Origin of the sequence: Bacteroides sp. D20 (genome assembly GCF_003436255.1) — a bacterium.
GTDB classification, from domain to species: Bacteria; Bacteroidota; Bacteroidia; order Bacteroidales; family Bacteroidaceae; genus Bacteroides; species Bacteroides uniformis.
The window spans coordinates 173,014-288,356 of record NZ_QSOO01000003.1; the positions used below are offsets into that span (position 1 = coordinate 173,014).

83 protein-coding genes (2 of these 83 only partly in view) are annotated in these 115,343 nt (G+C 46.8%); 39 read left to right on the forward strand and 44 right to left on the reverse strand.

Annotated features, from left to right (window positions below):
• The 10 genes from DXD78_RS04205 to DXD78_RS04250 all read right to left on the reverse strand — a co-directional run.
• Positions 1-391, reverse strand: partial view of an SDR family oxidoreductase gene (locus DXD78_RS04205; RefSeq protein WP_005833879.1) — the beginning only. 422 nt of this gene lie to the left of the window's left edge; the window shows 391 of its 813 coding nt (coding positions 1-391); the start codon lies at positions 389-391; its stop codon lies beyond the left edge, outside the window.
• Between the two features lie 93 nt (positions 392-484).
• Positions 485-2,929, reverse strand: a complete 2,445-nt coding sequence (locus tag DXD78_RS04210) for a glycoside hydrolase family 2 protein (RefSeq protein ID WP_009037431.1) — start codon at positions 2,927-2,929, stop codon at positions 485-487.
• A gap of 208 nt (positions 2,930-3,137) precedes the next feature.
• Positions 3,138-5,501: an alginate lyase family protein gene (locus DXD78_RS04215; RefSeq protein WP_005833875.1), complete on the reverse strand. Its 2,364-nt coding sequence runs from the start codon at positions 5,499-5,501 to the stop codon at positions 3,138-3,140.
• An 18-nt stretch (positions 5,502-5,519) separates the two neighbouring features.
• Complete coding sequence (locus tag DXD78_RS04220) at positions 5,520-8,180, reverse strand: glycoside hydrolase family 2 TIM barrel-domain containing protein (RefSeq protein WP_034529179.1); 2,661 nt, start codon at positions 8,178-8,180, stop codon at positions 5,520-5,522.
• A 194-nt stretch (positions 8,181-8,374) separates the two neighbouring features.
• Positions 8,375-11,350: a glycosyl hydrolase family 28-related protein gene (locus tag DXD78_RS04225; protein ID WP_009037428.1), complete on the reverse strand. Its 2,976-nt coding sequence runs from the start codon at positions 11,348-11,350 to the stop codon at positions 8,375-8,377.
• Positions 11,351-11,368: 18 nt separating this feature from the next.
• Positions 11,369-12,418, reverse strand: a complete 1,050-nt coding sequence (locus DXD78_RS04230) for a DUF4466 family protein (RefSeq protein ID WP_009037427.1) — start codon at positions 12,416-12,418, stop codon at positions 11,369-11,371.
• 37 nt (positions 12,419-12,455) lie between these two features.
• Positions 12,456-12,848, reverse strand: coding sequence for a hypothetical protein (locus tag DXD78_RS04235; RefSeq protein WP_005833867.1), 393 nt, complete (start codon positions 12,846-12,848; stop codon positions 12,456-12,458).
• Between the two features lie 39 nt (positions 12,849-12,887).
• Positions 12,888-14,642 (reverse strand): RagB/SusD family nutrient uptake outer membrane protein, encoded by a 1,755-nt coding sequence (locus DXD78_RS04240; RefSeq protein WP_005833865.1) that lies wholly within the window; start codon positions 14,640-14,642, stop codon positions 12,888-12,890.
• A 23-nt stretch (positions 14,643-14,665) separates the two neighbouring features.
• Positions 14,666-17,704, reverse strand: coding sequence for a TonB-dependent receptor (locus DXD78_RS04245; RefSeq protein WP_009037426.1), 3,039 nt, complete (start codon positions 17,702-17,704; stop codon positions 14,666-14,668).
• Between the two features lie 183 nt (positions 17,705-17,887).
• Complete coding sequence (locus DXD78_RS04250; RefSeq protein WP_034529174.1) at positions 17,888-19,699, reverse strand: glycoside hydrolase family 2 protein; 1,812 nt, start codon at positions 19,697-19,699, stop codon at positions 17,888-17,890.
• Between the two features lie 285 nt (positions 19,700-19,984).
• Here DXD78_RS04250 and DXD78_RS04255 point away from each other — a divergent pair, with 285 nt between their 5' ends.
• Positions 19,985-22,870 (forward strand): hypothetical protein, encoded by a 2,886-nt coding sequence (locus DXD78_RS04255; RefSeq protein ID WP_009037424.1) that lies wholly within the window; start codon positions 19,985-19,987, stop codon positions 22,868-22,870.
• Positions 22,871-23,309: 439 nt separating this feature from the next.
• Here DXD78_RS04255 and DXD78_RS04260 read toward each other — a convergent pair whose 3' ends face one another.
• The 4 genes from DXD78_RS04260 to dapB form a co-directional block, all read right to left on the reverse strand.
• The gene (locus tag DXD78_RS04260; protein ID WP_009037423.1) at positions 23,310-23,930 is read right to left on the reverse strand and encodes a WbqC family protein; all 621 of its coding nucleotides are present in this window, start codon (positions 23,928-23,930) and stop codon (positions 23,310-23,312) included.
• Positions 23,931-24,019: 89 nt separating this feature from the next.
• Positions 24,020-24,955 carry a signal peptidase I gene (lepB, locus tag DXD78_RS04265; RefSeq protein ID WP_009037422.1) on the reverse strand — a complete coding sequence of 312 codons (936 nt, stop codon included), beginning with the start codon at positions 24,953-24,955 and terminating at the stop codon, positions 24,020-24,022.
• The gene (lepB, locus tag DXD78_RS04270) at positions 24,952-26,445 is read right to left on the reverse strand and encodes a signal peptidase I (RefSeq protein WP_009037421.1); all 1,494 of its coding nucleotides are present in this window, start codon (positions 26,443-26,445) and stop codon (positions 24,952-24,954) included. Before lepB (DXD78_RS04270) ends, lepB (DXD78_RS04265) begins: the two co-directional genes overlap by 4 nt.
• A gap of 6 nt (positions 26,446-26,451) precedes the next feature.
• Positions 26,452-27,216 (reverse strand): 4-hydroxy-tetrahydrodipicolinate reductase, encoded by a 765-nt coding sequence (gene dapB / locus DXD78_RS04275; RefSeq protein ID WP_005833852.1) that lies wholly within the window; start codon positions 27,214-27,216, stop codon positions 26,452-26,454.
• Positions 27,217-27,312: 96 nt separating this feature from the next.
• On the opposite strand from dapB, the gene DXD78_RS04280 reads away from it, so the two are divergent.
• The 4 genes from DXD78_RS04280 (at position 27,313) to DXD78_RS04295 (ending at position 33,074) form a co-directional block, all read left to right on the forward strand.
• Positions 27,313-28,587 carry a DUF2851 family protein gene (locus DXD78_RS04280; RefSeq protein ID WP_005826054.1) on the forward strand — a complete coding sequence of 425 codons (1,275 nt, stop codon included), beginning with the start codon at positions 27,313-27,315 and terminating at the stop codon, positions 28,585-28,587.
• Between the two features lie 77 nt (positions 28,588-28,664).
• Positions 28,665-29,177: a hypothetical protein gene (locus DXD78_RS04285; RefSeq protein ID WP_005826053.1), complete on the forward strand. Its 513-nt coding sequence runs from the start codon at positions 28,665-28,667 to the stop codon at positions 29,175-29,177.
• A 114-nt stretch (positions 29,178-29,291) separates the two neighbouring features.
• Positions 29,292-29,981 (forward strand): DUF6250 domain-containing protein, encoded by a 690-nt coding sequence (locus DXD78_RS04290; RefSeq protein WP_005826049.1) that lies wholly within the window; start codon positions 29,292-29,294, stop codon positions 29,979-29,981.
• Positions 29,982-29,987: 6 nt separating this feature from the next.
• Positions 29,988-33,074, forward strand: a complete 3,087-nt coding sequence (locus tag DXD78_RS04295; RefSeq protein WP_009037420.1) for a chondroitinase family polysaccharide lyase — start codon at positions 29,988-29,990, stop codon at positions 33,072-33,074.
• A gap of 185 nt (positions 33,075-33,259) precedes the next feature.
• On the opposite strand, the gene DXD78_RS04300 is transcribed toward DXD78_RS04295, so the two are convergent.
• Positions 33,260-34,228: a tRNA-dihydrouridine synthase family protein gene (locus tag DXD78_RS04300; protein ID WP_009037419.1), complete on the reverse strand. Its 969-nt coding sequence runs from the start codon at positions 34,226-34,228 to the stop codon at positions 33,260-33,262.
• Positions 34,229-34,230: 2 nt separating this feature from the next.
• Positions 34,231-35,364, reverse strand: a complete 1,134-nt coding sequence (locus DXD78_RS04305; RefSeq protein WP_009037418.1) for a glycoside hydrolase family protein — start codon at positions 35,362-35,364, stop codon at positions 34,231-34,233.
• Between the two features lie 194 nt (positions 35,365-35,558).
• Here DXD78_RS04305 and DXD78_RS04310 point away from each other — a divergent pair, with 194 nt between their 5' ends.
• Positions 35,559-38,039 (forward strand): polysaccharide lyase family 8 super-sandwich domain-containing protein, encoded by a 2,481-nt coding sequence (locus DXD78_RS04310; protein ID WP_009037416.1) that lies wholly within the window; start codon positions 35,559-35,561, stop codon positions 38,037-38,039.
• 319 nt (positions 38,040-38,358) lie between these two features.
• On the opposite strand, the gene DXD78_RS04315 is transcribed toward DXD78_RS04310, so the two are convergent.
• The 4 genes from DXD78_RS04315 to DXD78_RS04330 form a co-directional block, all read right to left on the reverse strand.
• The gene (locus DXD78_RS04315; protein WP_009037415.1) at positions 38,359-39,843 is read right to left on the reverse strand and encodes a RagB/SusD family nutrient uptake outer membrane protein; all 1,485 of its coding nucleotides are present in this window, start codon (positions 39,841-39,843) and stop codon (positions 38,359-38,361) included.
• Between the two features lie 29 nt (positions 39,844-39,872).
• Positions 39,873-42,950: a TonB-dependent receptor gene (locus tag DXD78_RS04320; protein ID WP_008662101.1), complete on the reverse strand. Its 3,078-nt coding sequence runs from the start codon at positions 42,948-42,950 to the stop codon at positions 39,873-39,875.
• 170 nt (positions 42,951-43,120) lie between these two features.
• On the reverse strand, positions 43,121-44,680 hold the full coding sequence (locus DXD78_RS04325) for an arylsulfatase (protein WP_008662099.1): 1,560 nt from the start codon (positions 44,678-44,680) through the stop codon (positions 43,121-43,123).
• A 129-nt stretch (positions 44,681-44,809) separates the two neighbouring features.
• Positions 44,810-48,883, reverse strand: a complete 4,074-nt coding sequence (locus DXD78_RS04330; protein WP_009037414.1) for a hybrid sensor histidine kinase/response regulator transcription factor — start codon at positions 48,881-48,883, stop codon at positions 44,810-44,812.
• Between the two features lie 189 nt (positions 48,884-49,072).
• Between DXD78_RS04330 and DXD78_RS04335 the strand changes: the two genes are divergently transcribed.
• Positions 49,073-50,155, forward strand: coding sequence for a phosphotransferase enzyme family protein (locus DXD78_RS04335; RefSeq protein WP_009037413.1), 1,083 nt, complete (start codon positions 49,073-49,075; stop codon positions 50,153-50,155).
• On the forward strand, positions 50,146-50,880 hold the full coding sequence (locus tag DXD78_RS04340) for a carbohydrate-binding family 9-like protein (protein ID WP_009037412.1): 735 nt from the start codon (positions 50,146-50,148) through the stop codon (positions 50,878-50,880). The genes DXD78_RS04335 and DXD78_RS04340 overlap by 10 nt, the downstream gene beginning before the upstream one ends.
• A 563-nt stretch (positions 50,881-51,443) precedes the next feature.
• Here DXD78_RS04340 and lpxA read toward each other — a convergent pair.
• The 4 genes from lpxA to DXD78_RS04370 form a co-directional block, all read right to left on the reverse strand.
• Positions 51,444-52,211 (reverse strand): acyl-ACP--UDP-N-acetylglucosamine O-acyltransferase, encoded by a 768-nt coding sequence (gene lpxA, locus DXD78_RS04355; RefSeq protein ID WP_009037409.1) that lies wholly within the window; start codon positions 52,209-52,211, stop codon positions 51,444-51,446.
• 99 nt (positions 52,212-52,310) lie between these two features.
• On the reverse strand, positions 52,311-53,696 hold the full coding sequence (locus DXD78_RS04360) for a TolC family protein (protein WP_009037408.1): 1,386 nt from the start codon (positions 53,694-53,696) through the stop codon (positions 52,311-52,313).
• A 19-nt stretch (positions 53,697-53,715) separates the two neighbouring features.
• Positions 53,716-57,135, reverse strand: a complete 3,420-nt coding sequence (locus DXD78_RS04365) for an efflux RND transporter permease subunit (RefSeq protein ID WP_005833831.1) — start codon at positions 57,133-57,135, stop codon at positions 53,716-53,718.
• Between the two features lie 54 nt (positions 57,136-57,189).
• Positions 57,190-58,365 carry an efflux RND transporter periplasmic adaptor subunit gene (locus DXD78_RS04370; RefSeq protein WP_005833830.1) on the reverse strand — a complete coding sequence of 392 codons (1,176 nt, stop codon included), beginning with the start codon at positions 58,363-58,365 and terminating at the stop codon, positions 57,190-57,192.
• Positions 58,366-58,673: 308 nt separating this feature from the next.
• Here DXD78_RS04370 and DXD78_RS04375 point away from each other — a divergent pair, with 308 nt between their 5' ends.
• Positions 58,674-60,623, forward strand: coding sequence for an Ig-like domain-containing domain (locus tag DXD78_RS04375; protein WP_034529170.1), 1,950 nt, complete (start codon positions 58,674-58,676; stop codon positions 60,621-60,623).
• A complete protein-coding gene (locus tag DXD78_RS04380) occupies positions 60,538-61,452 on the forward strand; it encodes a DUF3108 domain-containing protein (protein WP_080545834.1) in 915 nt (304 codons plus the stop codon). Before DXD78_RS04375 ends, DXD78_RS04380 begins: the two co-directional genes overlap by 86 nt.
• Here the strand turns inward: DXD78_RS04380 and DXD78_RS04385 are convergent.
• Positions 61,397-61,840 carry a PaaI family thioesterase gene (locus DXD78_RS04385; RefSeq protein ID WP_005826009.1) on the reverse strand — a complete coding sequence of 148 codons (444 nt, stop codon included), beginning with the start codon at positions 61,838-61,840 and terminating at the stop codon, positions 61,397-61,399. The two genes, DXD78_RS04380 and DXD78_RS04385, sit on opposite strands and share 56 nt — an antisense overlap.
• Before the next feature lie 178 nt (positions 61,841-62,018).
• On the opposite strand from DXD78_RS04385, the gene DXD78_RS04390 reads away from it, so the two are divergent.
• From DXD78_RS04390 to DXD78_RS04400, 3 genes are all read left to right on the forward strand, one after another.
• A complete protein-coding gene (locus DXD78_RS04390; protein ID WP_005833826.1) occupies positions 62,019-63,218 on the forward strand; it encodes a glycoside hydrolase family 88 protein in 1,200 nt (399 codons plus the stop codon).
• Entirely contained in the window at positions 63,215-64,759 is a 1,545-nt protein-coding gene (locus DXD78_RS04395; protein ID WP_009037406.1) for a sulfatase, read from the forward strand. Before DXD78_RS04390 ends, DXD78_RS04395 begins: the two co-directional genes overlap by 4 nt.
• Positions 64,760-64,904: 145 nt before the next feature.
• Positions 64,905-66,935 carry a patatin-like phospholipase family protein gene (locus DXD78_RS04400; RefSeq protein ID WP_034529333.1) on the forward strand — a complete coding sequence of 677 codons (2,031 nt, stop codon included), beginning with the start codon at positions 64,905-64,907 and terminating at the stop codon, positions 66,933-66,935.
• A gap of 158 nt (positions 66,936-67,093) precedes the next feature.
• On the opposite strand, the gene cysS is transcribed toward DXD78_RS04400, so the two are convergent.
• Entirely contained in the window at positions 67,094-68,569 is a 1,476-nt protein-coding gene (gene cysS / locus DXD78_RS04405; RefSeq protein WP_008662079.1) for a cysteine--tRNA ligase, read from the reverse strand.
• Positions 68,570-68,694: 125 nt separating this feature from the next.
• Between cysS and mnmA the strand changes: the two genes are divergently transcribed.
• Together mnmA and DXD78_RS04415 are read left to right on the forward strand one after the other, a co-directional pair.
• Positions 68,695-69,747 (forward strand): tRNA 2-thiouridine(34) synthase MnmA, encoded by a 1,053-nt coding sequence (gene mnmA, locus DXD78_RS04410; protein WP_009037404.1) that lies wholly within the window; start codon positions 68,695-68,697, stop codon positions 69,745-69,747.
• 99 nt (positions 69,748-69,846) lie between these two features.
• Entirely contained in the window at positions 69,847-70,728 is an 882-nt protein-coding gene (locus DXD78_RS04415; protein ID WP_005825995.1) for a DUF3078 domain-containing protein, read from the forward strand.
• A 145-nt stretch (positions 70,729-70,873) separates the two neighbouring features.
• Here DXD78_RS04415 and DXD78_RS04420 read toward each other — a convergent pair whose 3' ends face one another.
• Positions 70,874-72,385 (reverse strand): GH3 auxin-responsive promoter family protein, encoded by a 1,512-nt coding sequence (locus DXD78_RS04420; RefSeq protein ID WP_005833815.1) that lies wholly within the window; start codon positions 72,383-72,385, stop codon positions 70,874-70,876.
• Positions 72,386-72,507: 122 nt separating this feature from the next.
• Between DXD78_RS04420 and DXD78_RS04425 the strand changes: the two genes are divergently transcribed.
• A complete protein-coding gene (locus tag DXD78_RS04425) occupies positions 72,508-73,518 on the forward strand; it encodes an ATP-dependent 6-phosphofructokinase (RefSeq protein ID WP_005833813.1) in 1,011 nt (336 codons plus the stop codon).
• On the opposite strand, the gene rnc is transcribed toward DXD78_RS04425, so the two are convergent.
• Genes rnc through DXD78_RS04440 form a run of 3 tightly spaced genes read right to left on the reverse strand, consistent with a single transcriptional unit; the run spans position 73,477 to position 75,886 of the window.
• Positions 73,477-74,355, reverse strand: coding sequence for a ribonuclease III (gene rnc / locus DXD78_RS04430; RefSeq protein ID WP_172679983.1), 879 nt, complete (start codon positions 74,353-74,355; stop codon positions 73,477-73,479). The genes DXD78_RS04425 and rnc overlap by 42 nt on opposite strands.
• A gap of 7 nt (positions 74,356-74,362) precedes the next feature.
• The gene (fabF, locus tag DXD78_RS04435) at positions 74,363-75,628 is read right to left on the reverse strand and encodes a beta-ketoacyl-ACP synthase II (RefSeq protein WP_005825984.1); all 1,266 of its coding nucleotides are present in this window, start codon (positions 75,626-75,628) and stop codon (positions 74,363-74,365) included.
• Positions 75,629-75,649: 21 nt separating this feature from the next.
• A complete protein-coding gene (locus tag DXD78_RS04440) occupies positions 75,650-75,886 on the reverse strand; it encodes an acyl carrier protein (RefSeq protein ID WP_004291965.1) in 237 nt (78 codons plus the stop codon).
• 149 nt (positions 75,887-76,035) lie between these two features.
• Here DXD78_RS04440 and purN point away from each other — a divergent pair, with 149 nt between their 5' ends.
• Complete coding sequence (gene purN / locus DXD78_RS04445) at positions 76,036-76,623, forward strand: phosphoribosylglycinamide formyltransferase (RefSeq protein WP_034529165.1); 588 nt, start codon at positions 76,036-76,038, stop codon at positions 76,621-76,623.
• Here the strand turns inward: purN and DXD78_RS04450 are convergent.
• The 3 genes from DXD78_RS04450 to DXD78_RS04460 form a co-directional block, all read right to left on the reverse strand.
• On the reverse strand, positions 76,614-78,467 hold the full coding sequence (locus tag DXD78_RS04450; protein ID WP_008662067.1) for a sulfatase-like hydrolase/transferase: 1,854 nt from the start codon (positions 78,465-78,467) through the stop codon (positions 76,614-76,616). The genes purN and DXD78_RS04450 overlap by 10 nt on opposite strands.
• 116 nt (positions 78,468-78,583) lie before the next feature.
• The gene (gene pdxB / locus DXD78_RS04455) at positions 78,584-79,627 is read right to left on the reverse strand and encodes a 4-phosphoerythronate dehydrogenase PdxB (RefSeq protein WP_005825977.1); all 1,044 of its coding nucleotides are present in this window, start codon (positions 79,625-79,627) and stop codon (positions 78,584-78,586) included.
• Between the two features lie 46 nt (positions 79,628-79,673).
• On the reverse strand, positions 79,674-79,889 hold the full coding sequence (locus DXD78_RS04460) for a hypothetical protein (RefSeq protein ID WP_044467390.1): 216 nt from the start codon (positions 79,887-79,889) through the stop codon (positions 79,674-79,676).
• Between the two features lie 367 nt (positions 79,890-80,256).
• Here DXD78_RS04460 and DXD78_RS04470 point away from each other — a divergent pair, with 367 nt between their 5' ends.
• From DXD78_RS04470 to DXD78_RS04485, 4 genes are read left to right on the forward strand one after another with little or no spacing between them, the layout of a single operon-like run.
• Complete coding sequence (locus DXD78_RS04470; RefSeq protein WP_009037402.1) at positions 80,257-81,402, forward strand: glycosyltransferase family 1 protein; 1,146 nt, start codon at positions 80,257-80,259, stop codon at positions 81,400-81,402.
• Positions 81,403-81,405: 3 nt separating this feature from the next.
• Positions 81,406-82,443 (forward strand): histidinol-phosphate transaminase, encoded by a 1,038-nt coding sequence (locus DXD78_RS04475; protein ID WP_009037401.1) that lies wholly within the window; start codon positions 81,406-81,408, stop codon positions 82,441-82,443.
• The gene (locus DXD78_RS04480) at positions 82,440-83,171 is read left to right on the forward strand and encodes an NTP transferase domain-containing protein (protein WP_005825963.1); all 732 of its coding nucleotides are present in this window, start codon (positions 82,440-82,442) and stop codon (positions 83,169-83,171) included. The genes DXD78_RS04475 and DXD78_RS04480 overlap by 4 nt, the downstream gene beginning before the upstream one ends.
• Before the next feature lie 17 nt (positions 83,172-83,188).
• Entirely contained in the window at positions 83,189-84,016 is an 828-nt protein-coding gene (locus DXD78_RS04485; protein WP_005825961.1) for a phosphorylcholine transferase LicD, read from the forward strand.
• 21 nt (positions 84,017-84,037) lie between these two features.
• On the opposite strand, the gene DXD78_RS04490 is transcribed toward DXD78_RS04485, so the two are convergent.
• Positions 84,038-84,955 carry a glycosyltransferase family 2 protein gene (locus DXD78_RS04490; RefSeq protein ID WP_005825959.1) on the reverse strand — a complete coding sequence of 306 codons (918 nt, stop codon included), beginning with the start codon at positions 84,953-84,955 and terminating at the stop codon, positions 84,038-84,040.
• 308 nt (positions 84,956-85,263) lie between these two features.
• Between DXD78_RS04490 and DXD78_RS04495 the strand changes: the two genes are divergently transcribed.
• A complete protein-coding gene (locus tag DXD78_RS04495) occupies positions 85,264-86,262 on the forward strand; it encodes a glycosyltransferase family 9 protein (RefSeq protein WP_009037400.1) in 999 nt (332 codons plus the stop codon).
• Here the strand turns inward: DXD78_RS04495 and hldE are convergent.
• The 5 genes from hldE to DXD78_RS04520 all read right to left on the reverse strand — a co-directional run bounded on the left by hldE (position 86,243) and on the right by DXD78_RS04520 (position 91,416).
• Positions 86,243-87,673: a bifunctional D-glycero-beta-D-manno-heptose-7-phosphate kinase/D-glycero-beta-D-manno-heptose 1-phosphate adenylyltransferase HldE gene (gene hldE / locus DXD78_RS04500; protein WP_008662058.1), complete on the reverse strand. Its 1,431-nt coding sequence runs from the start codon at positions 87,671-87,673 to the stop codon at positions 86,243-86,245. The two genes, DXD78_RS04495 and hldE, sit on opposite strands and share 20 nt — an antisense overlap.
• The gene (locus DXD78_RS04505; protein ID WP_008662057.1) at positions 87,670-88,158 is read right to left on the reverse strand and encodes a D-glycero-beta-D-manno-heptose 1,7-bisphosphate 7-phosphatase; all 489 of its coding nucleotides are present in this window, start codon (positions 88,156-88,158) and stop codon (positions 87,670-87,672) included. Before DXD78_RS04505 ends, hldE begins: the two co-directional genes overlap by 4 nt.
• Entirely contained in the window at positions 88,151-88,732 is a 582-nt protein-coding gene (gene gmhA / locus DXD78_RS04510) for a D-sedoheptulose 7-phosphate isomerase (protein WP_009037399.1), read from the reverse strand. Before gmhA ends, DXD78_RS04505 begins: the two co-directional genes overlap by 8 nt.
• Positions 88,733-88,768: 36 nt before the next feature.
• Complete coding sequence (locus DXD78_RS04515) at positions 88,769-89,518, reverse strand: lipopolysaccharide kinase InaA family protein (RefSeq protein ID WP_009037398.1); 750 nt, start codon at positions 89,516-89,518, stop codon at positions 88,769-88,771.
• A gap of 83 nt (positions 89,519-89,601) precedes the next feature.
• Positions 89,602-91,416 carry an LTA synthase family protein gene (locus DXD78_RS04520; RefSeq protein WP_009037397.1) on the reverse strand — a complete coding sequence of 605 codons (1,815 nt, stop codon included), beginning with the start codon at positions 91,414-91,416 and terminating at the stop codon, positions 89,602-89,604.
• Between the two features lie 261 nt (positions 91,417-91,677).
• On the opposite strand from DXD78_RS04520, the gene DXD78_RS04525 reads away from it, so the two are divergent.
• Genes DXD78_RS04525 through DXD78_RS04565 form a run of 9 tightly spaced genes read left to right on the forward strand, consistent with a single transcriptional unit; the run spans position 91,678 to position 101,030 of the window.
• Positions 91,678-92,742, forward strand: coding sequence for a CDP-glycerol glycerophosphotransferase family protein (locus tag DXD78_RS04525; protein ID WP_009037396.1), 1,065 nt, complete (start codon positions 91,678-91,680; stop codon positions 92,740-92,742).
• A 12-nt stretch (positions 92,743-92,754) separates the two neighbouring features.
• Positions 92,755-93,765: a glycosyltransferase gene (locus tag DXD78_RS04530; RefSeq protein WP_009037395.1), complete on the forward strand. Its 1,011-nt coding sequence runs from the start codon at positions 92,755-92,757 to the stop codon at positions 93,763-93,765.
• Between the two features lie 19 nt (positions 93,766-93,784).
• Positions 93,785-94,861, forward strand: coding sequence for a glycoside hydrolase family 99-like domain-containing protein (locus DXD78_RS04535; protein WP_009037394.1), 1,077 nt, complete (start codon positions 93,785-93,787; stop codon positions 94,859-94,861).
• A complete protein-coding gene (locus DXD78_RS04540) occupies positions 94,858-95,802 on the forward strand; it encodes a glycosyltransferase family 2 protein (protein WP_050756848.1) in 945 nt (314 codons plus the stop codon). Before DXD78_RS04535 ends, DXD78_RS04540 begins: the two co-directional genes overlap by 4 nt.
• Positions 95,802-97,085: a glycosyltransferase family 4 protein gene (locus DXD78_RS04545; RefSeq protein ID WP_009037392.1), complete on the forward strand. Its 1,284-nt coding sequence runs from the start codon at positions 95,802-95,804 to the stop codon at positions 97,083-97,085. Before DXD78_RS04540 ends, DXD78_RS04545 begins: the two co-directional genes overlap by 1 nt.
• Positions 97,086-97,097: 12 nt before the next feature.
• Complete coding sequence (locus tag DXD78_RS04550; protein WP_005825931.1) at positions 97,098-97,973, forward strand: glycosyltransferase; 876 nt, start codon at positions 97,098-97,100, stop codon at positions 97,971-97,973.
• Between the two features lie 11 nt (positions 97,974-97,984).
• Positions 97,985-99,124: a glycosyltransferase gene (locus DXD78_RS04555; protein ID WP_005825928.1), complete on the forward strand. Its 1,140-nt coding sequence runs from the start codon at positions 97,985-97,987 to the stop codon at positions 99,122-99,124.
• Positions 99,125-99,139: 15 nt separating this feature from the next.
• Positions 99,140-100,114, forward strand: a complete 975-nt coding sequence (locus DXD78_RS04560) for a glycosyltransferase (protein ID WP_005825925.1) — start codon at positions 99,140-99,142, stop codon at positions 100,112-100,114.
• A gap of 4 nt (positions 100,115-100,118) precedes the next feature.
• Positions 100,119-101,030 carry an alpha-1,2-fucosyltransferase gene (locus tag DXD78_RS04565; protein ID WP_008662048.1) on the forward strand — a complete coding sequence of 304 codons (912 nt, stop codon included), beginning with the start codon at positions 100,119-100,121 and terminating at the stop codon, positions 101,028-101,030.
• Positions 101,031-101,160: 130 nt separating this feature from the next.
• On the opposite strand, the gene DXD78_RS04570 is transcribed toward DXD78_RS04565, so the two are convergent.
• From DXD78_RS04570 to DXD78_RS04585, 4 genes are all read right to left on the reverse strand, one after another.
• Positions 101,161-101,784 carry a porin family protein gene (locus tag DXD78_RS04570; RefSeq protein ID WP_009037391.1) on the reverse strand — a complete coding sequence of 208 codons (624 nt, stop codon included), beginning with the start codon at positions 101,782-101,784 and terminating at the stop codon, positions 101,161-101,163.
• A gap of 121 nt (positions 101,785-101,905) precedes the next feature.
• Positions 101,906-103,882 (reverse strand): MAC/perforin domain-containing protein, encoded by a 1,977-nt coding sequence (locus DXD78_RS04575; RefSeq protein WP_008662046.1) that lies wholly within the window; start codon positions 103,880-103,882, stop codon positions 101,906-101,908.
• Between the two features lie 44 nt (positions 103,883-103,926).
• Positions 103,927-104,325 (reverse strand): DUF3244 domain-containing protein, encoded by a 399-nt coding sequence (locus tag DXD78_RS04580; RefSeq protein WP_005825909.1) that lies wholly within the window; start codon positions 104,323-104,325, stop codon positions 103,927-103,929.
• A gap of 128 nt (positions 104,326-104,453) precedes the next feature.
• Positions 104,454-106,034 (reverse strand): lipopolysaccharide assembly protein LapB, encoded by a 1,581-nt coding sequence (locus tag DXD78_RS04585; RefSeq protein WP_008662045.1) that lies wholly within the window; start codon positions 106,032-106,034, stop codon positions 104,454-104,456.
• Between the two features lie 308 nt (positions 106,035-106,342).
• Between DXD78_RS04585 and DXD78_RS04590 the strand changes: the two genes are divergently transcribed.
• The 5 genes from DXD78_RS04590 to DXD78_RS04610 all read left to right on the forward strand — a co-directional run bounded on the left by DXD78_RS04590 (position 106,343) and on the right by DXD78_RS04610 (position 113,110).
• On the forward strand, positions 106,343-108,181 hold the full coding sequence (locus DXD78_RS04590; RefSeq protein WP_009037389.1) for an ABC transporter ATP-binding protein: 1,839 nt from the start codon (positions 106,343-106,345) through the stop codon (positions 108,179-108,181).
• Positions 108,182-108,604: 423 nt separating this feature from the next.
• Complete coding sequence (locus DXD78_RS04595) at positions 108,605-109,684, forward strand: Gfo/Idh/MocA family protein (RefSeq protein WP_009037388.1); 1,080 nt, start codon at positions 108,605-108,607, stop codon at positions 109,682-109,684.
• A 66-nt stretch (positions 109,685-109,750) separates the two neighbouring features.
• A complete protein-coding gene (locus tag DXD78_RS04600) occupies positions 109,751-111,238 on the forward strand; it encodes a Gfo/Idh/MocA family protein (protein ID WP_005825899.1) in 1,488 nt (495 codons plus the stop codon).
• A 71-nt stretch (positions 111,239-111,309) separates the two neighbouring features.
• Positions 111,310-112,185: a DUF1080 domain-containing protein gene (locus DXD78_RS04605; RefSeq protein ID WP_005825897.1), complete on the forward strand. Its 876-nt coding sequence runs from the start codon at positions 111,310-111,312 to the stop codon at positions 112,183-112,185.
• A gap of 22 nt (positions 112,186-112,207) precedes the next feature.
• Positions 112,208-113,110, forward strand: coding sequence for a sugar phosphate isomerase/epimerase (locus tag DXD78_RS04610; protein ID WP_005825894.1), 903 nt, complete (start codon positions 112,208-112,210; stop codon positions 113,108-113,110).
• Positions 113,111-113,203: 93 nt separating this feature from the next.
• Here DXD78_RS04610 and DXD78_RS04615 read toward each other — a convergent pair whose 3' ends face one another.
• The gene (locus DXD78_RS04615; protein ID WP_034529164.1) at positions 113,204-113,839 is read right to left on the reverse strand and encodes a viroplasmin family protein; all 636 of its coding nucleotides are present in this window, start codon (positions 113,837-113,839) and stop codon (positions 113,204-113,206) included.
• A 117-nt stretch (positions 113,840-113,956) separates the two neighbouring features.
• Here DXD78_RS04615 and DXD78_RS04620 point away from each other — a divergent pair, with 117 nt between their 5' ends.
• The 3 genes from DXD78_RS04620 to speA form a co-directional block, all read left to right on the forward strand.
• Positions 113,957-114,559, forward strand: coding sequence for a nitroreductase family protein (locus DXD78_RS04620; RefSeq protein WP_009037386.1), 603 nt, complete (start codon positions 113,957-113,959; stop codon positions 114,557-114,559).
• A gap of 62 nt (positions 114,560-114,621) precedes the next feature.
• Positions 114,622-115,149 carry a shikimate kinase gene (locus tag DXD78_RS04625; RefSeq protein ID WP_005825881.1) on the forward strand — a complete coding sequence of 176 codons (528 nt, stop codon included), beginning with the start codon at positions 114,622-114,624 and terminating at the stop codon, positions 115,147-115,149.
• A 135-nt stretch (positions 115,150-115,284) separates the two neighbouring features.
• Positions 115,285-115,343: the start of a biosynthetic arginine decarboxylase gene (gene speA / locus DXD78_RS04630; RefSeq protein WP_005825878.1), read on the forward strand. Its footprint extends 1,834 nt past the window's final position; the window shows 59 of its 1,893 coding nt (coding positions 1-59); it begins with the start codon at positions 115,285-115,287; the stop codon falls past the right edge of the window.

The window sequence follows — 115,343 nt, forward strand, 5'->3', positions numbered from 1 at the left end:
GCAGTACGGTACCCGTCAGGTTTAATTCAAGCACCCGTTGGAACTCTTCTATCTTCAAATCGAAGAAAGTGCCCGTGGGCGCGATGGTGGCACCCGGCATATTTCCGCCGGCTGCATTCAGCAGGGCATCTATGCGGCCATAGGCTTTCAGTATATCTGCCAGGTTCTGTTCCAGTATCTCCCGGTTCATCACGTCTGTAGTAAGGAACAAGGCCTCTCCGCCATTTGTCTTTATTTCGTTGACGATGGCGTTTCCTACCTCTGCTTTGCGACCTAAGATTACTACTTTCGCTCCTTCTTCCGCCAGATGAAGAGCGATAGCCTTTCCTAATACTCCTGTTCCGCCGGTTATTACTACTACTTTGTCTTTGATGTTGAATAAGTTCTTCATAATGTTATGTATTAGTTTATAAAATGAATCTTTTTCGCAAAGTTAGGGATTAAATCATTTTCAGTGCTTAAATAGAGTGCTAAAATACTTATCTTACTGGCCGGAAACGGAAATTAGTGCGGTTTTTAAGATTCGTTTGCTATCAGATGCACTCACCACGACGGGTGCGTGCTGCTTGTTTACGCGGATACTTGCCCGCCCGTTAGCAGCTTGTATGCGGAGTGAGCCTTGCGCGGTGCCTTGGTTGCGGAGCAACGCTTCACTGTCCGTGCAGCCGAATTCTATGAACTGGCAGGCATCCAGGCAGCGTATGCCGTTTTCGTCTATCAGTTCAGCCTGCACAAGTATGGTTTCCGCATCCTGGGCGGTCTGCGTCAGAAGTATTCTTGACGGTTTGCCCCAGGTTCGGGTTTGATACTCCTGCTGAATTTCATCGTCGAGGCGCAGCTTGCCGTCATAGCCCGTGGCGGTAATCTTGTTGTTTCCTTCTCGTAATGGCACATTCCAGCGCAGCCCTGCTGCCGGAAAGTCCTGGCTGTTGCGCTTCTTCCGTCCTTGCGACACACCGTTGACAAACAGCTCCACTTCGGGGCAGTTGGAATAGACCAGAATTTCCTTGGGCTCGCCCGGCTTACCCCAGCGCACCGGCCAGGAGTGTCCATAGATGTGCAGCATCGGTTTGCTGCTCCAATAGGATTGAAAGACGTAATAGCTCTCTTTCGGGGTGCCGTCGCGTTGCACCACCCCCTTCTGATTGACGTAAGGGATGGGATTGTCCGGGCGCAGCGGAGTGGAAAAGTCCTTGAAAGTCCAGAAGAGGCTTCCCGTAAGCCGGGGCATGGTCTCTTGTTCTTTCAGGTGCCAGTCGAAGAGGCGGATGATATAACTTTCGCTCCAGTCGCCGTTGCGGTCTGCGGCTTCGATGTCGAAGTTATCTATTCCTTTTCCGCCCGTCTCCTTGTTCACTTCCATATGGCGCCCGGCATGGCTGTCGCCTCCCCATTCGGCATGGAGGAAACGGGTGGTGGCGTTTATTCCGGCCGTCTCCATCTCGCGGTAGTTGCGGAAGCGGCGGCCATACCAGCCCGCCCAGATGGTGGGGGAGTAAACGTCCACAATGTCTTTGCAGAACTCGCAGCGGCGAATGGCTGTGGAGCGCGTCGGGTCGAGGCGATGGGCAAGGTCGTGCAGCTCGCCCATAAAGGCGCGTATGCTGTCTTTTTCGAACGTTTGGAAATCGCCCGGCCAGTCGTTCTCATTGCCCAGCCCCCACAGGATGACGGAAGGATGGTTGCGATGTTGCTCAATCATATTGGTGAGCATCCGGCGCGCCTGGTTCTTGTAGCTCTCTCCGCCCAGACCGCCGCGGCACCAGGGTATTTCTTCCCAGACGAGAAGTCCCAGCTCGTCGCAGAGCCGCAGAATGATGCCGGACTGCTGATAGTGCCCCAGGCGGATAAAGTTGGCACCCATCTCTTTTATTTGTTGCATTTCGGTGCGCATCATCTCTTCGGTCAAGGCAGCGCCTACTCCGGCATGGTCTTCATGGCGGTGGGTGCCGCGCAGCAGCAGCCGTTCGCCGTTCAGGTAGAAAGGCCCTTTCTCTTCGAAGCGGAAATGGCGGAAGCCGAAGTGCTGGGTGGTGCGCAGGGTATCTCCGTTGTCGATAAGTTCTGCCACGCAGGTGTAGAGAGCGGGAGAGTGGGGGCTCCACAGCTGCGGGCGTTTCAGGGAGATCTGGTACGAGGATATTTCCGTAAGCTCGGATGATATGGAATTAACCTCCTTGCCTTCGGGTGAGAAGACGCGGAGAGAGAACTCTTTTGCCTTCTTCTCCTTGCCGGATAGTCCGCCGAAAGCAATGTCTATCGAGATACTGCCTTGCTTCCCTTTCTCATCGGTTGTTGCTTCTATCCGTATCTGCTCAAAATGGACGGCAGGCGTATAGACGAGGTTGACATATCGGTAGAGTCCGCCGTAGAGGTTGAAGTCGGACATATCGGAAGGAATAAGCTCCGTGTCGCGGCTGTTGTCGCAGCGAATGGCAATAGGAATCTTTCCGCCGAAACGCTCCCGGCAGAGCGGCGTGCGATGGAATGCTTCCACGGCTTCGGTGATGTCTGCCTTCCACTCGTCGTAACCACCCACGTGCGAAGCGATTCGGGTGGTATAGACATATACCTCTGTCTTCTGTCCCGCGCCTTCAAACTCCAGGCAGGTACGTCCGTTGGTATAGGGATTCTCTATGTTGAGCATGGTGCGATACCAGCCGGGGCCTTGATAATAGTTCACATCAGGGTCAACGGCGTCTTCCGCATTGAAGCAGTGGGGCAGGGTGACTTTCTGCCAGAGGGGAACGGTTTCGGGCTTTCCTGCTCCGGTGATAGGGCGCATCACTTCCCAAATGCTTCCCATATCCTGGCGGATAAACTCCCAATGCTCCGTAAGACGTTGCTTGCGGTCGGTAGGAATCAGTGCGTGTGCCTGCAACAACAGGCTGCTGAACAATAGACTAAGTAGGATTCGGGGTGCTTTCATGGTATGTTATAAAAATGATACATATATACGTCCTGCGGGGTATATATATAAAAGTTGTTAGGTATTAAGGACAAAGTTCTGAGGTATAGGGAGAAAAGTTCTTTTCTCTTAAGACAATTCTCTGTTCGCAGCTTGCGGATAAACATTCGCAGTGCGCGGATAAGCGTTCGCAAGCCCCGGATACATATCCGCAGCTTGCGAATAAACTTTATTTCATGTCCAGCGCCTCTTTCCTTGCCAACGCTTCCAGATAGAAGTAATCGGCATAGTTCAGCGGCACATCTATTTCGCTTCCTCCCGGATGATGTCCCGTGGAATGCAGCAGCAGGAAGCCGTAGTGAGTGCCCGGTTCTGCCCGGTAATGCTTGTTGAGGCTATCGACAATCTTGTCGGCAACGGCGCGATACTGTTTACCCTTCTCCGGAGCTACGTAGGTGCAGAGTTCATATAAACCCGAAGCGATGAGTGCGGCGGCAGAAGCATCGCGTGGTACGTCGGGGTTGATGTTATCGGGGGTGCAGTCCTTAATGACATCCATCTTCATATCCCAGTAGGGCACGCCGTCTGCCGGCATGTTGGGCAGGTTGAGGAAGAAGTCGGCAATGCCTTCCGATTGTTTCAGATAGGCGGGGTCTTTGGTGAAGCGGTAACACATGGCAAAGCCGTACATCCCCCAGGCTTGTCCGCGGCTCCAGAAGGAGTCGTCCGAGTTTCCCTGGTGTGTACACTTCAGGCGGACTTCACCTGTTTCCGGATGGTAGTCCACTACGTGATAAGAGGAGTAGTCCGGACGGAAATGATTCTTCAGTGTAGTGTTGGCATGGTTCACGGCGACATTCCAGTAAATGGAATCGCCCGTCAACTGCGTGGCGCGGAACAGCATTTCTAGGTTCATCATATTGTCGATGATGACCGGATATTTCCATCGGTCGCGATTGTGGTCCCATGAGCGGATGCTTTTCACCTTCGGGCTGTAGCGGGTAATCAAAGTCTTGGCACTTTGCAGCACCACATCCTTGTAAGAGCGTTCACCCGTCAGTTCATACGCCTTTCCAAAGCTGTCGTACATCATAAAGCCGAGGTCGTGCGTGCCCTTGTGCCACTTGGCTTCTTCAATAGGCCAGGTCCACGAGATGGCAGCCCGGCGCCAGTAATCATCATGCGTATAGGCATATACCTGCCACAACGAGCCGGGGAAGAAACCCGAGCACCAATCGTGGGGATGTATCATAGCCAGCGAACCGTCTTTATGGATGCTGCGCGGCATGACGCGACGCCGGGCAGCATTCTTCTCCTCTTTCTTTGCTTTGTCGGCGCACTGCATGGCAAATTCCAGTTGTTTGCAGGCAAAGGCATAGGCGTTATCCACTTCGGAGGGTTGCACATAGAGCAAGTTGAAGCGGTCTTTCCACTGAATGACTCTGTGGGCTTTGGATAGTCTCAGATAGTCTTTGCGTGCAGGGTTGAGCAAGCCGGCACGGTATAGGTCTTTACAGAATTCCTGTTGTTTGTAGTCCCATTCGCTAATCTGTTGGTAAGGCCATTCCTCTGTACCCTTTCCTGCATATTGCGCCAGGAAATCCATTGCCCGGTAGAAGTTGCGTCCGTCGGGAGAGGTGGCGTTATCAATCCTGATTCCTATTTTCTCTGCCATGCAGAAGATGTCGAGTAGATGGGTCAGATTGTATTGGGAATAACCGAAGGCAAGCGTGCGGCGCAATTCATGCGGCTGCCGTCCGTCCGGTTCTATCTGGGTGAAGATGCGCTTGGCAGGAACGGCGTTGATAACTTCCCGGGCTACTTTAAGGTTGCCGGTGTAGAGGGCAATGGCTATCACCTGCGCATCGTAGGCCGTACTGTGGTTGTTGGCCTGGCGGGATTCTTCTTGTCCCTGCGGGCTGGTCAATATCCAGTTCAGCAACTTGCCGAACCATGCTTGCAGCTGCTTGGAATCTTTGGCCGTAAAAGACTTCGATTGCTCCAACAACTTCACGGCATCCAGCATCTCTACAAAGGAGTAACTATCCAGCACGCCGTAGCAACGGCCTTTGCCGCCGTTGTGTCCGGGTATCATCTGCGCATACTCCAGGTTGGGATTCATGCGTGTATCCTTGTCGAAGAACCATACGCGGATAAGCTCCGTTGCCTTTTGGGCATACTTCTCTTCTCCGCTGAAGTACCAGGCCAATGCCAGCGTGGTGACGCGGCTGGCGGTTGCTCCCAGGCGGTTGCGGTCGAGCTTGTTCAATTCGGGGTTCGATTCGCCGTCGCGGCTCACGTAAGGCAGTCCGTCGGGCTTTGTGGGGTCCGGCCAATAATAGCGGGCCTGGCTCATGTAGTCGTGCTTGTTGCCACTGGCAGGCACCTTCTCTTTCATCATAACGGAAAGAGGCTGTACATCCAATAGTTTATCGGCCTCCGCTTGCAATGCTTGGTAGGCGGTTGCGTAGAAAGGTTCATGGATGGACTGTTTTACGTTGGCAAGGTGCGTGGCATCCCAGATGGATTGTGCTTGTGTGCAAGGCGCCAGAAGCAATAAAGCAAGCACCCATTGTACTACTTTTAGTTTCATGGTTTTCTATTTTATTGATTAATAAATGTTTCTGAGTTTAATACCGTTCAGGAAGCAAGTACCGCTTGTTGAATGGAAGCGTATATCGATGTATTCTTTGTCATTCGTAATGTAGTACTTCTTTCGCAAAGCACGGAAGTACCCGCTTTCTTTGCAGGGAGAGAGGCTCTCTTCCACCACTTCCCCGTTTATGGAAATGCCGAATGTGTTTTCCCGGTTCTCTTGTTGCCCGTTCCGGTCCAGTTGGTAGGCAATGCCCGCATTCCGGCGGAAGATATCGGTAAAGAGAAGCTCTATTTCATATACACCTTGGGGAGCATCGAAGCGATAACCTTCTATCTCATTCCGGAGGGTTTGGAACAAGGGGTCGTCTGCCGTGTTTTGGATTTCGGTTTGTGCAGTTCCCTCCTTACCGCCGATGTATCCCCAACTGCCTGCGGCATAAGGCTGGTCGGGTAGCCAGGTCAGTTGGCTTTCGTCCGAGGTGAAGAAGCATTGGCTTCCTACATTAACGGCCAGTTCCAACCCTTTCAGGTTGTTTGCATCCAGGCATGCCGGTATGGGAGTGAAGTTTATTCTCAGCCCGTCTTGCACTGTCTTTCCTTGATAGTTTCCTTGTGCGAATAGGAAAGGATTTCTGTTAGAAAATGGAACTTCGAAGGTGCCCGTGTAGTTCTCTGTTTTCTGCTTTCCCAATGAAATACCGTCGATAAACAGCTCTACTTCAGAAAGGTTGGTGTATATCTTGACCGGCAGATATACGGGAGCATTGCCTTGCTGCACGCCGGCACGGTCTGTCCAGTCGCGGCTGGCAATATGCAGCACCGGAATGTCCTTGCGCCAAGCTGCCTGATAGTAGTGATATACATCTTTCGGGGTACGGTCGGCATAAACCAACCCTTTATTGTTGATGCGTGGCATGGATTCGTCTCGCAGGGCAGAAGAGAAGTCGATAAAGTTCCAGTGCGTGCCGCCGCAGATATAAGGTGTATCTTCCAATACCGGCAAATAGTGTTCGAGGTACTTCTGCTGGTATTCGATGCTGAAGTCAAAAGCACGCGGATGCAGCGAATGTAATCGCTTGTCCGAACCTGCACCATATTCGCTTACAATCATCGGGTGAGTGGGATGGTTTTGGTGTTGTTGTGCCAGGAACTTCTCAAAGCCCGTGAGGTCACCCCCATACCATCCCTGGTATAAGTTCCAGCCTACAATATCGGTGATTTTGCTTAATCCGGTTTCGTTGTAGCTGTTGCTGCCGTGGAATGCCATGGTGCTTATGCGGGTGCTATCTTCTTCTTTCAGTACCTGTTCCAGCCTGTTGGCCAGTGCCAGTGTGCGTTCCAGTACCGGCTTCAGTTCCGCTTCGGTTTTGTACTTCCGTTGGGTTACGAGCAATATTTCGTTCATATATCCCCAGGTGATGATAGAAGGGTGGTTGTAGTGCTGGCGAATCATTTCCCGCAAGTTTCGTTCACAGTTATCTCCATAACCCGGCGTATCGGGCACAATGTCTATAATGGGAATCTCTTCCCATGCCAGCATACCCAGCTTGTCGCACATCTCCAGCAGGGCATCGTCTTGCGGATAGTGGGAGATACGGATAAAATTGGCCCCCATCTCTTTCATCAGCAGGAAATCTCTCCGGTGCATCTCGTCTGTCAGCGCGGGACCTATGGGTTTCTGGTCTTGATGGCGACAGATGCCGCGCAGTTTATAGGGCTTTCCGTTGAGGAAGAAACCCTCATCTCCGTCGAACCGGAACCAGCGGAAAGCGGTGTAATGATTGCTTTGGTCCAGCAAGGTTTTGGTCTTACGGTTGCGCAGGGTTGTTTCTACGCGGTAGAGGCGGGGCGTTTCAGGAGTCCACAATTCAGGTTTCAACACCGGGGTTGTCTCGTTGCTGAAAGCGTAGGTTTCTCCGGCTTTTAGCTGTATATTCTTCTTGAGTGTTTGTAGCAGGGTACCATCCGGGCGGTAGATGGTGTGCGTCAGTTCCAACGTCGCTTTTTCCGGTGCATCGTTCTTTACTTCACCGCGTATGGAGAGGGTTGCCTGCTCCTCGGAAACCTGCGGGGTGCTGATGAACAGACCGTCCGAGCCGTGGTTCGTTAGGTTGAAGTGCTGGTTGGGAACCGCCGTAAGCCAAACATCCCGGTAGATGCCGCCAAAGAAAGTGAAGTCTCCGGAGATGGGAGCAATATCCTGGCGGGCATTATCCACGCATACGGCCAGCGTGTTGGGTGTGTCGAAAGAGAGGAACGGCGTGATGTTGAATGAACAGGCGGTATATCCTCCGGCATGCTCACCTACGTTTTTGCCATTGATATAGATAGTGGCTGATTTGCCGGCAGCATCCAGTCTCAGGATAATCTGTTTCTCCTTCCAGCCCTGCGGCAAGGTCAGTTGCCGGCGATACCAGCCCGTGCCGCGGTAGTAATCCTTTTCGGTATAAGCATCGGTATTCCAGGTATGGGGCAGATGGATGGATGTCCATTTGCTGTCGTCAAAGGCACTGTCGGCTGCTGCGGTGCATTCTCCTTTGAGGAACTTCCAGCTGTCGTTGATGGTTTGGGTTTGGCGTTGGGCGTGGACAGGGGGCAGGACAAATAAGGATATAATAACGGCAGCCATCCAATGGCAGGCCTTTTGCTGGAGTGTATTTTTCTCTCTTTCCATGGTGATATGTTATAAATGATATTACTGCCAAAACTACTAAAAAAGAGGCGGATGTAAAAAAAAACAAGTAGTTATCCGCCTCTTTAACTTAAACCTGAATCGCAACCTTAGTTACAAACTTAAAAATCTAACCTATGAAAATATCACTTTGTCATGATTGATAATCCTAATCTCTTATTATGATAATCCTATTGTTAAAGCTCTATTTGATAGAGCGAAGAAAGAGCTGTGATATAGAGCTTGTTTCCTGATATCAGTAGAGACGTGGGACGTTCCGGCACCTCTAACGTACCTATGGATTCACCTGACGGGGAGAATATGGAAATGTCTCCGTTGGCTACATATACGTTGCCTTTAGAGTCCGTAACTACGCTCCGGTCGCCTCCGTCGGCAAATATGCGACAGTTTTGCAAGAAGCCTTGGGCATCTACATCCGCATGGATTACGCGTTGGTGATATTCATCCAATGTATAGACTGTTTTGCCCGGTACTGCCTTAACCAGAGATGAACAACGGAATAAATCTTCGTAATTCGGAATGATGGTTACACCGTCGGGAGCAACAAAACATTGTTCCGGCTTTCTTCCGTTGTAATACTCGCTTTGAGTGATGGTTCTATTACCCGGATAATAAATTTGTTGCGGTGCAGCAAATTGCTTCATATCCACTAACGGTAAAACTTGGAAACTTTCATCCGGATTATCGGGACGTATTGCGTAAAGCTTAGGAACATAATTGAAGCCCCACAGCCCTCCCGAACCTTTCCAGCCGAATAGAGGACGGTTGCCGTTACGGGTATCGTCATTATTATAGCCGGGTTGGGAGATGTATTTGGTAACGACAATCAAGTTGTCTTGTGTATCGCATGCCAGTGCTACTGCGTTCCAGGGGAAATCGGCAATAGAAGTTACCTGCCCGCTTCGGGCATCCAATTTATAGATGCGGCGCATGCGATGCTCGCAGAAATATATATTTCCCCGGCTGTCTTGTGCCAGTCCGTCAATGAACTCAAATCCGGTGACTACAAGTTCGGCTTTTCCTTTTTCCTGGCTCAATGGGTATTTACGGCTTTCCTTGCCGGTCAATGAAAGGCGTGCCAGTTCCCAACGGCGTGCTTCCCGGTGGGTATTGACATCGTAAAGGCTGGCATTGGAAGTGAACTTTACGCGGGCATGTGCATAGTTGTGAACATTCAGAAACTCAATATCCTTGCAATTCCAGGTGCGTATAGCCGACGGATAGGATTTCAACATGCGCGATACGCGATAGGAATAGAAATTGGCAAAAGTCAGGTTCTTGCAGTCTATCAGGTCCAAAGGTTGCGTATCGATGCCTTCTGCTTCCACTTCAAACTGGAAGTCGTAGATTTTCCAGTTGGCAACATTGCGGAAGATGGCTTCATTGCGTAAATGATGCTCTAAAGACATTCCGTAAATACGTCCCGGGGTATCTGTATGACTGATGTACAGTCCTGCCGAACTATATTCGTTGGCTGTCCATATATCCCGGAATGAGCCTCCTCCTCCGTTTGTAATCCATAGGCTCCAATGCTGGTTGTCCCAAGCACGGGTAATGAGGTCGTGAGTTTCCGGAGTGATGGACATAGGTTTCTCCAAAGGGTTGGCAGCACTTTGTCCGTTGTGGAAGAAACGGGCTTTATCGTGCCCGCTGAATTTGACATCATACATATAAGAGCCTTCGCCTGCCATCCATTTGCAATTGACAGCCCGGTAATTGTAGGCATCGGCATTCAGGAAGATACCGCATACGATGTTCTTTCCACCTTGGGGAGTAGTCAACTGTGCTTGCGGGGCACCGAAGCCGCTGAATGCGGGATTGCCGCCCAAGCTTAATAGGATAGTAGTGCCGGGGTGCAGGCCTATCAGATTCGTGTTTTGTTTCAGAGTCAACGGCTCTTTTACAACGTACCATCCTTGGGGAATATAGATATTGGCATACTTTTGTACTGCTTCCTGGAAAATGTGTGTATCATCACTGAAACCGTCTCCTTTGGCACCCAAGTCGCGGATGTTTATCCATTGTTCCGTAGCAGGAAGCATCGGGGTGTCACCGGTATCCAAAGGAGTAATGCTCTTAATAGGTTCTGTTTCTGTCCGGCGCACTATTTGAGGAGTGTCTTCCAGACTGTCGGCATTAAAACCGAAAGTGAAACGGGTTACCCGGTATGTTTTTTCTTTACCGGGTATTTGTTGGTTTGTAAAGCGCTCCAACGCAAACATAGGAACGTTTTTACATTGAATATTTCTAAGGTTGATTTGTGTTGCTGCATTTCCTGCATCTGTCAGAATAACCCCGGTGCGGTGTACATTCTCGAAAATGCAATCTTCCATAAATAGCCTGTCGGGAGCATTCTCTTTAATCTCTACGGCTACGGGTACATTCTTTGCCCGCATACGAACGATGGTCAATCCTCCTTCATTAGTAAGGATGGCACTCTTACGTTGTCCTTCAAAATAGGAGTTAAGTAGCATAATAGGCCATCCGGGAGCTGACTTGTCTGTGTCAATTCCATACTCTCCTCCGTAAATGGCTATATTCTCCAAATGGTTTCCGGCATCGACAATACCCGCACGGCCTTTTCCCACATGAATGGTTACATTGGAAATAGAGCAGTGCTGTGCAAAATGTGCGCGAATGGCAGAGGCATTGGGATTTCCGCCTTCAATGCGAATATCTACGTTCATCATTGAACTATAAAAAGTCCCTGCATTGGCATCGCCTATACGGCCTCCCGGGCGGTAGCCGCCGCCGATAAACCAAAAAAGGTATTTCCCTTTTGCAGTTTCCCGGGTAACTTCCTGAAAACCGGGTGCTTGCTTGGCAAGGACAAAAACCGGGCGTTTGCCACCATAACCAATGATACGAACACCTGAGGGGATGTAAATCGTCTTGCTGAGTTTATACACTCCTTCGGGGATAAAGAGGATACCGCAACCATTTTCTTTCTGTTTGGTTCGGTTCAATGCTTCTTGCAAGGCTTCGGAAACATCCATACGCCCGTCAGCCTTCACTTTAAAATTCTCGGGAGTGAAATATATAGCTGCCTCATCCACCGGTCGGTCGGTAAAGGCCGACCGGGGATTTTGAGCAGATATTCCTACTGAGAGGATAATCATGAGAAGAAGAGTCAATGTTTTTATTCGGTTCATGTTGTGTAAGGGGTTAGATTACAAAGGATAACGTTTGATACTTACTGTCATCTTACCGCTACCGTCAACGCTGTTCACGTAGATGTATGCAGCCCATTTACCGTCGGCAGTCTTCATAAATGCACTATCGTCCTTTTTCAGGTTCAGTACATAGTTCATGGCTCCGCCTAAATCCAGCGTCTCGAAGTCTATATCGTCCACGTAAACAGCCGGATTGCTTCCTTTCAACTGGGCATCATGCACATTGGCACGTTGTTCCATGGGGGTGCTGTTGGTGGCACCCGAGGGGACAATACCACTGATGGCGATGAATTTCGGGTCCGTTGCAGGAGATACGAAAGAGTGTGCATAGTCAAAATCATTCAGTTTGGCCTGGTAGTTATAGATGAAATCAATCTTGCCGGACAAGTTCAGAGCGTTTACTTCCTCTTTGGTATAAGCCTTCATGTCTTCGATAGAGAAGTAGCAGGCACCTTCGTTCTCCAATTCGATAAGACGTTTCATGTCCATCTTGGAGATTTTGTAATTAGGGGTTTTGTAAGACACTCGGTCGCCTGTACTGGAAACGGCAGTAAAGGTAATGCTGAATGTTTTGCCTTTTGCATCTTCGGGCACTACGAAGTTATAGCGTAGTGTGGCGGCAATGAGGTCTGTCTGGGTGGTTCCAATGGCAATGGTCGGGTTGATGTAATGCGCATCGACTTTCTCCATCAGGTTGGCTGTAGAAATGCTACCGTCGGTAGATGCGTCTTTAACGGTTTGGATAGGCACATCTTCACCGGCACCATAATGTACACCGTTAACATCCATTCCGGTCTGTGCTGTGAACCAGGAGTGCAGCTCAAATCCCGTACCGGTTGCTCCGGTAATGGAGGCAACTGCTTCAGCCTTATTTATTCTTCCATTAGTGGTTCCCATGGCATAGGCAAACTCTATTTTTTCTCCGGCTATGGCAGGAGAAACCGTCTTCTTTATCATGTCATTTTTAATGGCAGATTCATCGTCATCGCTACATGCGAAGCAAGAGAGAGCGATGAAGGGCAGCATTGCATATTTCAATAGTTTCATAACAATATTCTGTTTCTTAGAAGTTTATACTGATTGATTATTCTCCTTGCAAAGTGATAGTGACCGTATAGGTCTTCTTCACTTGACGATTACCGGAAATTACAGTGTACTGGCGGGGTTGGCTGAAATCAGTCCACACTCCCATAGTCGGAGTTACGATACAATCTTTGGCAGTACCACATTCTGGCTTCAGTTTCTTGATGTTGGTACCAAATTTAGCTATCCCCGTAATGGTGTTGTTTTCGTCATCGATGGTAACACCGCTTATCAATACGTCCCTATCATCCGGTCCTCTCAATATGAGGGAAGAGATGTAACATTCTTCACTGTCAGTAACCAGCAAACCATTATCATCTACCGGATAATCATTGCATGATTGGGACAAAAGACATACTATGACAAGAGTCAATATTTTATATAGGTTTTTCATACGATTCTTTTTGTATTTAATGAACTTTATGGTAATTGCTTATCTCCACGGAGTATTCTGAGTCAGATTCGGGTTGCGGTTTCTTTCGTTTTCTGGAATCTGGTAGATATAATTCTTTTGGAAATTGAGTTCGGGTGCATTCTTGAATTCATCACGTATGCGTGTGCCATTTGTATCATACAAGGTTAAACCGTCACTGTTTGCCTCTCCCCATATGTCATGGATTTTTCTCCAGCGGCGAATATCGAATGGACGCATACCTTCAGTGGCCAGTTCCACAATACGTTCTTGCTCAATGGCATTGAAGAATGCTTCGGAATTGGCATACTTGTCGGGTGTTAAAGCCGGCAGGTTGCCACGGCTGCGAATCTTATTCAGCAAGGCTACACATTCGCTGGTAGGACCGGACGTTTCGTTGACAGCTTCGGCATACATCAGATACACATCGGCCAAACGCATCAGATAGAAATCCTGCGGACCATCTGTACGCTCCCAACCGGCTTCCTGGCGTATCCATTTACGGAAGATATAACCGGTTTGATTGCTGGCATCATTATTGATGAAACCGTTGGCCTCATTTCTTTCACCGAACATCCAGGTATATTCGTCACCCATTGTCAGGCCGTCCGTTGTAATTTTCTTGTAAGACTCACCATCCCACATGATGGTCGATTTCATACGCCAGTCACGATTCTCATAGCTGGCACGGTTACGTGCTCCATTAGGGAGTGCAGCATCTTTAGACAAGATAAGCTCATCACAGAAATCACCGGTGACAGTTGATTGGTAACGGTTTGCCAAGCGGACAGTAGGCATAATCCAGCATTGTGCATTACCGGTGGTACGGGTACCGAAGTCGCGCAACAAACTTTCACCCTGGCCGAGAGAAGGACCGCCATAAGTAATGGAGAAGATGATTTCCGAACAATTTTCATTATAATATTGGAACAGCTCTCTATAGTTGGGTTTGTCTTCAGTGCCGGGATTACCATCACCAAAGATTGTCAGGCCATAATTGTTGATTACTTTGCTGAAGTCTGAAGCAGCGGCGGCATAATAGGTTTGGGCTACACTGCTGCTCGGCTCGAAGCCTTCCAGTTCGGGCCATCCGTTCTTGTTCCAACAAGCATAGTACAATTCTATTTTTGCTTTAAAGCCCAGTGCGGCAACTTGCGTGGCACGTCCGTACTTATCACCATAGCTTACGGGAAGCTTTTCGGATGCATTCTGTAAATCGGTGATTAGTTCAGGAATGATGGTAGCAATAGGGGTGCGTACCAATGAGCATGCTTCATCATTGCCGCTGAGTACGTGGCGATAGTAAGGAACATCACCCCAGTTTTGAACCAAACGGAAATAGGCCAATGCACGCAGGAAGTAATTCTCGGCATTGATAGCCTCCAAAGATGCTTTGGTTGCGGCATTCTGTTCTGCTTGAATCATTTGCTCTACATACTGAATGGTGTAGTTGGCACGGTTGATAACCCGGTATGCATTGTTCCACATACTGGAAAATCCGCTGCCCGGCGTTCCGGGTCCCCATGAAGAAATATCACCGATACTCTTACCGCGAGTATTTTGGAATTCGCCATGCCCGTCGTAGTAGTAATCAGTTGCAAACAAAGTCCGCACTGCGTTGTAAACACCGTAGGTAGAGGACAAGGCATCATCTGTACTTGTCCAAAAGAGGTCCGAAGATACTTCTGTTGTAGCAGGACGGTTCAGCAGGTCATCTATACAAGAAGATGTTAAACCGACCAGTCCGGCTAATGCTATATACTTAATATATTTCATATTCTTTCTTATTTGTTGAGTTATCAGAATTCTATATTCAAACCGATTGAGTAGGTTTTAACCAATGGGTATAGGTCGTTCCCATGAGGCTTTTCAGGGTCGATACCTTTCCAGGGAGTTAAAGTAAAGAGGTTCTCACCGGATAAGTAGATACGTGCACGGTTGAAACCGATTCTCTGCATATAACGTTCGGGAACGGTATAACCAACCTGTAAGTTCTTCAAACGGAAATAGTTGGTATTATAAGCCCAATACGTACTTTCTTCACGGTTCTTGTTACCGCCGCTACCATTCAGCAGACGGGGTAGGGAGGCACCACGATTGTCTAACGACCAAGAATCACTCCAATGGAATTGTTGGAATGCATAACGGTTATCCGGTATCTTGGTATTGTTCAAATCATCCAACCATACATCAGAACGTCCGTAGTTACCCTGGAACAAAGCCTGGATATCAAAACCCTGGTAGGCTCCGGTCAAAGTAATACCGAATTGTCCCATCGGGGTATCGCGGTATTTGTCGGTGTATGCTTTCTTATCAAGGTCACTGATTTTACCGTCACCATTCAAGTCTTTGAGGATAATGTCACCCGGTGCGTTGTAGGCATCTCCTTGATAGGGTGCATTGTAGAGTTGATTCCAGCTTTGTACCAAACCCGGATAAGCTTCATACATATAGAGGAAGTGGTAAGGCATGTCGAGCATAATCCACCCACGGTTCAGATAGTCACCCCATTTCTCCAGCTTATTTACGTTATAAGAAGCGTTTACATTGACGCTGTATTCGAATTTGCGAATACTGGACTGCCAGTTCAGATTCACTTCAATACCGCGGTTACGCAGGTCGGCCACATTGATATTCGGTGCCGAATAACCGGTTAATAACGAAGATATGCTGGAACCACGAATCATACCGGTGGTGAAACGGTCGTACCAGTCGAGTTCCGCAGTCAGTCGGTTGTTGAAGAATCCTAAGTCCAAACCTATATTGATGACACGGGTTTCTTCCCAGGAAAGGTCTTGGTTAATCATCTTATTGGCACTGAATCCGGTTGCAAGACCGTTGTTTCCAACAATATAATTGGTAGTTCCCATTGTTTCTTTTTGTTCGTAACGTCCTACTCCGGAGTTATTGCCCAGAGAACCGTAAGAAGCACGGAACTTGGCATTACTGATTGCTTTCTTCAACGGGGCGAAGAAGGCTTCTTCCGAAACACGCCAACCTACAGCAGCTGATGGGAAGAAACCCCATTGATGTCCTTTGGCAAAGCGGGAAGAACCGTCGGAACGGAAGTTGAATTCAAACAAGTATTTATCAAATAATGTATAGTTGACGCGCCCTATGAAAGAACGCAAACCTTCGGATTCGGATTTACCGTCGTTGGTCTGTACTTCCTTGGAAGCTGCATCCAGTTCTTCAAGGCTGTTGTGCAAACGGTTCTTACGTCCTGCACCCATGTTGCGTTGGAACCAGTATTCTTCGGCTGCATTGAACATGGCGGAAATATGATGCCCTTTGAAGATTTCCTTTTCATAAGTGATACGTCCTTGGAACAAAGTCTTATGACCTTCGTTATTGGAATTGCTGATGATATCACCTGTATCCGGCATGGTGCGGGCTATACTGTTGGTCTGGAAGTTCATCTGGTTCACCACATTCTGGATGCTTTTGCTGAACTGGTTATAATAGCGTAAAGCGTAACTGACGTTCAACTTCAAATCCTTAAGCGGTTCCCATTCCAAGTAAGCGTTTCCATTAAATTCTTTGCGGGAAGTATTTGTGCGATAAGCTTCGTATTCGGCAACAGCATTACCGGCAGAAGCAGATTCTCCATAAGCCATGGCACCGCCGTATTCACCTGTTTCAGGATGCTTGTTCAAAATACCGGAGATGACATATTTTAAACCTGCAGTTTCCAAACCTGCGCCGCGAGGTGTCTGGCGCTCTGACCAGCTACCATCTGTTCTGATACCTATTTTTACGTTATCACGAACCTTATAATCCACGTTCAAACGCATGTTATAACGGCTGTAGTCATTGTGGATTTGCAGACCTTCCTGGTCCATGATGCCGAGTGAAGTATAGAAATTTATCTTATCGTTGCCGCCGGAGGCTGAAACCGTATGGTTCATGATGGCACCGGTACGGAACATTTCGTCATATTGGTCGGTGTTCGGAAAAAGAATAGGATCTACCAAGCCCATGGCCATCCATTGCTCTACCGTACCCTGCTGGAAACTGGTCGATTTGTTACCTGTGGCAGCAGAGCGCATCTGCATGGTCAGTGCACGGCTATAGTCGGCTAAATAGTCGTAAAACTCTACGGGGCTTGATAAGGCATAAGAACCATTATAAGTCACTTTGGATTTGGCTTCTTTAGAACCGCCTTTGGTGGTAATCAAGATAACACCGTTGGCTGCACGCGAACCGTAAACGGCTGACGAAGCTGCATCTTTTAAGACTGAGATGCTTTCAATATCGTTCATATTAATACGATTGATATCTACATCCGGCATCCCGTCCACTACAATCAATGGGTCAGAATTGTTGATGGAACCCAAACCGCGTACTTTCAGCGAAGCACCGTCTCCACCTGCAAAACCGGTTGTTTGGCTCACTACCAATCCCGGCACCAAACCCGAGAGACTGGAAGATACGTTTGTGATGGAACGGCTGGCAATCTTTTCATCGACTTTTACTGCTGCAACAGAACCGGTCAGGTTTACTTTCTTCTGAGTTCCATAACCCACTACAACGACCTCATCCAGTGTTTGAGAGTCTTCCGAGAGGGTTACTACTACATTGGTTCTACCTTTCAAGGGTACTTCTTGAGTAATGTATCCGATGAAAGATACTACAAGAGTTGCATTAGATGAGGCTTCAATGTTAAAATGTCCGTCGATGTCTGTGATTGTGCCGCCGGTGCTGTCTTTTACTTTTATATTAGCACCGATAACCGCCTCTCCTGTGTTATCTTTTACTGTACCGGTAATTCTGGCATTTTGTGCCGTGACACTTCCGATACCAATAAAGAGTAATAGGAATACCAAAAAATGTTTCATATTAGACTTAATTTTGAATGAATAAATTAAAGGTTAATTTTCATGTGAAGATGATAACCTTCATCTTCTTTCTCTCTACAGAAAACAGTTGAGCTGCTTCCTATAAAGAAAGTGTATTCTCATAGGTGTTACTTCATAGGCGTCCTTTCTTTTTTAAAGTTATTAATGAGGTCTTGTTGTGAGCTATTTATATGCTTCGGTTAATTCTTTATACCATTTCTGCAAAACAAAGAATGCTTTCTTTTTCTGTCCTTTGTCAGAAACCAGTCCTTTACGGTTGAAGTCGTCCTGAATCTCGGGTACATGGCGGCGCGGCGAACGGAAATCCTTCAATATCCACGGAGTAGTGCCTGCAAGTCCCGGAATGCGTTTCAACATATTGACGTGGCGGATGTACAAATCTTCCTGATACTCCTCCGTGAAGCGTTCTTTGGGCGAGCCGTGGCGTCCGTACAAGGCACCGCCGCCGAGTTCACTGATAAATACCGGTTTCTGAGTATCGAATGTCCAGTTCACGCGGTCACATTTCTCAGAGTCGCCATCGTACCAGCCCACATACTCGTTGAAGCTGATGATATCCAATAGCTCTCCCAACGGGTCGTTTACCGTCAGAACTCCCGGCTGTACTTCTTCCTTCTCCATAGCTGCGCCAATCAGGCGGACGTTATCGAGACTTCTTGCTTTGTTTGCCAGATTAGAGAGGAACGTGAGACGCGTCTCGCTGTGCGGAGTTTCGTTGGCAATAGACCAGATGATGATGTTACAACGGTTCTTGTCGCGGGCAATCATGTCGCACAATTGTTGCTCCGCATTTTGGTAAGTATCCTTGTTCTCCCAGTGAATGGTCCAATACACGGGAATTTCGGACCATACAAGGAAGCCCATACGTTCGGCCTCGCGCACCATCTCTTCATTATGGGGATAATGGGCCAGGCGAACAAAGTTGCATCCCAGTTCCTTTGCCCAACTCAGCAGCGTGTGGGCATGGTCTTTTGAATAAGCGCGACCACTGTAATAGGGAGTCTCTTCGTGGATGCTGATACCCCTGCAGAAGATTTCCTTATCATTCAGCAATATCTTGGTACCCTCCGTGCGAATCGTGCGAAAACCTATCTCATCAGAAACCTTATCCGTTTCGGAAGCCAGATTCACGGCATATAATTTCGGATTCTCCGGAGTCCAGAGTATAGGTTTGCTTTTTATTAGGAATGAAGCATACCCGTTGGCATCGGTCGTGACTTCTTTCTTTACTTTCAGTTCGGGAATATCCAGTGTTATCTTCTGTTCCTTGTCAGAACCTTCCAGTTGCACCCAGCCCTCAATCATGTTCTTGTCATCCTTTGCCAACTGTACGTAATAGTCGCGTATATAGGTTGCAGGCATTTCTATCAGAGTGACGGGACGGGTTATTCCACCGAAGTTCCACCAATCTGCATTGACCGTGGGCACAGCTTCGGGCAGGCGTTTGTTGTCCACCTTGACCACGAGGCTGTTCGTGCCTTCTTTCAGGAGGTTGGTAATTTCAAAGTTGAAAGGAGTAAACCCGCCGATGTGCCTTCCCAGACGTTTGCCGTTCAGCCACACGATAGCCTCGTAATTAACAGCTCCGAAGTTCAGGAAAAGGCGCTTGCCCGGCTGCAAGGAGTATTCAAAATGTTTGCGGTACCATACGGTTCCTTCATAATAATACAATTGCGGACGCTGTGTGTTCCAGTCTCCGGGAACAAACAGCAGTTTATCCGTTTCAAAGTCGTATTCCTGCAACTTGGTCTTGTCGGAATAAGTCTTGTCCTGGGCATAACCTCCGTCATAGGGTTTCAGACGGTAATCGTAGTAGCCGTTTTCAAAAGGATCTACAATTGTTTTCCACTGCCCGTCGAGGGATGTCGTCTGGCGTGCGCTGACATTCATTATCTGAGGTGCTTGCTGGGCGAAAGCCAATACCGGCATCAGCATCAAAAGAAAAGTCAGACTGTTCTTCAAGAGTGTTTTCATACTACTATATTTTGATTTAAAATTAAGAAGAACGATTTCCATGCATTCTTCTGTAGAGTGATGGCAAATATACAGGTATGAGGCATTCGTATTCCGAAGTCGGCTACATCATAATTACATCAAATGCCGGTTTTGACTACATCATTACTTTCTCACGAATGTTGTAAGGTGTTGGTTATAAGTACGTTTTCTTTCAAGTATGCTTCTTCTGAATAAATCTGTTAAAGATGATGTGGTGGAATACTACTTTAGAGTAAAGGAGTTATCTTTGCTTCATAAACGCAAATGTTGACCGCTATGAAAAGCAAGTCCTATTTTATACTTACCCTTTTGTTATTGCTGTCGGTGCAGTTGAATGCAGGATGGCAACGCCCGGTAACGAACTATACCCGCCATACTTATAAGGCAGGTAATCAAAACTGGATGTTACAGCAACACGATAACGGTTGGATGTATGTGGCCAATAGTAACGGTTTACTCGAATTTGACGGTGCAAGCTGGAATCTTTACCCTATACGTAATGCAAAGGCGCGGGCCATGAGAATAGGGAATGACGGACGGATTTATATCGGTGGAATCGGGCGGTTCGGTTATTTCACTCCAAACAGGCTGGGCGGATTGGACTATACATGCCTTTCGGATAATTTGCCCCCGAATTCAATAGTTGGCGTGATATGGAACATATTGCAGGATAAAGAGAGAATCTATTTCCAATCAGACCGTAGTTTGTTCTACTGGGAAAATAATAAGTTGGAATACTTGGAGTATCCGGGTGAGATTTATACTTCGGCCATCTTATATAATAAGTTCTATATCGGTGCGGCCGAGGGAGTTCTGGTGATGGATGGAAAGAAGTTCAGTTTGGTGCCGGGTTCGGAGATGCTGGGCAGGGTATCGGGACTACTACCCTATAGTGGCAAGATTCTGATAGCCACCCGTTACAACGGCCTTTTTATCTATGATGGCGAGACGGTGCAGAAGTTCAATAGTGTTGCAGATAGCTTTATGCAGCACAATCGTGTGTTTTGTGCTGCTCTTAACCAGTCTTTGCTGGCACTTGGCTCTGTGCAGGATGGGGTTTGTTTGCTTGATTTGGAAAAGGATGAAATGAATGTGATTTCCATTAATAGTGGATTGCAGAACAAAACAGTGCTCAGTATGTCTTTCGATGCGCTGAACAACCTTTGGTTGGGGCTGGATAATGGCATTGACTGTGTACATTTGAGTTCGCCCGTTTCTTCTCTATATGGTAATAAACCGGTCATTGGGTCCGGATATTCTTCTATCGTTTATCAGGGTAAGTTGTATCTGGCTTCCAATCAGGGCCTTTATACAACACTACCATCCACTGAACTGAACAAAGAGATACCGATGACTTTTGTTCCCGGAACCGGTGGACAGATGTGGTCTTTCCTAAACTATGACGGTAAGCTGTTCTGTGCTTCGGACAACGGTGTCTTTGTGATAGACGGCGATAAGATGGAGCATTTGGATGGTATAAAAGGTGTTAGGAGCCTTGTCCCTTTGAACGGTCGCCCGGATGTGCTGATTGCGGGTACTTATGGTAAATATAGTGGGTTGCATTTACTGAAAAAAGTGGCCGGGCGTTGGCAGCCTGCTTTCCGGCTTAAGAATTTCACTTATGCTGCAAAAAGCCTAATGGCTGAAAGCTCGGGTAATGCGTTATGGGTGACAAATAAGGACAGAGGTGTCTGCCGCTTGATTCTGTCGGATGATTTGCAGGAAGTGGTAAGTTTGAAAAAGTATAACCATAGCGCTTTCCCTTCCGGTTATGATATATTTCTGACGCAGGTAAACAGTGAAACAGTTGCAGTGTCACATTACGGGTTATGGCGCTACAATCAAGCCACGGATAGTCTGGAAGAATATCATGAGCTGGAAAATATGTTGGACGGGAAAGCCGCTTACAGTTATCTCACCATGGATATGGCCCATAATATATGGTACGTTTCAGGTGAAGCTCTCAAGTTGTTGCGCTACGATGCTGTGAAGAATACCTATTCAAAATTGCCTCATGACACATTCTTGAAGGGCTCTTTGATAGAGAACTATGAGCATGTAAATGTATATGACGGGCAAGCTGTGGTGGGAACGGAAGAAGGTTTTTCCCTGATACGCTTTTCATCGACGACTGTGGGTAAGGAAAAGCTATCTCTACAGATACGCCGTGTATATCTCACAGGACGACGCGACTCATTGATTTACGGGCGTAGCTATCATTACACAGATTCTCTTGTCACTATTCCCTATAAACACAACTCCCTCCGCATAGAGTATAATGTGAACAGTAACGATGCATCCCAATCGGCTCTTTTTTCCTATCGCTTGAGCGAGGGGAGCGAAAGGGGAGAATGGAGCGAGTACAGTGAGAATACTATTAAAGAATTTACGGGTCTGCATGAAGGTAAGTATGTGTTTAGCGTAAAATTGATGACCGATAAAGACCAGGAGTTGGTAATGACTTCGTTCTCATTTGAAATCTTGCCCCCTTGGTATCGCACCTGGTGGAGCTACCTGATATATGCAGTCGCTGTGGGTTTACTACTATATTATATAGCCTATCGCATAGCTGTCAGCCGGAAGCATCTGTTGATGCAAAAAGAGCTGGAGCTCTACAGGCAGAAACAAGAATTCAAGAAAGAGAGTGAATTGAAAGACCAGAAGATTGACTCACTGAAAGAGGAGAACTTGCAGGCAGAGTTAAGCCATAAATCAGAAGAACTAATCCGTACTACCTTGAATATTGTGCGCAAGAATGAGATGCTGATGGGTATCAAGAAAGAAGTATTAGGCATTTCCCATTCCATCAGTGAAGAAAACTTGGTTTCCCTCCGGCGTAAAACACTTCGGCTACTGGGACAGATTGAAACGAATATTGAGCACGATGACGACTTGCAGGCTTTCCAAAGCACCTTTGACTCTGTCTACCACGACTTCTTCAGAAAACTCGAAGAGGCATATCCCGAATTGAACAACAAGGATAAACTGCTCTGTGCATATATCAAGATGAACCTGCTCTCCAAAGAGATAGCTCCCTTGCTGAACATCTCTCTGCGCGGAGTGGAAATCAGCCGTTATCGCCTTCGGAAAAAGCTGGGCCTGGAAGAAGGGGAGAACCTGGCGGAGTTCTTGCAGAGGTTCAATAAGTGATGCGAAGCAGGGGTTGAATACTCCCCGAATCCCCTAAAGGGGAGGTGGATACTTCGTGCCTCTGTGTTCAATCCCGCTACGAAATGAGCACAATGATATTTTGATAATTTGTTGTAATTTATCAAGGTTCTGACTGTGTTTTTGCAACTTCTTGATTATCAGCATTATTCTGGTGTGCTGCATTCACTATACGACTGAGCCCTATTCACTATACGACTGAATTAGGTTCAGTATGCTACTGTTTCTTGAATCTGTGTTGTTTGTAAATAATGCAGATTGCTATTCGGCTCTTTTCCCGGTTCATAACGGGGCAGAAATGAAGTAAATGATATACCGCAAGGCGCTTGTTGCCTTGTCAACTTGTCCCCTCGTGATACTAACATTTATCTCAAACCCGTTTAGAAATGAACTAATTCAACCCCTAATTCCCATAAGTAACCTACAACATCAACAAACTCTCCGGCCCCATATTGAACAGCAAATCTACAATGCTCAGGTTAGGCAGAAAGCCGTGCTTCTCCTGAAAGACCTGGTAATAGGGTTTGGGAGAGAACTCCGGGTCTTCCAGTCGGAAGTCTTTCTTCGGATGGATGCGTTCGCGGAAATCCGCTTCATTCGGAGTGAATTCAGTCCGGTATTCGGTGGTGCGTGCCATATCGGGCTGTATGTCTATCAGAGAACAGATAAGATGGCAAAGTTCTTCGTTGAAATCGACTAAAAACTCATACTTCTTTTCATAGAAAGGGCGGAAGTCGTCTTTATAATATTCAAAGAAAGGAGTGTGGTTGTAGGCAGATTCAAGCGCATTCCAGTGCAGATGCCGCCAGTTACCGTGGTCGGAGATACGGATATCGCGCATCGGGCATTTTAGGCTACCCGGCTTTACGGTAGGGATGGAAAGTGCCAACTCGCCGTCCGGTGCGGCAATGGTGCAGCGGTTGCGGTAAGTCTGCTTCATATAGTGGTCATGCTGTTCGATGAATACTTTATCGTATGCCAGCAATTTGGTATAATATTCTATGGGAGCCAAATAGGCGGAAGAAAGAAAAACTGTTTTCATCAGTATATTTACGATTAGATGATTTGCGATTTACGATTGAAGCTACTGTTCATTGTTTGTATTTTCATTTTTATTCTTTCATTTGTTTGTCATTCCACTCTTTTCCATATCCTGCCCCATCGGTAACCGCTGAAAGGTCCTGTTCCCTTTTCTTTGGAGAACCAGATGATAGATGCCTTGCCTATGATGTGGTCTTCGGGGACGAAACCGAAAAGGCGGGAGTCCGAAAGATTGATGGCATTGTTGGCACCTACCCAGTAGTAGTCTTTGGTAAAATGGCAGTGTTGCACGGGCTTGCCTTCCACATAAAGGGTATCGTTTTTGATTTCGGCTTGTTTCTTTTCGTGAAGTACCAGGGTATTTCGCAACAAAGTCTTGTTCCACGGATATACGCGCACGGCTTTGCCTTTGCTGGGGATTATCAGAGGTTTCAGCATCTCCATAGAATCTTCCTTGACAATAGGTTCTATCCAGCACTTTCCGTTCATGGCTTGTTCCAGCAAGTAGTGTTCATAACGGCTGAAACTGCGTATATTCTTTGTTGAATCCTGCCCCAATAGTTTGTTGGGAGCGATGGAAAGGATGGACAGTAATGAATCTAGCTGCCGTTCCCGTTGCCTGGGATAGGAATAAAGGAACTTCTGGTCGGGTGCATTCTTCTCGGAAGGAATCACAGAAAAGAGTGAATCTATCAACAAGGTATCTCCGGGAGTACCGATGCAACGGCTGATAAAGACCTCCCGCCGGTCAATCGTAGGTTCTGAAAGATTGGCAGGATTGTTGAATACTAGAATATCCTCTTTAGGTACGGGACTGTCTGCCCAACGATGATACCCCCATAACTTCATGAAAGGCAGTCGCAGGCCATAGCTCCACTTGTCCACAAGAATACGCTCACCTTGGTACAGTGAATTTTCCATGCCGGAAGAGGGGATAAGATAGGAAGTTGCCACACAACCCCGAAGCAGCACCACGACGAGTGCCACTCCAACTATTGTAATTGCTATCTTCCATCCTTTTTTCATTTAATGCCGTCCACCCACTTGAATATCCGGTTCCAGCGTATCTTACCGTCAAACCAGCCTCGGTCTTTGTCCAGTGACAACCATACTACGATAGGCTTTCCTACGACATGGTCCTCCGGCACAAAACCCCAGTATCGGGAGTCGGCGGACTTGTCGCGGTTGTCGCCCATCATCCAGTAGTAGTCCATATTGAAAGTATAGGAGTCGGTCTTTTCACCGTTGATGTAGATGCCGTCTTCCTTGACTTCCAGTTTGTTGCCTTCATAGGCAACGATGCAGCGTTCGTAGATGGGCAGGTTATCCTCGGTCAGCTTGATGGTGGCACCTTTGGCGGGAATCCAGATTGGACCGTAGTTATTGCGGTCCCATTTGGTGTAAAGGTTCAGCGGATACATCTGTCCCGAGAACTCTCCCGGTTCGATGATAATATTACTGATGAGTTTCTTGTTGCCCGAAAGGGTCTCGTACATCTTTTGGGTAAGCGGAAGATGATAGACCGGTGCCAGTCTTCCTTGGACATCCCGGCGGTCCAATCCCATTTCAATCAGATTCTCTTCCCAGCCCAGACCGTCGGTCATCAGTGTCTGGTCCTCTTTGCTGATGCCCAGTTCACGGAACATATCATCGGTGATATAAGGACCTGTAGTCTGTACAAAGTAGTTGAACTGCATTTCTGCAGGGTTCTCGATGGCCTTGCCGTCGATGTATACCTGTCCTTTCTTGATTTGCAACGTATCGCCGGGCAGGCCTACGCAACGTTTTACATAGTTTTCACGACGGTCAACGGGGCGTATGACAATGTCACCGTACATTCTAGGATTGGAACGGATAAGATTACGTCCGGCATTGTAGTACAGGTCGTAGACAGTACGTTGCTGCTTGCGTGTCAGGCTGTCCATATTCACCTTGTTGGGATACACGCGTTTTCCTTCTTCGTAAGCAAGGGTATAGAAGTCTGTCTGCTGGAAGTTGGTGGCTACCGTGTCGCCTGCCGGGAAGTTGAACACCACAATATCGTTCAGTTTCACTTTGCCGAAGCCCGGCACACGTTTGTATTCCCATTGAGGCCATTCGATGTACGACTTGGTGTTGAATACCGGTAGTGTATGTTGTGCCAGCGGCATGGAAAGCGGCGTATTCGGTACGCGCGGGCCATAGCTCATCTTGCTGACATAAAGGAAATCGCCTACCAACAAGGATTTCTCCAGTGAGGAAGACGGTATCTGGTAATTCTGGAACACATAGATATTTACGAAGTAGACGGCTACCAGCGCAAATACGATGGCATCCACCCAACTCATGATGCTGCGTACGGCAGGATTCTCCGATTTCTTCCAGAACCCCCAGGGTATCTTCTTACTGATGTAGATGTCAAAAATGAAGGGTAGTACAATCAGTCCCAGCCAGCTTTTTACCCAAACCAGAAAGGCAAGGTAGAGCAGGGTGACTATACTGAATTTAATCCATTGGGTGCGTGTTGCTTTTCTCATGATGTTTTAGTCTTTTAAAAATGGAAACAAGTCACTCATTCCCAAAGCACCTTCGTGCTTGGCGGTATATTCGGCAGCAAGGACAGCTCCCAAGGCAAATCCCCTGCGATTCTTGGCATCGTGGGTGATAGTGATGCTGTCGGCTTCGGAGTCGTAGCGGATGCTGTGGATGCCCGGTACTTCTCCTTCGCGGATAGAACTTATGGGTAGCTCATTGGCTGCACATTCCGTAGAGCCCGAAACGGTTCCGTCGGGAGCCTGGAAAGTTCCTTCTATCCATTTGTCCTTACGGTCGAGATTCTCCAGAATACCTTCGGCAAGCGTGATGGCCGTTCCGCTCGGAGCGTCCATCTTGTGGATGTGGTGCGTTTCGCTCATTGTCACATCATAGGCAGGGAATTGGTTCATTATCTTTGCGAGGTACTTGTTGACGGCAGAGAATATGCTTACTCCCAGACTGAAGTTGGACGACCAGAACAGTGTCTTGCCGCCTTCGGTACAAAGTCTCTTCACTTCGTCTCCATGTTCCGCCATCCAGCCCGTACTGCCGGATACCAGTTTGACCCCGGCGCGGAATGCCTTCATATAGTTATTGTATGCAACCATGGGGTTGGTGAACTCTATGGCAACGTCGGCGCTCTTGAAGGCTGCCGATTCAAAGTCTTCCTGATTGTCGACATCGATGATGCTTACAATTTCGTGTCCGCGGCCAAGGGCTATTTTCTCGATTTCCTTGCCCATTTTTCCGTAGCCGATTAATGCGATTTTCATTGTTTCTATCTGTTTTTATTTAGTTTATCAACAAACTATAGGTCGCAAAGATAATCTTTTTCTTACATTTGTGCTCAACATTAACGTCTTGTTAACATGGAACAACTACTGCATTATGTTTGGAAGCACAAAATATTTCCTTTGTCATTGCTCCAGACAACCTCCGGCCGGCCGGTAGAAGTGATAGATCCCGGTTTGCCGAACATGAATGCAGGCCCCGATTTTTTTAATGCCAAACTGAAAATAGACGGTACGCTCTGGGTGGGCAACGTCGAAGTGCATACGCAGGCATCAGACTGGCTGCTCCATAGGCACGACCGTGACAAGGCGTATGATACCGTCATCCTGCACGTGGTGGGCGAATCGAATTGTGATGTGTACCGCACGAACGGTGAGCTGGTTCCCCAGATGGTGCTCACTTGCCCCGACACTGTCCGCTTGCGCTATGAAGAGCTTCGGCAGACAGAGATTTATCCTCCCTGCTATTCCATCCTTGCCTCCCTCCCAAAGCTGACCGTCCATTCCTGGCTGTCCGCTTTGCAGGTAGAGCGTTTTGAGCAGAAAGCATGCGTCATATCCCAGCGGCTCGAACGCTGCAATCATCATTGGGAAGATGTTTTCTTCATTACTCTTGCTCGTAACTTCGGCTTCGGGCTGAATGGGGATGCTTTCGAGGCATGGGCAAACCGCCTTCCATTCCGCGCCGTAGACAAGCATCGGGACAGTCTGTTTCAAGTGGAGGCTTTCTTCCTGGGGCAGGCAGGCCTGCTGGAGGAGGTCTCGGCAGAGGCAGATGATTATTATTTGATACTTCAGAAAGAGTTCCGCTACCTGCAACACAAGTTCGAGCTGCCAGCTCCCATGTCTGTTGAGCAGTGGCGGTTTCTGCGTCTTCGTCCCGATAACTTTCCACATGTACGCCTCGCCCAGCTTGCCTGTCTGTATCACAAGGAGCAGTCGCTCTTCTCGCGTGTTATGGAGGCTGAAACGCTGGAGGCGGTGAAGAAGATACTGGCTGCCAAGACTTCCGCGTATTGGGAGGAGCACTTCAATTTCAGAAAGGTTTCACCCCGGAGGGAAAAGCGGGTAGGGGACGGTGCCTTGAATCTGATTGCCATCAATACGGTCATCCCGTTTCTTTATGCTTATGGCCTGCACAAGGCCGATGACGTTTTGTGTGACCGTGCCACCCGTTTCCTTGAATCCTTGAAGGCCGAAAACAATCACGTAACCCGACTTTGGGATGGTGCCGGTTTGCCGGTATCTACCGCTGCCGATTCGCAGGCTCTGCTTCAACTTCAAAAGGAATATTGTGACAAGAAAGACTGCTTGCGTTGCCGGTTTGGTTACGAGTATCTGAAACATAGATGATAATAATTATCGCCCCATAGCCTTAGCATTTTATTACTTTTATATTATCTTTGCGCATTGAAAAATAATCCGAGTATATGAAGGCTATCCGCTTTGTTTTTTGTCTGTTTGCGGCACTCATGCTGACGACTCTCAATGGTCTGGCTGCCGAAGAGGAGGATTTCAAGACATTTCTCCAGAAATTCACGTCCAGTGCTTCATTCCAGTATTCCCGAATCAAGTTTCCTTTGAAGTCTCCCATCGCCCTCTTGAAGGATGACGGTGAGACGGAACAGACTTTTCCCTTCACCCGCGAGAAGTGGGCATTGCTAGACGAAGAAACGCTGAAGGAAGGACGTACTACCGAAGAGGAGGGAGGTACCTATATTTCTCACTTCACTGTCAATGAGCCTGCCCATAAAGAGTTCGAAGCAGGCTATGATGAATCAGAACCTTCCCTTCGTGTGGTCTTTGAACTGACGGATGGCAAGTGGTATGTCACCGACTGCTATAACGACTGGTACAACTTCGATCTCCCTATCAATGAACTGGAAGAAACTATTCAGGCGGTACAAGAGGAAAACAAGGCTTTCGAAGAACTTCATCCTTGATGAAGTGGGGGCAGAAATCCGCCTCAATCATTATTTTATCCTTCTTCTGTACGATTTATGCCCCTCTTTTTCCAAAAAGAGGGGTTTCTTTGTACCGTACTAATACATTGAAATATGCGGTTACAACTTCTTTTGATGCAACTTCTCTTATGTGTCCTCCCCGGTATGGAGATGGGCGCTTCCTGCCGGCTTACCGCCTGGGTCGTGGAGGATTCTTCCGGAAAAGTGGAAATTACATGTATCGGCGATACGATGGATATTGTATCTCCGGACGGGCTGTCCCTTTGGTATAAGGAACGGTTGACGGGAAACTATGAGATTACCTACCGGGTACAAGTGGTGGTTGAGAATGGTAGCTACGACCGTCTCAGCGACTTGAATTGTTTTTGGGGGGCCGATGACCCCCGGCATCCGGATGACTTCTTTGCCCGCAGTGCATGGCGCAACGGCGAGTTCAAGAATTACAATACGCTGGACCTTTACTATGTGGGCTACGGCGGTAATGATAATGGAACTACGCGTTTCCGTGAATACCATGGAGAGTATTATGGAGTGGACGATGCAAAGATTAAACCCATCTTGAAAGAGTATACCGATGCCGCCCACCTTTTGAAGCCCAACCATTGGTATGAAGTTAAAATCCGTGTGGAGAATGGAGCCACCACTTATGCCATGGATGGTGAAGAACTTTTCAGCTTACCGGTTGCCGATGGCAAAGGAGACGGCTATTTCGCCTTACGGTTGTGGCAGAACCACGTACGTTTTGCAGATTTCCAAGTAGCAAATATCGATAACCTTAAATAAACAGACATGATGCAATTCAGTAAATGGAAAATAGGAGCGGTAGCGCTCGTTTGCATGTTGCTGCCGGGCAGTGTACATGCACAAATCGTGAAGAATGAGCGCTTGCTTTCTTTTGAGGAGAAGCAGGTTCCGGCGTTTGTCACTACGGCAGCTGGTTCGCAGTTGGGCATTAGCGACGAACATTATAGGGATGGCGACCACAGTTTGAGCTGGACTTTCGAGCCGGGTGCCGCACTGTCTATCAAAAAAGACTTGAAGTTTGAGAAGAAAGACCCGACGGGGAAAGACACCTATCTTTCGGCTTTCATCGTATGGGTGTACAATGAGCAGGCCCAGGACAAGCAGATTCGGTTCGAGTTCCTGAAGGATGGCAAGGTATGCACCTCTTTTCCTTTTGGCATCAACTTCACCGGTTGGCGCGGAGCATGGGTATGTTATGAACGCGATATGCAAGGCACCCCGGAAGAAGGGATGGACGAAATCCGCATTGTAGCCCCCGACGTGAAAGGGAAACTCTTTTTCGACCATCTGATTACTGCCAGCAAGGTAGATGCCCGCCAGCAGACTGCCGACTTGCAGGTACCGTTTGTAAATAAGGGAACCACCAACCACTGGCTGGTTATCTACGAACACTCCTTGTGGAAACCGGACATCCCTCTGACAGACGTGACCGAGGCGCAGAAGCAGGATATACGGATTATGGAGAAGCGTTTCCGCGGCATGCTCTACACACCTTCCGCGCTTTCGGACAAGGAGATGCAGTCCATCCGTGAGAAGTATGATTTTTATCGGATTACCTACAAGAACGGCAAGGTAGCAGGACGTCCTATCTATTTCGTACGTCACTCCGAGGCATACGAACGTATGGTACCCGATTGGGACAAAGATATGTTCTCCAGACTGGGGATAGAGATAAGCGACTATTTCAACCTGATGAAACGCGTCGCCATCGCCTACAACAATGCGGAGGATGCGGCGCTGAAACACGAGTTGAAGCAGAAATTCATCGCCATGTACGATAACGCCACCGACCAGGGTATTGCCTATGGCAGTTGCTGGGGGAATATCCACCATTACGGATATAGTATGCGCGGTCTGTTTGTGGCTTATTTCTTGATGAAGGACGTGTTGCGTGAGGCAGGTAAGCTGGAAGAGGCGGTACGTACGCTCAACTGGTATGCCATCACCAATGAGGTATATCCCGAACCTGCCGTCAACGGTATTGATATAGATACGTTCAACACCAAGTTGCAAGGCCGCATAGCCAGCATTCTGATTATGGAGGATACCCCGGAGAAACTGCAATACCTGCGTTCCTTCTCCCGTTGGCTGGACAAAGGCTGCCTTCCTGCGCCGGGACTGGCCGGTTCTTTCAAGCCGGACGGTGCTTGCTTCCATCATTGCAACAATTATCCTGCCTATGCAGTGGGCGGTCTGGACGGTGCCACTAATATGATTTACTTGCTGAGTGGTACCGAGTTCCGTCTGTCCGAGCAGGCACACGAGACGGTGAAGAAAGTGCTTCTCACCATGCGTTTCTATTGCAATCTGAAGCAATGGTCGCTTTCCATGTCCGGACGCCATCCCAACGGGGGAGGAAGCCTGATACCTATCCAATATGCCACGATGGCCATTGCCGGTACGCCGGATGGCAAGCTGAAATATGACCCCGAAATGGCGGCTGCCTATCTGCGCCTGGTTGCCTATACAGAAGCTCCGGACAAGAATGCGCCCGACTATCTGCCGAAGGCTTCTACCCGCCACGAATTGGAGATGAAGAAGTTGCTCGAAGCCCAAGGCTTCCGTCCGGAACCCGACCCGCAAGGCAATTTGGCTTTGGGTTACGGCTGCGTGTCCGTACAGCGTCGTGACAACTGGGCTGCCGTAGTTCGCGGACATTCCCGTTATCTCTGGGCTGCCGAGCACTATCTCCCCGCCAACTTCTATGGCCGTTATCTGGCACATGGCAGCATGCAGATTCTTACCGGAAAACCCGATGAAATGGTTACTTTTGCCACCAGTGGCTGGCAGGAAGCCGGTTTCGACTGGAATCGTATTCCGGGTGTCACGAGCATTCATCTGCCTTTCGACCGGCTGCGTGCCCGGGTCTTGAATGTCGATACCTTCTCCGGTATGGAGGAGATGCTCTATTCCGACGAGGCTTTTGCCGGCGGTTTGTCCCAGGCGCATCTGAACGGAAACTTCGGCATGGTGCTGCACGAACATGACAAGTATAACGGTTCTCACCGTGCCCGCAAGTCGTTCCACTTCTTCGACGGCACCATTGTATGCCTCGGTACGGACATCGAAAACCTAAATACCGAATATCCCACGGAAACCACCGTGTTCCAGCTTGCCGCCATTACTCCCGAAACCCGCCGGTACTGGGAGTCCTATCAGAGTGATGGACAGACTTATATAGACCCCAATGGCGTAGGTTATTACATTTCCAAAGCTTCCCGCCCTGATGCCCGGTATGAGAAGAACTTCCCGCAAGTGACCGTGGGCGAGCGTAGCACCAAGCCCACTTCCGGTGACTGGGTGTCCTTGACATTGCAGCATGGCAAAGCTCCGAAAGGCGCTTCCTACGAATATGCAGTGCTGCCCCATACGGATGCCGTCGCTTTGAAAGCATTCGCCAAGAAACCCACTTACAAGATTCTCCGGCAAGACCGCAACGCCCATATTGTGCGCTCTCCGGCAGACGGTCTTACTTCTTACGTCTTGTTTGAGACTCCGCAGGCTCTGCCCGACGGCGGATTGTTGCAGAAAGCCGATACATCGTGCCTTGTCATGATACGCGAATATAAGGACAAGCTTCTGCTGACTGTTTCCCAACCCGACCTGGCCTTGTATCGTGGTCTGAGTGATGAGGCTTTCGATAAAGACGGAAAACGTATTGAGCGCAGTATCTATTCACGCCCGTGGACTGACAATGAGAGTCAGGAGATTCCCGTAACCGTTACTTTGAAGGGACAGTGGAAGGTTGCCGAGACGCCCTATTGCAAGGTGTTGTCGGCAGACAAGAAGCAGACAGTGTTGCGTTTTACTTGCCGGGATGCTGCAAGTTTCGACGTGGAGCTGAAGAGATAAGGACAGTGTCTGCCGGACATTAACTTCCAATACCTAAAACACCCGGATGTTTTACCCTATAACATCCGGGTGTTTTCCTATAAAAGATGGGGATGTTTTCACCCAAAACATCCCCATCTTTTGGCTGTTAAGTATCAGTGTGCTGTTTCCTTTCTTCTATTATGAATGAATTTGGAAATAAATGTCTAATATGTTCCGAGCAGGTTGCTCACCGCCGCTTCATAATTGGCTAACTTCGTGGTCTTGTGTATGGTCTTTCGCGCCTTACGGTCTCCGTCCGGCAGCAGATATTCCCAGAAGCTTTTCATTTTCGTCAGCAGTTGCGTGTCTCCTCCTTGCAGTTGCTCTCGGTAGCTGCCGAACACCTCGGTGTGTAGTTGTCCCACTTTTTTCGCCATTTCATCGGAAGAAATCGGGGTTCCTTGCTTGTATTCCAGCGCCAGGGCAGGATTGGCGAGTAGCCCGCGGCCGATGACGATACCTGCCAATCGGGGGAACCGTGTGGTGATAGAACGGATATCGTTCGCGGTATGCAGGTCTCCGTTGTAGAACAGAGGGTGGGTGCACTCTTTGTAGAAAGCTTCAAATCCCTCCAGGTCTACCTCTCCTTTGTATTGTTGCTTGCCCAGACGCGGGTGCAGGATGATGTGTGCGAGGGGGAGTTCGTTGAACAGCGGTAGCAGGGCAAGACACTCCTCCGCCTGCTCCCAACCCAGACGCAGCTTCACGGAGAAACGGATGTCGGGATGCCGGTCGATGGCTTCGGAGAGCAGCGCCTTCACTTCTTCGGGATAGGGCAGCATGCCGGAGCCATTGTGGCGCCGGGCCAGCATCGGAAAAGGACAACCCAAATTGATGTCCGTTTCCCGGTATCCTTTTTCGATGAAAAGGGACATTATGTGCTCCAGCTTGTCCGTATCCGGAGCAATGAGCTGGGGGATGAGGTGCAGGTCCGGGTTGTGGTCCGGCTCAATGTCACGGGCATCTTTCCGCCGGATTTCTCCGTGCTCCATGCGTACGAAAGGAGAGTAATAGGTCTCTATGCCGCCGAAAATGCGTGCATGCGCCCGCCGGTAGACGGCATCGGTATAGCCTTGCAGCGGGGCGAAGTGGATGGGTAATATGTTCTCGTTCATGGCTGCAAAGATACACATTTTTACTTCCGGTCTTTGATGGGAATCACCATATTCCAAGAACGGGATGCATTTTCGAACCCTCCGGGCCCGTCCATCGTGGCAAAGAAGATGTAGGCAGGCTTTCCGTCCTCGAAGAGGATGAAGGGGCGTTCCAGTTGCCCTTGCTTCTCCACGCTGCCGTCTTCCCATTCCACGGTGAGCGAGTAGGCTTTCGGGTCTTTATCTACAGTCCATTGGATGCCGTCTTTGGAATGTGCCATGACGCCTCCGCCCCGTTCGCCGGTAAACTTGGCTACATGGTCTTTGAAGATGGCATGATAGCCGTCTGCATCTTTCCAGAGGAAAGGGTCTTCCGCTTCGCCCTGACCGTCTACTTCAAAGATGGGATAGTCATTGTTCAGCACCCGATAAGGACCTTCTATGGTAGGGGCATAAGCCATTCCGAGGCTCATGGCCGAGTGCAGGTAACCGTTCGTGTAATGTCGTCCCTTGAATATCATCATCACCGAACCGTCTTCTTGAATGATAGGAGAGGGGTTTGAGGTCAGAAAACTGTAGAAAGTATTGGGCTTGGTCTTCAAGATGGGCTCGTCCAGGCGTTTCCACGGACCGTAGGGCGAGTCGGCAACGGCCAGTCCCACACGTTTGTTGGCACGGGCAACGGTACACCAGGGGCTTTCCAGGGTGAGTTGTTCGTAAGTAGGGTCGGCAAAGGGGTGGGTGGAACCCATATAGATAAGGTAGTATTTTCCGTTCTGTCTCAAAATGCGTGGATTGTGTGTGGAGCGTCCGTCCCAGTATTGCGCGCCACGGGCAGGGAGGGCCACTTCGCTGAACCGGTAAGGTCCTTGCGGTACCTCGGATACGGCATGTACAATCTCCGAGGCTACCATCCATCCCGGATGGAACGGCAAGCTCTTGGGAAAGCGGGAAACGAACATATGGTACTTGCCGTCATCTCCTTTCACTACCGAACTTCCCCAGGCCCAATAGCCTTCGCACTCGAAAGCTGGTGTACGTGGAGCTTTGTCCAAGTGATGAAACAGTGGGTTTTCCGACTTCTGTTTCAGTTCTACCAGATTGTCCAGCTTCTGGGCAGAAGACGTTATAGCTATGAAAGCGGCAAAGAGAAAAAGCAGATGATGTCTTTTCATGGGGAATGTTGTTAATAAGGTTATTATGATGAAACAAAGATAGCCAATCTTTTTATGCCTGCTGCCGCACTCAGCCAGTTCCGTACGAAAACTGCATCTGTTTTGTATGATTGCCGTCATTTCTTCCCTCTGCCTTTCATTATATTTGCTGAAAATATAATCGGACATTATACAATAACCAATACGATTCTAATATGCAGAGAAACCTTATTCTGACCATTCTCGGCCTTTGCTTGGCCGCACCTGCTTTTCCGCAGGAGAAGGAAACGCAGTTTGCTTTCAATAATTATCACCGTTACTACAACGAAGCCCGGCAGCGGGGGGATGCAGAGAAGGAGAAGTCCATCGAGGCTTTCCGCGCTTCCTTTGCGCAGCATCCTTACCGTTATCATTCCCTGGACACCCGGTTGAGTGCGCAGGAGTGCCTGGCACAACTCACTGCCGACGGTATCTTTTCTGGTTTAAGGGGGCAGGAAGAGCAATTCCGCAAAGAGAATGCCTTTCAGAAACCTTACTCCAACCCGCAGGCTGAAATAGGCTTGTTCGTGGCGGATGCCTTCAACCGTATCTGGAAAGTTGCGGATGCCTATCGTAAAGGTGAACTGACAGAAGAGCAGGCCTTGTCCGGTAAAGTGCTGAAGGCAATCTTGCATTACGGCGGTATCGAAGCAGGACGCCCCAATGACGGTCCCCGTTTCCATGCATCTTGCTTTGCCATACCTACGGCAGCGGTCAATACTTATTTCTGCTATCTGAAACAGATGGATGATGCGGAAGGCGGGAAAGGCGGCACATTGCTGCAAGAGGTATGTGATATGTTGAAAACCATAGCCTTACAAGCCTGGACCCAACCTCTCCGCCACGACGAAACCGATGGGAATGTAGTTTCCATTTCCCGTTTCCGCAACCATGTGTGGTGGGTGGGCGGCAATGCATTGGCCTATCGTTCCCTATTGCCCGTGGCCGCCATGTACCGTTCCATTCCTATGATAGACTTGCTGGCGGAAGTTTGCCAGCGCGGTATCAGTATGACCTCCCAAACTACGTATTCCGATGCTTTTTGGACTGAGGGATTCACTGCCGACGGGGCAGGTTGGGGACATGGAAAGCAATGCCTGATTTGGGGCTATCCCATTGACGGGACTTCCAATGCACTTAAAATGCTGAATATGCTGAAAGGCTCTCCCTGGGCCAAGAATCTGGGCCGGGATAATGTGCAGGCACTTCTTAATTTCCTGCGTGGTGGTGCCTGGTATTATTATAAGGGATATCGCCTTCCTTGCCTGGACCGTGGCTCGTATGTATATAATCCCACAGAGCTTTCCATCCCTTATGCCGGAATGCTGGATAACCTTATCGGCAACTGGATGGACTCTTTCACCCCCGAAGAGCAGCGGGAACTGTTGCAATTGCAGCAAGAGGTGAAGAAGAATCGCATCATGATGGAGGAGTATGCTCCGGGCATCTATTCCGGTACCCGTTGGTTCTTCAACAACGACGACTTGATAAAGAAGACCCCCGACTATCATATCACGATTAATATGGCCTCTGTCCGTTGTGACGGACTGGAGAGTGCCGCCAGTTTTGCTGATGCCTACAATTTCTATCCGACGGATGGAATGACGTTGTTCCAGCGCAGCGGCGATGAGTATTTCCGGATTATGGGCGGTTGGGATGTCACCGCTTCCCCGGGTGTGACTGCACGCGAAGGCATGGACAAGCTGGTTCCCGTAGAGAATTGGCGTGGTTATTGCAGCAGGAGTAATTTTGCTGCCGGTGCTACGGATGGCGGGAGTAATGCCGTTGCAGGATATATCTTCGAAAAGATGAACGCTTCTGCGAAAGAGGGTGTGAACGACAAGGGGAACAGTGAGGGCTTGAACGAGGTTCTTTATGGCTTCAAGGCATATAAGTCTTATTTCATTCTGGGAGATTACATGGTAGCTTTGGGTGCGGGCGTAACCAATAAGCGTCCTGAACTGGATGGGGAGATTCGTACCACCATCGACCAGACGGCTTGGACGGATGAAGTTTTCTCGATGAAAAGGGGAAAAATGGAGCTTGTCGCTTCCGGCACTCACTCGCTTTTGTCGGCAGATGGTACTCCCCTCTGGCTGGTGCAGAAAGGTAAGTTTGCCTATCGGATACTTCCTGAGTATACCCGTGAAGCATTTGTTACTTGCGAGACTCGTCCCACAGATTGGGTGAAGCGGAACAAGGTGAATGAAAAGAAACAAGGCTTGCCCTCAGAAGCCAGAATCCTCCGTCTGTGGGCAAATCATGGACAGCGTCCGGTTGATGATACCTATGGCTATGTGGTTTATGCAGGCCGGCAGATACCATCGGATGAACTGCCGTTCCGGGTATTGCAGAACGATACCCTGGTGCAGGCGGTCTGCTCTATGGATGGAAAGGTGGTGGAAGCCGTCTTGTATCCCGGCAATAAAGGTTTGCAGGCAGAAGGTTTGTCTCTTTCCGCTTCTGCCCCGTGTGCGGTGCTGATAAGGGAAGAAGCAGGGGAGATTGTGGTTTCTGTCACCGATGCTTGCATGAATGCGGCTCTGAAAGGGATTCGGATTGTTCTCAATGGAAGGGAAATCAAAGTACCTATGCCGCAGAGGATGTTTTGTGGAAAACCGGGGGTAATACGTGTGGATAGAATGACAAATCAATGATATAGATTCTTTTATTGATTACTTTCTGGGCCTATATCGGTCTACTCACTACTTTTGTTTCTACACAAAAGTTTCAAAATGAATAATATCTGTCGCGATGTCAGGCTCTAATGGTATATTGGGAATAGTGTGATATAGTTGCTTTTGACGTTCAAGACCATTCCTTATTTGGTTGGATGTCTTTGGGGCAGTATTCATTGTATTGATAAATAAAAGGGAGGAACCTCACGGCCCCTCCCTTTCGTACATATCAAATTGATTAAGGTCTATTTGATTTCTTGATAAATAAGGTTAGAAGTTTTGTGTTATTCTGTTTCTATTAATAACCGGCATTATTGGTCCATTGTGTTAACTCAATCTGTTGGTAGGGGATTGGGAAATAATAATGGTTGTTTCTTTGGAAAAGTGAACCATCCCAAGTCTCGGCTCTTACTTCACTTACCTTCTCGAGACGGACTAGTTCGAACCAACGCTTCATTTCGGCAAAGAATTCCCATCCTCGCTCATTGGACACTGCAGTGGTGAAAGCGGTGGGGTCGGTAGTGGTAGTCAGTTGGCTGTCTGCATATCCGGCACGTTTCTGTATTTCCTGAATAGCCTGGATAGCTTGCGTATTCACGCTGTTGGTTGCACGAGTGGAGGCTTCGGCATACATCAGCAGGACTTCGGCATAACGATAGATGCAGGTGATACCGTTGGCAAGCTGGCTACTACCCGGTGCGCCATTATCATAGTTGTAATATTTCGAGATAGCAGGTAACTTGTCACCGCTCTCTTTGTAAGTGACATGGCCACTTTTAGTGTTCCATTCCGTCATGTAGTTCCAGGCTTTCCGTTCATCGTCTGGATAGTTCAAGTAGAAGGCTTCGTTACCGTAATAATCGGCCCAACCGGCGGGGATAAAATCGGCTGGATAATAGGACTTCCCATAGTTACTGGCTGTTTTTAGCTTTGCATTATGGTGGATGGCAAACATCACTTCATTGGCTTGTTCTTTGTTGGCTTCTTTCCACAATTCAGCATAGCTCTCGGTCAGATACAGTCCAGAGTTGTCTATGATATTTTTGGCTGTTGTAGCTGCCAGGCTATAATATTCTTGTCCTTTTTTTAAAGGCCAGCCTGCCATAGTCATGTAGGCGTCGGCGAGGCAGGCTTCAGCTGCCCATTTAGAGGGAGTGGAGCTAAAACCGCTACGGCTCTTGGTCGGTAACAGTTCTACTGCCTTTTTTAAACTTGGAATAATAGCTTGGTCATAGATGTCGGCTACAGCTGTTCTCGGCATATTAGTGGCAGCGTCTTCTTCCGTCAGAATCAGAGGTAAATCACCATACATGCGTACCAGATAAAAATAAGACAATCCACGGAGGAAGTAGGCTTCACCTAATACTTCTTCATATTGTTTGGCTAAGGTAGCGTCTTCAGGAAGCACCGCTTTGTTGATGAGTTTGTTGGCGTTGTTGATTACAGTAAAGAATAATTCCCATGTAGTCTTGTAGTCTGCATTGTTGGCTGTGATATTGGGGGTCAGTCGGTAGTAATTAGCCAGTTCATTGTTGGCTTTTGCTGCACGATATGTAATGTCATCTGCGCATACATTGATGCGTTGCAAGCGGCAGTTGAATCCGTAGTTACCATTCCATAAATCGTTGTAAAGCCCTGTTGTAGCTTGTTGCAGGCTGGTCAAATCCATACGTGCAATATATTCTTCTTCTGTAATGAAGGATTGTGGCTCTTGAGTCAGGTCCACACAAGAGGTTGTGAGGAACATACTACTTGTAATTACTATATATGCTAATTTTTTCATATCGTTCTTTTGTTTAATAAAGTTAATCATTAGAATGCAAAGTTTAAACCAATGAGGTAGTTACGGCTGTTAGGATATGCACCCCAGTCTACACCTTGTACCAATGGACTACCCATGGTAGCTTCAGGATCCAGTCCAGAATAGCTGGTAATGTGGAACGGGTTTTGAATAGAAGCATATACGCGCAGGTTGCTGATGCCTAATGCTTTACAAGCCAATTCTGGTAATGTGTAACCCAAGGTAATACTTTTCATCTTGATAAAACTTCCGTTCTCAACAAATCGCGTGGAGAAGAAATCTTTGTTTTCGGTTCCTCCATTGGTAAAACCTGGTACATTCGTATTAGTATGGGTAGGTGTCCAACGGTCCAAGAAGTCACGCATTGGGGTTACACCAGCTACCTGTTGACTTCCGATGAGACCGAAGCCTATCTGTTTGGTCGCATTATAGATGTCGAATCCGTGGAAGCCTACTACGAAGAATGAAAAGTCGAAGTTCTTGTAATTGAAACTATTGTTCCAACCCCAGTTGAATGTCGGTTGTCCGCAACCGATAATGCCTTGGTCCTCAGTGTTAATCTTTCCGTCTTTGTTGACATCTATATATTTAGAATTACCTGCAACAACTCCATATACTTTACCGTTGGTCTCACCAGTGGCGTTCCCGTTGGCATCAATGAATGGAGCGTTTACTTCATCTTCCTGCCAGATACCGTCAAAGGTATATCCCCAGAATGTCCCTAATTTTTCACCTTCAATCATTTGGAATAATTGGTTCTGGTAGTTACCAGCTTGCTGTTGGCGGTGGTTGGGAGTTGGTATACTGGCATAAGTACCTTTGTTGTGTGCCAAAGTAAGGTCTGTGTGCCAGTTGAAATCTTTATTGGTAAAAGGGTCTGCACTAATAGTAAATTCAACACCAGTATTTTTAATTTCACCAGAATTCATAAGTAATGACGAGTATCCCATGTGGGTAGGTTGTGCCAGTTCCAGTAGAATGTCTTTGGATACTTTGTTGTACCAATCGGCTGTTAAGCGAACGCGACCATTGAGAATACCAAAGTCAATACCGACATTGACCTGGTCGTTACGTTCCCATTTTAGGTAAGGAGCGGCGGGACGGTCTACTTTATAGGAAGTGCTGCCATCGCTGTTTCTTACGGGTGACATTTTGGAGTAAATACGATAAGCTTCTACTGATTGATTACCTACGGAGCCATAACCTAAACGAAGTTTTAGTTGGTCGATGAAACTGTTCTCTTTCAAGAAGTTTTCTTGTTTCAAATCCCAAGCCAAAGCGGCGGAAGGGAAGTAACACCATTTGTCTTTCAATCGTGAAGAGCCGTCGGCGCGTATGGAAGCCGTAATCATATAGCGATTCATGAATACATAATTGACACGTAACATGCCTGACATCAATGTATTGATGATGCGATCTGAACCGATAGCGGCAAGATTAGCGTCAGACCATGCCAAGTTGTTAATACCAATACGGTCGATATAATCCAGATTATAGGCAGTACTTGTGTGGTTGTAATTATTATCGTAGGATTGTTCGAATACAGCTGTTGCATTGATACGGTGATTTTTATTGAACTCCTTGACATAACTCAGTGTATTGGTGTTCAGCCAGGAAGTATTCCAGTAACTGCGCGATTGTCCTTGGGTCATTTTGTTCTTGTAGTTGTAATAGCTATCTTCGTTTTCTACTGAAGTGTTCAGTCGGTTGTCGAATAGGACACCTAATTGTGAACGGAATGTTAGTCCATCCAATATATTGAACTGTACGTATCCCTGAAGACGATTATTAATGGTCTTGTTGGAGTTGTTTGATTCCCAAATGTATCCCATAGGATTGTAGGTTGGACTGCCATCAAAGAAGGCGTTGTTATATTCTCCGTTCTCCTTTTTAGGAGAGATTGTGCTAGGGAAGTACATGGCTTGTTGAATCAAACCATCGTATTGTGTGATACGGGGAGCTGTATTATTGCGATAGTGTCCATAAATATTCAGTCCGGCTGTCAACCATTTTTTGATTTTAGTATCCATCTTCAAGCGCCAACTGTAGATTTGACTGTCTGATTCTTTAATGATACCTTTGTCATCTTGATAACGGAGTGATGCTAAGAAAGTGGTTTTCTCGCCACCACCGGCTATAGAGAGTTCATAGTTCTGGGTAACTGCAGTGCGGAAAATTTCTCTTGAGTAATCGAAACCTGCTGTTCCGTTCTTGAAAGCTTCTAGCTCTGCTGCACTGTAATAGTGGTTGTCTTCATAACCAAATTTTTCTTTACCGAATTCGTTCACCAAATTGGCATATTCGTATGGAGAGAGGTTGTCAGCATACTTAGCTACTGTCTTGATATTAGCAAAAGCATTAAAAGATACAGTCAATTTATCTTTGTCAGGATTTTTAGTAGTAACCAAGAGGACACCGTTTGCACCGCGAGAACCGTAAACAGCTGTTGCAGATGCGTCTTTCAATACTTCGATAGATTGAATATCGGAAGGATTCAACGACTGAAGGGAACCACCGATGAAACCGTCGATAACAACCAAAGGACCGGTTTCTGCTGTGATAGAGTTGATACCACGTACACGGATGGTATTGTCTTCAGTAGGATTACCGGAACCAGAGAGAACTGATACACCGGCCATACGTCCCTGCAATGCATCGGATACATTACCGGTCGGGGTATTCTTCAATGCATCTGCTGCTTTTACAGAAGCAACTGCACCGGTCAGGTCACTCTTACGTTGAACGCCGTAACCCACTACGACAACTTCCTGCAGCAATTGGCTGTCTTCTGCCAGTTTTACGTCGATTTTGGTCTTTCCGCCTACGGCAATCTTTTGTGTCTGATATCCGATATAGGAGAATACGAGAGTTGCGTTTGCCGGAACATTGGGAAGGGTGTAGTTTCCGTCAATGTCTGTGATACATCCGTTACTTGTTCCTTCCACCTGGATAGAAGCACCAATCACCGGACCTAAGTTGTCAGTCACTGTACCTGTTACTGTGAGATTCTGTGCATTGGCCTGCGTGGCAAATAGGACAGAAAGCAACATAATACCTAATGCTTTAAAGAAGCTGGATTTCTGTTTCATAAATATTAATTTAATTAGTTATTAATAAAGGTTGTTTCTTTGTTTTGTACTCACTTCAGAGTTGAATCACATCGCAAATGTAGGGGATGGAATATACAAATGCATTAGTTAATAGTTCGCAAAAAGTACGAATTCGTACAAAACTTGCGAACTATACCACTCTTGTACTTTTATTCCCTTTCACTTTGGTTCTTTGCTTCCTTCACCTCTTCCAGTAGGGCAGAGAGCGTTTTTACCTTGTCCGGATGGGCTTCTGCCACATTGTCTTTTTCGGACGGATCAATGGAAAGATTGTACAGTTGGGGCTGCGGGGCGTTGCCCATTTCTATTTTTGTCCAATACTCCAGTGCCGGCTTGTCGCTGGGCTCTATGTATTTCCAGTCTCCTTGGATAATGGAGAGTGTATTGTCCAGATTCTGTTGTACAATATAGTCACATCCGGCAGTATCGGTTCCCAGGAAGTTGTTGAGCTGGTCGCGGCTGTCGGGAGCGATGCCTGCTTCCAGCGGATGGTTCAGCAGGGCGGCGAATGAAGCGTATACATCAATCATGGAGAAGGGGGCTTGTTGTTTGCCGGGTTTGATGCCATTGGGCCAGCGTACAATGAAGGGAATGCGGGTACCGGCATCGAAAGCGCTGTACTTCCCACCGCGGTAGTGCTTCATGGGAGTATGGCCGTTCAGCAGTTCGCGTGCCTGGTCCTGATAGCCGTCGTCTATGACGGGACCGTTGTCACTGCAGAATACAAAAATGGTGTTGTCGGCAATGCCGAGGCTGTCCAAAGTGTGCATGATTTCACCCACGGTCCAGTCCAGCTGGAGGATGACGTCGCCACGTACGCCCAAACCACTCTTGCCGGCGAAACGCGGATGTGGCACGCGGGGAACATGTACATCTTGCGTACCCATGTAAAGGAAGAAAGGTTCGTCTTTATGGGCTGTGATGAAGTTCTTAGCTTTGTCTGTAATCACGTCGGCAATGTCTTCGTCTGTCCAAAGGGCGGATTTGCCGCCGGTCATCCAGCCGATGCGGGGGATGCCGTTGATGATGGTGTTATTGTGCCCCTGGCTGGGTTTCATCTTGACGAGTTCGGGGTTTTCGAGACCGGTGGGCCAGTCACCGACCTTGTGGTCGTAGCTCACAGTGATAGGGTCGTTGGGGTCGAGACCCACTACATGTCCGTTCTCTACAAAGACGCAGGGAACGCGGTCGACGGTAGCGGGGATGATGTATTCATAGTCAAAGCCGATGTCTTGGGTGTTCGGTTTGATGGAGTGGTTGAAGTCTGTACCGCCTTTAGGGCCCAGGCCGAGGTGCCACTTGCCCACTGCTGCAGTGGCGTAGCCTTCTTCCTTGAACATATCAGCCATAGTGACGCAGGCGGTATCGATGATGAGTTCGGAATTGCCCGGAGCAATGCCGGTATTCTTCTGTCGCCAGGGATACATGCCTGTCAGCAGGCCGAAGCGGGAAGGGGTGCTGGTGGAAGAAGTGGCATAAGCGTTGGTAAACTGCATGCCTTGTCCGGCAAGGCGGTCGATGTTGGGAGTGCTTACTTTGGTGGCACCGTAACAGCTCAGGTCGCCGATACCCAGGTCATCAGCAATCAGATATACTACATTGGGCTTCTGCGGCGAGTGCTCCGAAGTCTTGTCTTTAGGTTGGCTTCCGCATCCCGCTATCAGGGCTGCACCGGGAATCAGAGACCACAAGGGGGAAAAATGCTTCATAGTTCTTTGACTTTAGATTGTAATTCTGAGGTCAAAGGTAAGAGGTTTTATGGAATCGGGTGTATAAGGAAGTACAAGGGAAGGGAGAAAAAGTACAAACCGTATCATGCGATGGCTTGATGTACAATATTAAGATGTCTCTTCACTGTCTTCCGTACTTTCCTCTCCTCCATTCTCTCCTTTGCGGTAGGCCAGTGGGCTGACATGGTAAATGTCCTTGAAGCATTTGGAGAAATAGCGTGAAGAACTGAAACCGATCCGGTCCGCAATTTCAGTGATATTCAGCTCCGGATTGTTGCGCAGCATTAGAGCGCCTTTCTTCAGGCGGATGGTCAGGATAAAGTCGTTCGGAGTTTGTCCGGTGATAGCCTTCAGCTTGGTGAACAGATTGGTGCGTGCCATTGCCATTTCACGGGCAAAGACGTTGACGTTGAACTCCGTATCGTCCAGATGTTGCTCGATGACTGCCATGGCACGGTCCAGAATCTCCTTGTCTATGGGGTTGGTGGCAAGCATCTGTACAAAGGCTTGCGGCTGCTTGCTGAACTTCTCCTGCAGGAGGATGCGCGAGTTCACGAGGTTGTTGCAGCGCGAAATCAATAGATTGGTGTTGAACGGCTTGGTGATATAGTCATCCGCACCGATGCGCAGTCCCTCGATATTCTGTTCGATGGCAGTACGTGCCGTGAGCAGTACCACGGGAATATGGCAGGTGTTGAAGTCGCTCTTTATCTGTTTGCACAGTTCCGTTCCCGACATGTTGGGCATCACCACGTCGCTGACTACGATATTGGGCATTTCGCTGCGCACCAGTGCAAGTCCTTCCGCTCCGTCGGCCGCAGTCAGCACTTCGTAGAAGGGCTTGAAGATACCTGCCAGCATGTCGCGGATGGAGTCGTTGTCTTCCACTATCAGGATTTTTGCATCCGGGAGTCGTTTGATGGGAGCACTCTCTTCCAGCTCCGCCTTGAGCAGGGCATCGTTTTCCGGTTTGGGAATTTCTATTTGTTGCACACTGTCTGCATTCTTATTTATTTGCTCTTCGTCAAACTGTGCGTTCCCCAATTGCAGGTTTACGATGAAGCTGCTACCTTTGCCCAGTTCGCTTTCCACACGGATGGTGCCGTGATGGAGCTCCACGATACCCTTCGTCAATGCCAGGCCGATACCCGTACCCGTCTTGCTTGCATCTGTAGAGTCCATTTGGTCTATCTGGTAGAAGCGGTCGAATATCTTGTCCACTTCCCGGGCATCTATGCCGCTGCCGGTATCGGTCACGCGGATGACGGCATTGCTGCCTTCGGTCTTGATGCTGAGGGTGATGCTGTCTTCCGCCTTGGTATGCTTGACGGCGTTGGACAGCAGGTTGTTTATCACTTTCTGCATCTGTTTTTGGTCATACCATACTTCGAGGCTGTCTGTTTCCTTCTCGAAGTAGAGGCTGATTTGTTTGGCGCTGGCATATTCCAGGAAAAGCAGATAGTTTTCGTATAGGAAGTTCACGATGTTGTGTGGACTTACCTTTATCTTCATGTGCCCTTGTTCCTGCTTGCGGAAGTCGAGCAGCTCGGTGATGAGTTCCCGTAGCTGTATGCTGTTCTTGTAGATGCCCAGTACCTTGTTATATATGGCAGGCGTGAAGTTCTGGAGTTGCATCAGCGTTTCCACTTGGGCCACGATGAGTGTCAGCGGGGTGCGGAATTCATGGGAAATGTTGGTGAAGAAACGTAGCTTTGACTGGTTCAGGGCCTCTACGTCACGGATGTGCTTCTGTTCGTACTTCAGTGATTCACGCAACTTGATTCTGGACTTGTAGGTACGCACCAGATACCAGAGCAGGATTCCCGTCACTATCAGGTAGATAAGATAGGCAAGGGGAGTCTTGTAGTAGGGAGGCAACACGTGTATGGTCAGGTGGACTTGCGGACAAAGGCTCTCGTCTTTTCCGTTGGGCTTTATAATCAAGTTATAGGTTCCGGCATTCAGGTTGGTATAGGTGATGTTGTGCAGTCCACGGGCACTGTTCCAGTCGTTGGAGAAGCCTTCCAGCTTATAGATGATGTCGTCTTTGTTGGCGGCTACATAGTTTGAAGTGGCAAACTCTATGCTGAACATGGACTGGTCAGCGTTGAGCGTAATCTCGGGGGTGCAGTACAAGGCTTGCTGCAGGATACCGGTCTCATCTCCCACTTGTATTTCCGTTCCGTTCACAATGAGGCGGGAGAGGATGATTTTGTAGGGTTTCGGCGTGAAGTTCAACTCCATTTCATGGAAAGAAATCATTCCCTGCGTGCCTCCCAGGAATATTTCTCCGTCACGGGTCACGCAAAGGGCATTCTCATTGACGGCAGTCATTGGGAAACCGTTTTCGGCACTGTAGTTCAGAAATGCCTTTTGCCGGTAGTCGAAGATGGAGAAGCCCTCGTTGGTGATGAGCAGCAGTTTGCCGCTGGTGGGGGATTCCTCCGTCTCATAGATACAGTCGCTGGAAAGGCCGTTCTTCGCTTGGTCAAAGTTCTCGAAGTCGTTGCTGGCAGGGCGGTATAAGTCCAGTCCGCTGCCCGAAGTGGCGAACCACAGATTGCCTTTGCTGTCTTGGGTAATGTTGTTTACATTGTTGTTGCTGATGCTGTGTGGGTCGGCAGTATCATGGCGGTAGTTGGTCAGTTTGCCGGTATCGAAACGGTAGCTGAACACACCTTCGCCCGTGGCTGCAATCCAGAGCGTACCGTTGCTGTCGAAAGTGACATCTGCCACCATCTTGATTTTTTTGCCTTCTTTGCTGTCCTGGAACAGTTGTTGGCATTTCCCGTTGGCAGGGTCGAAGAGGCAGATTCCGTTTTGGGTGGCTATCACCAGGTGGTCTTGGTAAGGCGCGATATCGCGGATGATGTCGGAAGGCAAGGTCTCCGGATTACCTGCTTCCATGCGGTAGTGTGTGAATCGCCCCGAGCGTATGTCCAGTCTGTTCAGTCCGCCCAGATGGGTTCCTATCCAGATGATGTCTTTGGAGGCATCATAATAGAGAGCCTTGATGTTGTTATGGGAAATACTGTTGGGACCGATTTCCGGGCGGAACCATTTGAACTCACGGGTACGGCGGTTGTAATAGTTCAGTCCGCCCCCTTCGGTGCCAATCCACAGATTGCCGTCCTTGTCTTCTATGGTGCGGCCTACAACCGGATTGCTCAGCCCCTTCTTTTCGATGGGCGAATACATATAGCGGCTGTATATCTCGTACTCGGGGTTGAAGTAGTTGACGCCGCCAAAGTAGGTCCCCAGCCACAGCGTTCCTTGGTTGTCCTTTACGATGCACCAGATGGAAGAGTGTGTCAGTCCGTCGCTCTGGGCATCACTGGCAGTGTGGTTCTGGAAGAGTCCCGTACTTTTGTCATACCGGTTCAATCCGTTGAATGTCCCAATCCAGATGTTTCCCAGATTGTCTTCACAGCAGGCTCGCACGAAGTTGGAAGAGATGCTGTAAGGGTTCTTTGCGTCGTATTCAAAGATTTCGATGGTTCCGTCGGTCTTTACATGGTGCAGCCCTTCTTCCCAGCTGCCAATCCATAACTCGCCTTCGCTGTCTTGGTATATGCTGGTGATGTTGCCTTTCAGGATGGGGTGGGTCAGCTCGTTCTTGTCCAGTTGCAGGCGGTATGCTCCGTCGGTGGTCGTTCCAATCCACATTTGTCCTTTGTCCAGATGCATACAGCAGATTTCCAGACTTTTTCCGGGAAGCTGGTAATAGAGGTCAAAGTTCCCGGTCTGCTCGTTATAGCGGTAGATTTCATTCTGTTTTCCGATGAAAAGGGCCTCTTTGTAATATATGCTGTGCACATTTCCTTGCAGCAGGGTGGTGAATCTTTGGGTGGCGAGATTGAACTCGGCTACTCCTTCCGTACAGAGCAGGTAGATTTTTCCGTTACGGTTGCCGGCCATGCGCAGCACGGTGTTGCAGAAAAGGCTGTAAGGGTCGTTCTTCTGCAGCTTGTAAGTTTGTATGTCTTCTCCGTCATAACGGTTCAAGCCTTCTCGGGTTCCAATCCATAAGACACCGTTTTCATCGATGTAAAGGCTGTTCACGGAGAATTGTGACAGACCGTCGTCGGTTGTCAGATGGTTGAAGGTGATGTTCTGCGCCTGCAGGGTTGCAGCAATCATGCTTACTGAAACAAGAAGCAGCCGGATGATAAACGTTCGCACTTTTCGGGTAGTTTTTAAGGTTTCAGTTACAAATATAGGTATATTTTGTACAAGACTTCTTATTTATTAGGCAGTTTTTGCGGCTATGTTTGGATAAATGTATAATTTTGGAAGCGCGCCGAACGATACTTGTCTTTTGATAGATGGCAATCGGCGTATCTTTGTAAACAAATTAATTCATTTATTATCATGAAAGACCTTTTATCTATTGTATCTCATTTTCAAATGCAGGGTACGGTTCGTGAAATCAAGCCTTTAGGCTCAGGTCTGATTAACGATACGTACAAAGTGACCACCGTTGAGGCCGATGCGCCGGACTATGTTCTGCAACGTATCAATCATGCCATTTTCCAGAATGTAGAGATGTTACAGTCTAATATCGAGGCTGTGACCGGGCATATCCGTAAGAAGCTGGAAGAGAAAGGAGAGGCCGATGTCGAGCGTAAAGTGCTTCATTTCATCCCCACGACCGAAGGGAAAACCTATTGGTATGACGGTGAGAACTACTGGCGTATCATGACTTTTATTCCCCGTGCCAAGACTTACGAGACGGTGAACCCCGAATATTCCTATTATGCGGGAACTGCCTTCGGTAATTTCCAGGCTATGCTTGCCGACATTCCAGATACATTGGGCGAGACAATTCCCGATTTCCACAACATGGAGTTCCGTCTGAAGCAACTCCGTGACGCTGTGGCTGCCGATGCGGCGGGACGTGTGCAGGAGGTGCGGTACTTCCTGGATGAAATAGAAAAACGTGCCGATGAAATGTGCAAGGCAGAACGCTTGTTCCGTGAAGGCAAACTGCCCAAACGGGTATGCCACTGTGATACGAAAGTAAACAACATGATGTTCGACGAAGACGGTACGGTGCTTTGTGTCATTGACCTGGATACGGTGATGCCCAGCTTCATCTTCTCCGATTATGGCGATTTCCTTCGCTCAGGTGCCAACACGGGGTTGGAAGACGACAAGAATCTGGATAATGTGAACTTCAATATGGAAATATTCCAGGCATTTACCAAGGGTTATCTGGAATCGGGCAAATCCTTCTTGTTGCCGATAGAGATTGAGAATCTGCCTTATGCGGCTGCCTTGTTCCCATACATGCAGTGCGTACGCTTCCTGGCAGATTATATCAACGGTGATACTTATTATAAAATCCAGTATCCGGAGCACAATCTTGTGCGTACCAAGGCTCAGTTCAAACTGTTGCAGAGCGTGGAGGAGCATACACCGGAGATGAAAAAATTCATTGACTCATGTATCTGAAAAAGTTTTTAATGACGATAGCTGCCGCTCTTTGCATGCTGCCGCTGTCTGCAATTAATCCCCAAAATAGTAAAATGAAAGAATTGAATGTAAAGAAAGTAAGTGTGGCCAATATACCGGTAGAGTCGGTTCCGGCTCTTATGGATGAAGAGAAGGTGGCGTTTCAGCCTGTAAACACTGTGAATTGGGCTGCTTTTCCTTATACTCCCGATGTGGAATTCCGCATAGCGCATACGGAAGATGCCATTCTGCTGCATTTCAAGGTAAGGGAAGCGAGTGTACGCGCAGTTGCAGGCCACGATAACGGTCCGGTTTGGGAAGATGCGTGTGTAGAGTTCTTCTCTGTGCCTGCCGGTGACGGAGTGTACTACAATATGGAGTGTAATTGTGCCGGAACTCTGCTTATTGGGGCAGGTGCCGGACGTGGAAACCGCCAGCATGCCCCGCAAGAGGTGCTCGATAAAGTACAGCGTTGGGCTTCTTTGGGACGTGAGGCTTTCGACGAAAGAGTAGGTGAGTGTGCCTGGGAAGTGGCCCTGGTCATCCCTTATTCCGCTTTCTTCCTGCATGACATCACTTCGTTGGATGGAAAGACGCTCCGTGCCAATTTTTATAAATGCGGTGACAAGCTCCAGACTCCCCATTTCCTTTCCTGGAATCCGATAGGTCTGGAGAAGCCGAACTTCCATTGCCCGGAGTTCTTCGGTACCCTGCATTTCGAGTAGTAGTAGAACAAAAAATTACTCAACCTGCCCTCACCACTATCACCGCTTTTCTGAAACTCCCTATTCATCGCCCTTTCAAGGGTGAGTGAGAGCAAATAAAAAGGGTGAGGGCAAATTTTACCCTCACCCTTCCGAGCGTACCCGGTTGCTTCCTGCTTCTTTCCCCGTTTTTTATAGGACAAGACAGACCATTGTCTACAGAAACAGTATAATAAATACCCTTTATATACTTAATCCGTTAGTTCACAACACTGAACAGTTTGTTCCAGCATTAGAGAACACTTTGTTTCAGTATAGAAAAACACTTTGTTTTCATATAATGGAACGAACTGTTTTGTTAAGGGAAACAAAGTGTTTTCTATAAGGAAACAAAATGTTTAGTTAAAGGAAACAGTTTGTTTTACTTAGCATACTGCCTGGAATGAATATGCATCAAAAAATAGTAAAAGATAATGCAGGAACTATTGTAGAGGAATATAGAAAAAGGCACGAACTACGCAAACTTACAGAAAAGAATTTATCCATCCGTATTGTCTGCGTGATTCGTGCCCGAAGAAGGGTGTTTACTTCACGATTCCTTTGGAATTCTTGATGAAGTTGATGATATTGTGTATCTCGTCACTCATCGGTACTTGGTCTTCAATCTTCTGCAAGGCATCCTGCACGCTGAAGTTTCCCTGGTATACCAGACGGTAGGCATTTACGATATGGCGCAATACACGTTCGCTCACCTGGTGTTTGTGTTGAAGCACAGCAGCGTTGATACCGTGGTATTCCGCCGGATTACCGTTCATGATGATATAGGGCGGCACATCCTTTGATATGCGGCAGCCAGCTTGAATCAGTACCCAACTTCCAATGTGGCAGTATTGGTGCAGAATGACGTTGCTGCTCAGAATGGTGCAGTCGTCTATCTGACATTCTCCGGCTACGGTAGTCTTGATACCCAGTACACAATGGTTGCCTATCTGCACGTCGTGGCAGAGGTGTACACCATCCATCAGGTAGTTTTCATTGCCGATGCGGGTAGCGCTTCCTGCATGGGTAGCACGGCTGACAACCACGTTCTCGCGGATGTCGTTATTATCACCGATAATCAGCATGCTGTTCTCTCCCGTATAATGGAAGTCTTGCGGTTCGGCACCCAGAACGGCATTGTGATGCACTTTGTTCCCTTTTCCCATGCGGGTACCGTGCAGAATTTTTGCCCCCGACATAATAATACAGTCATCACCGATTTCCACGTTCCCTTCGATAAAAGCAAAGGGCTGGATGGTTACATTCTTGCCGATTTTTGCGGCAGAATCTACATAAGCTAACGGACTTATCATAGTAATTAGCGATTAATGATTAATGATTAGTGATAAATGGTTAGTGATTAGGATTTACTATTTCATTAATCGCTAATCACTAATCACTTATCGCTCATTTTATTCTCTTCCTCCTCCAAGCGCTTGATACAGACTGATGACTGCCTGCATGCTGCTGAAGGTGTCGGATACTTCTGCAAGCTGTGCGCTGAGGTAAGACTGCTCGGCAGACAAGACTTCCAGATAGGTCGACGTGCCTAAGTTAAACAATTCTTTTGTATCTGAGGCAGCTTGGCGGGCAGAATTTACTTGAATAGTGCGTGAAACGGCTTTGTCCTTCTCCATTTGATACAGGTGCAGGGCGTTGCTCACTTCATTTCCGGCATTCAGCAGGGCGGTTTGGAACTGAATCTTAGCCTGCTCCTCTTGTGCCTTGGCTTGTTTCAGACGGGCAATGTTGGCACCGCGATAGAACAAGGGTTGCGTCAGCGAACCGATGGCGGAAGCCAGCAGTTTGCCCGGGTTGACGATACCTGCACCGGAGTTATTGGTCCAGCCTCCCGAACCGCTCAATGTAATCTGCGGGTAGAAAGCGGCACGGGCGCTATTGGTGTTATAGTAGTTGGCAGCCAGTGACATCTCGGCAGCTTTCACGTCCGGACGGTTGGATAGCAACTGCAAGGGGATACCTACTGAAAATTCCGTAGGCAGCTGTTGCTCTTCCAGCACACCGCGTGCGATGCTCTGTGCCGGTTGGTGCAACATCAGGCAGAGGGCGTTTTCGGTTTCGCGTATGCTCTGGCGTATGTCGGGCAGTGATGCCATGACTTGAGCGTAGGCAGTGCGGCTCTGCTCTACGGCAGCAGAAGTGGTTCCGTAGATGCCTGCATCTTTCATGGCTTGCACGGTCTCCAGGTTCTTTTTCAGAATCTCGACGGTGCCTTCGGTGATTTGCAGTTGGCGGTCCAGCATCAGCAGGGTGTAGTACATGTTGGCTACGCCGGCGATGACTTGCGTCTGGACGGCTTGTTCGTAGAATTGCGTCTGCTTCAAGCTAACCTTTGCTTGTCGCTTCGGGTTCAGCAGTTGGCCGAAGAGGTCGATTTGCCAGCTTGCGGTGACGGGCAGGGAGTAGATTTGTGTAGCCTTTCCCTTGTCCCAGCTGCTGACGGTTCCTTGCGGAGACAAGGCAAGCGTCGGAGCATAGGCAAGACGGGCAGACATCAGTGCGGCTTGTGCTTGTTTCACGTTCAAGGCGGCACTGCGCAGGTCACCGTTGTTGGTGAGTGCTTGCTCGATAAGTGTCTGCAGCTGCGGGTCTGTGAACACTTCTCTCCAAGGCAGATTACCGAAGTTGGCCGTATCTGCGGCTAATGTATCGTTCACGGACGCCGTGTCGCGATACAGTCCGGCAGTTGTTATGTCTTCGGGTCTGTCGTATGATTTGTAGATGTGGCAACTGCTCAATAAAGCAGTTGCGCACATCAGGCATATTATTTTCTTCATAATCGCTAATCGTTAATCACTATTTTGTATATTGTTCAATCTCCGGTTCTGCATCCGAGTTGTCCACATCTTCCCATTCCATCGGCTTGAATTTCTCCTGCAAGTACTGGAATGCCACGAACAGTGCGGGCACTATGAAGATTTGCAGAATCATACCGATTAACATACCGCCGATGGCAGACGTACCCAGCGTACGGTTACCGTTGGCACCCGCACCGGAAGCAAACATCAGCGGGAGCAGACCGACAATCATTGCCAACGACGTCATCAAGATAGGACGCAGACGGGCTGCGGCACCCAATACGGCTGCCCAGGTGATACTCATACCCATTCTGCGGCGTTCGAGGGCAAACTCTACAATCAAGATGGCATTCTTGGCCAACAGACCCATCAACATGATGAGGGCAATCTGCATATAGATGTCATTGGACATCGTACCCAGAATCATTTTCAGTGCCGGGATGCTGCCCAATGCGCCTATACCGCCTACAAAGAGGAAGCTACCCAGCAGACCGAACGGCACGGACAGCAATACGGATAAAGGCAGGATGTAGCTTTCGTACTGGGCACTCAGCAACAGATAAACGAATACGAAGCACAATATGAAGATGAGTCCCGTAGTGCTGCCACTCGTTTCGGCCTCTTCACGCGCCATACCTCCCAACTCATAACCGAAACCGGCAGGCAGGTTTTCCTGCGCCACTTCGGCAATGGCTTGCAGAGCCTGACCGGAAGTGTAGCCTGATGCGGGAGCCACCATCACCTTCATGGAGGTGTAGAGGTTGAAACGGCTGATGACGTCAGGACCATATACTTTCTTGATGGAGATGAACTGCGTGATAGGTGCCATCTCGTTGCCGTTGCGCACCTTGATGCTTTGCAGTGTTTCCATATTCTTGGTAGCATCAGGTTCGGCTTGTACCATTACGCGGTACATCTTACCGAAGCTGTTGAAGTTGGAAGCATACAAACCACCGTAATATCCCTGCAAGGTAGTCAAGATGTCATTGGGGCTGATGCCTGCTTTCTTACAAGCGGCAGCGTCAATGTCCAGCTGGTATTGCGGGAAGTGAGGGTTGAAGGATGTCTTGGCAGAGTTGATTTCAGGGCGTGCTTCCAGGGCTGCGTTATAGTTGTTCACTACGTCGAAGAAGTGGTTCAAATCACCACCCGTCTTGTCCTGCATGTTCAACTCGATGTCGCTTGAAGCCGAGTAACCCGGAATCATAGGCGGCGCGAAGAACAATACCTGCGCTTCCTTGATAATCTTTTGGGCGCGCATGTACAAAGTGGCGTACACAATCGTGGAGTTCTGCATCGTGGAACGTTCTTCCCAGTTCTTCAGCTTGATGATGAGTGAACCGTAGGAGGGGCCTTGACCGCCCAAGAAGCTATAACCTGAGATAACGGTACGTGACTGTACGGCAGGGTCTGCAGCAACCAAGCTGTCCACACGGTTCAAAATCTCTTGTGCGCGTTCTTGTGAAGTGCCCGGAGGCAGTGTCACAGCGCCCATGATGGTACCGGTGTCTTCGTTGGGCACCATACCGGTCGGGGTTATCTGCATGAATACGCCCAACAGTACAATAGAGCCGATAACCAGTCCTGCCGATATCCAGCGTTTCTGGATGAAGAACAGCACTTGTTTCTTATACTTGCCCAGGATACCGTTGTATGAGTCATTGAAGGACTGTTTGAACTTGTCGGTAGTCATACCTGCCAACGCCAGCACACTGATGATAATCATCAAGCTACACAGAATGGGGTGTTCGCTGAAGCTGAACAGACCGAAAATCATGCCCAGGATAGCTACCGTCACGAAGAGCAGTGTAATGCCGGGACGCATCAACCGGCCTATAGAGTCGGCATAACGTGCAATCATAATCTTGCGGGCTTCCTTGGCGGCAACGCCTACACGCTCTTTCAGACTTTCGTGTCCGCCGTTGTGAGGTTTCAGGAAGATGGCACACAGCGCAGGACTCAGGGTCAGGGCGTTCAGAGCCGAGAAACCGATGGCAATCGCCATGGTCAAACCGAACTGACGGTAGAAAGTACCTGCCGTACCTCCCATGAAGCTCACGGGAACGAATACGGACATCATCACCAACGTAATGGAGACGATGGCACCACCCAGTTCACTCATGGCGTCGATGGAAGCTGTACGGGCCGATTTGTAGCCCTGGTCCAGCTTGGCATGGACGCCCTCGACGACGACGATGGCATCATCGACCACAATCGCAATGGCAAGCACCATGGCCGAAAGGGTCAGCAAGTTGATACTGAAGCCAATCAGTTTCAATACAAAGAAGGTGGCAATCAACGCCACGGGAATGGCGATGGCGGGAATCAACGTGGAGCGCATATCCTGCAGGAAGATATACACTACGATGAACACCAGGATAAAGGCCTCGATCAATGTCTTGATTACCTCATGTATGGAAGCGAAGAGGAAGTCGTTGGCACTCTGTGCAATGTTTATCTTCAAGCCGGCGGGCAGTTTGCTGGAATAGTCGTCCAGTAGGGCCTCGATATCCGAGATGGTCTGCGTGGCATTACTGCCTGCCATCTGGAAAATGATACAACTCACGGCTTTATGTCCGTTTACCATATTGTTGAATCCGTATGACAGACGGCCCAGTTCCACATTTGCTACATCCTTCAGACGGAGTATTTCACCGTTCTCCAAGGCCTTGATGACAATGTTCTCGAACTCCGTAGTCTGTTGCAGACGTCCTTTGTAGCGCAGGGTATACTGGTAGGTTTGGTTACCGCGCTCACCCAACTGGCCGGGAGCCGCTTCGATGTTCTGTTCGCTCAAGGCGGCAACCACATCGTTGGGGATAAGTTTGTATTGGGCCATTACATCAGGTTTCAGCCAGATACGCATGGAGTAGTCTTGTCCCAATACCATGGCATCGCCCACACCGTTGACACGTTTCACCTCAGGGATAAGGTTGATGTTGGCGTAGTTTTCCAGGAACTCGATGTTGTACTGGTCTTTTTCATCATAGATGGAGAATACCATCAACATGGAAGTCTGGCGTTTACGGGTGGTTACACCGATTTTGGTAACTTCGGCAGGCAGCAAGCCTTGCGCCATGGAAACGCGGTTCTGTACGTTCACCGCTGCCATATCGGGGTCGGTACCTTGCTTGAAGTAGATGGAGATGTCGCCCGAACCGCTGTTGGTGGCGCTCGAACTCATATACATCATATTTTCCACACCGTTAATCTGGTCCTCCAGCGGAGCGATAACGGAGTTAAGCACCGTTTGGGCATTGGCACCTTGGTAAGTCGCACTTACCGATACGGTGGGAGGTGCAATGTCCGGGTATTGGGTGATAGGCAAGGTAGCCAGACCAATAACTCCTAAGATTACTATCAGGATGGAAATTACCGTTGATAGTACCGGACGGTTAATAAATCTATCTAATTTCATTTCATGAACAATTAAGGAATTAAAAATTGAAGAATTTTTTTATTTTTCATTCTTTCATTGAAACGCAGTCTGAATATTGCCTTCTTTCTGGTCTTTTAGGGCCTTCTGGTATTCGGCTTCCTTTTCAGCAGGCGTGATGGGCGTGATGGACTGTCCGTCCTTCAGGTTCTGTACCCCTTCGATAACGATTTTTTCGCCTGCTTTCAAACCTTCCGTCACGTAATAATACTTGCCGTCGTCTAAGCTGAACACTTTAACTTCGGTATTTTTCAGCGTGTTGTCCGGTTGCAGTACGAATACGAACTGCTTGTCCTGGATTTCGGTAGTGGCAGACTGTGGAATCATGATGACATCATGCAGCGGGTTGGGGAATACCACATTGCCGGTGCTTCCACTACGCAGCACGTTGTGCTTGTTGGGGAAGAGGGCACGCATGGTTACCGAACCGGTAGTCTGGTCAATGACTCCGCTGATTGTCTCCACGCGGCCACTGTCGGCATACATGGTTCCGTCGATGAGCTGCAACTGTACATTCGGCATCTTTTCCAGAATTTCCTTGGTGCTACCGCCTTCACGAATCTGTGACAAGAGTTGGCGTTCGGTCATGGAGAAGTAGGCGTACATTTCGGAGATGTCGGCAACGGTAGTCAGCGGGCTGGCTACGGAAGGACTAACCAAGCTACCTACGCGGTAGGGAATGCTACCTACTACACCGTCACTGGGGCTGGTTACACTGGTGTATGACAAGTTGTTCTTGGCATTGACCAATTGGGCATTGGCTTGTGCTAGTTGTGCCTTTGTCTGTGCCAGCTGGTTTTCGGCCATTTGCAAATCGTAGTCACTGATGATGTTTTTCTTGTTCAGTTCACGTTTGTTGTTTACAGTCAGTTCTTGTGTGTTTACGGCAGCTTTGGCTGTTTCAACAGCAGCTTTGGCCGAATTTACGGCTGCCTGATACTGTACGGGGTCGATGCTGAACAACACTTGTCCTTTGCGCACTGTTGCGCCTTCATCCACGTGCAATTTTGTGATGAACCCACTCACCATCGGGCGGATTTCTACATCTTGTTTACCCTTGATAGTAGCAGGGTAGCTGTTTGTCAAGTTGGCAGTGGTGGTCTTTGCCTCAATCACTGCAAATTCGGGAGCTTTACCCGTTCCTTTGTCGCCTTGTCCGCAACTGCTGAGCAGTGCCAGGCAACATGCCAATAATACTAATCTACTCTTCATACTCTTTTTTGTTCTCTGTATAATTTTATATTCTTCTTTTTTTCGATTCTTGAAAGGCGTTTTCGTGTGTAATTCATGATTTAGAAATAAGGCAGGAAAAAGAAAACTGAATACTCCTATTCAGTTTTCGTCTGCAAAAATATTCTTTTCTTAGTATATAAGGGGTGAAACACTTCCTTTTTTAACTATGTTTCATACATAGATGAGAACGAAAGGACATTTTTTGATTAAAATACTGTAAAGCATACCGCTAATTGGCAGATAACCTTTATTTTTGCAGCATGTTAGAACGTAAACGCCATACTAAAATGAAGCCGCTTTTCCGCAGGTTGTTGGGGGGTGTTGCCATAGCTGCCGCACTGTATTCTTGTGCCAGTGTGGGCCGTATTGAAGGAGGACCTTATGATGAGACTCCTCCGCGTTTTATTTCCGGTACTCCCACGCCCGGCGCACTCCATCACAATAAAAATAAACTTTCCATTGAGTTCGATGAATTTATCAAGCTTGACAAGCCGAATGAGAAGATTGTAATATCCCCTCCGCAGGTGCAGCAGCCCGAAATTAAGTCTAATGGGAAGAAGGTGGTCATCACTCTGCAGGATACATTGAAACCCAATACTACTTATACATTCGATTTTGGTGATGCCATCCAGGATAATAATGAGGGGAATCCCTTGGAGAATTTCTTCTATTCTTTCTCTACGGGCGACCGTCTCGACTCTATGGCTGTGGCCGGTACAGTACTGAATGCGGCCAATCTTGAACCGGTGAAAGGAATGCTGGTCGGTCTGCATGCCAATCTGGCCGACTCCGCTTTTACCAAACTTCCTTTTGAGCGGGTGGGGCGTACGGACAGTCGCGGACGCTTCTCTATCCGTGGAGTGGCTCCCGGCAAGTATCGCATTTATGCCTTGCAGGATGCCGACCAGAATTTTGCCTATTCCCAGCCGACGGAAGTGATAGCTTTTAATGACTCTATCATCATTCCTTCCATGGAAGAGCGCATGCGCCAGGATACGACCTGGATAGACTCGCTGACAGTAGATACGATTGTAGAACGTCAATATACCCACTACCTTCCGGATGATGTTCTGCTGCGTGCTTTCAAGGAGCTTTCCTTCTCGCAACGTTTTTTGAAGGCCGAACGGTTGACTCCGGAGAAGTTTTCGCTCTATTTCACTGCTCCGGCAGACACGTTGCCTTTATTGAAAGGATTGAACTTTAATGAGGAAGATGCGTTTGTTATAGAACAGCCTACCGGCCGGAACGATACGATTCATTATTGGATAAAGGATTCTCTGCTCTATAAGCAGGATTCCCTGAAAATGAGTATCACCTATTTGTATACGGATAGCCTGAAACGATTGGTACCCCGTACCGATACTTTGAATGTGCTGGCGAAGTTGACATACGACAAGCAGCAGAAGCAGGAAGCGAAGGAAAAGGAACAGAAAGAGCGTGAGAAGAAAAAGAAGAAGTTGAAGGAAGGTGAGGTGGAAGAGCCCGAGCCGACGGAATTCCTGGCTGTAGATGTGTATGCCCCTTCTGCAATCGATGTATATGATTATCTTACTCTGTCGTTTACGGAGCCGGTGGCAAGCATAGATACCACCGCTTTCCATCTGAAACTGAAAGTGGACTCGTTGTGGCAGGATATCCCGTTCGACTTTATGCGCGACTCTTTGGACTTGAAGCGTTATAATCTGTTTGCCGAATGGGCACCCGGCGAAAGCTATACATTTGAAGTGGATTCTGCTGCCATACGCGGGTTGTACGGGTTGTTCTCCGACAAGATAAAGAAGGACTTCAAGGCCAAGAAGCTGGAAGAGTACGGGCAGATATTCTTTAATGTGCATGGAGCGGACTCTCTGGCTTTTGTGGAACTACTGGACGGTCAGGACAAAGTGCTGCGCACGGTGCCGGTGGTGGATGGGAAAGCCGATTTCTATTTCCTCAATCCGGGCAAATATGGAGCGCGGCTGATAAATGATACGAATGGGAATGGCGTCTGGGATACGGGAAACTATGCCGAGAAGCGCCAGCCTGAAATGGTTTACTATTATCCGATGGTTCTGGAGCTTAAAGCGAACTTTGATTTGACCCAGGAATGGGATATTAAGGCCAAGTCCCTGGATAGGCAGAAGCCGGACGAACTAAAAAAACAAAAACCAGATGAAGACAAGAAAAAGCAAAACAGGAACAAAAATAACCGCAGTGGCAATAGCAGCCGCAACAGTGGTAGAGGCCATAGCTATTAGGCGGAAGCAATTGTTCATTCTATTAATGGTGGGAGCGGTCTGTTTGGGAACCTCCCAGTCTGTTCAGGCCCAATGTACTGCAAAGAATGAAGCTTTCCAGTCGGGCGAGCATGTCATGTACGATTTATATTTCAATTGGAAGTTCATTTGGAAGAAGGTGGGTCTGGCAAGCCTCACTACCAATGCCACGACTTACCATTCCGAGCCTGCATTTCGCTTTAACTTGCTTTGTGTAGGCAGTAAAAAGACCGATTTTTTCTTCAAGATGCGTGATACGTTGACTTGTTATGTCAGCGATAGGTTGGAGCCGCTCTACTTCCGTAAAGCGGCGGAGGAGGGAAGCCGCCATACGGTGGACGAGGCTTGGTTCTCCTACTCGGACGGACTGGCGAATGTAAAGCAGAGACGCACCTGGCACAATCCCGTGCGTGAGGCTCAGGAGATGGAATACAGTGATAGTCGCTGTATCTTCGATATGTTGAGCATTTTGGCGCAGGCGCGCTCTTATGACCCTAAAGACTACAAGGTAGGGCAGAAGATACTCTTTCCCATGGCCACAGGACGCAGGGTGGAAGAGCAGACGTTGATTTACCGCGGCAAGGAGGAGGTCAAGGCGAATAACGACACCGTTTACCGCTGCTTGGTATTCTCTTTCGTAGAGTACAAGAAAGGTAAGGAGAAGGAGGTCATCACCTTCTTCGTATCCGATGATAAGAACCACCTTCCCATTCGCTTGGACATGTATTTGAATTTCGGTTCGGCCAAGGCATTCTTCAAGAGTGTCCGGGGCAACCGCTATCCGATGACGTCTGTGGTAAGGAAAAAGTGATGTTATCCCCTTTTCTAAATACACTGGATTCGAAAGTGGCAATCAGTTTTCCCTCCTGGTTGGTGACGTCGATCTGGTAATATCCGGTGGTGCGGCCGATGTAGCGTTCGCGTGCTTCGGCATACAGTACATCGCCCGGTCCGCTGCTGCGCAGGAAGGTGATATTGGACGAAAGAGAGAAGGCCAATGTTCCGTGGGAGTTGGCTGCTGCTGCCAGTGCCAGGTCGGCAAGGGTGAAGATGGCACCCCCTTGCGTACGGCCTCCCGCATTGAGATGCTCTGCCGTGATAACCAGGCGTGCCTTGCTGTATCCTTCCTTTATTTCTATCAGTTCTACACCTGCATTCGTGGCGAAGCGGTCGTTCTTAAAAAACTCTTGTGCGGTCATGGGGAGTAATGATTAATGTTTAGTGATTAATGATTAATGGGTGGAAAATATGTGCTTCCGGACGCAAAAGTAACGATTTTAGCCATTAATTGAATTATTTAGGCGGGTCAAATCTGTACACTTGCTCTACTTTTGCAGCAGGAAAAATCATAAACTCTTAATAAATAAATCCCTTATTATGAAAACAGTCCTCACTACATTGGGAATCTCCCTCCTTGTATTGGCAGGTTGCGCAGGGCAAAAGCAGGCTGAAAGCAACTTTATCCAAGAAAACATTGATAATGCTGTGGCTCAGGAGACAATTCAGACAGACATTATCGAAAAATCCGGTAAAATCCTTAATCCCCGTACCATTGATAAGGATGGGAACATTGTCTATGTACCTATCGACGATTGGTGTTCCGGCTTCTTCCCCGGTAATATCTGGCATATGTACGAGTTGACCGGTGACCAGAAGTGGCTGCCGCTGGCAGAGAAGTATACCGAGGATTTGGATTCGGTACAATACCTTACCTGGCACCATGATGTGGGCTTTATGATTGGCAGCAGCTACTTGAACGGATACCGTTTTGCGGGTAAGGAGGAGTACAAGCCGGTCATCATACAGACAGCCAAATCATTGTCTACCCGTTTCCGCCCTGCAGCAGGCGTACTTCAGTCATGGGATGCAGACAAGGGGTGGCAGGCTGAACGTGGCTGGAAATGTCCCGTTATCATTGATAATATGATGAACCTCGAACTGCTGTTCGAAGCTTCCAGGCTGTCCGGTGACTCCACTTTCTACAACATAGCCCGGAAGCATGCCGATACGACTATGGCTAACCATTTCCGTGAGGACAACAGCTGCTATCATGTGGTGGATTATGACCCCGAAACCGGTGAAGTCCGTAAGAGACAGACTGCACAAGGCTATGCCGACGAGTCTGCTTGGGCACGTGGACAAGCGTGGGCCTTGTACGGCTATACCATGTGCTATCGCTATACACACGATGCCAAATACCTGGAACAGGCTGAAAAGGTCTACAACTTTATCTTCAACAACAAGAATCTTCCGGAAGACTTGGTTCCCTACTGGGATTTCGATGCTCCCAATATCCCGAATGAACCTCGCGATGCTTCGGCAGCTGCCTGCACGGCGTCCGCCCTTTACGAGCTGAGTACTTATCTGCCGGATAAGGGATACAAGGAAACCGCCGACCGGATTATGGAAAGCCTCGCTTCTCCTTCCTACCGTGCCAAGGTGGGTACCAACGGCAACTTCATCCTGATGCACTCTGTGGGCAGTATTCCTCATGGTGCGGAGATTGATGTACCGCTGAATTATGCCGACTATTACTTCCTGGAAGGATTGATGCGTAAAAGAGACTTGGAAAAATGAAAACTCAATTAAATATTTTGTTAGGTGGTTTAGGTTTGTTCGCCTTGCAGGGCTGTAAAGCCCCGCAGGCGGAACAATCCGTCCAGCCGAATGTCATTTACGTTTTTCCCGACCAATACCGTAACCAGGCGATGGAGTTCTGGGGCCAGGAAGGTTTTCGCGAGAAAGTAAACTTTCGGAATGACCCGGTGCACACCCCGCGCTTGAATGATTTTGCCCGGGAGTCGGTGGTATTGACATCTGCCATGAGCAACTGCCCGTTGAGCAGTCCCCACCGTGGTTCTCTGTTGACGGGAATGTATCCTAATAAGAGTGGTATTCCATTGAATTGCAATTCGAGCCGTCCCATCAGCTCCCTGCGTGAGGATGCTGTGTGTGTGAGTGATGTTTTCTGCAATGCCGGATATGACTGTGCCTACTTTGGCAAACTGCATGCCGACTTTCCTACCCCCAACGACCCCGAACGTCCCGGACAGTATGTGGAAGACCGTGTACCTGTATGGGATGCCTATACGCCGAAAGAACGTCGTCATGGGTTCAATTACTGGTATTCCTACGGTACCTTTGACGAACACAAGAATCCGCATTACTGGGATACGGAAGGCCGTCGCCACGACCCGCGCGAGTGGTCACCGTTACACGAATCGGGCAAGGTGGTGTCTTATCTGAAGAACGAGGGGAATGTACGCGACCCGAAGAAACCTTTCTTCATTATGGTAGGCATGAATCCTCCCCATAGTCCGTACCGTTCTTTGGACGACTGTATGGAGGAAGATTTCAATCTCTATAAAAACCAGCCTCTGGACAGCTTGCTCGTCCGTCCGAATGCCGACTCCAAGATGCTCAAGGCAGAGAGTGCACGCTACTACTTTGCTTCTGTGACGGGTGTCGACCGTGCTTTCGGTCAGATACTTGATGCCTTGAAGGAACTCGGGCTGGACAAGAATACCATTGTCGTGTTTGCCTCCGACCATGGAGAGACCATGTGCAGCCAGCATACGGAAGACCCGAAGAATTCCCCGTACTCCGAGTCCATGAACGTTCCTTTCCTGGTGCGTTTTCCCGATAAGATTAAGCCTCGCGTGGACGACTTGATGCTTTCCTCGCCGGACATCATGCCTACCTTGTTGGGGCTTGCCGGTCTTGCCGACTCCATTCCGGCCGAGGTGCAGGGGCGCAACTATGCACCGCTTTTCTTCGATGAAAAGGCGGATATTGTACGTCCCACCGGCGCTCTCTACATCCAGAACCTGGACGGTGAGAAGGATGCGGAAGGCATGGTCCGTTCCTACTTCCCTTCGTCGCGCGGCTTTAAATCGGCGCGCTACACGCTGGCGCTCTACATTGACCGCGAAAACCATAAGCTGGTCAAAAGTTTGTTGTTTGACGATGAAAAGGATCCGTATCAGATGAATAACCTTTCTTTGGAAGAAAACCAAGAAGTCGTAAAAGACCTTTGCGCAGAGATGGGCAAAGTGTTGAAAGAGATTGATGATCCTTGGTATAAGGAAGGTATCTTGAAGGATATGATACCTTATTGATTGGAAATGGGTTATAGATAATCCTCCATAAATTGCTTGAACGTTTTTTGCGACCCGCTTCGACTGATAGTGAACTATTTGTCGGAGCGGGTTGTTTGATTCAGAATGGAATAAATTACCAATACGTATTAAGTAAATGATGGAGATGAAGTATAGACTATGGGCTTGTTTGTTGTTTTTGCCGATGGTCCTTTGGGCGTCCGGGCGTCCGAAAGTGGCTGTCGTACTCAGTGGGGGTGGCGCCAAAGGGACGGCGCATATCGGTGCTCTGAAAGTAATTGAAGAAGCGGGTATCCCTATAGATTATGTGGTGGGCACTAGTATGGGGGCCATTGTGGGCGGTTTGTATTCTATCGGATATACCCCACAGCAATTGGACAGTATGGTGAATGCCCAGAACTGGAAATTCTTGCTCTCGGATGCCCCCAATCCTAAGGATGTGTTGCTGGATGACCGGTTGAAGTCGGAGCGCTATGTACTCTCCATTCCGTTTTCTTTGAAATCTGCCGCTGTTTCGGATGCGGGTATCATAAAAGGGAAGAATCTGGCACGTTTGTTCTCCACATTGACAGAAGGTTACCAGGATTCTGTGGATTTTAGCCGTCTTCCTATTCCGTTTGCCTGCGTGTCGGAAAATCTGGTGAATGGCAGCGAAGTAGTGTTCCATGAGGGAATACTGGCCACTGCCATGCGTTCCAGCATGTCCATTCCCGGTGTGTTTGCTCCGGTAGACCTGGATGGAATGGTGTTGGTGGACGGTGGAATGGTGAATAACTATCCGGTAGATGTGGCGCTTGCCATGGGGGCCGACTACATTATCGGGGTGGATGTGCAGAGTCCGCTGCTTAAGGCTTCCGAGCTGAAATCGGTGAAAGACATCTTCGGGCAAATCATCAATCTGCAAGGAGAGAAGAAATACCGTGAGAATCTGCGTAATACCGACGTGTTGATAAAGGTGGATGTCACCGGCTATTCGGCTGCAAGTTTCACCAAAGAGGCCATCGACACTTTGATGGTGCGGGGAGAGCGTGCTGCCATGGACAGTTGGGACGGACTGCTTGCCCTGAAACGGAAGCTGGGACTTGCAGAAGATTATCAGCCTCGCCGCCCGGGACCTTTCCGCTTGCCCGGCGCGGCTGTTGATAGGGAGATTCCCGTTGATTCCCAAATAGCCGCCCCTGCTGTACGGGAGAACAAGCTGAATGTCGGTTTTCGTTTTGATACGGAAGAACTGGCGGCGTTGCAGGCAAATACGGACTTCTATTTCGGCCGGCAGCGGGAGTCGCTGGCCAGCCTCACCGCCCGTCTGGGCAAGCGTACACTGGCACGACTCGGATATAGTTATCAGTGGGACGGTGGATGGCAGGCAGGACTTGCCTATCAGTTCGACTATAAAGATATGAATATTTATAATGAAGGCAAACGGGCGCTGGATTTGACTTTTACACATCAACTGGTCCGTATGGGGGCGGCGAAGGACTGGAACAATATCCAGGTCAGTCTGGGCATTGACTTTGATTACTACCACTATCATGATTTGCTGTCGCTCGACCCGTTAGCTTCGGCACTGTTTGAAAATTCGTCCTTATTCAGTTACTTTGCCGGACTTGTGTTCAACAACTTGAATGAGAGGAGCGCCCCTACAAAAGGTATGTCGTGGGCGGTATCCTATCATCTCTATACGGATAACTTCTTCCAGTATAAGGACAACAATCCTATTTCTGTTTTCGATGCCCGTTGGCAGGGATGTTTCTCTCCCTCGAGTAAGTTCACTGTCACTCCTTCGTTTTATGGACGCGTATTGTCCGGAAGCGGTAATTATCCTTTTGCCATCATTAATATGGTGGGGGGAACCATACCGGGGCGCTATATGCCACAGCAGATACCGTTTACGGGCATCAACCGTGCGGAACTGTCACAAGCCGCACTGCTGGTTGCAGGGCTGAACCTCAGACAGCGTATCTTGAAAAACCAGTATATATCAGTGATGGGCAGTTATGGGCGAAACTCCGGGAAGTTTCATCAGATTCTTGACTCTTCCGAATCGGTTGATATGGCAGGGGTAGGCATCGGCTATATGTACAAGAGTTTTCTGGGACCAGTGGAGATACAATTGAATTGGTCCAACCAGACGAAGAAAGTAGGGTGGTATGCCGGGTTCGGATTCGTATTCTAACAGGGATGTATCAAAATACACAATCACCATAGGATTATACAGATTTTATTTTTCAGTTAAAAGAACAGAAGAACAAGAGAGAGAAATATGTTCTTTTGTTCTTCTGTCTAAAACTTACCCCAATCTGTATGATTCTGTGGTGAGTTATGATACCTTCGTTATTTATTCAGCTTCCATTCGCTTCCGTCCTTACCGTCCTTAATCTCGAAACCGAGCGCGGTGAGTTCATTGCGGATTTTGTCGGATGTAGCCCAATCTTTGTTGGCTTTTGCCTTTGAACGCTCTTCCAATAGCATGTCCACTACCTTGCCGAAGGCAGCTTCACGCTCTTCGTTGGAGGCGTTGTCTTCTTGTAATCCTAAGATGTCGAAGCAGAAGAGGTGGAAGGTTTCCTTCAATTCTTTCAGGTCTTCGGCTGTGATGGAATCGTTTCCAGCTAGGATATTGTTTACCATCTTGGCGCCGTCGAAGAGGTGGGCGATGACAATCGGTGAGTTCAAGTCATCATTCATGGCTTCGTAACACTTGGCACGCAGGGATTTCACGTCTATGGTGGAGGTTGCAGCAGGGGTAATCTTGTCCAGTCCATGTACAGCATCCATCAGTCTTGCCAATCCCTTTTCGGCGGCTTGCAGAGCTTCGTTGCTGAAGTCTACCGTACTGCGGTAGTGGGCTTGCAGGGTGAAGAAGCGGATGGTCATTGGGCTGTAGGCTTGCTCCAGCATGGGGTGTGTGCCTTTGAAGAGCTCTTCCAATGTGATGAAGTTACCGTAAGACTTACCCATTTTCTGTCCGTTCACGGTCAGCATGTTGTTGTGCATCCAATAATGTACCATATCTTCCCCTTGGGAAGCTACGGATTGTGCAATCTCGCATTCGTGATGCGGGAAGATAAGGTCCATGCCGCCACCATGAATGTCGAAGTGCTCGCCCAAGTATTTCTTTCCCATGGCTGTACATTCGGCGTGCCAGCCGGGGAAGCCGTCGCTCCACGGGGAAGGCCAACGCATGATGTGTTCCGGTTGCGCACATTTCCAGAGGGCAAAGTCTGCGGGGTTGTGCTTCTCGCTCTGTCCGTCCAGTTCGCGGGTGGTGTTGAGAACATCATCCAGGTTGCGTCCGGAGAGCTTGCCGTAGTGATGGTCCTTATTGTATTTTTCTACATCGAAATAAACGGAACCTTCACTTTCGTAGGCATATCCGTTCTTCAATATCTCCTTTACAAGTTCTATCTGTTCGATGATGTGGCCGCTGGCATGTGGCTCGATACTGGGAGACAGCACATTCAATGCATCCATCGCCTTATGATAGCGGTTGATGTAGTACTGTGCCACTTCCATTGGTTCCAGTTGTTCCAGACGGGCTTTTTTCGCAATCTTGTCTTCACCTTCGTCGGCATCGTGCTCCAGATGGCCCACGTCGGTAATGTTGCGGACATAGCGCACCTTGTAGCCGATGTGCGTCAGGTAGCGGAACAGCAGGTCGAAAGTGATGGCAGGGCGTGCATGTCCCAAGTGCGGGTCACCGTACACGGTCGGTCCGCAGACATACATGCCTACATGCGGTGCATGCAGCGGTACGAACAGCTCTTTTTTTCTATTTAAAGTGTTGTAAATGGTCAGTTGATGTTCCATAACAGTTGATTATTAGTTCTTTTAGGAGTACAAAGGTATAATAAATCTGTGAAAATCTATAATGATATTCTGTTTTATAAGAGTAAATGCAACGGATTTCACCTTCGTTTATTACTTTTGTATCCATGAAGTCAGATAAACGTGTATTGCTTGGCATGAGTGGCGGCACGGATAGTTCCGTGGCCGCCATGAGGTTGCAGGAAGCCGGTTATGAGGTGACTGGCGTGACTTTCCGTTTCTATGAGGCAGGAGATGAGACCGGGTATTTGGAAGATGCACGGGCTCTGGCCCTGAAGCTGGGGATGAAACACATTACCTATGATGCACGCGAGCTTTTCCGTTCGCGTATTATCCGCTATTTTGTGGAAGAGTATCTAAGGGGGCGTACTCCCGTTCCTTGCACGGTCTGCAATAATGAGCTGAAGTGGGCGCTGTTGGCTAAAATAGCCGATGAAAAGGGGATTTATTGGATTTCTACCGGACATTATGTGCGTAAAGTCTTGTCCGGAGGAAAGTATTATATAGCTCCTGCCGCAGATAAGGACAAAGACCAGACTTTCTTTCTGTGGGGATTGAAGCAGGACATCCTGCAGCGTATGTTGCTTCCGATGGGAGATATTACGAAAAATGAGGCGCGCTCGTATGCGGCGGAGCGTGGTTTCGGGCAGGTGGCTGCGAAGAAAGACAGTATAGGGGTGTGCTTTTGTCCTTTGGATTACCGTTCCTTTTTAAAGTGTGAAGTCCCCGAAACACTATTACCCGGTAAAGGTAGATTCGTCGATGAAAAGGGGAATTTCTTAGGATGGCATGAGGGCTATCCGTTTTATACCGTAGGGCAACGTAGGGGCTTGGGTATCCATCTGAACAAGGCTGTTTTTGTGAAAGAGACAAGAGTGGAAAGCAATGAAGTCGTTTTAGCTCCGCTCTCTTCCCTCTACAGGCAGGAAATGTGGCTGGGAGACTGGAACCTGGTGGAGAATAGTCGTGTGCTGGGTGCAAACGAGGTTATTGTGAAGATACGCTACCGTAAGCAGGCAAACCGGTGCAGGGTGACTCTTACGGTGGAAGGTCTGTTACGTGTCCGTCTGATAGAGCCGCTGGAATCCATTGCACCCGGGCAGGCAGCGGCTTTCTATGATAAGGACGGATACTTGTTGGGCGGTGGAATTATTCTCTGAACCTTACATTCGTTTTATAGCTTCTCGAACAAAAGATAGTAAATGTTGTTAATTTTATGAGACGTCTTTTTATGAGAAACTTTTAAAACGAACTGTAATATGAAAAGGATATATATTGTAATGTTGTTTGCTGCTTTAGCAACCATAACTTATGCTCAGACGGATGATAAAGGTTATCAGGAGGGAGCTTGGGTATTGAAAGGAGTGACTGGTCTTAATATGTCACAGACTGCCATGGCCAACTGGTCGGCAGGAGGTGAGAATTCCATTGCTGGAAATGCCTACTTGAATGCATCACTGACACACAAGAAAGGAAACTGGCTCTGGGTCACCAACATGGTGCTGGACTATGGCTTGTCGAAAACCAAATCTCAGGGGATGAGGAAAAGTAGTGATAAAATAGGGCTTTCCACTCAGTTGGGATATTCTACAGACAACGTCTGGTTCTATACACTGATGGGTGATTTGAATACCCAGTTTGCCAAAGGATATGACTATCCCGACAAAGAGCACCAGATTTCCAATTTCTTTGCTCCTGCCTATTCGAATATCGCCCTGGGTATGGAATGGAGGCCTAAGAGTAACTATTCTCTACTGCTTTCACCCGTTTCCACCAAGATGACTTTCGTGACTGATGACTATCTTTCCGATTTGGGCGCTTTTGGTGTAGACCCGGGTGACCACTTCAAGATAGAGGGTGGCGCTTTTGTGAAAGCCCGTGCTGAATTGCCCGTGATGGAGAATGTGAATCTGATTACTACGGCTGATTTCTTTACTCCTTACAGCAAAGATTTTGGAAACATAGATGTGAATTGGGATGTACTTATCAGCATGAAAATCAATAAAGTATTGTCGGCTACCATCAATACAACTCTGAAGTATGACAATGATGTGAAAACGTTTGATGACAATGGAGTGAAGAAGGGTGCCAAGGTGCAGTTTAAGGAAGTGCTGGGAATTGGGCTGGCATATAATTTCTAATCCTTGAGGCTGATTGTTGAAATGAAAAAGTAAAGTCAAAACGTACTGACTGATTTGTAAAACGCGGATTACGCAGATTACATGGATTTATTAATTTATCCGCGTAATTTGCGTAATCCGCGCTTGATTTTTATGATATAGTAATTTACCGGTTCAGTTCCAGCATTTCCTCTATATACTCCCTCGTGTTGCTGAGCCGGGGCACCTTATGCTGTCCGCCGAGTTTCCCCTTGCTATCCAGCCAGTCATGGAAGAGGTTGGGACGGGCGACGATGATTTCCAGCGGTTGCAGCGCCAGGTTATTCTGCCTTTTAGCTTCATAGTCGGAGTTCACCTCTTTCAGGGTGTCGTCCAATACTTTGGCGAACTTCTCCAGGCTGTCCGGCATTTGTGCAAACTCTATCAGCCACTGGTGGCGGCATTTGGCATGCTTGTCCATAAACACGGGAGCAGCAGAGTAATCTACTACTTGTGCACCGGTCTCGGCACATGCCCTGGCAAGTCCTCTTTCCGCGTTATCCACAATCAGTTCTTCGCCGAACGCGTTGATAAAGTGCTTGGTACGTCCGGTGATGACGAACTTATAGGGGTTCTTCGATGTGAACTTCACCGTATCTCCAATCATATATCGCCACAAACCGGCAGAAGTGGAGATTACCATGGCGTAGTTTTTGTTCAGCTCCACCTCCTCGAGGCAGAAGGTACGCGGATTCTCCTTGCCTACATCTTCAAGCGGGATGAACTCGTAGAAGATACCGTAGTCAATCATCAGCAACATGGCAGGGTCGGCAGGGTCGTTCTGCGTGCCGAAGTAGCCTTCGGAGGCGTTATAAGTCTCTACATAATGCATCTTGCTGCTGCGGATCACGTCTTTGTATTGCTCTCGGTAGGGAGTGAAGGCAACGCCGCCGTGGAAGAACACCTCCAGGTTGGGCCATATCTCCTCAAGGCTCTGCTTTCCCGTCTTTTCCAATATATGTTTGATGAGTACAAGCATCCAGGACGGTACGCCGGAAAGGTTGCTGACATTTGCATGGATGGTTTCGCGGGCGATGGCCTCCATTTTGGGCTCGAAGTGCTCCATCAGGGCCGTCTGCTTGCTGGGTACGCGGACAAAGTTTACCAGTGGGTTGATATTTTCTATGAGGATGGCGGAGAGGTCGCCTACAAGACTGTGGTTGGTGTTCAGGTTGGGAGCGTGGCTGCCTCCAAGGATAAGCCCTTTACCGGAAAAGAAACGACTTTCGGGATTCTGTCCCAGATAGATGGCAACGGCATCCCGGCCTCCCTTGTAATGCGTGTCGTGCAAGGACTCCCGGCTGACGGGCAGGAATTTACTCTTGTCGTTGGTGGTACCCGATGATTTGGCAAACCAACGTATTTCCGAAGGCCAAAGCAGATTTTGCTCACCGGCACGCAGGCGGGTTACATAAGGTTTTACTTCTTCGTAAGTTTGTATGGGAAGGCGCTTCTTGAAATCTTCATAAGTACGGATAGAGGCATAGTCATGCTTCTTTCCCCATTCCGTGTTTGCCGCTGTCCGGACGAGGCGCTGCAGTACAAGCTGTTGCAATTCACCGGCATGGCTGGTGTATTGTTCGATTTCTTTCAGACGGGGAGCAAAATATACCTTATTCAGAAACTTTGTAATATTCATCGTTCTTTGTGAAATCTTATTTTAAACCGCAAAAATAATCTTATTTATCGGCATCTCTATCTTTTTTCTCTTTTTTTTCTATCTTTACGGACCTATAGAACAATAATTCAAACAAAAATATCATGAGAATAGGTATTTTGACTTCAGGAGGCGACTGTCCCGGCATCAACGCTACCATTCGCGGTGTATGTAAAACAGCTATCAACCATTATGGAATGGAAGTAATTGGCATTCACAGCGGTTTTCAGGGGCTGCTGACCAAGGATGTGGAGTCGTTTACCGAAAAATCCTTATCCGGTTTGCTGAACTTGGGAGGTACGATGCTCGGTACTTCGCGCGAGAAGCCCTTTAAGAAGAACGGCGTGATGTCCGGCGTGGACAAACCGGCACTGATAGCGCGGAATATCGAAGAGATGGGGCTTGATTGTGTAGTCTGTATCGGCGGGAACGGTACGCAGAAGACAGCCGCCAAACTCTCTGCTATGGGGCTGAACATTGTGTCTGTACCTAAAACCATAGACAACGATATTTGGGGAACTGATTTCTCCTTCGGATTCGATTCTGCCGTCAGCATTGCTACGGATGCCATCGACCGGTTGCACAGCACGGCCAGCTCGCACAAACGGGTGATGGTGATTGAGGTGATGGGGCACAAGGCAGGTTGGATAGCCTTATACTCCGGTATGGCAGGCGGTGGTGACGTGATTCTGATTCCGGAGATTCCCTATAATATCCACCGTATCGGAGAAACGATTCTGAATCGGCTGAAGAAAGGAAAGCCTTACTCCATCGTGGTGGTAGCCGAAGGTATACAGACGGACGGGCGGAAGCGTGCCGCCGAGTATATCGCTCAGGAGATAGAGTATGAGACGGGTATCGAGACCCGTGAGACTGTGTTGGGTTATATTCAGCGGGGCGGCTCACCCACACCTTTTGACCGTAACCTTTCCACACGTATGGGCGGACATGCCACGGAACTGATTGCCAACGGGCAGTTCGGGCGGATGATTACCTTGAAGGGGAATGAAATAGCTTCTGCACCGCTGGAGGAGATTGCGGGCAAGTTGAAGCTGGTGACGGAAGACAATGACTTAGTTGTCCAGGGACGTCGGATGGGAATCTGTTTCGGCTAATTTTTCTTGTGGGGATTCTTCAACAGCTTCTGCCATGGGATTTTCTTCTGTGGAGGTTTCTGTTGCATGGTTTCGCTCCTTGGCTGCCTGGACTTCCTCCTTGAAAGCGGCATCCTTAATTTTTTTCAATGCCATCTGTGCCGCATTTTGTTGCGACTCCTTCTTGGAATAACCGGTGCCGGTACCTGCCGATATCCCTTCGATGCGGACTTCGGTGTGGAACATCGGATTGTATTCTTCGTCGAGAAACTGCTCGATAAGCTCGAATGACACCTCCATTTTGTTCTTCTGGCTCCATTCGATGAGTTTTGACTTGAAGTTGACCTCTTTGCGAGACATCTTGTCGAGGTCGATATAGTTTTTGAAAATCTTCTCTTCCATGAACTGCTTGCAGCGGTCGTAGCCCTGGTCCAGATAAATGGCGCCGATGAAGGCTTCGAATGCATTGCCGTACATGTAGCTGTTGTGGGATGAGGAGCGGGTGGAGTATTTCACCAGTTTGTCCAGTCCGATTTCCACGGCCAGTTTGTTGAGTGTTTCCCGCTGTACAATTTTGGAACGGGTATTGGTAAGGAAACCTTCGCGGCGTCCTTCGAAATGGCGGTAGACAATATCTCCTACAATGGCGTCGAGGATAGCATCGCCCAAGAATTCCAGCCGTTCGTTGTTGATGGGACGTCCTTTTTCGGAGCGCATGGAGATGGATTTATGCAGCAAAGCCTGCTGATAGACCTTGATGTCACGTGGAAAGAAGCCGAGAATTCTGTAAAAACAAAAATAAGACTCTCTATCCTTGCGGAACAAGAGCCTTATTTTATCTATTTGGTTACGTAACACGACCTTATTATTCTGCGTATTTCTTGAAAATGACACACGCATTATGACCACCGAATCCAAAAGTATTGGACAAAGCTACGTTCACTTCGCGCTTTTGTGCTTTGTTGAACGTGAAGTTCAGGTCATAGTCGATGTTTTCGTCGTTATCACCCTCTTCGTGGTTGATGGTCGGAGGAACAATGCCATTCTTGATGGCGAGGATGCTTGCAATGGATTCTACCGCACCGGCAGCGCCCAGCAAGTGGCCGGTCATGGATTTTGTCGAACTGATGTTCAACTCATACGCATGCTGTCCGAATACCTCTTTGATTGCTTTTGCTTCCGAAATATCACCTACGGGAGTAGATGTACCGTGAACATTGATATAATCTACTTCTTCGGGTTTCATTTCTGCATCTTCCAACGCATTCAGCATCACTAACTTGGCTCCCAAACCTTCGGGGTGAGAGGCTGTCAAGTGATGAGCGTCGGCAGACATTCCTACGCCGGCAACTTCCGCATAGATTTTGGCACCGCGTGCCTTGGCGTGTTCCAGTTCCTCGAGAACGAGACAACCGCCACCTTCACCCATGATGAATCCGTCACGGCTTGCGCTGAACGGACGGGATGCAGTTTCGGGAGAATCATTGCGGGTTGACAATGCATGCATGGCATTGAAACCACCTACACCGCAAGCGGCGATGGCAGCTTCCGAACCACCGGACACGATAACATTTGCCTTACCCAAACGGATGAGGTTAAACGCATCGGCAATAGCATTTGTGGAAGTGGCACATGCAGAACAAGTTGCGTAGTTGGGACCATGGAAACCATACATGATGGAAATTTGTCCGGCAGCAATGTCCGAAATCATCTTGGGGATGAAGAACGGATTGAATTTGGGGCCGTTTTCCTTACCGGTCAGGGCATAGTTGCCCGCCTCTTCTTCGAATGTACGGATGCCACCGATACCGGCGCCGAAGATGACACCGATTCTGTTTAAATCCTCATTTTCGACGTCAAGCCCAGAGTCACCTACCGCTTCTTTGGCTACTGCAATGGCATATTGTGTGTACAAGTCCATCTTGCGGGCCTCTTTGCGGTCTATATATTTGGTAGCATCGAAGCCTTTTACTTCGCATGCAAACTGAGTCTTGAAAAGCGATGCATCGAAATGAGTAATAGGTCCTGCTCCACTAACCCCATTCACAAGATTTTCCCAGAATTCGGGAACACTGTTGCCAATGGGAGTAATGGCGCCGAGACCTGTTACTACAACTCTTTTTAATTCCATGTTATAAACGAATGGATAAGATTACTTAGCGTGTTCTTCGATGTAAGATACAGCATCACCTACAGTACCAATCTTTTCAGCCTGGTCATCGGGAATAGAGATACCGAATTCCTTTTCGAATTCCATGATAAGTTCTACAGTGTCAAGAGAATCAGCTCCCAGGTCGTTAGTGAAGCTAGCTTCGTTAGTAACTTCTGATTCTTCTACGCCTAATTTATCGACGATAATCGCTTTCACTCTTGATGCAATTTCAGACATAACTTTAAGTTTTTAATTAATAATTAGTTTTATTTCTTTAATTTTGCGGTGCAAAGGAATGAATATTTATCGTTCCTCGCAAATATTTGATGAATTAAATGCACCTTTTTGCACATTTTTCACGGTTTTGTGCAGTAATAGGAGGGATTATGGGAAAAAATATCGCAGTTTTAGCGTCGGGAAGTGGTACGAATGCCGAGAATATCATCCGTTATTTCCGGGAAAAAGGTTCGGCACGTGTGGCTCTGGTTTTGACTAACCGGCAGAATGCGTTTGTTTTAGAGCGTGCCAAGGGGCTGGGAGTGCCTTGTGCATGGTTTGCCAAGAGCGATTGGGAAAGTGGAGAGCTTGTTTTGTCGACGCTTCGAGAGCATGATATTGATTTTGTGGTATTGGCAGGATTCCTGGCACGTGTGCCGGACAATATTCTGCATGCTTATCCCAATAAAATGATAAATATACATCCTTCGTTGCTGCCCAAGTTCGGTGGAAAGGGAATGTACGGCGACCGTGTGCACGAGGCAGTGATTGCTTCCGGCGAAAAGGAAAGCGGTATTACCATCCATTATACGAATGAGCATTATGACGAAGGCGGCATTATCTGCCAGCAGAAATGCCCCGTATTGCCGGGCGATACGCCGGAGGAGCTGGCGCAACGCATCCACCGGCTGGAGTATGAATACTATCCGAAGGTGATAGAGGAGTTGGTGGAAGGCCTCTCTCCCAGTTATTTATAGAATCGGTTAAGGGAGAGGATGGCCTCGTTCAGCTTACGGTTGTCTATCTTGTAGTTTTCCAGGGGATTCAATGCACTGTCGCTGATCTCTATATATCCGGAAGGGTGTTTTTCCAGAATAGTATGATTTTCTACGATAAAGGCATAATTGAGATTGTCGCCCACGATATGCCAGTTCCGTGGACAAGTATCGGTTATTAAATGCCCCATACTGTAATCGGAAGGCGGATTGGTTACACCCAGCACTTTATTCATTAGGGTTGGTGCAAAATCATAGTGCGTGGTACGGTGATGGTAGGTATGTGGCTGTTCTCCCGGTTCATATAATAGGAAGGGGATATGTGTTTGTACCGGTGAATAATTACTGCCGTGTCCCCAATAATTTTTATGATTCTCATTGAATTCTTGTCCATGGTCTCCGGTAATGATGACCAGGGTATTGTCCAGCAGTTTCTTTTCCTCAAGTTTGTGGAGGACGCATCCCACCAGTGAGTCGGCTTCCGCCACGCAGTTGTAGTAGAGGTTCAGGAAAGGAGTAGGGTCTATGTCGTTGTTCAGTTTCATATAGTCGGCGAACTCCCAGGACGGTTGGAAACGATAAAGCTTGTCCTTCGGCACTTCATATCCGTGTGCCAAATCATAGAAGAGAAAGGAAAAGAAAGGTTTTGTACCGCTGCCCAGCGTATCGAGTGCTTGCAGATAATCTGCTGTAATACGGCAGTCGCGGTCATAAACGGTTTTTCCTTCGGTATGGGTACGCAAGTCGGGTACCTTTGAGAAAAGTATTTTGGCAAATGGCGGGTTGACGATTGTAGCACTGGGATAAATACCTATCTGATAATTCTGCTTCAATAGTTCTTCTATGAGCAGGGGCTGTATGCCCGATACCTCAAAATCAGTCCAGTAGATGGATGAGAGACTGAAGAAAAGCCCGAAGATACTTCCACGTGTGCCATTGCTGCTGCTTAGATGGGAGGTGAATCTGCTGCAACTGTCGGCAAAGTGGCTGATATGAGGTGTAATGTCCTGGTTAAAGGCGCGGTAGTTCCATGAGTCTATGGCTATCAGCACTACATTCTTGGGGTTGGAATGGACTTCGTATTTCAAAGAATCTATCGGATAGTTGAGGTCAGCAGACTGCTTTTTGTTGTTGAAGTTCATTTTAATGACATCCTTGGATGAGACCACTCCTAACTTCATCATCAGGCGGGTTGCCGTAAGCGGGAAGTAATAGGGCAGGCAGGGGGCGCTGCGAATCACTGAAGTCTTTTGCGCTACGGCGGCATAGGCATGATAAAAGTTAGAGAATAGTGCAAACAAAATCAGAGTGGCAAGTATAGGACGGAAGCCACAGCGGTGAAAGCGGGTATAACAATGGCCTGCAAGTATTCTTAGCAAAGTATTGGCGGCAAATATACCCACTAATACTCCTGCAATCTTCAGATAAAGCCAGAAGCTGAATGTGAAAATCTCACTGTTGCCCTCTCCAACCAGGAGATTCAGTACAAAACCATTGATATGGAACTTGTAAAGACTGTACACACTGCCGTCTATGTAAGCAAGTATATTGAGTAATGATACAAGAATAATGTGTGTGATGGCGGCGGCTTGATGGCGCCGGACGGTAATGGCTACGATTAAGGATATGATGTAAGGAATAAGTGCCCACAAGGCGGCATGTGAGCAAGCGGCCGTTATATAAAACATCCAGCCTCCCACGTCCATCATGGCGAGCCGGGGACTGTGAATCAGATAAAACAGAAATTGTATGGCAATCGTCAGAGTTGAAATTGCATAAAAAATAAATCCTTCACTGAGTGATTTCTCTAACTGTATTTTTTGCATTGATATTGTAATGTTTTGCCTATAGTTTCCTCTGATTCGGCATTGATAGTAAAGGCGTGAGGAGCTTATATAGTGACGTCTTTTGTATTATCGGGCTGTATCTCTAAATGTATGTGCTACTTTGGGATATAAGTGTAAGCATCTTTTTCTCTTCGTAGCGGGTAGTCTCCCCGCAATTTTTCAAATTGTTCGGGATGTGTTTTCAGTGTTTCGCTGTCCCTTCTCGGGTCATACATTTGCAGATATGCTTCTGCCAGGCTGTCGGCGGTAATAATCGGGTTCCGGGGTTGGGGGGGAGCGATGCGGTAGTCGGCTTTGATGTGAAAGAAACGGCAAAGGGCATCCAGGGACATACGGGTGGCATTGGCTTTTCCGTCGGCTGAATAACCGGCTATATGGGGAGTTCCAAGGAACACTCTATTTAATAAGGTAAGATTGATATCAGGCTCGTTCTCCCATACATCAATGATGGCATCGGAAATCAGTCCGTCTTCTAAGGCATTCAGGAGCGCATTGGTTTCAATCACCTCTCCACGTGAGGTATTGATAATGACGGGACAGCGTTTTAATGACCGGAAGAAAGTATGGTCTGCCAAATGGAATGTTTTGTATGGCCCTTCCTTATATAAAGGTACGTGGAAGGTGAGGATATCACATTCTGCTGCGAGTGCTTGCAAGGAACTGAAATCTCTCTCTCCTTCCTTGTCTTGCCGGGGCAGGTCATTCTTCAGGACACGCATGCCTAGTTCTTGCCCTACTTGGGCTATTTTGCTACCCACATTGCCTACGCCGATGATGCCTAATGTCAATTCGGACAGTTGTACTCCTTTGAGTTGTTGCAATAATAGTAAGGCTGATTGCACGTATTGAGCTACGGATGCTGAATTGCATCCGGGGGCATTGGTCCAAGCGATGCCTGCTTCACGGCAATATTCCGTATCTATATGGTCGAAGCCTATGGTGGCGGTAGCAATGAAGCGGACTTTACTGCCTTCCAGCAATTCCTTGTTGCAGCGGGTGCGGGTACGTATAATCAGTGCATCGGCATCTTTTACCAACTCCGGAGTGAAGTCTCTGCCGGGAGTATAAATCACGCTGTCGGCTATTTTTTCGATGGCTTCTTTAATGAAAGGTATTTTGTTGTCAACAATGACTCTCATAATGCTGCTGTTCTTTTCGACGATTTTCCATCGTGCGAAGATACGACTAATCCGTCAAAGTGGCTAAGTAATGCCCGGAAAATAATTTGACTCTTTCCGTTTTTAAGTTTGCATTTCTGCCCTCACCGCTCTCACTCTTTTCTTCAACTTCCCTATTCATCGGCATTGCAGGGGTGGGTGAGAGCAATCGAAAAGGGTGAGGGTAAATTTTGCTCTCACCCGTGTTTTCTTCCGTTCCGCATCCTTCTTTCTTCTGTTGCATCCTTTTCATTCTTTCGTTTTACTTTTGGATTCTTCAGCAGCCCACGTTAGTGAGCCGTGATGTTCACTTGAGTGAACTAAACAGCTCACTAGTGTGGTTGAATTGGTTCATAACAGTGGGCCGATGATGAATAAAGTAGTTTTCGGGAAGGAGATAAGGTGTTTGAAGGATAAAACAATGGGCCAGTACGGATTGAACAATGGGGATGTGCCCGATTCCGTACTTGGTTTTTGTAACAGACAGCAAGTGATTGCTCATCTCTATCTTATGTTTTATAGGTGAATTTGTGTTTTTGTCAAAAAAGGAAAGCGAAATAGACTGCTATATGAGGATTATCTTGTACATTTGCAGCTGAAACTTTTTAGAGATGAGAATAGGATACGACGGAAAACGGGCTGTGCAGAATTTTACGGGATTGGGCAATTACAGCCGGTATGTGGTGCAGTCATTGTCAGCCTTTGCTCCGGAAAACGAGTATTGGCTGTATGCTCCGGTACACCGTGAAAATCAGCAACTCTCGTCGATGGTGGCCGAAAGCCGGGGAACGGTATCGGTACATTATCCGTCTCATTGGCTCTGGAGAGGAATGACTTCGTTGTGGCGTGTGGGAGGCATACGCAGGACTTTGAAACGGGACAACATACAGCTGTTCCACGGACTGAGTAACGAACTTCCCCTGACCATCCATCGGGTACGGGAAGTAAAGAGTGTGGTGACTGTTCACGACCTTATTTTCCTGAGACTTTCACATTGTTTTTCGTTGGTCGACCGCTTGATTTATAACTACAAATGCCGCTATGCATGCAAGCATGCAGACCACATCATTGCCGTGAGTGAGTGTACCAAGCGTGACATCATACATTATTATGGAATTCCTGCGGATAAAATTTCCGTTATTTACCAAGGGTGTAGTTCTCTGTATGCCTGCCGTATCGGTAAGGATAAGCGCAAGGAGGTGATGCGGAGTTATCGGTTGCCCGAACGCTATATCTTGTCGGTGGGCACCATTGAGGAGCGTAAAAATGCGCTGGCCATTGTGAAGGCTTTGGAGTATCTGCCCGATGAACTGCATTTTGTTCTGGTAGGGAGACCCACAGCCTATATCCATCAGCTGAAAGAGTTTATGACAAAAGCCGGATTGCAAGGCAGAGTACATTTTCTGCATGGTATCCCTTCGGACGATTTACCTGCCATTTATCAGTCGGCCGAGACTTTTGTATACCCATCCGTTTACGAAGGTTTTGGCATCCCTATTCTTGAGGCTTTGCATTCCGGCATTCCGGTGGTAGCAGCAACCGGCTCTTGTCTTGAAGAAGCGGGGGGGGAGCATTCATTGTATGTGCGTCCCCATGATGTGGAGGGATTGGCGGCAGCGATTGCCCGTACACAAGAGCCTTCTTTGCGTGCCACCATGATTGAGGAGGGGCTGAAGTGGGCACAGCGTTTCACGGAGGAGCAGATGGCGCGTGAGACGATGGAGTGTTATCGGAAAGTATTAACAAAAGAAACCTAAGATATGAATTATTTGGACCGCAATGAGTTTAACTACGCACCTTCGCAAGAGGTGGTGGAGGCTCTGAAGAATTTTGATATAAACAAACTCTGTTTCTATACCCGTATCTACGACGAAGGCAAGAAGAGCATTCTGTCCGTTTATCTGTCCGAGACTTACGGAATCGATGAGCCGCAGGTGCTGTTGGGTTATGGTGGAGAAGATATATTGAAACAAGCAGTCCACTATTTCCTGACCCAAGAGGATGGGAACAAGACGATGCTCATTCCTAAATTCTCGTGGTGGTACTATAAATCCATTGCTGATGAAGTGGACGGGCATACGTTGCAGTATCCATTGTATGAGGATGGCAATACCTTTAAATATGATTTCGCTGCCATGAAAGAGATGGTACAGCGTGAGAATCCCAAGGTCTTATTAATCGCTTCGCCCAATAATCCCACCGGTAACGGTCTGACCCCTGCAGAATTGGACGCTTTGTTGGCTGAGTTGCCCGTAACAACCATCGTTTTGGTGGACGAAGCCTATGCCTCTTTCGTATCTACTGATACGGACTATATTAAGATGCTGGTTGATAAATATCCCAACCTGATTATTTCACGCACGCTTTCCAAGTTCTACGGATTGCCCGGATTGCGCATGGGTTTTGGGTTTATGAGTAAGGAGTTGGCCAGCTTTGGCAAATACAGCAACAAATATCTGGGTTATAACCGTATCTCTGAGGATATTGCTATTGCCGCACTGAAATCGGATGCGCATTACCGGAATATAGCACGGCTGATGAATGAGAGTCGCGCCTGCTTTGAAGCGGAGATAGGGACGTTGCCTGGTTTCAAGGTATATGAGTCGGTGGCGAACTTTGTCCTTATAAAATATCCGATTGTCTTGAAAGAACGCTTACAGAAAGCTTTTGCCGACGAGGATTATAAGGTGAAGTTCATGAATGAACCAGACATCAATACCCATTTGCGTATTACCTTGGGGCGTCCTGAACAGAACCGTATTGTCATTGACACCATTAAAAAAATTGCATTACAATGAAAGCGGTTATATTGGCTGCAGGGATAGCTTCGCGTTTGCGTCCGTTGACTGATACCACTCCAAAATGTCTGTTGAAAGTTGGAGAGCGTTGTTTGCTGCAAAGAGCCTTTGATGCATTGCTGCAGAATGGCTTTCGGGAGTTTGTCATTGTCACCGGTTATAGACAGCAGCAGATTGTGAACTTTCTGGAAGCTCATTATCCGGCATTGGAGGTTACGTTTATCTATAATGAGAAATATGCTTCTACCAATAATATCTACTCTTTATGGCTTACACGGCCTTATGTAGATAAAGAGGACATTCTGTTGCTGGACAGCGATATCCTTTTTGACCCGCAGATTGTAGCCAAGTTGCTTGGATATGGTCAAGCGGATGCGTTGGCTCTGAACCATCATACATTGGGGGAAGAGGAAATCAAGGTAATAGCGGACAATGATGGCAAGGTGTTGGAAATCAGTAAGACGTGCTCCATATCCCGAGCTATTGGCGAGTCTATTGGCATCGAGAAGATGTCTGCCGCTTATACAGAAGCGCTTTTCCGGGAATTGGAGGTTATGATTACCAAAGAAGGTTTGGATAATATCTTCTATGAACGTGCTTTTGAGCGTCTCATACCACAAGGACACTCTTTCTATGCGCTTGACACTACCGAATATTTTTCTGTGGAGCTTGATACGGTGAATGACTTTGAACAAGCACAGCGGTTGATTCCTTCACAACTTTATTAATTAATGGGCTGATTTTTATGGCAGATTATGATATACGTCCTTTGCAGCTTCGTATTTTGAAGATATTGCTTGCTGTGGATAAAGTTTGTAAAGAACATGGTTTGCGCTATTATATAATGGCCGGTACTATGCTTGGTGCAGTCCGTCATAAGGGATTTATCCCTTGGGACGATGATTTGGATATCGGTATGCCGAGGGCTGATTATGATTTGTTGATGTCTCATTCCAAGGAGTGGCTTCCCCAGCCTTATGAGGCTGTCTGCGCAGAAAATGATCCGAATTATCCATTACCTTTTGCCAAGATACAAGATGCGGATACGACTCTTATCGAGCGTATGCATTTGAAATACTTGGGAGGTATCTACTTGGACGTATTTCCATTGGACGGTGTACCGCAAAGCAACCTGAAACAGAGGATTCATTTTGCTCGGTATGAATTTTACAAGCGGGTGCTCTATTTTATCTACCGCGACCCTTATAAACATGGAAAAGGTCCCGGCTCATGGTTGCCGCTGCTGTGCCGGAGACTTTTTACTACTGCCGGCGTACAGAGGAGTATCAGAAATGTGATGACCACCTATGACTTTGACAAGTCTTCTTTAGTCTGTGATTATGACGACGGTATGCGCGGTATTATGCCCAAGGCAGAGCTGGGAGCTCCGACTCCCGTTTCGTTTGAGGGCGAAACAGTGTGGGGAGTACAAGATTATGACGCCTATCTGACCCGAAAATATGGAGACTACATGGTTATACCGAAACAAAGCGGGCAGAGACAGCATAATTTCCACTATTTGGATTTGGATAAGCCCTATTCTTCACAAGAAAGTTCCAATTCTATTTTATAATTTTGCTCTTTTAGGGAAATGTTAGACAAATGTTTTTTTCCAAAATTTCCATAAGGGACCGAAATCTTTGGTTAATAAATAAAATATGGCTTTTAGGCGGCCGCGTATTAGGCTTATTTTGAATCTATTTCCTGTTTTGAAAGTTCCTATCTTTTGGGATTTGAAATCTTTTCCTTTGTAAGTGAAAACTTTGCGGAATGTGGATGAAGTCATGCCCCATTTTAATAGAAATTGCATTTGACCACAATTCTTGCGTATGCGGGTAGTTGATTTTGTTTCAAAATGATAGATGCGACTGGCTTGTAGCCCTTTCATGAATCTGACTCCACACATATATAATTTTGCGGTGAAATCTGGGTCGCTGTACATTCCGGGTGAGTATTCTATACTATAACCGCCTACTAAATCCCAAATGTCCCGGTGTACGATATTGGGAGGAATGGTAGCTCCCATCCAGTCGTTTATTTTGTAGTTCATGTATTCTTTCAGTAATTTATCTTCTTGAAAAGTTTCGATACTGTCTCCATAATTGGCTAAGATGGTTGATGCGCTTTGTGTATGTGGTTGTATTGATGTAGCTGAAAGAAAGAAATAATTGTCAGACAGTTTTTCTATTTCGTCATAGAGAACCTTGTCCCAAAAAGGGAGTACATACATATCATCATTCAAAAATAGAATATAATCAGTTTTGACTTTAGTGCGCATCATATTCATAGCAAAACATACTCCGATATTCTGCTCAGAATGTGTGTAATCAATACCTGCTTTTTTTATCCACTCTAAGGTTCCGTCACTTCCATCGTTTACGTGTACAATGATTTGGTGATTGTAGTAAGAGTTTCTTTGGATACTTTGTATGCATAGTTTTAGGAAAGCAAGGTTATTCCATGTAGGTATAACGATTGAAAATAATCTGTTTTGAGATTTTATAGCTGTCATCTTTTGCTAATTGAGAAAATAAGTACAAAGATATTTATATAAATGGAGTTTTTGATTATAATTACTTGAAAACATTTATATTTTATAATATGCAAAAACAATATTGGTGTGAAATATACTGTTTTATGAGTGATATATAATACCTCTAGATTTCTTGTAGACAATAGTTTGGACTTGGATTGAATTTTTATGTTTGTGTTTTGTGTAGGCTGATGTTCTATATTGTATGATTAGCCTATATCGCTATTTGCGAAACTTGAATTAAGTTATTACTTTTGTGCCGAATCAGCAATTCTAATAAATTTGTTATGACCAAATTCTTAATTATCCGTTTCAGTTCGATAGGGGATATTATCCAGTGTATGGGAATTATCGGTGGAATACGTGAACGGTTTGCAGATGTGGAAATTCATTGGATTACCCGGAAAGATATGGTGGGGCCCTTGTCGATGGATGGCAGGATTGATAAAATCTGGGCGTTTGACAAGGAGACCGGACTTGCCGGGTTGTTGAAAATGGCGGCTGATTTGAGAAAAGAGCATTTCGACTACATTTATGACGCTCATAGTAATATCCGTTCCAACATATTGAAGCTGATAGTGTCTCCATTGCCTTTTGTGAAACCTTACGTTGCTTTGCGGAGCAAAGAGAGAGGCAAACGCTTTTTGTTGTTTAAACTGGGAATCAATCATTTCGACAAGCCTTTCAGGGGGATGGTGTCTTTTCAGAAACCATTGAAGAAATGGGGAATTACGCATTTTCCGGACAACTATCACGACTGGCATTTCCCGGATGAAATACGTAGCAAGTATGAGAACTTTGTAACCAAAGATATGATTACGCTGGTGCCGTCTGCCAACTGGGAAATGAAACGCTGGCCCGTTTCCTATTGGAAAGAATTGGTTGCCCTTCTTCCTGAGTATAAATTTGTTATTCTGGCTGGTCCGAAGGATACTTTCTGTGAGGAAATCAGAAGTGCTGCACCGGAACGGGTAGTTAACCTTGCGGGACAAACCTCATTGATGGAATCTTCTTACATAGTGTTGCGTTCCAATCTGGTAATCAGCGCTGATACGGGTTTTATGCATGCCGCTGATTTGTTCCGTGTTCCTGCTTTTGCCTTGATGGGACCTACGGCCTTCGGTTTCCCTACGGGACCTACGGTGGAAATACTCGAAACAGCCCTGCCTTGCCGTCCGTGCACCAAAGACGGACGGGGTAAATGCAGGCTAGCTGTTTATCAGAAGTGTATGGTGGATATTACCCCCCAACAAGTCGCTGAAAAGATTATTGCTTCTCTTGGTTGATGGCGCCTATCGTCTTTGTAGTGGAATAACCGTCTACGAAGGGGATAGTTACTGTTTCTTGGGCGTACTCCCTGCCTACAATGTTTTCTATGGCATAGTCGCCACCTTTTACCAACACGTCCGGCGCTACTGTCCTGATGAGGTTCAGCGGGGTGTCTTCCGTAAAAATCACTACGTAGTCCACTGCTTCCAAGGCTGCCAGGACTGTGGAGCGGGCGCTTTCATCATTGATGGGGCGCGATTCCCCTTTCAAACGTTTTACTGAGCTGTCCGAATTCAATCCTACGATAAGTACGTCCCCCAGTCTTTTGGCCTTTTCCAGATAGCACACGTGTCCTTTGTGCAGAATGTCGAAGCAGCCGTTTGTGAATATGATTTTGCGCTCCTGCGCACGCAGTTGTTTTATAGTATCTGCAAGTTGGGGAATAGGAATAAGTTTGCTGGCCGGTTTCCCGATTTGTAGCTCGTCCTGCAACTCTTTGAACAGAATGGGGCTGGTGCCTATTTTCCCGACTACAATGCCGGCCGCTTTATTGGCAAGATAAATGGCATCTGCAATAGGGATACCGGCTGCCAGCGCAGCTGCTAAAGTTGCCACGACAGTATCGCCTGCACCTGAAACGTCATATACTTCCCTCGCTTCGGTAGGAATGTCCTGCGAGGCATCGGGAGCTATGTATGACATGCCTTTTTCGGAACGTGTCACTAATAGAGAAGTAAGGTTATACTCCTTCAGTATCCGGTCTGCTGCGCTATGGATTTCTTTATCCTCATTTCTCACATCCACTCCCGAAACAGCCGAAAGCTCTTTCAGGTTGGGGGTGATGATGGTTGCGGAACGGTATTTCTCCCAATTTGTCCCTTTGGGGTCTATAATGACCTTCTTCCCTTGCCCGGCAGAGGCGGATATAACCTGCTGGCATACTGTATCATTGCATACTCCCTTGCCATAATCCGAAATCACGACAATGTCCACTTCGGGGAGTGCACGCTTCACGGCATCCAGCAGTTTCTGCTCAGTCTCTTCGTTCAGGCATTCATTTTCTGTTTCAAAGTCCAGCCGTACTACTTGCTGGCTGTTGCCTATTACGCGGGTTTTGGTGATGGTTGGGTGTTCTGTATGAAACAGTTCGTTTCTGATACCCAAATCAGCGAACATCTCCTGCATTGTGTTTCCGTTGTGGTCGTTGCCAAGCAGGCTGACGACATACGGCGAGCAACCCAGTCCCAACAGATTTCTTGCAACATTGGCCGCTCCTCCCAATACATTGTAGGTACGGGTGACACGGACCACTGGTACGGGGGCTTCGGGAGAAATCCTTTTCACGTCCCCTATGTGGTAAGTATCCAGCATCACGTCTCCGATGACAAGCACCTTCTTTCCCTTTATACTGTTTAATTCTGCGTTCATAATAGGTTGTTTTTTAATTGGTTTGCCCAGTATATAAGCGGATGTTCCTCTGTGACCCGGAAAGACTTGACACCGCTTCGTTCGCCGCATTCCGTATCCGACTTCTTGTCTCCGAACATATAGGATTGGGACGGGTCGATGTCATACTTCTTCATCGCTTCCGTCACCATGAAAGGAGAAGGCTTACGGCATTCGCAATGTTCTTCCGGAGCGTGAGGGCAAGTATAGAAATCGTTCAGTATAACTCCATGTTTTTCCAGCTCTTGGGCGAGTGCCCGGTTGAACTGTTCGGCGTCCTCCAGTGTAAAGTAGCCACGTCCAATACCGGATTGGTTCGTGATGACAATCAGCAGATAACCCAATTCCTGAAAAATGCGGAGTGCTTCGGCTACACCGGGCAATAATTCAAGCTCTTGGGTCTTGTAAACGTAGCCGAAATCAACATTGATGGTACCGTCCCGATCAAGGAAAATCGCTTTATTCATGGGAGAACAGTTTATTGTCAACGATGCCGCACAAGATATGTCCGATGGTAATGTGCACTTCTTGAATCCTGGCAGATTCGGCGTGCTGTATAATCAACGGGTAATTGCAAAGTTCCTTGCACCTTCCTCCATCCCTTCCCAGGAGCCCTATGGTGGTGATGCCCATAGATTGTGCCTTCTGCAAGGCATGCTCTACGTTGGGAGAGTTGCCGCTGGTAGAAAGGCCTATCAGAATATCACCTTTCGTTCCCAAGGCTGCCGTCTGCCGTTCGAAAACGCGTTCGAAGCCATAATCATTGCTGACTGCGGTCAGGATGGAAGTGTCGGTTGTCATGGCGATGGCGGGCAGGCCTTCCCGTTCGGTCACGAAACGTCCGACGAGTTCGGCAGCGATATGCTGGGCATCGGCTGCACTGCCGCCGTTACCGCAAAGCAAGACTTTGTGCCCTTGTCGAAGGGCTTGTACTATCAGATTGCCGACAGTTTCGATGTCGGCAAGCATTTGCCGGTTGTTCAGGATATTTTCTTTGAGCCTGATACCTTCTTGGATGGACTGGGTGATATAATCTTGCATAATTTTCTAATCTCGTTGGTACAAAGATACGACATTTCAGAAATGAAGCTTGCTTTTGACGAAATTTTTAAATTGTCTTTGCTTTCTCCATTTCAGTCTGCTGAAGAGAGTGAAGAATATGCATTCTTCAATATCGAATCCTCTTTGCTCGGCATATAGAGGTATTATTTTCATGAAGTCATCGGCGGGAATACCCAGTTGGCTGAAGGCATTCATGGACATTCTGATACCGGGTACTTTACCGAGCTTCAGGCGGTTGATGTCAATGAGGGCGAAGTGATATTTGCCGTCTGTCTTCCGGTAAAATATATTCTTGGGATTATAGTCCAGTGGCAAGACCTTGTTCAGATGTAATTGGAGAGTGAAGTCTACGAGGTCATGTCTTAGCCGTTTTTTCTCTTCTTCCTCCATTTCCGTACCGAACATATCCGTAACAAGCGGGTAGGGGAGGTATTCGGAAATAAAGTATCCGGTGTGGAAGAAACCATTCTTTTTGATTTCTATATAAGCTACCGGAGGGGCGGTCTCTATTCCCCGTTGCAGAAAAAGTTCTGCATATTCAAAGGCGCGCTGCGCTTTGCTTTTGCGGAACCAAGTGTAAATGAGGCAGTTTATGAGGGCAGGTCTTTTGTATTTCTTGATTACGAAGTCCTTGTCTCCGAACCGCACTCTTTCGACTGTGTTCCTTCGGTTACAATAAACCTCTTCCCGTTCATATTCTTCCGATGGGATGGCTCGGATATAACTCTCGTAGGCGGCATAGTGCGGATGAATATGTACCTTCATTGCTTTTATTTACATTTTACTTCTTTTGAACGGTGCAAAGATAGTGCAAACCGAAAGCAGAACAAAATGAACTTGTTCATTTTTTATTTTGAGGTGCCGCCTATCTTCGCTTTTGAGCAAAGATAATCAAAATGTATCATCTGGTCGGAAATATCGTATGCTTTTTTAGCGAACTCGGCTTCTGCCGGGGTGGGCTCTTCACCTACCACCTCCATTTGGGGGCTGATGGCGAATCCTTTCTTGCATGGGTCGAGGATGCTTTGGCCCAATCCGCTCCAGTAGTAATCATCCAGTTGGAGCAGGTTCAGTAAGGTGGGGTACATATCGATTTGTCCCATCACTTTATCATAACGCATGCCTACCGGAGAGTTTACTATGATGAAAGGGGTGAATGTCTTGTCGGATACGATACCCTTGCCACCGGGGGCGTTACACAATTCTTCACGGTAGGTAGCCAGTCCTTCGTGGTCACCGGTGATGACGATAAGGGTCTCGTCGTATTGTGGGAGTGTTTTCAGGTACTCCACGAATTTTCCTATCGCCTTGTCCGTATAGCGTGCAGTGGTCATGTAGTCATTCATTTTCTGTGGAATGGCCGGAGAGAAATGAATCTCTTTCAATTCTTCAGGCAATTTGAAGGGAGCATGGCCGGAGTAGGTCACCAGCTGCATGTAAACATTCTCCCCCTTCTTCCAGATTTCCCCCTTCTCTATTTTTTGGCGGCATTGCGCCAGGAAGGAGCCGTCTCCGGTACGTTTGTGCGTGCCAAAGGCTTCTGTCAGTTCAAAGTCATGATAAGCAATGATGGTGTCGGTCCCGAAACTGTAGGCTATGACGCCTTGGTTCCAGGTCGATACTTTATCGATGGTCAGGAGGTAGTTGCGCGAGTTCTTCTGCTGATGCATGGCTTTTTGCAGGGTTCCGTAGGTGTGGTCTGGATATTGGCTGCTGTATGTGCCGCTGTTGATAGGCAGCATACCGGCGCAAAGCAACAGCTGTGCATCAATGGAGCGCCCTCCTTTCACTTGCGTCAGTACGTGGGGGGCGTATAGGGTGGTGGAGTCTTGCAGCAGTTTGTTGAGATATGGGGTAATCTCTTGCCCTTCCACTTCCCTTTCGAGTACCCAGCTTTCCAAAGATTCTGCCAGGATGACGATGCAGTTGTTGCGGATTCCGATACGTCCGGCCAAAGGGTGATGTCCGGGTTTCTGGCTCAGCCACTCCTTTATCTCTTGCTGTATCTGTGGGGTGGCCTCCTGCTTCTGGTTGATGAGGTCATAGTATAGGCTTCCGAAGACAGTATACATGGAAGTGGTGCTTGCACACAGATAGGCTTTCTGGCGGACGGTGTTGTATGCTTCCTTGAATCCTCCTTTGGCCAGGGTGGTGATGGCAAACAGCAGGATACCGATTCCCAAAGCTCCTCCGTAATACTTGTATGATGTTCTTCCGGCGGTATTTCTTTTGTAATGCCAATAAAGGGGGATACTGGCAATGGTAGATAGAGGGAAGAAGATGTCGTACCAGCGGAAGGAGTCGTAAACGCTTCCGGTGAAATCGGCGAGGTTTCCAGAAAGTCCATAGCTGTTAAGTGGGATGGCAGTATAGTAGGTGCGGAAATACATCAAGTTGACAATCAGCAGTATATCCAGCAAAAGCATGATGACTATCTCTGTTTTCCAGAGCCGGAAGAACTTATAGGGGACGAGAAGTACGAGGGTGGCTATTATTTTGGTTGCATAAAATTCGATGGTAGAGAATGAAGCGAATGTGGTGGGTATGCTCCAGATGAAATCGAATAGCAGGAATTTGAAAAAAACGGTGATTCCGAACAAAAGAGTCACTTTATCTGTTGCCCCTTGTTGGCTGTTGGAGCAATGAAAAAGATTTCTTCTCATAAAATAGTATTTTTAAAATATTGGGGTGCAAAGATAGATATTTTAGAGAAGAAAAAGCTTCATAAACAGCAACTTTTGGAGAAAAGTTGATAAAAGTCATTTTTTTTTCTGGATTGATGCAGTATATGCAGAATTCTTGTATTTACTTTGCAGACGTTTAAAGCAAAGAAAGCAAAACTGTTACAAACTAAGGGCTGGATTTTATTGTTCTATTGGTAATTTGAGGTGACGATTGTGTCGTTGCCGTGATATTTTGAGTGTATGAAGAAGCATTATTTATTTTTCGTTTCGGTAGCCTATTCCTATCCTATACTTCGCCCGCTTCAGGACGAAATCAAGCGTAGAGGAGACGATGTTGCATGGTTTATCGAGCCAGACTGCCCGGTTCTGTTGGATCAAGATGAGAGGTGGCTTCAATCTGTTCAGGAAGTGATGGATTATCAGCCTATTGCCGTGTTTGCGCCGGGCAACTATATTTATGATTTCTTCCCGGGAGTGAAAGTTTCCCTTTTTCATGGCTACCCCATCAATAAGCGTGGCGATGAAAAGGACGACCATTTTTCTGTCCGCGGATGGTTCGATGTCTATTGCACGCAAGGAGAAACGAGTACTCTTCCTTTCAAGGAACTTGAGAGGAAATACGGCTTCTTCAAGGTATACGAAACGGGCTGGTGCAAGGCGGATACTTTCGTGAAAGAACGTGCGCACACTCCTCATAATGCACGTCCGGTAGTCTTGTACTCTTCTACATTTACAAAGAATATAACTTCCGCCCCTCATCTGTTTGATACCATCAAGAGACTGGTGCACGAGAAGGATTGGGATTGGATTATTTCGTTCCATCCGAAATTCTCGGATATGGAAGTCCTCAAGAAATACAAGGAACTGGCTGCATCCTGTCCCAACATTACTTTCCACGAGAGCGGACTTGTCGATGCCAAGCTGCTGAACAGTGCGGATGTGCTGTTGTCCGATGCTTCGTCTGTGATTGTTGAGGCAATGATGTTGGACAAACCGGTTGTGACCTATTGCAACACCATGCCGGGAGCTCATTTGCTGAATGTCACTGACACGGATGCTGTAGAGGGAGCGATAGAAAAGGCGATTTCCCGTCCGGCGGAACTGATGGAACGGATGCGTGCTTATGTGCACAAGCATGAAGCCCATCTGGACGGTGAGTCCTCTTCACGGGTACTGGATGCCGTAAACAACTACATCTGGTATTTTCAAGGTAAGACCAGAACCAAGCCCTGGAATCTGGTACGTAAGTTTAAATTGCGATGGCGGGTGGGTTATCCGTTGATGGCCACTTTGCGGTTATGGTAACTGTTGCGGCTTATGAAGAACACTGAAGCATTACCTCTTATAAGTATTATTGTACCGGTCTATAATGTAAAGGATTATCTGGAGAAATGCCTGCAATCCATTTGCGTGCAGACTTATAAGAATCTGGAAATAATATTGATTGACGACGGCTCTTCCGATGGTTCGGGAGAGCTTTGTGATTTATTTGCCCAAAGGGATGGACGGATAAAGGTTATCCACCAGACGAATGCAGGTCAGAGTGCAGCCAGGAATAGAGGTTTGGCGGTAGCTCAAGGTGAATTCCTTGGTTTCGTGGATAGCGATGACTGGATTGAGCCGGATATGTACGAATTCTTGTATCACTTACTGAAAGCGAATGGGGCGGATATATCCATTTGCTCGCATTATATAGAAACTGCCGTAAAGACCAGAGTGAAGCACTCTTCTGGGCAATTCTCCAGCTTTTCTCGTGAAGAAGCTATCCGAACATTGGTAGAAGATAAGCGTATAAGAAATTATATGTGGGATAAGTTGTATAAGCGTCAATTATTTGCTGGAATATATTTTCCGGTAAATAGAGTTTTTGAAGATATTGCAGTTTCTTATCAGATATTTTATAAAACGCAGAAAGTCGTTATGCAAGACTGTCCTAAATATCATTATTTGAAACGTGAAGGAAGTACTACTCAAGGTAAATTGTACAATTACGAAAAGGAATATCTGCTCTTTCAAACTGTCTATGAACAAGTGAAATTTGTGCGAGAAAAAGAAATATGGGATAAAGCTCCTTATTGTGTACATGAACGGGGAATTCATTTGATTGACCATTTGATGATGCTTCCTCAATCTTCTTTGATAGATGATGTTATCAATGATGTATTAGCCAGAATGCAGGAGTTTGATAATGTGTCGTGGCCGCAATTGGGTGTTATGCATATATTTAAGCGCCGTATGATGTATTGTCATCTAAAGGTTTATAGATGTATTTACCGTTTAGTGAGGACATTCTTCAAATCTAAACGGTATAAATTCCAAACATTATAACTTTAATTGAATCTCAATAATGAATAAAGCAAGGGTTATAGCTTTTTATCTACCTCAATTTCATCCAATACCAGAAAACGACAGATGGTGGATGAAAGGTTTTACGGAATGGACTAATGTAGGAAAGGCACGTCCATTGTTTCCAGGACATTATCAGCCTAAGGTACCGGCAGATTTGGGATATTATGATTTGCGAGTGCCGGAAACACGTAAGGCGCAAGCTGACATGGCAAAAGAATATGGTATCGAAGGCTTTTGTTACTGGCATTATTGGTTTGGAAATGGAAAGAGACTCTTAGAGCGCCCGTTTAATGAAGTATTGTCTTCTGATGAACCGGATTTTCCTTTTTGTCTGGCTTGGGCTAATGAGTCATGGAGGGGCTTTTATCACGGCATAAAGAGCAAAGATACTTTGATAAATCAGCTTTATCCGGGAGAACAAGATTATATAGCTCATTTCCACGAGGTATTACCTGCTTTTAAAGACCATCGTTATATTACAGTGGATGGGAAACCGTTGTTTATGGTTTATCATCCTTTGGATCATCCGGAGATGAAAGAGTTCATTGAACTCTGGCGTACTTTAGCTGTGCAGAATGGCTTGAAGGGGGTTTATTTCATAGGACAAACCTATCATTTGAAAGAAGAAAAAGAGAGACTTATGAAAATGGGGTTTGATGCTATTAATGTTGTACGCTTGTTTGACTTTGAGAAGAAAGCTGCTCTGACTTATAAATATGCGAAATGGAAACATAAAATATTTCGTATTCCTAAGGTTGTGGAGTATAAGAAGGCCAGTTCTTTCTTTGTGGGTGATGAAGAATATGAAGAGAATATTATACCTACCATTATTCCTAACTGGGATCATTCTCCACGTTCCCGTGGTAAATCGTTGGTCTTGAATCACGCTGAACCTTCTTATTTTGCCCGACATCTGAAAGAAGCGATAAAGCGCATTGAGAATAAGCCTTTAGACCATCGGCTTGCATTTGTAAAATCATGGAATGAGTGGGCTGAAGGGAACTATCTGGAACCGGATTTACATTATGGAAAACGTTATCTGGAAGTGATAAAAAAGAATGTTGTAGAGGGATGATTTCTATGGAAGAAAAGATAGCAATTGTTATACCGGCATATAAGTGCCGCTTCCTCCGGCAGACATTGGATTCTATTGTCGTACAGACTTGTCGAAGTTTTACTGTTTACATAGGTGATGATGCAAGTCCTCAGAATCTGAAGGAAATTGTTTCTGATTATGCGGATAAAATGAATATTGTCTATCGACGTTTTGATACTAATCTGGGTGGAGTGGATTTGCCGGGGCATTGGGACCGTTGTATAGCACTTGCAAAAGAACCGGTTATTTGGTTCTTTTCAGATGATGATTTGATGCCGCAGGACGGGGTAGAGCGTATTATAAAAGCATTAGAATGCTATGGTACGAGGCATGGGATGTTCCGTTTTCCCCTTGCTGTGATAGATGAAAATGGCAAGATAATACATAAAAATCCTTCATTGCAGGAATATCCGGTTTCGGGCTATCAGTTTTTGTTGGATAAATTGGAAGGAAGAATTTATTCGGCTGCTTGTGAATATGTTTTTACTCGTGATATATATGAACGGATAGGCGGTTTTGTGAAGTTTCCATTGGCGTGGTGTTCAGACGATGCAACGTGGACAAGCATAGGTGAAAATGCAGGTGGAATGATTCCTTTGCCTGGTAAGCCGGTTTGTTGGCGAAATGTGATGGGCGAGAATATAAGTTGTTCCTTCAATTATGATGAAGAGAAGATAGCAGCTACAAGGCAATTTATAAAATGGGTTTCAGTTTTTTACTCGGACAGACTTCAAGATAGAAAACTACAGCATGCGATAAAGAAATATGCCCATACGATATTGCATTATAGTTTGCAAGATCGTTATAAATTACATGATCTTATGGGTATTTGTCGTAGTTTATGGTATATTTGCCCTTCTGTATCATTAAGTGTGGCATTCCGCATGTGTAAGTTGAAACTTAGAAATCGAAAGAGATAATGAAGAAAATTCTTTTTATACTTCCTTGTGTGCCTTATCCGTTGACTGCTGGAGGTAATCAGGCCTTTTTCAATATGGTGGAATATATCCGGCACAAAATGTCTGTGTCTTTGTTGCTTTCTCCGGAAAATAAGGAGATGAATGATGTCGAAAGTTTAAGGGCTTTATGGACAAATGTTGATTTCTATCTTTTTAGGGAAGAAGATGCAGAACCTAAGACTCGTTGCCCCCGATATTACCGTTGGTTAAAAAAGATGTCTGAATCCATTTCCCGCAAGATGCAACGGCAACTGTATTCTTTTCAGCAAGAGCGTCCGTATAAGAATATGACGTTGAAGAATTCTTGTTTTAAACCTTTTCCCAAGGCATACGTAGAGTATGTGTCTGACATCTCACGTCGTGGATTTGATATTATTCAGGTTGAGTTCTATCCATTGATAACATTGGGGTATCTATTGCCTAAAGATGTACAAACAGTGTTTGTGCATCATGAACTGAGGTATATACGTAATGAAAATGAAATGGAATGCCTTACTCATGTAACAGATGAAGACAAGATGCTCTATGGCATTGCTAAGGATATGGAGAAAGCCGCTTTACGTCAATATAAGCATGTAATTGCATTGACGGATATTGACCGTTTATTGTTGGCAGACTTGGTTGGACAAGAATGCAATATTTATGTTTCTCCGGCAGTGGTACAGATAGAGTCTGCTTATGACAGAATTGTGAAGCCGGCCTCTGTTCGTCTGACATTTGTTGGAAGTGAAAATCATTACCCGAACCAGGATGCAGTAGATTGGTTTTGTCATGAAGTAGCCCCTTGTTTGCGTGTTCAGGGTTTTAAATTTGTTTTTCAAGTGATTGGGACATGGAAGAGCCGTTACGTGAAAAGTCTTCAGGCAGTATGTCCGGAAATGGAGTTAGTGGGTTATGTGGAGGATTTGCGGGAATACTTGAATGGGAGCATCGTTCTGGTGCCAATTCGTATTGGTAGTGGTATGAGGATGAAAATATTGGATGCGGTTTCCTCTATGGCTTCTTTTGTAACTACGACAAAAGGAGTTGAGGGAATTGACCTACGTCACAATGAAGAGTGTTTGATTGCTGATAGCGCAACTGATTTTGCAGCAGCAGTCATTCGTTTGGAAGCGGATAAAAAATTGCAAGTCAGGCTGGCGACGCAAGCATTGAAGCGTTTGCGTGAACTTTATAATCCTCAGGAAATGTTGGAGAGAAGACTGGCTGTTTATGATGAGATATTGCAAAATAATACAAACTAATAGCATCAGATTATGCTTTCAATCATAATTTGTTCGGTATCTCCCGAACGTTTGGAGCAAGTAACCCGGAATATTCATGATACTATTGGTGTTGATTATGAAATCATTGCTATTGATAATCGTGAAAAACAATGGCCGATAGCGCGTGCGTATAATGAGGGAGCTTCTCGGGCACATTATCCCTTTCTGTTTTTTGTCCATGAGGATGTAAAGTTTCATTCGGTAGGCTGGGGAAAGTGCATTGAGAAGAAACTTAAGGAACCGGATTGTGGGGTGATAGGTTTTGCCGGTAGTAAGGTGAAATTGAAATGCTATTCGGGATGGGGAGATGTGTATAAGTGGGATGTTATATTCTATTATCAGAGCGTTGGAACTGAAACCCAATTTCGTGTAGCATCGGTTACTATGGAGCATCCTTTTAAGGAAGTGCTGGTATTGGATGGCTTTGCCATGTTTGTGCGTAAGGATGTATGGGCTAAATATCCTTTTGATGAGGAATTGTTGACGGGTTTCCATTGTTATGACTTGGATTTTACATTGCAAATAGCTGCGGATCGTTGTTATAAAAATTATGTATGTTGTTCTTCTGAGGTCTTGATAGAGCATTCTTCACAAGGGAATTTTAATCAAAGTTGGTATCAAGATACGATTAAAATGCACAAATTGAAGTGGAATAAGATGCTTCCAATGAAAATAGAGGGATTTGAATTGGGAGAAAAAGAAATGAGGAAGCAGGAAGAATATACCTTCAGTGTCTTTTTGCGTAAGTTATTGAAAGCGGGATATCCTGAGGCGAAGGTGGTGCTGAAGGACTTTTTAGCTTACCCTTATTCATGGAAACATTTACAGCACTGTATTAAATATGTGTACAAATATCTTGTAAGCTAATTGTGGTTGCTATGAAATTGGTTTTTTTATCACATGTTAGTGATTGTGCCGGAGGAGCACAAAGATGTTTATTGGATCTATTGCGGGGGCTTAAGCATATTCACCCTGATTGGCAACTCTATATGGTTCTTCCTGGTCCGGGAGATTTGCTTGATGCCTGCTCCCCTTATATTGATGGCTATAGGTTCTTACAAATGGAATGGTGGCTTGTAGGTAAGGACATGGATATCGGCACGAGAGAGAAGCTTTCTTATATTCGTAAACTATCGAAGTATTCCATTAAATTAACCCGTTACTTGAGAAGGATAAAGCCGGACTATGGAATGACAAATACTGTGGTTTTTCCTCATTTGGCAATATCATGTAAGATGTTAGGGATAAAGCACTGTTGGTTTATCCATGAGATACCTGATGTGACTTGGCTGAATCTTAATCCTGTTTTTGAATTTCGTTTTATCTTTAGAGCGATTGATAAATTATCAAATAAGATATTGGTAACTTCCAGATATGCAGAGTTTCATTATCAAAAGGTGATGACAAGCGCAAAAATAAGCAGCATCACCCAAGCTGTAGAATTGCCGATGACGGTTGGAGTGGATGTGAAATGTGATAGACATACGCGGTATACTATCTTGTTGGTCGGCGCTTTTGACTCTAATAAGGGACAGATGGAACTTTTGCAGGCGGTAAAGAGAATAGTGGCTGAAGGGAAGGATATTCTTTGTTATCTGGTTGGCCCGGATGTTGGCTTTATGCCCAAATGCCAAAAATATATTCAAGATAATGGTCTGGATAACAATGTAAAAATTGTCTCTTACACGCAACAGGTGGTTTCTTATTATGCTTTGGCTGACGTTGTGTTGGTTTGTTCCACTTTTGAAACTTTTGGTAGGGTTGCTGTAGAAGCTCAGAAATGCGGGTTGCCATTAATCCTTTCTGATGTGGGGGCAAATCCGGAACGCATTGAGGATGGAGTGAATGGGCTCCTTTACCAGAAAGGAAATATTGCGGAATTAGCAGAAAAGATAGAAATATTGCGGGATGAAAACGTTAGAAAAATGCTCTCCAAAAACATCGATTCCATTGCAATAGAGGAAAAGTATGGTATTGATAACTTTGCATCAAGTTTCTGTACTTTGTTGGGCTTGTAGAATGTAATTGTAAATATGATGAACGATACCCTTTCTCCCTTAGTCTCTATTATAATTTGTGTCTATAATGGTGAGAAATATTTAGAGAGATGCCTTCAAAGTGCTATGTCCCAATCCTACAAGAATATAGAGATCATCGTGGTCAATGATGGAAGTATGGATAATACTCCGGTCATTATAGAAAATTATGTAAAGTTGGATTGTCGTATTATTGTTATAAGCAAACAGAATGGAGGAATATCCGAAGCGAGAAGAATAGGTGTGAATCGGGCACGGGGGAAATATATACAGTATTTGGATTGTGATGATGTTTTGATGAGCAATGCGATAGGATGTTTGGTGAACCGTGCTGAGGAGACTCAAGCCGATGTTGTTGTTGCTCCTTTCTTTTTTTGTGAAGATGGCGGAAGAAAGGAATCGGACAGCATGGAGTTTGAACAAATGTCCGGGATTGAATATTTAAAATGTATCCTCTGTTCAAGGGCATATTGGGCTATGTGGACCAAGTTTCATTTACGTTCTTTATATGATGAGGGGATTGAAAGGCTCGGCATCTCGTTTGGAGAAGATGTTGCTTTGTCTACGCAGATTTTAGTTCGTTCGGGAAAAGTTGTTTCTATAAATACTCCGATTCTTGATTATTATGTTTATTCCTCTTCGGTATCTCACGATTTGGGAGAGAGAGCATATCTTGATTTCAATGTTTATGTGCGCTGGTTTGATGACTATATAGAACGGAACGGATTGCATGAGGAATTTGCAAGAGAATTAGCTTTGTTCCATATAAAGAATACTCAAGCGCGGCTCCATTGGAAAAAGGTAAAGGATGTTAATAAAGAAATGAATCGGTTGATGATAGGGCTTGGGGATTATCCGGAATTTTGGAAATTACTGTCACGCCGTGAGAAGAAGATAGTTACTACTTATAGGTTATCATCGTTGTTGGGATATTGGAGACTGTATTATTATAATTGGAAAAATAAATTATAGAGAAATGAAAATCATAGAAAGGTGGAAGAAAAGCCTGTATAGAAAGGCTGTAAAACATAGACTGATAGCCCCTCAAGTGATAGTACTTATGGATGGCGGAGTTTGTTCTCAGATGCACCAATATCTGCTGGGTAGAATTTTTGAAAATGGAGGACATAAAGTGCTCTATGATTTGTCTTTCTATGAAGAGTGGGGAACAGATATGGATTACCAGTTTGTACGTAACTTCGATTTGTTGAAGGCTTTTCCTTACTTAAAAGTGAAGTCCGCTTCTAAACTGGCTTTGTCTGTCTATAAGAAGAAATATTTTAATTTGGGTAATAATACTTATGGTAGGCAGGATGACTTCTCTTTTCTACAAAAGAAGCCTCCGGTCTATTTAGGTGGTTATTATCATGTTCCGGCTGATATTTGGCTTCCGGTATTCCGGTCGCTTTTTAGAGTAATGCCCGAGGTGCTGGATGCACAGAATAAATTGCTGTATTCAGAGATTGATTCACGTCCTTGTTCCGTAGCTGTTCACGTAAGGCGTGGGGACTTGAAAGTAGAAATTCCGGCTTACGGCAAACCTGCTTCATTGGAGTATTTCAAGTCGGCAGTGACTTATATGCAGGATAGGGATATGTCTTCTTTCTTCTATTTCTTTTCAGATGAGCCGGATTGGGTGAGGGATGAACTTATTCCGCAACTTTATCTTACGGAAGGTAATTGTAAGATTGTTGATATAAACGGTTCTGATAAGGGGTATATGGACTTGTTTCTGATAGCTCGTTGCAAGCATCAGATTACCAGTAAAGGGACTTTAGGTAAATATGGTGCTCTTTTAGGAGATAATTCAGAGAAAATGGTGGTGCTTTGTAATGATGAAGTGGAATATCCATGGAAAGAATTACTTCAAAATGCCATATTTTTATAGATTCGGCTCAGTGGTTGTCTCTGTTTTCGTAAGTAGTGATTTTATTTCTATGTTGAACAGTTTGTTTCTTGTATATCGGCAATAAAAAGTGTGGAGAGGGTTTTCGTGCCCTTTTCCACACTATTAAATCTTAGAAGAAATACCCCACGGAGAGCATCAAGTTGCGGTTTTTGTTTCCGCTATCTTCTATATTGTCCAGTAATCCCCAGTCATATCCGATAGAGACTTGATATTTTTGAAAGAATTCGACTCCTGCTTTGAGTCCGAGACCAAAGTCGAAACGTTTCATGGCATTGCTTCCGAATACTTTGGCAGAATCATGAATGCTTGTCAATCCTTCCACTTCATCAATCAAATATCCCGTTGCCTTCATTTTACCGAAGAGACCGACTGCAAAGTAAGGACCGAAATTGCCAAAGATGGCAAAATTGTCATTGATGGCATATTTGTAGCCCATGTGTATAGGTATTTCTAAATAGTAGGGATTGAATTTCAGAGATGCATCATTCCCATTTATTTGTGTACCTTTTAAGGACAGCAGTGCAGCCATGTCGAGATAAACACCTTGGGCTATCTGGGGCAAGTCTTTCTCGGCCTTGATGCTGACATGGAAACCTACCTTGCTGTCAAAACCATCGGTGGAGAACTTGCTGGAATTCATACCTGCCATCGCTCCCCATTTGAGTCCTTCTTGCGCGTGGATGCCCATAACGCCGGTCATCAGTAATGCGAATAAAACTAAAATCTTTTTCATGTTGTTTTAATTTATATTGATATAAACATAATATATAGACCTGACATACTTCAATGCTTTTGAATAAATTGCATGCAGAGAGTGGGTAATATAAACTCATATACAATAATTGGGTATTAAGTTATCTCCAACACATTGGTACACCTTGTTTATTCAAATTATGTCCTGTTACATATTTCCATGAGTTACTTTTCCCTTTAATATTTTCAATAGCAACAAAAATGGCATCTAAGAAACCATTATTGTCTAAATCATAAAGACAACATGCTGCTCCTTGTCCAGTGTCACACGGTGATAAAGAGTCAGGGAAACGAGGGGTATATATAGGTTTTGCATAAGAGTTACCATACTTATCTATATCAGGTAGTATTTCATATACGAATTTATCTTTACCAGAGGGAGCATCTAATGCCATAAATAGGATATCCAATGTACCATTATTGTCAATATCACCAACTGCAACTCCTGCTCCATCTCCATCATGACCTAATCCTGGAACTTCATATACGGGTGATAGACTCAAATAGTTGCCATTTGATTGTAGGTCGAAAGCAATTTGATATCGAAATGAATTTTCTCCTTCTGGGGCATCATAGACCATCATTAATAAATCAGGAGTTCCATTTTTATTTATGTCACATATATCAATACCTGCTCCATCGTAAAAAAATCCGAGTTCATCTAATGTATTTAGCGAAGATAATGAGTTATAGTGGCCATCAGGTTTGAGGTCATAAGCTACGTAATACCATCGGTAGGCACGACCTGCTGTAGTGGGCTTGTCTGTGCATAAAAGAACCATATCTAATATTCCATTATTATTCAAATCACAGAGGGCGATATCACCTCCAGAATTTTCCCAACCCTCAGCAGAAATTGAAAGAATAGATGATTCTTTTGAATAGTATCCATTTTCATCAATATCATATAAGACTTTATACCAAAAATTATTCTTTCCTTTAGGATTATCTATTCCCATCAATATCATATCAGGCCTTCCATTTTTATCAATATCACCGATAGCAACTCCTGCCCCTTGATTAATATGTCCTAGTCCGCTGACTTGACGTGTACCAGTAGTTGATGGATATAGGCTTATAGAACATACTTCTTTACTCTTTATGTAGTTGTCTATATATGCTTTGAGAGTTTGCTTTTTTGTGGGGTCTGTAACTAATTCATAAATGGGGATAAATGATTGTGAATTATTGTCGACATCAATAAATTTCGGTGTGGAAGATTTTACTGATGCCATCCATTTACCTATATCTATTGATGGTGAATTTTCTGGATTTAAAGAACCTTGCACTCCTACGGCGGGGTCACCTCCTATTGTGAAATAATATAAGGACTGCTCTTTATTAGTTATAGCTAAAGATTCATCATATTGGAATTTTCCATCCATCTTGAAAAGGCTAAAGAGTGAAGCGCCTAACCCAGCGTTTATACTTTCTTTTTTTGATGATGAGGTTGATTTAGCCATATAATACACTTCGAATTTTGCTCCTAAATATATATCCTTTAACACATGAGTTCCATACTCTTCAACAATTTGTTCTGGTGTATATGTAGAGAGTCTTTCAATAAACTGTTTTGTGAGACATGTCTTTAAAACATTAATGTCAGCTTCTGAAATTCGATACCTGCTATCTATATATTGCTGAGTACAGTATGCAAAAGAGTAGTCAGAATTATAATGAGAATTACCTCCGAATGCTATATTTAAAGAGGCGCCACCTATGACTTTTAGGATGCCGGGGGTGCTCATTTGTAATGAAGATGACATGTTGGTGGTAAAATCAATGACATCTTTCCCTGAAGAGTAACGGAACCGAGATTCTTCTAGTTTGTAGGGGGTAATCAGTCCTTTTTCTAATAGTTTATTAGTATCAAATACTATTGCACGACTGGACTTAGTATCTAAATATGGCCCAGTTATATCATAGCCGTACCCTAAAATATCATATACACCATCTCCTGCAGATCGGGTATTTACACTTTGTGGAAATGACGGGGAATTACGTTCGATGATATCTTCATCGGCACAACCGGATAATATAAGCATTACCCAACTCATAAATAGGAATAACTTTTTCATGGCTCTCTATCTTTTTAAATAATGTATTGTTTGTTGTATGATTGTTATAATGAGAAATAACCATATAAAAGAACTTCATCAGACTCTATTTTAATCAAATAGTTACCACTACTGTATCCTTCATCCAAAGTGATGTCAATGTTTGTGGGTTCATTGTATGCTTCTGAATGAATGAGTTTACTAGTTGATTCATTGATGAGGGTTATGGTGACGTTAGGTAATACCTCGTTGAAGTCGACACATACTGTGTTATTATATAAGTAGGCGTTGGCGGTTTGAATGATACTACGAGATATAGGGGTATCTCCTTTACTAATCGGATCTTTTCTTTTTGCTTGGGTTAGGGCAATTTCTGTAAAAGGATTGTTCTCTTTTTGTGCGTATGTCACAATATTGCTTAAAAAGAATGTCGCAATTAAGATAGACAATAGTTTTTTCATCATTATACACTTTTTTGATTATTGATGCCGCAAAGGTCGGTTTAATACGGCAGGATAAGTGTATAATATTGTATAATTTCGGTGTATAATGGCGTATAATATTGTATAATTGTTGTACTTGCTAATGATTGTTATGATTGGCTAGATGATTGGAGATTCTTTTTTAAAGCTTCCTTAAGAGATATCTCTTTGTGTGCAAAGCCCATTTTGTTTTCTAATATGCGGTCTGCCTTTTTGTAAATAGTATCCCGTTCGCAGCTCAATATATGGCAAAAGTGGCTTATCGGGAGGTTTGTCAGGTACAGACAACATAAGTAGATTTCGTCTTCTGTCAGGTGATATTTTGATTGTAGTTCCCGGGCAATATTATTCCAACATTTGTTGGTTTCTGCAATTAGTTGTAGCCAGTCACCTTGATGCATTATTTCTGATTCTGCCTTTTCTTTATGAGAGCGGATGATTAGAGTCATCTTGTTGTATACCTCAGATTGTTCGAATAGAACAAGTCCTGCCTTATACAGCATTTCTTTTTCGGTTCGGTTATTGGGCTTTTGCTTTCTTTTCTTATAGGATAGGATGATTACAGCTACAATGAGGGTTAATGTGATTATTGATATACTTATGATAGAGTAATGGGTGTGTTTGCTGATTATGTTTTGCTTGTTGCTTGGCATCCCTTGTTCTGCGCAGACAATGGCATCGGGCTGTCTGGACTTCTGCATGCTGTCCAAATAGGCAGAGTAGTTGCGTTCCATCTCTAAGGAAGTAGCTAAGTCTCCTTGCTCTTTGGCTATGTCTGCCAGATACATGTAAGCCCCGGCTTTGGTGGCATAGTCTGTTGTGAAAAGGGATTTTTGTAGGTAGTAGCGGGCAGAATCATATTGCAATATTAGGTAATATGCGCTTCCAAGTAGTTCGAAAGCTTTGTAGCATGTTGTGCGGTCTTTCTGTACGCCAAGATTCTGTTTGGCGAATTCTATAGCTTTCTCTCCGTTTTCCATCCAGTTGTATAGTTGGCATAGTGAGGAGAACACATTTTCTTTTAATTGTATGTTGGACTGTTTTTGGACGATAGCGAGTGCCTTCAACATCATTTTTTCGGCTTCGGGATAGAATTCCTCTCCTTTTTCCATTCGGATGAGTCCTCGTCGTGACAGAACTTCTGCTTGAAGAACAGAGTCCTTTAGCTGAATACCTATTTGTTGTGCCAATTGATAGCTGGAATCGGCTTGTGTATTTAGGTTTTGTGAATAGTATAGATAACCTATATTCAGGTAGATAAGACTTAATAGACGTCTTTCTCCTGCTTTTTCAGCCAAGGGCTTTGCTATGAGGTATTGAGTCATAGATTCTGTTCTTCTCTGTGAATCCCGGTAGACGCAGCCGGAATAGTAATGGGCCCTTGCCCGCTTTTCTATGTCGTTTGTGCCGTTGTAGTAGGTCAGGGCCGATTGTATCAGGGAATCATTGGTTTGGATAATGTAGTTCTTATCTCTTGCTTCTGTCATTAATAGGTCATAATAAGCACTGTCAGCTTGGGTCTGCAGGCTGTTTGTCGGGAATGCTTCGAGCATAGATAGGGCAGTGTCCGGTTGCTGAACGATGAGCGAGTCAATTGCAATCAGGTACTTATTATAGTTCACTCGGGTATTGCAAGCAATGGACAGAAGTACGATTAGGACAGATAGGGTTGTGATAATAGCTTTTCTCATGTGGTGAACAAAGTTCTCAGTTAAGTCGGGTGCAAAGGTACATCTTTTTCATTATTTACTCATATAATTGCTTGGGCATATTGAAGTTTGAAGAAAATTGTGTGGAAGTTAGGAGTAAAGATGGAAAATAAATGAGCCGGCTATTATTAAGATGACAATGTATGAGTGTACATGGTGCTGGAGAAGTATGCAAGGACACAAAAGAAAGTAGAGAATGTGGGCATTTAGGCAGAAATAACCTGAAACCCTTTTCCATTCCCTCGTTTTCTTGTATCTTTGCGACCTCATAATTCACTTAACTACAAGCAATGAAGGAATTCCTACAACTGATGCGGCGCTTTGTGTCGCCTTACAAGAGATATATCGGTTGGGCAATCGTGCTCAATGTGCTGTCCGCTATATTCAATGTCTTTTCATTCACACTGCTCATTCCTATTCTCAATATCCTTTTCAAGACGGGGGAGAACACCCAAGTGTATCACTTCATGGAGTGGGGAAGCGGTAGCTTGAAGGAAGTGGCGGTGAACAATTTCTATTATTACGTCACTCAGATGATTGAGACACACGGGCCACAGATGACATTGCTGTTCATGGGGCTTTTCCTTGCTTTCATGACCATGCTGAAGACTTCCTGCTATTTCGGTTCTTCCGCCATTATGATTCCCCTTCGTACGGGAGTGGTACGCGATATCCGCGTGATGGTTTATTCCAAAGTGATGCACTTGCCGCTCGGCTTTTTCTCTGAAGAAAGGAAAGGGGACATCATTGCACGTATGAGTGGTGACGTAGGCGAAATTGAAAACTCCATTACCAGCTCACTGGATATGCTGCTCAAGAATCCTATCCTGATTCTGCTTTATTTTTCCACTCTGATTGTAACCAGCTGGCAGCTGACTCTGTTTACTGTCCTGGTATTGCCGGGTATGGGCTGGCTGATGGGAAAAGTCGGCAAGAAACTGAAGCGTAAGTCGTTGGAAGCCCAAGGGAAATGGAGTGATACCATGTCGCAACTGGAAGAGACGCTTGGCGGACTGCGTATAATCAAGGCTTTTATAGCAGAAGACAAGATGGTGGACCGTTTTAAGCAATGCAGCGACGAGCTGCGTGATGCAACCAACAAGGTAGCCATCCGTCAGTCGTTGGCACATCCGATGAGTGAATTCCTCGGTACGCTGCTCATTGTATTGGTACTGTGGTTCGGTGGTCTGCTTATTCTGGGCGACGGCACTTCCATGGAAGCATCAACGTTCATCTTCTATATGGTGATTCTGTACAGTATCATCAATCCGTTGAAAGACTTTGCAAAGGCAGGATACAACATTCCAAAGGGTCTGGCATCCATGGAACGTGTGGACAAAATACTGAAAGCCGAGAACCCCATTAAGGAACCGGTAAACCCGTTGCCGCTGCACGGGATGAATGACCGGATTGAATTTAAGGACCTCTCCTTCAGTTACGACGGCAAGCGCGAAGTGTTGAAGCACGTCAATCTGATGGTGCCCAAAGGACAAACCATTGCACTTGTCGGCCAGTCCGGCTCCGGCAAATCTACATTGGTGGATTTGCTGCCGCGCTATCACGATGTGCAGTTAGGTGAGATTACAATTGACGGTGTGAATATTAAGAATTTTCGCATCCACGACCTGCGTGCGTTGATAGGAAACGTGAACCAGGAGGCCATCCTGTTCAATGACACCTTCTTCAACAACATTGCCTTCGGTGTGGAAAATGCAACTATGGAGCAGGTGATCGAAGCGGCAAAGATTGCCAATGCCCACGACTTCATCATGGAGACCGAACTCGGTTATCAGACCAACATTGGCGACCGTGGCGGCAAGCTTTCCGGCGGACAGCGCCAGCGTATCAGTATTGCCCGTGCCATCTTGAAGAATCCGCCTATCCTGATACTCGATGAGGCCACTTCAGCACTCGATACCGAAAGCGAACGACTGGTGCAGGAGGCTCTGGAACGGCTAATGAAGACCCGTACCACGATTGCCATCGCCCACCGCCTTTCCACCATCAAGAATGCGGATGAGATTTGTGTTCTTTATGAAGGTGAAATCGTGGAACGTGGTAAGCACGAGGAACTTCTCGAGAAGAACGGCTATTATAAGAGGCTGAATGATATGCAGTCTCTCTCATAGAAATAAAATTCTGCGTACTTTGCTTCTACCCGCTTGTGCTAGGCTGTTATGACTAAATAGGAAGTTAATTTCCTGCAAACAGCCTATTAATTCTTCTTTCTCTTCTATATTTCTTACGCAGAATCTATGATGCAGGTGGGTGTTGGCGGCTGCCGGCAGAGTGTTTCACGGCTGTTAGGCGATGATGAATAAAGGGTGTTCTTTTACCTTTTACGCTTTTTTAATATCCGCTTGCTTCCATTCTATCGCTAATTATCCTATTTTTGCAAAGAACACATACATAAACATTGCAAATGCCATGAAAAAATTATATCCAACGTTTACGACGACAGCTACTATGACTATCAGTCCAAGTACTCTTAATCATGTAATTCAATCGACCCCGATAATACTATAACTGTAAATATTTAATATTCGCCTACCATGAAAATAAAAGTTGGTTTGATAGGGTTCGGCAGAATGGGGCAAATGTATTGGGAGGAAATGCAGAAAAGCGGTCGATGGGACATCGCATATATCTGCGATACCGATCCGGCCTCCCGAGAATTGGCAAGAAACCTTTCCCCTTCATCCAGAATCATATCCGATGAACAAGAAATCTTTGATGACCAGAGTGTAGAAGCTGTTGGTCTTTTTGCATTGGCAAATTCCAGAAAAGAACAAATAGAGAAAGCTGTCCGGAGCAATAAGCATATCCTGACGGAGAAACCCATTGCCGATACCATTGATAAGGAATGGGAAATTGTGGACCTGATTGAAAAGTATGATCGCATTGCCGCTGTCAACCTTTATCTGCGGAACTCCTGGTATCACCAGGCTATGAAGCAGTTTATCGATGAAGGCGAGATTGGTGAACTGGCTATCTTGCGCATCTGCCACATGACTCCGGGATTGGCGCCGGGCGAGGGACACGAATATGAGGGTCCCGCCTACCACGACTGCGGCATGCACTACATAGACATCGCCCGCTGGTATGCCGACAGTGAATACAAGACCTGGCATGCCCAAGGCATGCGGATGTGGGACTACAAGGACCCTTGGTGGGTACAGTGCCACGGTACGTTCGAGAACGGCATCGCCTTCGATGTCACACAAGGCTTCGTCTACGGACAACTCTCCAGAAACCAGACTCATAATGCATATACGGACATTATCGGTACAAAAGGTATCGTGCGCATGACGCATGATTTCCGGACTGCCGTAGTGGAACTTCACGGCGTGAACCGTACGCTTCGCCTGGAGAAACCGTTTGGCGGAAAGAACCTGGACAAGCTCTGCAACATTATGGCAGACTCCATCGAGAGCGGGAAACGCGATCCGAGATTGCCGCAGATGCGAGACTCGGCCATTGCTTCCCAATACGGATGGACCTTCCTGGAGGATGCGCGCCGCCACGACCTGCCCGGCATAGGCGACTTGCAGACGCTGGAGGAAATCAAGGAGCGCCGGAGGCATATGAAAGAAGGTTACGGACTGCTCCGTCCGAAGAAAACGGTAGTCTGATGCCTACTGTAATTAAGGATTGTTTTAAAACTCATTATATTAACCGATTTTAAAATCTAAAGAACCATGTCGAAATTTACAAGAAGAGAATTTCTTAAGACCGGAGGTTTAGCTTTGGCGGGTCTTACCATTGCTCCAAGCAGCATTTTGGGTAAGAGCCACGGACACGTGCCTCCCAGTGACCGTTTGAACATTGCTGCCGTAGGTATCGGCGGTATGGGACACACCAACATCAACCATGTGAAGGCTACGGAAAATATCGTGGCGCTTTGTGACGTAGACTGGCGCTACGCGAAAGGTGTGTTCGATGAGCTTCCCAATGCGAAGAAGTATTGGGACTATCGTAAGATGTACGATGAGATGGGTAAGGACATCGATGCCGTTATCATCGCTACTGCCGACCATACACATGCCATCATTACTGCTGATGCCATGACGATGGGCAAACATGTATATTGCCAGAAACCGTTGACGCACTCCGTATATGAGTCCCGTCTGCTTACCCGCCTGGCCGCTTCTACGGGAGTAGTTACCCAGATGGGTAACCAGGGTTCTTCGGACGAGGGTACCGACTTGGTATGCGAGTGGATATGGAACGGCGAAATCGGTGACGTGACGAAGGTGGAATGTGCTACCGACCGTCCCATCTGGCCGCAAGGATTGAATGTTCCCGAAAAGGAAGACCGCATTCCCAAAACCCTGAACTGGGATTTGTTTACCGGTCCTGCCAAGATGAATCCATATAACGAAATCTATCATCCCTGGAACTGGCGCGGATGGTGGGATTATGGTACGGGTGCTTTGGGCGATATGGCTTGCCACATCCTGCACCAGCCGTTCAGAGCTTTGAAGTTGCTGTATCCTACCAAGGTAGAAGGTTCATCTACATTGTTGCTCAATGCCTGCGCTCCGCAAGCACAGCATGTGAAGCTGACTTTCCCCGCACGTGAGAATATGCCGAAGGTGGCTATGCCCGAAGTGGAAGTTCACTGGTATGATGGTGGCATGATGCCCGACCGTCCGAAAGGCTTCCCCGAAGGAAAGCAACTGATGCAGAGCGGTGGCGGTCTGACTATCTTCCACGGAACGAAGGATACGCTGATTTGCGGTTGCTACGGACAGAACCCGTGGTTACTTTCTGGCCGCGTGCCCAATGCACCGAAGGTTTGCCGCCGTGTGCCGAAGGCTATGAATGGCGGTCATGAGATGGATTGGGTACGTGCTTGTAAGGAAAGTCCTTCCAGCCGCGTGATGCCTAAGTCTGATTTCTCCGAAGCGGGACCGATGAACGAAATGGTGGCAATGGGTGTATTGGCCATCCGTCTGCAGGGCCTGAACAAGACACTGGAATGGGACGGAGCCAACATGCGCTTCACCAATATCGGCGACGACGAGACATTGCGTACAGTCATCAAGGACGGCTTCAAGATACACAACGGCCATCCGAGCTTCGACAAGACATGGACAGATCCGGTAAATGCCAAGGCTTTTGCAGAAGAGCTCATCAAGCATAACTACCGTGAAGGCTGGAAGTTGCCCGATATGCCCAGATAAACATTAAAAAGAGTATCGGAACCAGGTTCCGATGCTCATAAACGAATACTAATCATTTAATTTTTCAGATTATGAAGAAAATATATTATTCTTTGGCTTGTTGCCTTATCGGAGGTATGCTCGCCTCTTGCGGTGGCGGTGCAAAGAAATCGAACGCTACGGAGGAAGCTGCAGCTCCTACTACTACTGCGGTGTCTTATTCCAAGTCTCTGAAAGCGCCTGAAACGGACAGCTTGAACCTGCCGATTGATGCGGACGGTTATATCACTATCTTTGATGGAAAGAGCCTGGACGGATGGCGTGGATACGGTAAGGACAAAGTGCCTTCCAGATGGATTATTGAGGATGGTTGCCTCAAATTCTGTGGAACCGGTACCGGCGAAGGACAGACCGGTGAAGGCGGTGACTTGATTTTCGCCCATAAGTTCAAGAACTTTGAGCTGGAACTGGAATGGAAGATTTCCAAAGGTGGTAACTCCGGTATCTTCTATCTGGCTCAGGAAGTTACTTCAAAGGACAAGGACGGCAACGAAGTGCTGGAACCCATCTATATCTCTGCTCCCGAGTTCCAGGTGCTGGATAACGCCAATCATCCGGATGCCAAACTGGGTAAGGACAACAACCGTCAGGCTGCTTCCTTGTACGACATGATACCTGCTGTTCCGCAGAACGCCAAACCTTTCGGCGAATGGAACAAGGCAAAGATTATGGTATACAAAGGTACTGTAGTTCACGGACAGAACGATGAAAATGTACTGGAATATCACTTGTGGACTAAGCAATGGACTGAAATGTTGCAGGCAAGCAAGTTCAGCGAAGAGAAGTGGCCCTTGGCTTTCGAACTGTTGAACAACTGTGGCGGCGAAAACCACGAAGGCTTTATCGGTGTGCAGGATCATGGCGACGATGTTTGGTACCGCAACATCCGTGTAAAGGTTCTCGACTAATTCCTTCTAAAAAGATAGTACTATGAGAATCAAACATATGATGATTTTGTCAGCACTGTGCTTATCCATGATGGCCACAAGCTGCAGCAGCCACAGCACGGAAACGGCGCCGGAAACGACGAAAAAGGAAGTAGCCATCCAGCTCTATTCTGTAAGAGACTTGGTGAAGGACGGCAGTAACCTCGACCAGATTCTGAAGGATTTGGCTGATATGGGCTATACCAGTGTGGAGGCCGCCAACTACAATGACGGTAAGTTCTACGGCAAGACTCCCCAGGAGTTCAAACAGATGGTGGAAAAGAGCGGTATGACCGTGCTTTCTTCGCACACTACCCACGGGTTGTCGGACGAGGAACTGGCTTCGGGCGACTTTACGGAAGCCTTGAAATGGTGGGATCAGTGCATTGCTGCCCATAAGGAGGCCGGTATGGAGTATATCGTGACTCCGTATCTCTCCGTTCCCAAGACATTGAAAGACTTGCAGACCTACTGCGACTATTACAATGAAGTGGGCAAGCGCTGCCAGGCTGCTGGTTTGAAATACGGTTACCACAATCATGCCCATGAATTCCAGAAAGTGGAAGACAAGGAGCTGATGCTGGACTACATGCTGCAACACACCAATCCCGAATATGTATTCTTCCAGATGGACGTTTACTGGGTAGTGCGCGGCCAGAACAGCCCGGTGGATTACTTCAACAAGTATCCCGGACGCTTCACCATGCTCCATATCAAGGATCACCGCGAGATTGGGCAGAGTGGTATGGTAGGTTATGATGCTATCTTCAAGAATACGGATACTGCTGGCGTGCGCCACATCGTAGCTGAGATTGAGAAATACAGCTGCCCCGTAGAAGAGAGTGTGAAGCAGAGTCTTGACTACTTGCTTGATGCTCCTTTCGTGAAGGCATCGTATAGCAAATAAAACATGATGGCGGCTATTCATTCATAAGCTCGGCCGCATCATTTTCTTGACGCGGGCACAATCGGATGAAGAATCCGGGGTGCCCGCGTTTTTTTACTTCCTTCCGAAGTCGGCCGGAATTTCCCCCCATTGCTTTGTCTCCCATTTTAGGATGCGGGTGGTGTAGGTGTTTTCGCGCAACCACTTCTCCGCACGTTCTATTAGGTGGAAAAGCTCTTCGGTCTTGGCGTCGCGCGGCAGTTTGGTCTTGCATTTTTTCTGTTTTATCCAGTTGATGGCGTTCACGCTGTCACTGTAGATGGGCATGTCGAAACCTTTCTGTTTCAACAAGGCAAGTCCGTGGACAATGGCGAGGAATTCGCCGATATTGTTGGTTCCATACATCGGCCCGAAGTGAAAGATTTCCTGACGGCTGGCGACGTGTACTCCCCGGTACTCCATGGCACCGGGATTTCCGCTGCAGGCGGCGTCTACGGCAAGGCTGTTTTCTGCGACGGCGGCAGGAAGGGGAGCGTCGGCGCCGGGAATAGTCTTGGCAGGAGAAGGGGCCGACCGCTTGATGTACACGTACGGCGAAGAGGCAAAGGCTTTTTCCGCTTCCTCGCGTGATTCGAACGACTTGTATTTTGCTCCTTCGTAGCCTTTGGTCTGTAGTTGGCAGTCTGTCCAGGAAGTGTAGATACCCGGGCTGACTCCCGCCCATACGACGTAATATTTTTCTTTCTTCATAACTGCGGACAAAGGTAAAAAAGAAAATCCGAACAACTTAACTCTTTTATTTGTTTCTTTGTATGGCGGATATAAAATAAATAAGAGAAAACTCAATAAAAAAAGAAAGGACAAAAAATGAAGAGAACATTTGCAGAAGCCATGGCGCATCGCCGTAGTTATTACTCTATCGGCAGCGATTCGTCGGTGCTGGATGAAGAAATAGTACACATTATTCGTGAAGCCGTAAAGAATGTGCCGTCAGCTTTCAATTCACAGTCTACAAGAATTGTATTGCTGCTGGGCGACGAACATAAGAAATTGTGGAACATTGTGAAGGAAACCCTGAAAGCACGCATCTCTGCCGAGGCTTTTGCCAAGACGGAAGCCAAGATTGACGGCTGTTTTGCTAGCGGACACGGTACTGTGCTCTATTTTGAAGACACTTCTGTAGTCAAGAAGCTGCAGGAAGCATTCCCTTCCTATAAGGATAATTTCCCCACTTGGTCACAGCATACCTCCGCTATGCACCAGTTTGCCATCTGGACTATGCTGGAAGATATGGGGTTGGGCGCCTCCCTGCAACATTATAACCCCTTGATTGACGACGAGGTACGTCGCACCTGGAACCTGCCCGACGACTGGATGATGATTGCACAGATGCCCTTCGGTACACCCACCGGTGAACCGGGAGAAAAGGAATTCGAAGATTTAAGCAAGCGTATCAAAATTTTTCTCTGATACAGAGGCGTTTTCAGCTTGGAATTGCTACCTTTGCAGGAAACCTGTAACTCGTAGCAGATATGATACGTATTTTCTTGACCGGCTACATGGGAGCCGGTAAAACTACTTTAGGAAAGGCTTTTGCCCGCGAAATGAATGTGCCGTTCATTGATTTGGACTGGTACATCGAAGAACGTTTTCACAAATCAATCCGTGAATTGTTCACCGAGCGGGGAGAAGCCTCTTTTCGTGAATTGGAGCGAAACATGCTGCATGAAGTAGGGGAATTTGAGGATGTCGTGGTCTCTACCGGTGGCGGTACTCCTTGTTTTTTTGACAATATGGAGTATATGAACGGTTGCGGGCAGACGGTGTTTCTGGATGTACACCCCGATATTCTGTTCCGCCGGCTCCGGGTGGCGAAGCAGCAACGCCCCATCCTGCAAGGCAAGACGGACGAAGATTTGCGCACCTTCATTGTGGAGGCGCTGGATAAGCGTGAGCCTTTCTACTCGCAGGCCCGTTATCGCTTTGATGCCGGTTATCTGGAAAGCCGCAGCCAGATTAGCGAATCCGTGCAACGGTTACGCCAACTTTTAGGACTTTAATCCCTTGTAAATGTGTATTTTTCAGTCCGAGGAGCTGGATATATTAGATTTATGTGTATTTTTGTCGCCCCCTTTATAAGACACACTATAGTGGGAAAATAGTAAATTGTAAATAGTCTAATAGTAAATGTACTGATGAGAAAATGGCGTATTGAAGATTCAGAAGAGCTGTACAACGTAACTGGTTGGGGCAC

Excerpts from the sequence above, each read along its gene's own strand:
- DXD78_RS04515 (WP_009037398.1), bottom strand. The coding sequence starts at position 89,518 with ATGAAGGTACATATTCATCCGCACTATGCCGCCTACGAGAGTTATATC.
- DXD78_RS04235 (WP_005833867.1), bottom strand. The coding sequence starts at position 12,848 with ATGAAAAACCTATATAAAATATTGACTCTTGTCATAGTATGTCTTTTG.
- DXD78_RS04280 (WP_005826054.1), top strand. The coding sequence starts at position 27,313 with ATGGAACAACTACTGCATTATGTTTGGAAGCACAAAATATTTCCTTTG.
- DXD78_RS04470 (WP_009037402.1), top strand. The coding sequence starts at position 80,257 with ATGAGAATAGGATACGACGGAAAACGGGCTGTGCAGAATTTTACGGGA.
- DXD78_RS04605 (WP_005825897.1), top strand. The coding sequence starts at position 111,310 with ATGAAGAAAATATATTATTCTTTGGCTTGTTGCCTTATCGGAGGTATG.
- DXD78_RS04620 (WP_009037386.1), top strand. The coding sequence starts at position 113,957 with ATGAAGAGAACATTTGCAGAAGCCATGGCGCATCGCCGTAGTTATTAC.
- DXD78_RS04375 (WP_034529170.1), top strand. The coding sequence starts at position 58,674 with ATGAAGCCGCTTTTCCGCAGGTTGTTGGGGGGTGTTGCCATAGCTGCC.
- DXD78_RS04550 (WP_005825931.1), top strand. The coding sequence starts at position 97,098 with ATGCTTTCAATCATAATTTGTTCGGTATCTCCCGAACGTTTGGAGCAA.
- DXD78_RS04505 (WP_008662057.1), bottom strand. The coding sequence starts at position 88,158 with ATGAATAAAGCGATTTTCCTTGATCGGGACGGTACCATCAATGTTGAT.
- lepB (WP_009037422.1), bottom strand. The coding sequence starts at position 24,955 with ATGAAAAAAGGATGGAAGATAGCAATTACAATAGTTGGAGTGGCACTC.
- DXD78_RS04400 (WP_034529333.1), top strand. The coding sequence starts at position 64,905 with ATGAAGTATAGACTATGGGCTTGTTTGTTGTTTTTGCCGATGGTCCTT.
- DXD78_RS04320 (WP_008662101.1), bottom strand. The coding sequence starts at position 42,950 with ATGAAACAGAAATCCAGCTTCTTTAAAGCATTAGGTATTATGTTGCTT.
- purN (WP_034529165.1), top strand. The coding sequence starts at position 76,036 with ATGGGAAAAAATATCGCAGTTTTAGCGTCGGGAAGTGGTACGAATGCC.
- DXD78_RS04295 (WP_009037420.1), top strand. The coding sequence starts at position 29,988 with ATGATGCAATTCAGTAAATGGAAAATAGGAGCGGTAGCGCTCGTTTGC.
- DXD78_RS04370 (WP_005833830.1), bottom strand. The coding sequence starts at position 58,365 with ATGAAGAGTAGATTAGTATTATTGGCATGTTGCCTGGCACTGCTCAGC.
- DXD78_RS04475 (WP_009037401.1), top strand. The coding sequence starts at position 81,406 with ATGAATTATTTGGACCGCAATGAGTTTAACTACGCACCTTCGCAAGAG.
- DXD78_RS04570 (WP_009037391.1), bottom strand. The coding sequence starts at position 101,784 with ATGAAAAAGATTTTAGTTTTATTCGCATTACTGATGACCGGCGTTATG.
- DXD78_RS04285 (WP_005826053.1), top strand. The coding sequence starts at position 28,665 with ATGAAGGCTATCCGCTTTGTTTTTTGTCTGTTTGCGGCACTCATGCTG.
- DXD78_RS04440 (WP_004291965.1), bottom strand. The coding sequence starts at position 75,886 with ATGTCTGAAATTGCATCAAGAGTGAAAGCGATTATCGTCGATAAATTA.
- mnmA (WP_009037404.1), top strand. The coding sequence starts at position 68,695 with ATGAAGTCAGATAAACGTGTATTGCTTGGCATGAGTGGCGGCACGGAT.
- dapB (WP_005833852.1), bottom strand. The coding sequence starts at position 27,216 with ATGAAAATCGCATTAATCGGCTACGGAAAAATGGGCAAGGAAATCGAG.
- DXD78_RS04310 (WP_009037416.1), top strand. The coding sequence starts at position 35,559 with ATGCAGAGAAACCTTATTCTGACCATTCTCGGCCTTTGCTTGGCCGCA.
- DXD78_RS04425 (WP_005833813.1), top strand. The coding sequence starts at position 72,508 with ATGAGAATAGGTATTTTGACTTCAGGAGGCGACTGTCCCGGCATCAAC.
- DXD78_RS04360 (WP_009037408.1), bottom strand. The coding sequence starts at position 53,696 with ATGAAGAAAATAATATGCCTGATGTGCGCAACTGCTTTATTGAGCAGT.
- DXD78_RS04625 (WP_005825881.1), top strand. The coding sequence starts at position 114,622 with ATGATACGTATTTTCTTGACCGGCTACATGGGAGCCGGTAAAACTACT.
- DXD78_RS04305 (WP_009037418.1), bottom strand. The coding sequence starts at position 35,364 with ATGAAAAGACATCATCTGCTTTTTCTCTTTGCCGCTTTCATAGCTATA.
- DXD78_RS04215 (WP_005833875.1), bottom strand. The coding sequence starts at position 5,501 with ATGAAACTAAAAGTAGTACAATGGGTGCTTGCTTTATTGCTTCTGGCG.
- DXD78_RS04250 (WP_034529174.1), bottom strand. The coding sequence starts at position 19,699 with ATGAAAACACTCTTGAAGAACAGTCTGACTTTTCTTTTGATGCTGATG.
- lepB (WP_009037421.1), bottom strand. The coding sequence starts at position 26,445 with ATGAGAAAAGCAACACGCACCCAATGGATTAAATTCAGTATAGTCACC.
- DXD78_RS04490 (WP_005825959.1), bottom strand. The coding sequence starts at position 84,955 with ATGACAGCTATAAAATCTCAAAACAGATTATTTTCAATCGTTATACCT.
- DXD78_RS04255 (WP_009037424.1), top strand. The coding sequence starts at position 19,985 with ATGTTGACCGCTATGAAAAGCAAGTCCTATTTTATACTTACCCTTTTG.
- fabF (WP_005825984.1), bottom strand. The coding sequence starts at position 75,628 with ATGGAATTAAAAAGAGTTGTAGTAACAGGTCTCGGCGCCATTACTCCC.
- DXD78_RS04230 (WP_009037427.1), bottom strand. The coding sequence starts at position 12,418 with ATGAAACTATTGAAATATGCAATGCTGCCCTTCATCGCTCTCTCTTGC.
- DXD78_RS04240 (WP_005833865.1), bottom strand. The coding sequence starts at position 14,642 with ATGAAATATATTAAGTATATAGCATTAGCCGGACTGGTCGGTTTAACA.
- DXD78_RS04600 (WP_005825899.1), top strand. The coding sequence starts at position 109,751 with ATGTCGAAATTTACAAGAAGAGAATTTCTTAAGACCGGAGGTTTAGCT.
- DXD78_RS04335 (WP_009037413.1), top strand. The coding sequence starts at position 49,073 with ATGAAAGACCTTTTATCTATTGTATCTCATTTTCAAATGCAGGGTACG.
- DXD78_RS04380 (WP_080545834.1), top strand. The coding sequence starts at position 60,538 with ATGAAGACAAGAAAAAGCAAAACAGGAACAAAAATAACCGCAGTGGCA.
- gmhA (WP_009037399.1), bottom strand. The coding sequence starts at position 88,732 with ATGCAAGATTATATCACCCAGTCCATCCAAGAAGGTATCAGGCTCAAA.
- DXD78_RS04545 (WP_009037392.1), top strand. The coding sequence starts at position 95,802 with ATGAAGAAAATTCTTTTTATACTTCCTTGTGTGCCTTATCCGTTGACT.
- DXD78_RS04245 (WP_009037426.1), bottom strand. The coding sequence starts at position 17,704 with ATGAAACATTTTTTGGTATTCCTATTACTCTTTATTGGTATCGGAAGT.
- DXD78_RS04290 (WP_005826049.1), top strand. The coding sequence starts at position 29,292 with ATGCGGTTACAACTTCTTTTGATGCAACTTCTCTTATGTGTCCTCCCC.
- pdxB (WP_005825977.1), bottom strand. The coding sequence starts at position 79,627 with ATGAGAGTCATTGTTGACAACAAAATACCTTTCATTAAAGAAGCCATC.
- DXD78_RS04480 (WP_005825963.1), top strand. The coding sequence starts at position 82,440 with ATGAAAGCGGTTATATTGGCTGCAGGGATAGCTTCGCGTTTGCGTCCG.
- DXD78_RS04590 (WP_009037389.1), top strand. The coding sequence starts at position 106,343 with ATGAAGGAATTCCTACAACTGATGCGGCGCTTTGTGTCGCCTTACAAG.
- DXD78_RS04615 (WP_034529164.1), bottom strand. The coding sequence starts at position 113,839 with ATGAAGAAAGAAAAATATTACGTCGTATGGGCGGGAGTCAGCCCGGGT.
- DXD78_RS04325 (WP_008662099.1), bottom strand. The coding sequence starts at position 44,680 with ATGAAGCATTTTTCCCCCTTGTGGTCTCTGATTCCCGGTGCAGCCCTG.
- DXD78_RS04260 (WP_009037423.1), bottom strand. The coding sequence starts at position 23,930 with ATGAAAACAGTTTTTCTTTCTTCCGCCTATTTGGCTCCCATAGAATAT.
- cysS (WP_008662079.1), bottom strand. The coding sequence starts at position 68,569 with ATGGAACATCAACTGACCATTTACAACACTTTAAATAGAAAAAAAGAG.
- DXD78_RS04610 (WP_005825894.1), top strand. The coding sequence starts at position 112,208 with ATGAGAATCAAACATATGATGATTTTGTCAGCACTGTGCTTATCCATG.
- DXD78_RS04580 (WP_005825909.1), bottom strand. The coding sequence starts at position 104,325 with ATGATGAAAAAACTATTGTCTATCTTAATTGCGACATTCTTTTTAAGC.
- DXD78_RS04300 (WP_009037419.1), bottom strand. The coding sequence starts at position 34,228 with ATGTGTATCTTTGCAGCCATGAACGAGAACATATTACCCATCCACTTC.
- DXD78_RS04460 (WP_044467390.1), bottom strand. The coding sequence starts at position 79,889 with ATGCAACAGAAGAAAGAAGGATGCGGAACGGAAGAAAACACGGGTGAG.
- DXD78_RS04535 (WP_009037394.1), top strand. The coding sequence starts at position 93,785 with ATGAATAAAGCAAGGGTTATAGCTTTTTATCTACCTCAATTTCATCCA.
- DXD78_RS04315 (WP_009037415.1), bottom strand. The coding sequence starts at position 39,843 with ATGAAAAAATTAGCATATATAGTAATTACAAGTAGTATGTTCCTCACA.
- DXD78_RS04540 (WP_050756848.1), top strand. The coding sequence starts at position 94,858 with ATGATTTCTATGGAAGAAAAGATAGCAATTGTTATACCGGCATATAAG.
- DXD78_RS04565 (WP_008662048.1), top strand. The coding sequence starts at position 100,119 with ATGAAAATCATAGAAAGGTGGAAGAAAAGCCTGTATAGAAAGGCTGTA.
- DXD78_RS04555 (WP_005825928.1), top strand. The coding sequence starts at position 97,985 with ATGAAATTGGTTTTTTTATCACATGTTAGTGATTGTGCCGGAGGAGCA.
- DXD78_RS04395 (WP_009037406.1), top strand. The coding sequence starts at position 63,215 with ATGAAAACTCAATTAAATATTTTGTTAGGTGGTTTAGGTTTGTTCGCC.
- DXD78_RS04595 (WP_009037388.1), top strand. The coding sequence starts at position 108,605 with ATGAAAATAAAAGTTGGTTTGATAGGGTTCGGCAGAATGGGGCAAATG.
- DXD78_RS04225 (WP_009037428.1), bottom strand. The coding sequence starts at position 11,350 with ATGAACCGAATAAAAACATTGACTCTTCTTCTCATGATTATCCTCTCA.
- DXD78_RS04220 (WP_034529179.1), bottom strand. The coding sequence starts at position 8,180 with ATGGAAAGAGAGAAAAATACACTCCAGCAAAAGGCCTGCCATTGGATG.
- DXD78_RS04575 (WP_008662046.1), bottom strand. The coding sequence starts at position 103,882 with ATGAAAAAGTTATTCCTATTTATGAGTTGGGTAATGCTTATATTATCC.
- DXD78_RS04495 (WP_009037400.1), top strand. The coding sequence starts at position 85,264 with ATGACCAAATTCTTAATTATCCGTTTCAGTTCGATAGGGGATATTATC.
- DXD78_RS04390 (WP_005833826.1), top strand. The coding sequence starts at position 62,019 with ATGAAAACAGTCCTCACTACATTGGGAATCTCCCTCCTTGTATTGGCA.
- DXD78_RS04520 (WP_009037397.1), bottom strand. The coding sequence starts at position 91,416 with ATGAGAAGAAATCTTTTTCATTGCTCCAACAGCCAACAAGGGGCAACA.
- DXD78_RS04385 (WP_005826009.1), bottom strand. The coding sequence starts at position 61,840 with ATGACCGCACAAGAGTTTTTTAAGAACGACCGCTTCGCCACGAATGCA.
- DXD78_RS04585 (WP_008662045.1), bottom strand. The coding sequence starts at position 106,034 with ATGAGAAAAGCTATTATCACAACCCTATCTGTCCTAATCGTACTTCTG.
- DXD78_RS04365 (WP_005833831.1), bottom strand. The coding sequence starts at position 57,135 with ATGAAATTAGATAGATTTATTAACCGTCCGGTACTATCAACGGTAATT.
- hldE (WP_008662058.1), bottom strand. The coding sequence starts at position 87,673 with ATGAACGCAGAATTAAACAGTATAAAGGGAAAGAAGGTGCTTGTCATC.
- DXD78_RS04210 (WP_009037431.1), bottom strand. The coding sequence starts at position 2,929 with ATGAAAGCACCCCGAATCCTACTTAGTCTATTGTTCAGCAGCCTGTTG.
- DXD78_RS04415 (WP_005825995.1), top strand. The coding sequence starts at position 69,847 with ATGAAAAGGATATATATTGTAATGTTGTTTGCTGCTTTAGCAACCATA.
- DXD78_RS04560 (WP_005825925.1), top strand. The coding sequence starts at position 99,140 with ATGATGAACGATACCCTTTCTCCCTTAGTCTCTATTATAATTTGTGTC.
- DXD78_RS04340 (WP_009037412.1), top strand. The coding sequence starts at position 50,146 with ATGTATCTGAAAAAGTTTTTAATGACGATAGCTGCCGCTCTTTGCATG.
- DXD78_RS04525 (WP_009037396.1), top strand. The coding sequence starts at position 91,678 with ATGAAGAAGCATTATTTATTTTTCGTTTCGGTAGCCTATTCCTATCCT.
- DXD78_RS04530 (WP_009037395.1), top strand. The coding sequence starts at position 92,755 with ATGAAGAACACTGAAGCATTACCTCTTATAAGTATTATTGTACCGGTC.
- DXD78_RS04420 (WP_005833815.1), bottom strand. The coding sequence starts at position 72,385 with ATGAATATTACAAAGTTTCTGAATAAGGTATATTTTGCTCCCCGTCTG.
- DXD78_RS04485 (WP_005825961.1), top strand. The coding sequence starts at position 83,189 with ATGGCAGATTATGATATACGTCCTTTGCAGCTTCGTATTTTGAAGATA.
- DXD78_RS04450 (WP_008662067.1), bottom strand. The coding sequence starts at position 78,467 with ATGCAAAAAATACAGTTAGAGAAATCACTCAGTGAAGGATTTATTTTT.
- lpxA (WP_009037409.1), bottom strand. The coding sequence starts at position 52,211 with ATGATAAGTCCGTTAGCTTATGTAGATTCTGCCGCAAAAATCGGCAAG.